The sequence below is a fragment of the Niabella terrae genome (genome assembly GCF_054783135.1).
Genome location: NZ_BAAGRD010000001.1, coordinates 57,672 through 173,014 on the forward strand (window position 1 = coordinate 57,672; position 115,343 = coordinate 173,014).

Here is a 115,343-nt window from a genome sequence, read left to right on the forward strand (position 1 = left end):
ATGGAAAAATTTGTCGAAGAACCCCGACATATTGAAATTCAGATTGCGGGTGATCAGATGGGCAATGTATGCCATATGAGCGAAAGGGATTGCTCCATTCAACGCCGGCATCAGAAACTGGTGGAGGAATCCCCGTCTCCTTTTATGACGGATGAACTGCGTCTGGCTATGGGGGAAGCGGCTAAAAAAGCTGCAGCGGCCATTGGTTATGAAAGCGTCGGCACCATAGAATTTCTGGTAGACAAACACCGGAACTTTTACTTTATGGAAATGAATACCCGGATTCAGGTAGAGCATTGTGTTACAGAAGAGGTCATTAATTTTGATCTGATCAAAGAACAGATAAAGATTGCGGCCGGCGAGCCGATATCCGGACAGGATTATATCCCCAGCATGCATAGCATCGAATGCCGGATTAATGCGGAAGATCCTTTCAACGACTTCCGACCCTCTCCGGGTAAAATTACCAACCTGCATGTACCAGGCGGCCATGGCGTTCGCGTCGACAGCCATGTGTATGCCGGTTATACGATATCTCCTTATTACGATTCAATGATAGGCAAACTGATCACCATCGCCCGTACCCGGGAGGAAGCTATTGACACGATGTACCGTGCACTAAGTGAATACGTCATAGAAGGCGTGAAAACGACCATTCCTTTTCACCTGCAGCTGATGAAAGACGAGCGGTTTATTAAAGGTGATTTTAATACCAAGTTCCTGGAAGACTTTGTGCTGAAAAAATAGGCCCTTGCAGGAACAGTTGTATCGGTTACAAAGTCCATAAGCAAGAGGCCTGTCCCTTAAGGAAAATGCCGGAGACTTCGTTATCCCCGGCATTCATGATAAAGGCAGCGTCCTGCCACCAAATTTTTTCTATTTTTTCTCAATCGCCATTGTTGTCTTGCTGTTCATGGCCATCGGTATTTTCTGCCCCTGAGCTTCGAAATTTCCTTTTAAATGCTGCTCCGCATTCATATTAAGTGGCATGCCACTACCCAGTTCAATCTCAGTATCGGAGGCTACTTCACCGCCTAAATCAAGTCCCAGTTCAATCCCCATTTGTGTCATTGTCGCCCCTTCGGGGGTTTTAAGTTGACTGACTGTATGTACAAAGGCCCGATCGCCCTCCACTCTGGTCAGGGTATGCGTATTGGTCGAAGTCATGGGAAAAGGCTTATCCAGCGTCGATTCCGATGTCCAGGTCTCACCCACTTTCACAGGTTTTCCTGGATAAAAGCCAAATGACATTTCCATCATATGTCGTAACGCATCTTCACCCAATACCCCTTCCAGGGTTGTTTTCTGTTGTGCGTCCACATTCATCCTGTTGATAATATCATCAGCACCCTCCACAGCGACAACTTTCCCATCTGGCTGTATAGTTATACTGAGTTGCGCTCCTTTCAGCTGACGGAACATCTTACTGGCCGCATTTGAGGTATCTGCGTCTTCACTGTCCATAACCATTTTTTGACCCATCATGTCCATATCCATCTTCAACTTGTCATAAGTCATTTTGATCAATTTGTTTTCTCCGGCATTTTCAATATCATAACTAACACTGCCGTCATTGATCATATTGATTTCCATATCCTGGCCCATCACATTCTGAACTACCCTGGTATCAGAATTAGTAACAACATAATAGCTGCTACCTGCTTTCGGATTAAATTTAATGGTATAGGACTTCTGTGCCTGACCAGCAACCACCAGCAGGAACTGTAATACCAAAAATTGTAAAAAGTGTTTTTTCATTGTTGTATTTGCTTTATTTTTCATCGAAGTCCCTGAATCAGGGTCTCATTCAATTTTACATAATCGGCGTTTGGCGCTTTTTCTGCCAGCGCTTTGGATGCCAGGGCCGCCTGAAGCGCTGCCGTTTTCTTACCCGCCTTAGCCAGTGCCCTGGCTTGTTGATATTTCACCCAATAGGCATCCGGTTGCGCCGCCGCAGCTTTCTCAAACCATCCGATGGCCTGATCAAGATTCTTGCCCTTTTCCAGATAATACATGGCAGCCGCAAAATAAGCCGGCTTATCAGACTGCATTGACTTTTCGATGGATTGCATCACTTTAGCATCAATATCGGTTTTTATGGGCAATCGTACCAATGACCGATCCCAACGCAGCACCAGTTCACAGGATTCGGGTTGCACATTGTCAAATCCGATATTGAAATTTTCCTGCGGGCTGCTCAGCTTTTCCACCGGCGCTTTTATCCGGACAACATCTTCCGATTGTTTATACGCGGCCGGATTGGTTACATCGGTCTGACGGGTAAGAATCAAAGTCCAATCTTGCGGGCCTGGTATGCTTAGCAGCCCGTATTTACCAGCAGGAACCTTACTGCCTCCGATAATTACGTCGTCTCCAAAACTAAGGGTCGTCGCACCATTGGCTCCGGTACGCCATACTTTACCATAGGGTACCAGATCACCGAATACCGTGCGGCCTTTCACACCTGGCCGGCTATAAGATAATTCGATGGAGGAAAGTCCAAATTCCTGTTTAACCGATTGGGCGGGACTAGGTGCTGGCAATTTCACCTGTGCCTGGCTGCAGATCACAACAGCAGTAAAAGCTGCTGTATATAAAAGTTTCTTCATAAAAATTCAAGCTGATGTATATAATAGTTTTAATCTTCAAAAATAGGCAAATCCGTGAAGACGGCTGCTACCCGGAATTTATCGTTCACGTCTCCAACGGGGGCAGACAATACCAGGGTTAACCAATGTCAGAAACCGGACGACAGCGACCAGGCATCAGCACTCTGTGTAGTTATCCAGGAAAATTCCATTGACAGCAATCAGGGAACCGACGGAAATCTCAAGACCACTTTCCAGGCGGATCACCGGCGGGTTGGTTGTTTCCTGAATTTCAATAATCTTACCACTGGCGCGTGTAATACCTTGATCATCATAGAGAATTGCAGCCGGCAGTTGTTGATCCCGGCAATTTCTGAGCATTAGTAAAAATGAGGCTCCTTTATCAAGTGTTTCTCTTGTGTCCATATTAACCGATTTACCCTTTTCTTCGTTGAATAACAATACAATGTGGAAAAGTACCACAAAGTTAACAGGATCGGGTAAATGATACCGCCTTTTGCAACCCGTTACTTATTCTAAGAGAAAAATAGAATCATTTGACCAATCGGCCCATAAAATATCGTTGAAGACAGGCCCGATGCTCGGGTGCACTATAACAGCTCCAGACATAATAGCTTTCGCCAACTTCCAGACAGATGTTAAATCTGCAATTCCTTCCCTTGAACCAGAAATAGGCGGGTTCCGGCAGGTCGGTAGCGTTCCCGACAGCCGTCAATTCCCGCTGCCGGAACAATTCATAAAAAAGCATAAATTCCGGAGCCTCAAATTCGATCCGGAGTGCCTTATATTCTTCAGAAAACAATTCTAAAAGCCCCTGCAGGTTCGCGTAATTCCTGTATACAAGTCGAAGTGATTGGATTTCATCGGAAATAGTCTTGATTTGCATCGGTATGCTTGAATTTTGATTTTCGGTAGGCAGTATGGTTTATTTGAGAAAGCCGGGGTCCCGCGGATTATCTCCATCTACACGCCATGATTCTCGACTTTGTATGATTTTATTCCGGCTGGTAAGAAGACTCAGAATTCGACCTATTCGGGATCGTACTTGCGGCCCTTGCGGTCATAAACGGTCTCTTTATATGACACATGCATACCATGGTCATATTCCTGCTTCTTCCATAGTTTTCCATCCGGATAATAAACCTCCCAGGCGCCATCCTTTTTCCGTTCAACGTCAAAAGTACCACTGGCGGTTAAAATGCCACCAGGATTAAACTCTTTCCAGACGCCTACAGGGCGGCCGTCCTTGTAAGTCCCGCTTAATTTGGGCTTGCCGTTATCGTGATACATTATCGATTCTCCATGGGCTTTGCCATCCACATAAATGATAATTTCCTCCAATTGACCGTTTTCATGGTAGCCCTTCCAGGTGCCTACACGTTTGCCAGCCTTGTAGCTGCCCGAAGTCCACATTGAACCATCCTCATAAAACTTTTGCATCGAACCTTCTTCCAGCCCCTTTTCAAAATTAACCCGCATTCCCAAGGTCCCGTTCGAATGAAACATCTCCGTAATCCCTTGTTCCAGACCGTTTACATAGGTAGCAGTTTTGGCGATCTTGCCATTATCATAAAAAGTCTGCCAATCCCCCTCCATCAGACCCTTAGCTATCTTTCCCTTGGACCTAATTTCCCCGTTAGGGTGGTAGTATTGCCAGATCCCCGTTTCCTTATCATCCTTATAACTGCCTTCAGCTAATTTAATCAGTTTGCCTGTCTTTTTCAATTCCGCAATAATATTGGATTTACCGGCATACAACTTGTCAAGTTCTTCGGATTGAGGATAGATATAATGGACCCAGGCTCCCTGCTTTTGATGGTTACGCATACGACCTTCCCCACCATGATAATGCCGGCGACCATCGATACGCAGCTCCTCCAGTTGCACCAATTGCTGGCTTAAAACGACTGTGCTGCCCAACAGCCAAAAGCAGATAGTTAGTAGATTTCTCATAATTACAGATTGGGTGTATGGTGAACCTTATTGCTTTCAAAATTACAGGGGAACCTACCCCTAAAAAATACCCAGTTTTGACTATTTTTAAGGTTGAAGTGAAATTATGAACGCATATCTCCCATCAAATTATAACTGCCCCAGTGCCCTAAAGGATGCCATCAATGAAAAAATCGATCAGCTGCACCGGCTTGATGATTTTTTACCACTGGTTTTCATCGTTATGGACCTCAGGACTTACACTGTCGTCTATATGTCGCAAAGAGGCCTGGAAGCGCTTGGCACCAGTCTGCAACAGCTTTACAAGCTTGGACCAGAGTATTTTAACCGATATTTTAATCCGGAAGATGTGGATTTTTACCTGCCGCGATTTATGGATCATCTGAAGAATCCCGAAAACCGGGAGCGCTGGTTTTCATTTTTTCAGCAGGTGAAAACCGGCGACCAGCGAAGCTTTGAATGGTATTTCAGCGCTGCAATGCCTTTTTTTTATGATGAAAGCCAGCAGCCCCTGTTATCACTGACGTTTGCCACAAAACTGCACCTGCATGATCATTTAACTGAGAAAACGGAACGGTTGATGCAGGAGAACCATATGCTGCGTACGCGTCAACATCAATTTCTAAACCTGACAAAAAAAGAGAGGGAAGTGCTGCGTGCCATCGGCAGCGGATTGACCGTCGGTCAGATTGCTGCTTCCTTATTCAGTTCGGAACTGACCATCCGGACCCATCGAAGGAATATCAAAAAAAAGACAGGTTCCCGGACGGACTATGACCTGATCCGATTTGCCCAGGCTTTCAATCTGGTCTAGGCGGACTTTTAAAACCCGGGTGGAACTGCTCCAGGGTCCGGCGCAGAAACTCCTTGTCCAGGTGGGTATAAATTTCCGTGGTGGTGATGCTTTCATGACCCAGCATTTCCTGTACGGCCCGGAGGTTGGCACCCCCTTCAATCAAATGGGTCGCGAAGGAATGACGAAAGGTATGCGGTGATACAATTTTTGAAATCCCCGCTTTTTTGGTAAGTGTTTTAATGATTATAAAAACCATGACCCGGCTCAACGCCTGACCCCGCCGATTTAGAAACAGCATGTCCTCATAGCCTGATTTTACTTCAATATGCGTTCGCACCTGGTTCTTATAAATATCAATGTGCCTGGCTGCTGTACCCCCGATTGGCACGAGTCGCTCTTTATCCCCCTTACCCCGAACCCGAATATAACCGACGTCCAGATAAAGCTGTGAAATACGGAGATTGATTATTTCGCTTACCCGAAGCCCGCAACTATAAAGGGTCTCCAGCAAGGCCTTATTACGTTGCCCCTCCGGCTTACTCAAATCGATGGCACCAATAATCTTTTCAATTTCCGCAAAACTCAGAACATCCGGAAGCGTCCTTCGGGTTTTCGGGGCTTCCAGCAACTGCGTTGGGTCCTCAGTAACTATATCTTCCAGCAGGCAATACTTATAAAAAGCCCGGATTCCTGAAATTATCCGGGCCTGGGAGGTGGCCGTCAGGCCCATCTCTGCGATCCATTGTATAAAATGCTGAAGGTCCTGCAACGTGACAGATGCAGGACCTTTGTTTAGTTGCTTCAGTTCCAGAAATTCTGTGAGTTTATCCAGATCACTCAGATAGGCTGTTGTAGAGTGCGCTGCAAGTGATTTTTCAAGTTGCAGATAAGCCTTAAATCCTTTTTTTTCAGAAAACCACATGTACTATTTGAACTCCAGGGGATTATTGTGAACCAGCTCTTTGCCGCCCACCTTCAGTTTCGCGTAAATATTTGATTTGGTAATATTCACCGAATCTATCAGCGAATGTATATTATTATAATCAATATCTGTTACGCCTGTGTCTGTAAGTAACTGCTTAGCCACTTTGTCGGTCTGCATATCCTGCACATAAATAAAAGTGTTGTCATAATAAGCTACCAAACCGTCTTCGAGATTAAACTTGGGATCAAAATTATTGATAGCGCTGGTATAGCGGCTGGTCGTGCCCCCCTGATCAAAAGGCAAACGCAGCAAGTAACCCCGCCCGGTTGCACAATCATTAAACTTCATCCAGGCATATTTACCATCTATGATATCACAGCTGAAATTCTTGGCTGACGGCTTAACCTGATTTTCAACAAAGTCTTTAAATATAATGTCCTTTATGACACCCATGCCCCCTTTTTCCCAATGAATGGAATCAATCTCGCAATCTTTAAAGCTCACCAATACATAAGGCTTCCCTGGCGCATCACTGTCAAAACGCAACGGTTCCGTCATACAACTGGTATCACTGCAGAAACTGCCTGCTGTGACATTCTTATCACCCGAACCGTTACAGGCAACCAGAATGGCTGTGGCGAGTACAAAGGCGATACTGACTAATTTCATATTTGTCTGTTTTAGTGTTTGAGTGGGTGAATAAGCAGCTTGCTGATGGTACGGCCTCTTTCAATGGGCTTTTCACAAACAATCGAATATCCACCGGATCTTTGTTAAAAAATATTGCAGCGAACTTACAGAAAAAATTCCATTTATGATCCTACACTAAGGATGCTGCAGCTCCTGAAATATTAATACCGCATCGTTTATTTTTTTTCTTTTAGATGGCAAATATCCCGCTTCTATAGGATTCTATTGCCCTGACATAAACTATGAGACCGGCCCATTAGAAGTGCAACGCCGCTGAGCGACAAAAGTAAGATCCAAAACTGTTCAGCTGATCCCCCGAAATCCCAGTAATGACCCCGCTTCCAGAAGAACGCTTTATCGCCTGCGGATCATATGCAGTTGACATTGACATACCATAGCCAGGTGCCAACCCTTAGGTTATAGACTGATTCTTTATCTTTACGTTCTTTTTCATACTTATTCAAAATGCAAGATATAGCTACTTTAAGCGGAGGAGTCAAACACTATGACTGGGGCGGCACGCATTACCTGCCGGATTTGCTGCAGATAGAAAACGCCAACCTGGAACCCTATGCCGAATACTGGATGGGCGTGCATGCCCAGGCAGGCTGTACTTTGAAACTTACCGATGGCGCCACACCGCTGCTGCGGGATTATATTGCCGAAAATCCTGAAAAATGTCTGGGTAACGGGATCTTTAAAACTTTCGGCAATATGCCCTATCTGCTGAAAGTACTGGACGTAAAAGATATGTTGTCGATCCAGGTGCACCCTTCCAAAGCTCAGGCAGCACTGGATTTTGAAGCCGAAAACAAAAAAGGGATACCCCTGACTGCCCCCCACAGAAATTATAAGGATGCCAACCATAAACCCGAGCTGATGGTTGCCATGAGTAATTTCTATTTGCTTCATGGTTTTAAACCGGAAGCTGAGCTGCTGCAACTCCTTGATACAGTCGAAGAACTTCGCCTGTTTAAGCCGGTCTTTAAGAAAAAAGGCTATGCCGGACTCTATAAACTGGCAATGGAGATGTCACAGGAACAAGTAAACGAGGTATTACAACCGCTGTTAAACCGTATTATCCCGCTATACGAAAAAGAACAGTTAGAGAAAAATGATGAGCGGTTCTGGGCCGCCCGGGCAGCACTCACCTTCAACCGGCCCGGAATCATTGACCGGGGCATTTTTTCGGTGTTCTTTTTCAACCTGGTTCAGCTGAAGTCGAGAGAAGCCATTTTCCAGGATGCCGGCATACCTCATGCTTATCTGGAAGGCTATAACGTGGAGATCATGGCCAGCAGTGATAATGTACTGCGTGGCGGATTAACTTCCAAACACATTGATACAGCCGAACTCCTGAAGCATACCCGTTGCGAGGCGATTACTCCCAAAGTCATCCGGGCGGTTAAACGCAGCAGCACCCAACAATATAAATCGCCGGTAAAGGATTTCAGCCTGACCTCATACCGGCTAAAGAAAGGTGACAGCCTGGAACTGGAAATAACAACTGCGGATATCTTCCTGTTAATGGAAGGAACCGTGACATTACAGACCAAAAAGAACCGACTGGAAATGGGACCCGGGCGCATTACGGCAGTGGCTTTTGCCGGCAGTAAGGTCAAGGTTAAAGCCCAGGCAGACAGTTGGCTTTTTAAGGCTTCGGCCAGGCCCTGAGGCTTGCATCATTATTATGAAATCGCGAAACATAGAATTGATACGCATAAGTTCCGGTCGATCCGGTTCTGCCATTTTATCCGGGCCCCGGAGAGGCGTCACCGGATGCCGTTAGCTTACATGACTAAAAAAGAACGATACCGTTTTGTAATTGACTATTTTTCGGAGCATATGCCCGAAGCGGAAACCGAGCTGGTATATGATAACCCTTATCAGCTGCTGGTGGCCGTCATCCTGTCTGCCCAATGTACCGATAAACGGGTCAATATGACGACGCCCTATATATTTGAAAAATATCCCGACCTCGGGCATCTCAGCAAAGCTACTCCGGAAGAAGTATTTCCGCTCATCCGGAGTATATCCTATCCCAACAATAAAAGTAAACACCTGGTGGGCATGGCCCGAAAAGTAATCGAAGATTTTAACGGCCGGATACCTATGACGGTAGCTGAACTGATCACTTTGCCGGGAGTGGGCCGCAAGACGGCCAATGTCATTACTTCGGTAATTGAAGGGCAACCCAATATGGCAGTGGACACCCATGTATTCCGGGTCAGCAAAAGAATCGGACTGGTGGCTACCAGGGCCACCACCCCCCTGGCAGTAGAAAAAGAACTGGTTAAAAATATTCCCACGGAACTGATCCATAAAGCCCATCACTGGCTGATCCTTCACGGCCGCTATACCTGCCTGGCCCGTAATCCCAAATGCCGGGAATGTGGGCTGCAGCCGGCCTGCCAATGGTTTCATAAAAATATCTTAAACTAGGCTAAGGCAGCAAACAATAATTTTTCTGTGATTTGCTTCGTTCGTGGCTTGCTTTTTGTTTTCTAGATCTTTATGAGTGATCTCTCCCATTATATGGTGAATGATCTCGGGACCCCAGTCATGGCTTTTGCCCTCCATGCAGGTCATGCCATTGCGCCCCGGTTACGTACCTATATGTTGCTTTCAGAAGCGGAGCGCGCTCATGAAGAAGATCCCTATACGGGAGATATGATCTTCGGATTACCGGTAACCACGGTCCGCGTCAGGCAGTCCCGCTTTCAGTTGGACCTGAACCGGACGCGAGAAAAATCTGTATACCTCCATCCCGATGATGCCTGGGGACTGCGGGTATGGAAACCATTACCAGAGGAACACCTGCGCGCGTTATATGAGGCCTATGATCAATTCTACGAGCGACTGAAACAATTAATAACCGACAGTATCCGGCAGTGGGGATTCTTTATCATATTGGATGTACATAGTTATAATCATCGCCGGGAAGGCCCCTTTACTCCGGCGGCGCCTGATAGCCATCCCGAAATAAACATAGGCACCGCCTATAATCATTCCCGCTGGCAATCACTATGCGATGATTATACGGCATTCCTGACCGGCGCCGCTGACTGGCTACGACCAATAAATATCGGACAAAATATCATCTTCAAGGGGGGTGCTTTTGCCCAATGGATCCTGGAAAACTATGGGGACCAGGGCGCCGTACTCTCCATTGAGTTCAAAAAAACATTTATGGATGAATGGACCGGCATTCTGGACATCGATCAGTTCAACCGGATTAAGAAGCTATTGAGTTCGGGGGTCGTCTTTCTTAATAATCAATACCGGACAGTAACATGACGGTTTCCAATCAGGACATATTAGATCGTCTGGCAATACACCTGGAATCGACGGCGTCTTTTCAAATGGACCTGCCGGATGGCGGTTTGCTGAAAATGGAATCGCAATTACCGTTTCTGGTTGTATACCGCCTCCGGGAACAGGGGCGGGACAATTTTCCCAGCCGAATGGGCAAAACAGAAGCCGCCTACCTCATCGCCAAAGACAATGAACTGTTGCATCAGATGCTGGATTGTATTTCAAAAATTCTCTCGGCTAAGTTCAATGGCTTTCTGATTTTTGAATTATGGAAAACGGCGGAAGCGAACAATAATCCTTTCCAGATACATATACATCAGAAAACTGCGATTGAAACTGCCCGAAAGCTGGCAGGAGAACTCAATTCTTTTCCGGTTCAGGGACGCGATAAAACCTCCAAAATTCAAAAAACGGAAAAGCCCGTAGCGCCCCCTAATTGCGAACCTTTGCTTCCCGCCACCAGTTTGAACCAATACAGCACGATCATTATCGGGCTGGAAATAGCTCCAGTATACCTGAACCAGCAAACAGGCAGGACTTATCCCTTATTGTTAAGGGAACTCCGGGCCCATTTCAGCAGGGCCCTGAAGAAAAGCTTTTTTGAATATATTCGGCTGCATACCAGCTTCAACGCTTCTCATTTTCAAATGCTGGGCAGGACCGTTATTGATGATAAAGCCAGGGAAATCGATCACGAACTGGCCGGTTACAGTAAATTGTTTGATTTCCTGATGCTGGTAACCCCGATTAATGTGCCGGAGGCCTGGCAGGAATTCAGGGAGACAAAATTTAACAGGGAACCTGTCTTTCATTACAGGCCGATGCCCGTGGATCCTGAGCTGGTGAAACGAAAGCTCTACAATTTACCGGTCGAAGAAGTGGCGGATCCTACGATCGCTTTCCTGTATCGCGACAAAAGAAAAGAAATTGACCGGATGCTCAATATGATGCTTGAAAGAGAGAAGCCAGATTTTTTGCTCAGCAGCCTGCAATTATTTGGTCCGGTTACTGAGTCCCTGCTGGAAATGGCGCAAGCCCTGTTAATCGCTATTCCACCCGTTACCGACGCCAGGACCCCGCCCAAGCGACTGCACGCAGCGGAATTCGCGCTGCTGGCGCGCAAGGAGCTGGAATGGTTGCAACTACAGTACCCGGATATATCCACCACCATCAGAATTGCCGATGACGTGGAGGGAATTTCAGTTTCACGAGGGGTACTGAATATCAATTCCGACTTTGGCGTTTCAGAACAACGGGCTCCTTCACTTTTACAACATGAGGTAGGCACCCATATCGTCACCTATTATAATGGGCGGGCCCAGCCCCTGGAACTATTCTCGATCGGCGTCCCTGGTTATGAGGAACTGCAGGAAGGTCTGGCGGTACTTGCAGAATACCTCACCGGCGGGCTTACACCTGCCCGAATGCGCACCCTTGCCGCCCGGGTCCTCGCGGTTCACGAAATGATCAGCGGAAAAAAGTTCACAGCGACGTTTCAATTGCTCACGGAAAAATTTGGCTTCGCGGGCAGAAGCGCCTTCAATATCTGTATGCGGGTTTACCGGGGTGGAGGGCTGACCAAGGATGCTGTCTACCTGAAAGGTTTTATAAATATTATTGAATACATCAAAAAAGGCCGTGACCTGAAAGAACTCCTGATTGGAAAAATTCGTGAAGACTATTTACCGGTGGTCCAGGAGCTCATCCACCGAAAGATACTGGTTACCACACCGGTATTGCCCCGATATCTTACCGGCGATTTTCAATCCCAGCTTCAAGAGATTAAAGAGGACGGCAATATCTTTAAACTGATTCAGGAAGTATGACGGAAACTCCGGTCAACTTTCCTCAGAAACATGAAATAAAAAATTATATGAAAATCGGATTTGTCATCAATCAATATGCCACCGAAGCCCCCGCTTATACCACCACCCGTCTGGCCTTACAAGCCCACCAAATGGGTCATGAAGTGCATTATATTGCAGTGGAAGATTTCAGTTATACGCAGGCGGACCAAATGGGTGCGCACGCTAAAAAGGTCCCGGATAAAAAGTACAGAAGCCCGAAAATTTTTCTGGAGGCCACATTCGCAGGGCCTAATAAACTACTGGAAGCTGATCAGCTTGATGTACTGATGTTACGAAATGATCCCTCGGCCGATCTGGAAGACCGACCCTGGGCGCAATATGCCGGAATTGTTTTCGGACAACTGGCCAAATCCAACGGTTTACTGGTACTTAATAACCCGGACAGCCTCGCTTCGGCTTCCAATAAAATGTATTTTCAGTATTTCCCGGAGTCCGTCAGACCATCCACAATTATTACCCGGAGTGCGTTGGAAATTAAAAATTTTTATAACAACCACCAGAAAAAGGTCATCCTTAAACCCCTGCAAGGCTCGGGCGGTAAAAATGTATTTATGGTCAATGAAGACGATAAAAATCTGAACCAGATTATAGATGCTATAGGTCGTGACGGATACATTATCGCCCAGGAATACCTGCCCAAGGCCAGTGGAGGTGATATCCGGCTGTTTCTGCTTAACGGGCGCCCCATCAAAATCAAGGGTAAAATTGCTGCCATCCGACGCTCACAGGCCGCACATGATATCCGAAGCAATATTCACCAGGGTGCCAGCGTTTCGGTGCCCCGGATCACAAGAAAGACCCTCGAGATTGCTGAAGCCGTGGGGCCCAAACTGGTCAAAGACGGTATGTTTCTGGTAGGTCTGGACATTGTTGGGGACAAACTGATGGAAATAAATGTTTTCAGTCCCGGCGGTCTGGGACACGCCAGTCACCTGCAGAAAGTCAATTATTTTGAAAGCGTCATTCAGGCGGTCGAGGAAAACCTGACCGGGAGTAGTAGGAAGGCGTCGGATTAATCCGTCAGAATGCGGTCAACTAGCGTAACCAGGCAGCTGGATCCACATTGCGCTCCTCGATCATCAGCAGAAAATCCAGTTTCCCCTGACCGGATTCCAGATCGATACCGGCAGTTCCGATCGGTGTGCCGCGGGCAATAATAGCTCCTTTGCTTACACTGACTGTGGCCAGGTTGCTGTAAGCCGTAAAATATTTTCCATGGCGCATTACCACAAAGGACATACCACCTACCCTAGAGATACTCACCACTTCCCCATCAAAAACTGCCTTTACAGCTGCACCCACCTGGGTGGTATAGGTTACACCGGGATTATCACCCACAATATCGGGTCCCATCCCTTCTATTTTGTATCGTCCGAATCCCAGGGTAATGACACCTGCTACCGGGGCAGGCAGTTTACCTCTGTTTTGGGAGAAATCCGCGTTCAGCGCTATATCATCCGACTTGACATTCAGATAACCACCGGGCGGAGGCGACGGCGGTGATTCGGCCGGCTTTGCTTTCGGAGCCACCGGGGTCGCTACCCGGACCGGACCGGTGTTTACATTTATGGCAACCTCCTGTGAAGGCAGTTCCCGGATATTGGAAGCGGCACCGCTGGTAATCCGTTCTGACTTAGGAAGCTCCCGGGGCAATGCAGGCGCGGTATTATTTTGACCAGACGGCGGTGCCTGGGCAACAGGACTGTTGGAGGCCGCTTTTTCCAGGTTTCTCAATCGGGCTTCTGCATCAACAGCCACACGCTGTTGAGCGGCGGCTGCCGCCTGCTGTCTGGCCTGTTCCTGGGCCGTCCGGCGGGCTTCAGCAATTTCTTTACGGATAATGGCAGCTATACTGCTTTTCAATTCGCGGTCCTGTTCTTTTTTCCTTGCGATCTGTTGCTGCAAACTGCCTACCTGAGATTGCAGGGTGCGCAGTACCGAATCCTTCTCCGATTTCTGAGCTGCCAACACACCCACCTGATCTGACCTGGATTCAATTGCCAGTTTCTTATTTTGAATCGTCGCCTTTTGATAATCGTAACGTCTTGAAATCAGGTCCCGGGTTTTGACGATATCACCTATCTGTTGTTGCCGGTAATTGCTGTAACTTTTCAGATAAGCAATACGTCGTATGGCGTCATTGAAATTATTGGCAGAAAAAATAAAATTCAGGTAATTATAGTTACTCCGGTTCTTATAGGCATATACAATTGTTCGCGCATACTGGGCTTTCAGGGTATCCAGATTCTCTTTTAGCTTTTTAATTTCAATAGCACTATAATAAATATCGTCATTAAGCAGACGAACTTCGCGGCCGATATTATTAATATACTGCTCCTGCACTTCTATTTTCTTACTGAGCGCAGCGAGCTGATGGAGATTATTCTTACTTTGTCCGGCTACGGCGTCATAAGCCTGTTGAATCTGGCGGAGCTCCGCCTGCAACTTACTGCGCTCCTGTTCCAGGGCAGTTTTATCAGTCGCCTTCTGTGCCTGGCTGGGAAGGCCGGCAATTAACAGCAAAACCATCAGATATATGCCACCCTGGATCTGCCGGAAAAAACGTACACCAGGTAAATAAATAGCCGTTCTCAACACTTTGCTTTTTTTGAAGGCCCGGAGAACAGATGCACGGGCGCAGGGACTAACCGTTTACATCTGGTACCGGATTTGAAACGAAGCTCCTCCGGTTTGTCCAGCCATTATTGTTTTCTTTTATAACCGGAAGGTACGGAAAATGGCGTATTGAGCGGGCTGCTAAAACTATGAGACTCAAAATCCATTTTAATATGCAGCCCGGACTTATAGTTAACATCAATCTGACGTTTGACAGAAAATAGCTGCCCTTCGACGTCGATATAGTTACCATATGTCAGGTGGGCAGCACGTTGCTGACTGCTGTCCAGATCCTCCAGCTGACTGCTCGCGGGTAGATAACCCGGCAAGAGTACCTGTAACAGGTTACGGAACTGCTCCGTCTGGCTGCTAATCTGATATCCGCCCTCATTCTTTGTGATTGTAGCATTGGTGGTATTGACAAATACCGGATTGCCAATCAGCAGCTCCTGCAAGGTATTAAAATCGACAGGTAAACCCATTTTCTGTTTAAGGTAATCTGTCCCCGTGGCAATGTATTCACGCTGTAGCCTGTTGACAATTTTTACCGAGTCTGGTGTTATCAATACCCGGGCACCTTCGATACCAAAGGGGCCGGTTGCGGAAAGCCAGACCAACTCCCCTTTTTTCATTTGTAGTTTTACATTGAAGCTATTGCCCTTGCCTTTATCATCGGCATAATCGACGGCGATCCGGCCGGAAAATGTTTCATAGTCAATATGATGCAACTTATTGAGTATCGTTGTCGATGTCTCGTCATTTCCCGCCGATGCCCCGGAACTTGCTGTATCCTGATTTTTGCCTTCGTTTACCGTCGTGTCGGTAGTCTGCGCTTTGCTTCTGCCGGCTTTGCGTGCGGGATTACAAGCAGCCAGCAGACATAGGATCAACAGGGGTAATAGTGTATTTCTGATTGTCATAGTTATTAATTAAATGAAGGCATTGCCTACTTGCCGGTATGCCCAAAGCCGCCACTGCTACGTTCAGTGTCCGTCAGGGCATTCACCGGCTGCCAGCTGATGATTTCTACCTGCTGGATGACCATTTGGGCGATCCTTTCACCGTTTTTGATAATTTGTGTTTCACCTGAAAGATTGATCAGGATGACCTTGATTTCTCCCCGGTAGTCGGCATCAATTGTACCGGGTGTATTCAGACAGGTGAGTCCCTGCTTGATGGCCAGACCGCTGCGGGGACGTATCTGGGCTTCATAGCCCTGAGGCAGCTCAATAAATAATCCGGTAGGGATCAGGGTCCGGGCCATGGGCTCCAGGATCAGATCTTCTTCGAGAAAAGCTTTGATATCCATTCCGGAGGCACCTGCTGTTGCATAGGCGGGTAAGGGATGGGGTGACTGATTGACGATTTTTACCTGTAATTGCTGCATCGGGCAAAGATAAAGGGTTGTATTAATTATTCGGGGATCTGCAGGCAGCTGTCGCTTACGTAATTTTTAATAGATACAACTTCAAAAATTCAATCATGACCCGACAATGAATTGCCGGATCATTACCGAATTTAAATCAATGGGTTGGACTTCTCCAATAAAGTCGTAGCGGTAGCCATCAATCCTTCCTGTCTGCCTACGAAACCCATGAGTTCAGTGGTCGTGGCTTTGATGGAAACATCTTCGATGGTCAACCCGGTAATCCCGGCAATCACTTCCTGCATGGCGGCTACATAAGGTTTGATTTTAGGTTCCTGCAGACAAAGCGTGGCGTCAATATTGACGACCCGGTATCCTTTACCGGTAATCAGGGTCATGCATTCCTGAAGCAGTATCTTACTGTCTATATCCTTATACCGGTCATCCGTATTGGGAAAATGAACACCGATATCTCCCAGGGCCAGGGCACCCAGCAGGGCATCACAGATGGCATGTAACAACACATCGGCATCACTGTGTCCGATAGCCCCCTGATGATGTGGTATTAAAACGCCCCCAATCCACAACTCGCGACCCGCTGCAAACTGGTGAAAATCGATTCCTGAACCTATTCTTAATGACATAACTGCTTTTTGCGAAAATAGTTCTTTAATCAGACTTAAATTTGCTCCATGGAGATCAAGGATATTTACCGGGTGTATCAGCAACATCCTTCCGTGCAGACGGATACCCGCAAGCTACAGCCAGGCGATTTGTTTTTTGCGCTCAAAGGCCCGAATTTCAACGGCAACCTTTTTGCCCGACAGGCCCTGGATGCTGGTGCGGCCTATGCTATTATCGATGATGCCGCCTATGCGATACCTGAAAAAACCATTCTGGTGGAGGATACTTTGCAGACATTACAACAGCTTGCCAGGCATCACCGCCGGCAATTCCGGATTCCTTTCATTGCGGTCACCGGTAGCAATGGTAAGACGACCACCAAGGAACTAATCCATGCATTGCTGAGTACGACCTTTCGTACCTATACAACCCGGGGCAACCTGAATAATCATATCGGGGTGCCACTGACCCTGCTTTCAATCAGGCCGGACGCTCAGGTAGCCGTCATCGAAATGGGTGCCAACCACTTGCGGGAAATTGCCGGTTATTGTCTTATCGCCGAACCGACACATGGACTGATTACCAATTGTGGCAAAGCCCATCTGGAAGGATTTGGTAGTTTGGAAGGCGTACGTAAGGGTAAAGGCGAGCTCTTTGATTACCTGCGCACCCGATCCGATGGTACGGCATTTATCATGAAAGATTATGATTACCTGATTGAAATGAGCCAGGGCATCGCCAGAATTATCAGCTATGGCAGTTCGGATGCGATGGTTACAGGGCAGATCCGCGAAAGTGACACGCTGCTCAACGTCGAGTTGGCCTTTGATGGCCTGAAAATGCCGCTGTCTACCCGGTTGGTCGGGGACTACAATCTTCCTAATATACTGGCTGCCGCCGCAGTCGGAAGGGAACTGGGTGTCAGCGCCGGGAACATTATAACCGCCATTGGGAACTATCATCCTTCGAATAGCCGCTCCCAACTGGTGCAGGAGGGCACCAACAGCATCATTCTCGACGCCTATAATGCCAATCCAAGCAGCATGCGGCTGGCCATCGAAAATCTTGTTCAGTTACCTGCATCACGAAAAATGCTGATGCTGGGTGCTATGGCGGAAATGGGTGCTGAAACGGAAAAAGAGCATGAACAACTGGTCGCACTGATTCAACAGAATGACTGGGAAAATGTTATATTGGTAGGCCGGCAATTTGAACCATTTAAAAACAATTTCAGGTATTTTGAAACAGCCATGGAGGCGGCGCAATGGGTCACCATGCAGGATTTCCAGGACAGTCTTATTTTGATAAAAGGCAGCCGGAGCTCCCAAATGGAACTATTGTATGAAGCCATCGTAAAAAGATCGTCATGAGTGAAGCCGCACATACCAACAGAGGTTATCTGGCAGCAATTTTGTCGGGCTATTGTCCCCGTTGCCGCGAGGGACGTTTGTTTGAAAAAACAAATGGACTGCAAAGACTTACCGCAATTAAGATGCACAAGCATTGTCCGGTATGCGGTCAACCTACCGAGATAGAAGTAGGTTTTTACTACGGTACCGGCTATGTCAGCTATTTACTGGCCGTCATCATCTGTTTGGTCAGCGCCCTGTTGTGGTGGCTGACCATCGGTTTTTCCACGGAGGACATGCGGGTGGTAATTTGGCTGGTTTGTAATGGGCTATTGCTGCTGACTTTGCAACCCTGGCTGATGCGTTTCTCCAGAAGTCTCTGGTTGTCCTGGTTTGTAAAATACAATCCGAACTGGCGTACAGAACAGCCGGAAGATGTATCTGAGCGACAAAATCAACAACAGGCCAATAACTGGTAGTATCCATTGATCCTTTCAACTTTTAGAGAATTTTATGAACCAAGCCGTCCCTTTTCCAGATTTCAATTATAATGGCTACCTTTTTTCTTTCGACCCTGCAAAATTGCAACCGGAAGTCATTCACCAATATCTTAGCGAGCAGAGTTACTGGGCCGGAGGTATTCCTTTGGCTACAGTAATCAAAAGTCTGCAGCATTCCATCTGCCTGGGCATCTACCAAAAGGAGCAGTTAATAGGGTTTGGCCGGATGATTACCGATCGGGCCACCTACGGCTACCTGGCAGATATTTTTATCCTGGAAGCCCATCGTGGCAGCGGGCTGGCTAAAAAAATGGTGGATCTTTTTTGTCAACTGGCCGATGGGCTTGGTTTGCGGCGCAGTTCGCTGGCAACCCGGGATGCCCATGGGCTCTATGAAAGCTTTGGATTTGCCGTTAGGGAACGTCCCGATGAAATTATGGATCGCAAGGGCATTAGTTACTGATAATCAGCAATATAAGCGGAAGACTACCACGTTGGCGCTCAGGGCCCCGATTTATGGGCTTTTTCCGGTAAAAATCTTATCTTTGCAGCCCCTTAGCCGGAAGGTTGAGGTTATTTTCTAATTAAATTTAAAAGGGTAATGAACAATTATGAATTGATGGTGATTTTTACCCCGGTATTGAGTGACGACGATTTTACCGCAGCGCAGAAAAAGTTTGCCAACATGGTAACTGAAGCGGGCGGAACGATCGTACACGACAACCCCTGGGGACTGAAATCACTGGCGTATCCGATCCAGAAAAAAACCACTGGTTTATACTGGGTTATGGAATATACTGCGCCATCCGACTTCAATGAGAAGCTTAAAATCCAGCTTCTTCGCGACGAATCAGTACTTCGTCATCTCTGCACTAAACTCGACAAATACGCCGTTGAGTACAATGCTAAAAAGGCAAGTGGCGTAAAAACCGGAACCGAAAAAGCAGTGGAGGCTTAGTATTATGGCAAAAAATGAAATCAAATACCTGACAGCCATTAAGACGGACAAACGCGTTAAGAAGTTCTGTCGTTTTAAAAAATATGGCATCCGCTACGTTGATTATAAAGACGTAGAATTTCTCAAGAAATTCCTGAATGAGCAGGGCAAATTATTGCCTCGTCGCCTTACCGGTAACAGTCTGAAATTTCAGCGCAGGGTTTCTGATGCGGTTAAAAAGGCCCGTCAGATGGCACTCCTGCCCTATGTTACTGATCTTTTAAAATAAAGGCCTCCCCTAACCCGCCGAAGCAGGGACAATGAAGCCTTTGATTCATTGGGGAAAAAAACAAAATAATGGAAGTAATTTTAATTCAGGATGTGGACAACCTGGGTGCCGCCAACGAAGTGGTAAAAGTAAAAAACGGCTATGCCCGGAACTTTTTACTGCCACGTAAATTAGCGGTGGAACACAACGCAGGAAATAAAAAACAACTGGAAGAAAGGTTAAAACAGGTCCGTAAAAAAGAAGCTGCACTGCTGGCAACCATCAACGATGTAATCAGCAAACTGAAAGCCGCTCCTTTGAAAATCGGGGCTAAAACCGGTACCAGTGGTAAAATTTTCGGTAGTGTAACCAACCTGCAAATCAGCAGGGCCATTCGTGAGCAAAAAGGGTATGAAATCGACCGCAAAAGGATCAATATTGTGGAAGAAGTGAAAGAATTAGGCACCCATAAAGCCACTATTGATTTTGGCAATGGTCATACCACAGAGCTTGATTTTGAAGTAGTTGCGGAATAAATACCCTAACTACTACAACTAAAACCATTCACGCCCCGCATCAGCGGGGCGTTTTTTATGCAGACAGGCTGTAAAAGTGATAGTTTTTCGCTTATCTTTGAGTAAATTTCGGTGTTTATTCAGTTTATAAGGTTCCTGAATATGTAACATGTTCATTGGCTTTACATCCTGTTTTTTCACTTTTATCTCTCATTTATAAAAAAACAAGAAATGAACATTTATGTAGGTAACCTGAGTTGGAACCTGAAAGATCAGGATTTACAGAATTTATTCGCTCCCTACGGCGAAGTGGCTTCCGCAAAAATTATTGTTGACAAATTTACCAGCCGCAGCAAAGGATTTGGCTTTGTTGAAATGGCCAATGATGCAGAAGCACAAGCTGCTATCGATGCCTTAAACGGTACTGAAGTAGACAGTCGCAATATCGTTGTAAACGAAAGCAAGCCCAAAGAAGGCAGCGGCGGCGGTTACAAAAAAAGAAGCTTCGGCAACGGCGGCGGCGGTGGCGGCTACAGAAAAAGTGGCGGCTACGGTGGTGGCGGTTACGGCGGCGGCGGATACGACAAAGATTATTAATCCCGTTATCGGTCCATACAAGCTTAAAGGTTCGCGCTATGTGCGAACCTTTTTTATTTGATCAGTATCATTATTAAACAACAACTAAAATCCGGTATTTTTCTTTTAACAGGATTGAATTAGCTTTGCAGACATTTTGTAATTAAATCTATATTTTATGAAAATTAAACTCTTTTTTGTGGTAGCCCTGATAGGGATGTCTTCGGCGGTTATAGGCCAGACTTCTTATAAGCAGTCCATCGGCCTGCGTCTGGGAAGTGGTTATTATGATGTGGTTGCAGCAGCCTATAAGACCTTTATGAGTCCGGCCAGCGCTATTGAAATTGACCTGGGTGTTCGTCCTTACAACAACAGAAATGACAAATGGGTCAACCTATCTGCATCCGGATCCTACCAACACCATTTTGATATCAAACCGGTACCTGGTTTAAAATGGTTCGTGGGCGGCGGTATTGTGGCGTCCCATTCCTTTTCTACTTATGATGACAGGCAGGGTTTTAATCTGGGCCTGTTCCCTACCGGTGGTGCGGATTATAAATTTTCCAAGATTCCCCTGGCGGTTTCCGCCGATGTCCGTCCTACATTCCACATTGTAGAAGCTTACGACTATTATAATGGCTTTTATCCGAATGTGGGTGTCTCTGCCAGATACACGTTCTAAAGACCGGCTGAAAAACGGTATATTTTGAATTAGCTGATAGAAGCCATCACTTCCCAGTGGTGGCTTTTTCCTATCCTATCCTTTTACCCGGATAATCCGAACGCAGAATGGAGATGGATTGTAAATTAACTAAAGCATTCATCGCTTCAGGATCGCCCCTGTAAGCAGGCGCACCTGAATCATCATCCTGCCATTCTATGAAAGTGGGTCTATGACCTACTGCTAAAATGACTAAAGGGAGGCTTGTGCCTCCCTTTAGTTTATTTCTGATAGATCAAGTATTAGAACCAGCTACCGGTAAAGGATTCGTTTACCTTATAGGTGTTTTTATCCGCCAGACGATTTGCCCGACGCCTTACCCGGCGTTTTTGAATCATCGTCTGAATGACCATGAGTATAAAGAAGATAAAGATAAATGGAGGTATCCCCATAAATGAAATCCATCTTCCACCGAAAGTTCTGCGCATCGGACGTTTGAGCCGCTCTGCGATCAGGTACATACTGGGTACCATAAACAAGGTCATAAAGAAAGCGAATGCCAGGCCGAAGATAATGGTCCATGACAGGGGCTTCCAGAAGGCCGCATTGTCACCCCCAAAGAAGATATGTGGATTGAGGTCTGAAAACAAGGTGATAAAGTTGATATTAAATCCTACCGCCAGCGGAATCAGCGCCAGAATCGCTGCCAATGCCGTCAGCAGCACCGGAATAATCCGGGTCTTGCCGGCCTGAATCACAGCATCCCGGGTCTTGAGTCCCCTTGCCCGCAATTCATCTGCAAACTCGATCACCAGGATCCCGTTCTTGATAACGATACCCGCGAGTCCCAAAATACCCACACCGGTCATTACGACGGATACAGTCATGCCGGTCAGCGCGAAGCCAAAGAGTACACCGATCACACTAAACACGATCTCGGTAAGAATGATGACCGCCTTACTCACGGAATTGAACTGTACAACCAGGATGGCCAGGATGATGATTAGTGCCATCACGAGCGCCTTGGAAAGGAAGGCCCCGGTCTCTGCCTGCTGTTCGCCCTCACCGGTTTGCTTGATGGTTACGCCATCAGGCACGGATTTAAAATTATCAATATGACGTTTGAGTTCCTGATTCACTGATGTTGCGGTATAACCCTGGGTCTCCAGCACATTTGACCGGATGGTAATGACCCGTTTCTGGTTCTTACGTTGTACACTTCCGAGGGTATTGGTATAATCTACTTTTACCAGCGATGCTACAGGAATCTGTCGATACTGCCCGGAGGCCATATCCATAAAGCCGATTTTCTGATTCAGGAGATTGACGAGATTCTTACGTTGCATTTCCTCATTGCGCACCTGAATCTTATACTCATCTTCCCCATCCTTGATCTTGGAAGCTTCCAATCCGAACAATGCGGTACGGATGGTCTGGCCGATCTGCGCCGAAGAGATACCTTCACTCATGGCTCGCTGGCGGTCCACCGTAAGCGAGATTTCCGGGCTCCTCAAATCGATATCCATTTTCAGCTCTTCCACACCAGGTGTCTGGATGCTGTCCAGATAGTTTTTCAGATTCACGGCTGTTTCGATCAGATTGTCAAAGTCCTCACTGGCAACTTCAATATTCACCGGCGGATCTGTGGGAGGGCCATTGGCTTCTTTATCGACCGAAATTTCAGCACCGGGAATCCCTTTTATGGCTGCTCGAATACTGTCCAGATACGGAGCGGAGGATTTTCCATCCCGCTTCTCATACTCGACAAAGGATACCTGGATCCGTCCCAGCTCACTCCGGGTACTCCTGTCACCACTATTGGGATCAGCAGCACCCACTGCCACGTTGGTAATCACACTTTCTACCATTGGATTGGTTTTCCCTTTCTCGGGATCCATATCCAGCACTCTAAATACTTTATTCTCCAGTTGCCGGGTAATACTATCGGTAATCTCCACGCGGGTGCCGGTAGGTAATTTCAGGTAAACGTATATCTGGTTCGGATCACCACTGGGAAAGAATACCGGTGATTTACCTAATGCACCAAAAACGACAACTGATAGTATGAATAAGCCCACTGCACCCAGCAGTAATCCAACCGGATGCCAGCCTTTCAGGGCCCAACGCAACAGGCTTTCGTAATGGTCCATAATCCAGGGCAATACCTTATTCTGGAAAGCGTGAATCCATCCGTCAAAAAAGTAGCGGTTGAGCACCATAAGTATCAACAGAAAGATCAGCAGGTTGCCAAAGAATGAGGCACCGACCAGATCCAGCAACAGTCCTACTCCCAGCATGATCCAGAAATAAGGCTTTCGGAATATAGCAGACTTGGGTTCCTTCTTATCCGATTCCGCATGGTTCATGAAGTCAACGGCAAATACCGGGTTCATGATAAAAGCCACAATCAGTGATGCGGTCAGGGTGAAGATCAGCATCAGTGGCAGGTAAATCATAAATTTCCCGATAATACCCGGCCAGAACAATAACGGGAAAAAGGGTGCCAGGGTGGTCAGCGTACCGGCCAGTACAGGATACCATACTTCTCCAGCAGCTATTTTTGCTGCTTTTTCGCTGTTGATCTGACCTTTTCCTTCCGTAAATATCCGGTGGGTGTTTTCAATTACCACAATCGCATCGTCCACGATAATCCCCAGGCCAAATAGCAGGGCAAAGAGGACTATAAAGTTCAGGGTAATATCCGTTCCTGCAATAGGCGCTCCCAACGGTAGAAAAATAAATGCCACAAACATACTGAGCGGCACACTCAAGGCCACGAAGAAGGCATTAGTGACCCCCATAAAAAACATCAGAATCAGCAACACCAGAATAAAGCCGATAACGATTGAGTTGACCAGATCGTTAAACGATGTCCGGGTACTAATACTGGAATCACCAGTCACCCGCACGTCCAGATCTTTGGGAAAAGAATTTTCCTTGAGCTCCTCAGTTACCTGTTTCACCATATCACTGGTTTCTATCAGGTTTTCCCCGCTTCGCTTGATCACGTTAAGCGTAATAACATTTTTACCATCCAGACGGGCATAACTGTCCCGGTCCTTAATGGTATCCTTGATCGTAGCGATATTCTTGAGATAAATGGGTGCTCCTTTTGAGTTGCGCAGGACCACCTGCTCAATATCAGCAGCAGTTTTGAACTGTCCTTTCAATTGCAGGGTCCGTTGCATATTGCCCACATCCAGCTGACCGCCTGAAATGTCCATATTCTCATTCTGGATCGCCCCGGCAATATCGTTAAATGTCAATCCGGCCGCCTGCATCCGGTCATTATCGACATTGATTTGGAATTCGCGTTCGGGAGCACCAACCAGATCAATCCGGTTGATCTGGGGCAGTTCCTCCAGTTTATCCTGCAGGTCATCTGCAAAACTCTTCAGCCGTTGCGGATCATAGTCTCCGCTGATATTCACATACATAATCGGCATTTCCGAAAAACTGACTTCAAGCGCTGTAGGCTCCTGAGTAAGATCAGTCGGCAGATCCTGTGATGCCTTATCAATCGCGTCCTTGACTTTCTGCAATGCCACGTCCACTTTCACATCGGTACCGAATTCCACCATGATAGCGGAATAGTCGTTTACACTGGTACTGGTAACCTTGCTTATTTTGGCCCCGGTAATCCCCTTAATCTGCTTTTCAATCGGCTGGGTTACCAGATTTTCCATGTCCTTGGGAGAGTTACCGACATAGATTGTTGATACATAAATGGTCGGTATCACAATATCCGGAAACTGCTCTTTAGGCAGGGTCATGAACAGCATGGTACCCCAGCCCGTTACGGCCAGAATTAATAAATAGATAAAAGTTCTGCTTCGGATCGCCCAGGAAGTGGGCTTAAACTCTTTGAACTTGCCTTTGAAGTTTTCTAACGCAGACATATTGTTTGATTTCTTTAATTTGAATGGTTAAGGTTTCTGTTTAAGGGGAACCTTCCTTTGCTCGAAAATATTACGCCGGTTCATACCTTGCTTATTGAGCGGTAGTTATTACCTGACCGTCGTAAAGGCTCTGAAATCCTTCGGTAATGATTTTATCACCGATAGCCAGGCCGCTTTTCACTTCGAGACGCTCACCATATAGTTCTCCGACAATGATCGATTTCTTACGGGCTACCAATTTCCCATTTTCAGTAACCGCTACCAGCACGTACTTGCCTTTTTCGTCGGTCTGGAGGGTATTGACCGGTATCGTAATCGCTTCGTCACGACTGTAATCCTGAATCTGCACTTTGGCAATCTGATTGGCACGGATAGATTTATCTGCGGGCAGATTTGCTTCTACATAGAAAGTGCGTGAAGATGGGTTAATCAGTTTACTTACCACCGATGCCCTGGTATTAATAGTCCGGTTGTTTGCTTCCGGCAGGGTAACAACCAGGGGCGATCCCTGCTGTACGCGGTCGATATAATTCTCAGGTACATCTACGATCAATTTCAATTGAGATGTATTTACAATGGAAATCTGGGGACCGGATGTGGACATCCCCGTGAACATTTCACCCACCCGGATATTTACCTGATCCACCGTGCCATCAATATCAGCGGTTACGGTACTGAAAGAAAGTTGTTCCTTCGCCGTTGCAGCCTGAGCTTCCGCTGCTTTTAACTGGGCTGTCAGCTGCTCTACGGTTGCCTTGGCCTGGATGACCTGCATTTCCGCACCGATGTTATTGTCCCAAAGATTTTTCTGTCTCTGGTAGGTGGTTTTCGCTAGATCCAGCTGGGCTTTGACAGTAGCTACCTGCTGGTTGGCTGCAACGGCCTGTTGGCGCGGTATGGCATCATCGAGTTTCAGCAGGGCCTGACCTCTGCGTACGCGGTCCCCCTGTTTTACATAAATCGCCCGCACGATACCACCCTGACCATTTCTGGGTGCTACATAAGCAGTTTTCCGGGCATCCACTTTACCTTGTAAGTCGATAAAATGATTGAAAGCGGATTCGCCGATCTGTTCCACGGAAACAAGTTTGGCTTTTACTGAACTGGGATCCAGCACAGCTATCTCGTCCTGGAGTTTATTAATCTGTTCGTTGAGCTTCTGTTGTTCGCCTTTGAGCTTTTGCAGCTCCGTTTTTTTATCATTGAGTTTGCTGCGCTCCTCCTTTTTTCCACCTCCGCAAGAAGCTAGCGCCAGTGCGAAAATCAAGAGTGTCGACAGTTTTAAAATAGCTCGCATAGTATGTGATTTAAAGTTTTATAGTCCGGTTTTAAAGTTTTCCTGTTGCTTTTAAGTAATCCACTTTCGCGATTACAGCATTGTACAATGCATTATAATAGTTTGTCTGGGCCGTCTGTAATTGCACCCGCGCATTATCGATCTCCAGCTGACTGCCGGTACCTACTTCATATTTTTTCTTGGTCTGCTGATAGACTTTTTCTGCCAAAGCCATATTCTGCTTCTGATAATCCATATCACTAATAGCGGATTTGAAGGAGTTAATGGCTGTTTCCCTTTCCTGATCAATGTTCAGTTTAAGGGCTTCAATTTGATTCTGAGTTTTGCGTAACTTAATGCGGGCCTGGGCAATTCTGGCGTTGGTAGCAAATCCGCTAAAGATCGGAATATGCAGGTTCAGGGCGATCGAACTGGCCGTAAACCAGGGACCCTCCATCGTCTTGCTCAAAGAATTCTCCATGGCCATTTTAGAATAGCTGCCGCTGAGTGACAAAGTGGGTATCTTACTGTACTTGTAGCGTTGAATATCATACTCGTTGAGCTTCTCACCCAGAAGAGCTGCCTGGTAATCCTTGCGCTGTGCATAATCGAAAGGGAGGGCGGTAGCTTCCATTAACCCTTCTTTTAACTGGTCATCTGTCAGGGTATCGGTAAGCACCAGCTGGTCCTTCATCGGCATGCCCATTAATAATTTCAGCCCCAGGTAGCCGTTTACTACCCCATTGACGACCTGCACTTTCTGGGATTTGGTATTCGCCAGCAGGACATTCAGTTTATCGATTTCCAGCATTTCCGTAAAACCATTGTCATACATAATTTTTGTATCATGTATGTTCTTGTTAATCAATGCCAGGTTGGAGTCAATTAATGCCAGCTGGGTTTTACTGATGACCAGTTGATAATAAATTTTGGAAATATTCAGCTTCACCTGTTCAAAGGTCAGTTCCGCATTTTTCTCTTGATATTCGATCAGTGATTTTCTGGCCCTGAGTCCGGTAAATACCTGTCCGTCAAAAAGTATCTGACTCAGTGAAAGTCCGGCATTGGAAGTCCACTTGGTGCCAAATTGGGCATCAATAAAACCGTAGTCGCCACTTGGGTCGGAACCGATTGGATCACCATTACCGTCACGCACGTCCAGTTGCTGTAGCACGCCAATAATTGCCGGTGCGAAGAAATTGGGGAAACGCTGAACCGCCACATCTGGATTATAGGTAAGATTACCATTGGCGCTAATCTGGGGATAGGCGGAACCAGTGACTTCACGATTAACCTGCTCCTGCAGCTGAACATCCAGTTGTGCGTTTTTCAGCTGGACATTATTCTTCTGGGCATAATCCAGCACCTGTTGAAGGGAGAATTCATGCAGTTCCTGCGCCGAAATACCGGTGAAACTGAGTAACAGCATTAAAGCTGCTATAAATTTTGTTGTTCTCATATTTACTTTTTTGCGCTTTGCAGTTTGTATTTTTCAATGAGTTTCATACCTTTTGGGGTCGCTATTCCAAATAGAAACAAGTAGGACAATTGTTCCTGCATTTCCACCAACCCCAGTTTCACATGTTCATGAAATTCTTTGGAGAAAGGCAGATCAATGCTTTCTACTCTGAGTCTCGCCGCCAGCCCCAGATCGATATCCGAGCGAAACAATCCATCTTTTATTCCCCATTCAATACTAAGCCGGATAAAAGAGTACAAATCCTCCTGTTTAAAACGCTGGAACATTTGATAGGCCTGCGGATGATATTTCTTTAAATCAAAAAGAAAGACGGGATTCAACCGCTTCATCATCTCGGATACGTTATTCATGGCCAGAAAACATTCCTGAATGGCATTTTCAGCTACCTGCCTGCAGTGCTCGCAATTTGATTTATTGAGCTCCAATATTGCACTCAAGACTTCGGTTACAAGGGCATTCTTATCAGTATAACTCTGATAGAGGGTCTTCTTACTACTTCCCAGGGCATTTGCAATATCATCCATGCTTACGCTCCGAATCCCATATTGCATAAACAATTCTTTCGCCTTCTCCCCAATTCTTAGTTTAAATTCCGATATGCTATCCATAAGATCTGCGCGAAACTAAGGAAACTATTTTAGTTACAAAAGTTTCCTGTAAAATTTTTCTTGTAACCGGATATCTAGAAAAGAAAACGGATTCAAAAATAAATTACTCTACGAGCTTTCAAATATTTTTTAGGTCAACTGCCGAAAACAGCTGGTAAACGGCAAATATGCGAACCTAAAGGTCAATAAAACAGTGGCCGGCGACTGGTGCGCCATCAACAGAAGTTGCTATCTTGCATCTATGGAAAATCAAACCACGCCTACCAGAAGGGATTCCCCGATCAAACGCCTGTTCAGGTATTTTGTGCAGGGAATTGTGATCCTGGCGCCTGTCAGTATAACGGCCTATATCCTTTATACCATTTTCACCTGGGTGGACGGATTGTTACGCCCGGCTGTCTTTGAGACCCCGGGAATCGGCTTTATTATCATCATAGCCTTTATTGTATTTATTGGCTGGCTCAGTAGTTATATTATCATGGGCAGTGTTATAAATTTCTTCGATCACTGGCTGGAACGTACCCCCGGTATCAAACTGATTTATAAGTCCATTAAGGATTTCTTTCAGGCTTTTGGTGGCGATAAGAAGAAATTTACCAAAGCGGTGCTGGCCAACGTGTTTAATAATGATGTATGGATCGTAGGATTTCTTACAGATGATGAAATGGAAAAATTTGACATGGGACAGGATATGGTAGCAGTATATGTTCCCCAGGCATATAATTTCGCGGGGCAACTCTATATCCTGCCCAAGGAGCGGATTAAGCCCATTGAACATCTTAAACCCGCGGACGCTATGAAGTATACGGTTACCGGTGGGGTTGTAGAAACAGAATAATCGGAACCTCCGGTAATGAAAAAAGCCCCGCAATGCAGGGCTTTTTTCATTATAAAGTTCAGTATCAAAGTACTAGGCTTCTTTTTCTATTGCTTCACCGGCTTCTGATGTAGTATCCTGAGCAGGAGCAGCTGTTTCCGGGGCTTCGGTTGTAGCCTCAGCAGGAGCTTCAACCACCGCTTCAGGTGCTTCAACGGCTTCTGTTGCAGTGGCTTCAGGTGCTGCCTCGGCTTTTTTCTTAGCGGCACCACCACGGCGACGGGTACGTTTGCCAGCCGCTTTTTCATCAGACGCGACACCTTTACCATAGATTTCATTGAAATCAACCAGTTCGATCATCGCTTTTTCAGCAGCATCACCGGGGCGGATACCTAATTTAATGATCCGGGTATAACCGCCTGGACGACCGCCTACTTTGGCTGCTATAGTATCAAATAATTCCTTGATGGCTTCTTTATCCTGTAAATGGGAAAAGACGATCCGGCGTTGATGGGTCGTATTGTCTTTACTTTTAGTAATCAGCGGCTCTACATAAACACGCAAAGCTTTTGCTTTGGCAATTGTAGTAACTATACGTTTATGTTTGATTAACTGGCAGGAAAGATTGGCCAATAAAGCTTCTCTGTGGGCCTTGGTGCGACTTAAATTTTTAATTTTGTCTCCGTGACGCATGACTTGTTGTTTTGTGGACGGGTGGCCGGTAATTTAGAGCCCCCTCCGTTGTTAATAATATCGGTTGCACCGTAGTCAGGGAATTGCAACCTAACTCCCATTTCTTCAGGGAGTAATTGATTGTGATGGTCGCCTGCGATCAGCGAACCACCCGATCGGACTAATAGTCGTCTTTATCAATACCCAATTTCTGAAGATCCATTCCGAATCCCAGGCCTCTTTCATTCAGTACCTGCTCAATCTCAGACAGAGATTTCTGACCGAAATTGCGGAATTTCATCAGGTCTTCCTGTTCGTATTGTACCAGTTCACTTAAAGAATTGATTTTGGCGGCTTTCAGACAATTGAATGCCCGCACTGACAGATCCAGATCTTCCAGAGGTGTCTTCAGCACTTTACGTAATTGCAAAGTACTTTCGTCAACCAGGTCTTCTTTCTTTTCTTCCTTGTTGTCAAAAGTGATGTTTTCATCCGTAATGATCATCAGGTGCTGAATCAGAATCCGGCTGGCCTGCTTTACAGCATCTTCGGGATGAATCGTACCGTCGGTCACCACTTCCATGATCAGTTTCTCATAGTCAGTGCGTTGTTCCACACGGGTATTTTCAATACTGTATTTTACATTCTTGATGGGGGTATAGATGGAATCAATAGCGATCACACCTACGGGTGCATCCGGAATATCATTTTCTTCTGCAGGTACATATCCGCGACCTTTACCTATCGTCAGTTCAATATCCAGTTTGGCGGAAGAGTCCAACGTACAGATAGCCAGTTCCGGGTTCATGATTTCAAAGGTCTGGGTACCTTCGGCAATCATGGCTGCAGTAAACTGGGTCTGGTTTTTAACAGAAAGAGAGATTTTCTCGTTAGCTACTTCATGATCTACTACTTTTTTGAAACGTACCTGCTTTAAATTCAGGATAATTTCAACCAGATCTTCACTTATACCTTTTATTGTAGCAAACTCATGATCCACGCCATCGATGCGGATTGCAGTAATGGCATAACCTTCCAGAGAACTTAACAGGACCCTGCGAAGGGCATTTCCAATGGTAACACCATATCCGGGTTCCAGGGGAGCAAACTCAAACTGAGCTTCAAAATCAGAAGCTTTCTGTAAGATGATTTTATCGGGCTGCTGAAAATTTAAAATTGCCATATTTTATGATTGTTAATGGTGAATAGTGATACAGTCAAAGTCGCCTTCGAAACCTGGTCCAAAGCCGACCTGTTCACTAACAAATTACTTGTTGTACAATTCAACGATCAGTTGTTCCTTGATATTCTCAGGAACATTCTCCCTTTCAGGATAAGTAATGAAAGTACCGGTAAATGTGGTTTCGTTAAAATCCAGCCATGAATACTTGGGGTTCTTGGGACTCACCTGGCTGGTGATAGAACTGCGTGTCTTGCTGTTCTCTTTGATAGAAACGATATCACCCGCTTTCAGAGAATAGCTGGGGATATTTACCACTTCACCGTTGACCTCAATGTGCTTGTGGCTCACCAGCTGCCGGGCTGCCGGACGGCTGGGTGCAATGCCCAAACGAAACACAGTGTTGTCCAAACGTGATTCAAGTAATTTGATAAGGTTATCACCGGTTACACCTTTACGACGGTTAGCTTCTTCGTAAGTTTTGCGGAATTGTTTCTCTAAAACACCATAAGTGTATTTAGCTTTTTGTTTTTCACGCAATTGCAAAGCGTATTCACCAAGGGTTTTACGTTTGCGTTTTTCACCGTGCATACCGGGCGGGTTGCTGTTCTTACCCAACCATTTACCATTGCCTAAAATAGGCTCTCCGAAAATACGGGAGATCTTGGTCTTAGGACCATTGTAACGTGCCATAATTATACTTTCATTTAAGCTTTTTTAAAAACCGGTACTTCAATCAGTAAAAAGCTTTGTAAAAAATTAATTGAGTACCCTTTATAAAAATGAAAAGCCAATTGGCTATATCTATTGTCGCAGGCAGCCATCAGCATAGCATTACTATGATTTCCCGAATGGGGACTGTCTGTACACAATATTTTAAAGAACTAATTGCTGAAGCGGCCGGCATAAATCCGTAAAAGACCAGCAGACCTGTAAAAAGGATTATACCCTTCTTTTCTTGGGAGGACGACAACCATTATGAGGCAACGGAGTCACATCCTTAATGGTTACAATCTCGATACCGCTCTGAGAAAGAGAGCGAATCGCACCTTCTCTACCGGAACCAGGACCTTTCACAAAAACGTCCACTTTCTTCAGACCGGCGTCAACAGCAACTTTGGCTGCATCTGCAGCTGCTGTCTGGGCCGCATAAGGTGTATTCTTTTTAGATCCACGGAAGCCCATTTTACCGGCGCTGCTCCATGAAATCACCTGACCGCTCTTATTGGTAAGGCTTATAATAATATTGTTGAATGTCGCGGAAATGTGCGCATCGCCATAGGAATCTACTTTTACGATTCTTTTTTTTGCGGCTGCTTTTGCGCTTAATTGTGCTTTTGCCATTTTACTAAAAGGTAATCTTTAAAAAATTAATAATTGTTCTTTTTCAGAACAACCCTGATCAACCCTATTCCTGCACCCGGGCTTCCGTAATCGATCAGGTAATATCTGGTGCAAACATGCAAAAAAGCCTAAAGCTCGGGAGCTCAAGGCTTTTACGCAATTCCTCTAATTATTTCTTAGCGGCTTTCTTCTTACCGGCTACGGTCTTACGCTTGCCCTTGCGGGTACGACTGTTGGTCTTAGTACGCTGACCGCGAACCGGCAGTCCTTTTCTGTGACGTAAACCACGATAACAGGCAATATCCAACAGACGCTTGATGTTCATCTGTACTTCACTCCGCAGCTGACCTTCAACTTTCAGTTCTTCAGTAATGGTAGAACGAATGGCGTTCAGATCATTATCATCCCATTCATGCACTTTCTTATTCCGGTCAATACTATTCTTATCCAGAATATATTTTGCGGTCGAGGGTCCGATTCCGTAGATATAGGTTAACCCTATTTCGCCTCTTTTATTTTTTGGTAAATCAACACCGGCAATACGTGCCATATTATTATTTTAAATTCTAAATGTTAAACATTCAACTTAACGCTTCCTTCCCACCACCAGGATGGGCCGTAGGAATATTATCCCTGACGCTGCTTATAGCGGGGATTCTTTTTGTTAATGATGTACAGCTTTCCTTTGCGGCGTACAATTTTGCAATCCGCGCTGCGCTTCTTTATGGATGCCCTGACTCTCATAATTTACTATTTAGGTCCTGTGCTTTTACCGCCCAGGGTAATTAATTTTTATATCTGAAATTAATGCGCCCTCTTGTCAGATCATAAGGCGACATTTCCAGTCCCACTTTATCTCCGGGTAGAATGCGGATATAGTGCATCCTCATTTTTCCCGATATAGTCGCTAAAATTTCATGCCCATTCTCTAATTTCACCCGGAACATTGCGTTGGACAAGGCCTCCAGGATCACACCGTCTTGTTTTATTAAGGGTTGTTTAGCCATAAAAATTTTAGGGCTGCAAAGATAGGAATAAATTGTTATAAATAAAAAACCTGCTTTATTAAATTTAAAGCAGGTAACGTGACTTCGCACAAAAATAAGGTAAAAATCAAGCTTGGAGCTGCACTTTGGTCATCTGCAGATAAATATTCTGTAAATGATGCACCGAAATCGGATGGTCAAAATAGCGCCGGTCTTCCCGGTACCAGGCTTCAACTGTAGAAAAGTCTGATGATGAGGGAGATATAACCCGGAAAGGGCCTTTCCCGTACTTGGCACCTTGTTCGGATTCCATACGTTCAAAACCCAGTTTGAATAATTGTGCTTCGTTGAGTTCCAGAGGAGCTAATTGATCGGCTTCATACCAGAAATCCTGTATTCCGTTGTTTACCTGCACTTTATGATCTTCATTACTGACACTAATCACAGTGCCCTCCCGCTGCACGCCTTCATCATTAATAACTACCCAGTCTCCGGCTTTCATTTCAGATAATTTCATATGAATCGAGTTTTATTGGCTTGAACTATAAATCTGCCTTCAGTCGCTTGTGCTTCTGTCAAAGGCAAAAATCCCCTTCACCCCCATAAATTTAAAGCAAATAAGCTAATCACCCGCATATTTTTCCAGACCGGGGGAAGAAAACATTTGTAACTATGGCACGGGCACCTGAATAACATACTAGCTAAAGAACAAAGTGAGTGGAAAAGAAAGGTTTTTCATCAAATTGTTACCGTTATGATATGTTAATGTCATACCTTGCGCCGAAATTTTAAATACCTATTTATGAAAAAAATCTTTTTAGGCCTCGCCGCCTTAAGTTCTGTAGCCCTTGCTAACGCCCAATCCGGCAGTATTTTAGTGGGTGGAAATGTTGATTTCAGCAGCTATACCAAAGACTATGGTGAAGATGATACAGAAAAATCCAACACCCTGGAATTTGCCCCTACCATTGGGTATCAGTTCAATGACAATTGGACAGCAGGTGTAGTTGGTTCTATTGCCACCAACAAAAACAGGGTTCCAATTTCCTTAATTGATGAATTGGAAGGATTGCCCGGCACCACCTATGCGGAAGATGTTAAGACAACTACCCTAGGCGTAGGCCCCTTTGTCCGTTATACCCAGCCGCTGAGTGAAGTATTTTCTTTGTTCGGCCAGCTTCAAGGCCAGTATCTGTCTTCTACAATGAAAGAAGATGGGGAAAATATTGATTCTCAGGAGCAGACTGGTTTTAACGTTGGGTTCTTTCCTGCCGTATTTATCAATGTGAAAAACGGATTTGGGCTGAATTTTAATATCGGCGGTATTGAATACACTTCCAAAAAATTCAACGAAACCGATATCAAGAACAGCAATTTCAACGTAAATTTTGGAAAATCTGTAAGTATTGGTATTTCCAAGAATTTCTAAGTAATCTTTTTATTGAACTTTTCAGAAATGGCTCCTTATCGGAGCCATTTCTGTATACTACCTACCGGTAAATCCAAAATTCAGGAAATTTTACTCCAGGCCGTCTTGCCTTTCTGGGATTGAAGAAATTTTTTCAGTCGTTCATGTTGCGGTAAAATGAGTTCCGGGTCTTCAGTGAGTATGCGTTCGGTCATTTTTCTTGCCACATCGACCATGGCCCGGTCATTGACGATATTGGCCAGTTTGAAATTCAGGGCACCACTCTGCCGGGTACCTTCAATATCGCCAGGTCCTCTGAGTTCCAGGTCTTTTTCGGCAATTACAAATCCATTATTGGTCGAAGTCATGATTTTCATACGTTCCCGGGCTTCATTGCCCAGTTTTCTGCCGGTCAGCAGGATGCAATAACTTTTCTCGGCGCCCCGACCCACCCGACCTCGTAGCTGATGCAACTGGGAGAGTCCGAATTTCTCCGCACTTTCAATAACCATCACGGATGCATTGGGGACATTAACTCCTACTTCAATGACCGTAGTGGATACCATGATCTGTGTATCATGTTCCACGAAGCGTTGCATATTTATCTCTTTCTGTGGGCCGGGTTGCCGACCATGTACCATGCTGATATAATACTGCGGTTCCGGAAAATAGGTTTTGACCTGCTCATATCCCTGCATCAGGTTCTCATAGTCCAGCTTTTCGCTTTCCTCAATTAGCGGAAAAATGATATAAATCTGGCGCCCCAGACTAATTTCTGCTTTCAGAAAATCCATGACATTACTGCGGTCCGTATCAAAACGATGCACCGTTTGTATCGGCTGGCGGCCAGGCGGCAGTTCATCGATGACGCTATAGTCCAGATCCCCATATGCCGTCATGGCCAGGGTGCGGGGAATCGGCGTGGCGGTCATGACCAGTACATGGGGAGGGATTTCATTTTTCTCCCAGAGTCGGGCTCTTTGTGCCACGCCAAAACGGTGCTGTTCGTCTACTATTACCAGGCCCAGATTCTGAAACTGTACGGTGTCTTCAATTACGGCGTGGGTACCAATTAATATCCGAATGTCTCCGGTATTGATCCCTTGAAGTATCTGTCGGCGCTGTTTTCCCTTAACGGAACCGGTCAACAAGGCCAGCTCCAGATCTAAATCCCTCAATAATTCGGAAATTCCTTGAAAATGCTGCCGCGCCAGTATTTCAGTAGGAGCCATCAAAACTGACTGATACCCATTATCTGCAGCCAGTAGCATGCATAAAAGGGCAACGATGGTTTTCCCGCTGCCCACGTCCCCCTGAAGCAACCGGTTCATCTGCCGGCCGCGGGCCGTATCATTTCTAATCTCCTTTAATACTCGCTTTTGGGCACCGGTAAGTTCAAAAGGCAGATATCGGCTGTAAAAGTCGTTGAACAGCGCGCCTACCTGATCAAAAACATGACCACGGGAAAACCGGTGTCGCTGGGATCTCAGGAGGTTAATGCGCAACTGCGCGAGGAAAATTTCCTCAAACTTCAGGCGGCGGACCGCCTGTTCGTAATGCTGCAGCGAAGGCGGGAAATGTATGTACCGGAAAGCATCGTACCGGGGCATCAGCCTTAATTCCTGCAACATGGAATCCGGCAGGTTTTCCGGCAGATCCTTAGGCCCCAGATGCTGTAGGATCAATCCGGTCAATTTCCCCAGCTGACGTCCACCCAGGCCCCTGGTTTTCAGTTTCTCAGTGGTAGGATAAACCGGCTCCAGAAAGGCCTTGCCTTGTACTTTATCCGGCGACCAACTTTCCAGTTCAGGATGAACCATTTGAGGCTGGCTCAGGTACCATCCCGGCTTTCCATAAACCAGATAAAGGCTTCCGGGATGCAGCATTTTTTGCAGGGTATGTATCGCCCGGAACCAAACCAATTCCAAGGTTCCTGATTTATCCTGAAGGGTGGCAATCAGGCGGCGGCCCTGCCGCTCCCCCACTATCTGAAGCGGACCCAGCACACCGGCACACTGCACATAATCTGAAGCAGGCGTCAACTGACTGATCGGGGTTACGCTAGTCTTGTCGACATGACGGAAGGGGAAATGATGCAGCATATCCCGAAAACTAAATACAGCCAACTCCTTTTGCAGGAGCTCAGCCCGTTGCGGCCCCACACCTTTCAGGTAGGCAATGGGAGAGTTTAATATGGAATCAGTAGATGGAATGCTGTTTCTGTTTGCTTTGCGAATTTATAAGTTATCTCGAATTAATAGCCCCCGTAACGAAAAGATCCCGCCATTAAGGCGGGACCTAGATTTTTTAAGCAGCTACTACTGCTTAGTATCTGTTAATTTGTTCTTTCAACAATTTACGTGCAAAGTGGATCCGACTCTTAATGGTTCCCAGCGGTTCATCCAGATATTCGGAAATTTCCTGGTACTTATAGCCTTCAAAATACAGTTTAAACGGCACTTTAAAAGTCTCCGGTAACCCTTCAATAGCGGCTTCGATCTCTTTCTGTCGTAAGGTGCTTTCTGCGGAATTTACCACAGAAACCTGTCTCATATTAATCAGGTAATCCTCGGGGGTATTGTCCAGTACCGTTCTGCGTTTGGCGTTACGCCGGTAATCATTGATAAAGATATTACGCATGATGGTGAATAACCATGCCTTAATATTGGTGCCGGTATTGTACTTTTCCCTGTTTGCCAACGCTTTATACAGAGTTTCCTGATACAAATCGTTCGCAGATTCATTATTCTTGGTAAGATTGACTGCAAAGGGCTTTAAAAATCCTGCATTGTCAACCAGTAATTCGCTGAACTCTTTTTCCTTTTCCATGCTGCTTCTTGATTGATTTTAGGGTTCACTGCTAAATTAATGCTTAAACATCAACGGGCAGTATTTGCAAATAAATATTACAAAAACTTTACCGAACCTAAAAGCCTGACAGTACTACAGTTGTTTGTTAAGGAATCTGCCATTATTGACCATTTCTTCCAAATTAGGGCTAAGTTCGAAAGTCTTTAGACGCTCCAGATGGCCCGAATGATGCATATCCGTCCCCAGGAAATCATAAAAATCATGTTTCATGAAATAATTTGCCATTTCACTGACAGTTCGGCCATAGCCACCGGTGGCAGAGAGCGCATTTAATTGAAACATACATCCGTTTTCCTTCAGATCATGCAGTAGGTCGTATTCCTTGTATAAATAGGTATAACGTTCAGGATGCGCTAATATAGGTTGATAACCAGCCATTTGCAAATCGAAGATCATTTCCTTCATGTGCATGGACATATGCATCACTGAGAATTCCACCAGTACCATATTATCTTTAATGGTCAGCAGGGGGATTTTTTTCCCCAGTAATTCAGCCATATGGTCGTCTAGAAAATACTCTGCAGCAGCATTGATTTCTATTTCGATGCCTCTTTCTTGCAGCTCGGAACGGACCAGATCTAACTTTTCATGGATAATTTCAGGGGTATTCTTATATAAATCCCATAGAATATGGGGGGTGGTAATCAATTTCTTATAGCCTAAAGCCTCCAATCCCCCGATGAGCGACATTGAAGTCTCCAGATCCTTGGCTCCGTCATCAATACCCGGTAATAAGTGCGAATGCATATCCGCCCCCAGCAGGGAACCGTCAAACTTGCCAGCTTTTTTCCTTGAAAACAGGCCGAACATAATTTTTTTCCTTCTTCTCTAAAAGTTCATAATACAAGGCCCTGAAATCAGATGCCAGGCGCTGCACGCCATACCGATCCAATACCCAGTTACCGTTAGCAGCGAGTCTTTGCCTCAAGGAATCATCATTGACCAGGGAAGTTAGATTTCTGAAATAACCCTCCCTGTCTTTTATATCTGATAACAAGCCGGTTTCATTTTCTATGATGATGTCAGCAATTCCTCCCACTCTGGTGGATAAGACTGCCTTACCAGCAGCCTGTGCCTCAATCAGACTCACCGGTGTACCTTCGTTCTTCGAACTTAGGCACATAATGTCTATTCCTGCATTAACCACGTCTACGTCCATCCTCCAGGAAGTAAAAGTAAGGCGTTTTTCGGTATCAAAAGGTTGTCCTGGCTTGTTTACCGATATTCCCAGTTCACCTGCTTGGCGAATCAGTCGTTCCCGGGTCTCTCCATCACCTACTATAAACGCTTTTACCTTTCGATCCGTATGCTCCAATGTATAAGCCAGAGCTTCGAGAAATAAATTATGATTCTTTATGGGTACCAACCGGCCTACAATTCCAATGGCTATTTCGTCATCTTTGATCCCGAATTCTCGTCTAAATTTCATACGTTTCGCTATCTGGTCACTTGTAAAAGCCGCTAAGTCGAATCCCAGTGGTATCATTCTGAAACGACCAGGTTTAGCAATCCGAAACAAGTTGGTCAGATCTTTCTGCTGTCCGGGGCTAATGGCTATCAAGGCGTCTGTTCTAGCGCCTAGCGCCCGCTCAATATTGAGGTATATTCTGGTCTTTGTCTTATTAAAGTAAGAGTGAAACACATGCCCATGATAAGTATGGACTATTACCGGCACATTAGACGTGGCTGCAGCGAACCGACCTACGGCGCCCGGTTTGGCTCCATGGGTATGAATAATGTCCGGTTTAAAATCTTTGATGACTTTCTTCAGCTTCCAGTAGGTACTATAGTCTTTCAGGGGATGAATCGCCCGGCCCATTTCAGGAATAATTACCTTATTAATGCCCATCTGATCAGCCATCGGGCTGGCATCCTTTTCATGAGACTCCTGTTCCCCTACCACCAAAAGTGTCTCAAAATCTGGCTGCAAATGCTTGGTCAAATTTAAAACATTCAAGGTGGGGCCACCTACAATAAGCCTATTATGTATCCGTAATATTCTCGGCATAATGCTTAAACAGTTAGGTAATGCATAATTAAAACAAAATTATATATATTATCCCAAACTGTTACTTTTACAGCCAAAAACTATTCTTATCTAGCAAAATAAATCTGTGACTCAATACAATTTAATACTGGAAATTTTAATTACAATTGTATTGTTAGGTATCATATATCCAATCGCTTATAGGTTTCGGAACAAAAAATACCCTCTAGGGCATCCGTACAGGAACTTTTTTATACCCGGCTTAAGTTTAAAAATTTTAGGTGCGGTTTTAATTAGCTGCATATACTTATTCTACTATAAAGGGGGGGATACATTGAACTTTTTTCATGAGGGTCAAATTGTTAATACAGCGGCAGATGATTCGATAGGCAAGTGGCTGAATTTATTACTAGGGATTCCAGAAGAAAACGCGGTAGGTTACTATAAATACACCCGCTACCTATTGTGGTACAATGCCAAATCGAATTATATAGTTGTAAGCTTATCTGCGTTTATCAGTATGTTTTTAGCTAAAACTTTTATACCAACAGCTATTTGCTTTGCTATAATTTCTTTTACAGGAATTTGGGCTATGTTTAGAGCATTTGTAAAAATATACCCTCAATATATTCGGCAAGTTGCTGTTTGTGCTCTTTTTATCCCTAGCGTTGCAATTTGGGGGTCCGGGATTTTCAAAGATACTATTTGTCTTTTCGGTCTTGGCTGGATGACTTATGGAACGTTCGAAATATTGATCAAGAAGAATTTTTCTTTAAAAACGATTGCCTTAACTATACTTAGCTTTCTATTAGTTAGTACGGTGAAAATATATATACTAATAGCCTTCTGCCCTGCTATAGTTTTATGGATATTATTTTCCTATACCCAAAACATCAAAAGTCGCTTTTCGAGAATTATCTTGAAGTCAGGAGGGATGCTAGTAGTTGCAATCGGATTTTTCGCACTCCTTACGCTATTAGGTGACGAACAACTAGGAAGATATTCATTTGACAACCTAACCCAAACATCTAAAACAACTAGAGAATATATTCTCAGGCGATCCGAGGACTCGGAGGGCGCAGCATACGACCTTGGGGCAATTACCAGTATCTCTGATATAGTTCTAAAGGCACCACTAGCGATAAATGTAACTTTATTTCGGCCTTATCTATGGGAATCAAAAAAAATGATAACTCTTTTTGCTGCCCTCGAATCTTTTTTATTCCTCCTTATCACTTTGATAGTAATATTTAGAACAGGATTAAGAAAAATTGCTTCTACAATCAGCGCTGACCCTAATATTCAATTTTGTCTTGTATTTTCACTAATTTTTGCTTTCGCAGTTGGAATCTCTACGTACAATTTCGGTGCTTTGTCAAGATATAAAATCCCTTGCCTGCCCTTTTACTTATTTGCGATTGTATTGATTTATTATAAGAATGCTCCAAAAGGGTCTTATTTACTAAAACCTTTAAATATTTAATAAATAATACAACCTAATATTCTTTTACCAAATTACTCAATAATCTAGTTCCAGACTGATGGAACTGCTAATTGAAATGGCCAGCATTCTCAAACAAATTGCTTCGGCTGTTGATACCAAATTTCTGAGGGCAGTTCCTTAAAATAATTGTATGTTAGACTCAATCCTTCTTTTCGAGAAACCGTAGGTGACCATCCTAATATTTTTCGTGCTCGTGAGATGTCCGGTCGGCGCTGTTTGGGGTCATCGACAGGTAACGGCTTATAAATGATCTCTACTTTATTCCCCGTAAGTGCAAGAACCTCGTCGGCAAATTCTTTCAAAGAAATCTCATCCGGATTCCCGATGTTCATGGGGTTAGTATAATCACTTAACAAAAGTCGATAAATACCCTCAACAAGGTCGGCCACAAAACAAAAACTCCTGGTTTGAGATCCATCACCGAAAACTGTGATTGATTCCCCCCGGAGCGCCTGACCAATAAAAGCAGGTAACGCCCTTCCATCATTAAGTCGCATACGAGGTCCGTACGTATTAAATATCCGCACAATACGCGTTTCAACTTTATGAAAAGTATGATAGGCCATTGTAATAGACTCCATATATCGTTTGGCCTCATCATATACACCACGCGGGCCTACCGGATTTACATTTCCCCAATACTCTTCCGTCTGTGGATGCACCAAAGGATCTCCGTAAACTTCACTCGTTGATGCTACCAATATTCGTGCATGTTTTGCTTTTGCAAGTCCCAAACAATTATGTGTTCCCATTGCGCCCACTTTAAGCGTTTGTATAGGTATCTTAAGGTAATCAATGGGACTAGCAGGAGAAGCGAAATGTAAGATATAATCCAAATTTCCGGGTATATGAATGTACTTAGTTACATCATGATGATAAAACTCAAAATGAGGGTTCGGAAACAAATGCTCCAAATTCTTTAAATCTCCTGTAATCAAATTGTCCATCCCTATAACATGACAATTTTCATTTATAAATTTATCACATAAGTGGGATCCCAAAAATCCGGCAGCTCCAGTAATTAATACACGCTTTTTCATTATTAATTTAAATTATCTAGTTAACAATGGTCCGACCAATACTATTATAATAGTATCCGAGCTCTTTCATTTTATCCAGGCTATAAACATTTCTTCCATCAAAAATAACCTTGGATTTGAGATTCTTAGATATCCTTTCGAAATCGGGATTTCTAAATTCGCTCCATTCAGTAACTATAAGTAACGCATCTGCTTCTTTCAAAGCCGCATATTGATCTTTTGCATATTTTATCTTTTTACCCATACGGCTTTTTACGTTCGGAATTGCTTCGGGATCAAAAACAGTCAAATGTGCTCCTGCCTTCAGGAGATCCTCTATCAAACTCAATGCTGGCGCATCTCTGATATCGTCAGTCTCGGGTTTAAAAGCAAGACCCCAGATAGCAAACTTTTTGTCTTTGAGATTCCCTTTATAATATTTTTTTATTTTCTTAAATAGGACTTTCTTCTGATTCTTATTAACCTTCATTACGGTATCCAATAATCCAAAAGAATATTTATGTTCTTTGGCCGTGTGATGCAAGGCCAGCACATCTTTAGGAAAGCAACTCCCCCCGTAACCAATCCCAGAGAACAGGAATCGTTTTCCAATTCGATTGTCGCTGCCTATTCCGATACGGACCAAGTCAACATTCGCACCGGTTAACTCGCAAAGATTAGCAACTTCATTCATATAGGAAATTCTCATAGCCAAATAAGAATTCGCAACGTATTTAGTCATTTCTGCACTTCGTTCATCCATAAAATACACTGGATTTCCCTGTCTAACAAATGGTTGATAAAGCTCGTGCATAAGTTCCTTAGCTCTCTCAGACGTTGTTCCAATAACAACACGGTCAGGTTTCATGAAATCTTCTACTGCAATGCCTTCTCTTAAAAACTCCGGATTAGAAACGACATCAAACAAATCCCTTGACAATCGTTTGGCAAGTACGGATGTAACCTTCTCTGCTGTACCTACAGGAACTGTACTTTTATTAACAACTACCTTATATTCTTTAATAATTTGAGACAAGTCATCTGCAACTTTTAAAATGTACTGTAGATCCGCAGATCCGTCTTCACCTGGTGGTGTAGGTAATGCAAGAAAAATTATATCGGACTGATTAACCGCCTCATTAAGATTGGTTGTAAATCTGATACGATTATCCCTAATATTGCGCTGAAGCAATATATCCAGTCCTGGTTCATAAATGGGGCAAACGCCCTTCTTGAGTTTGTCAATCTTCGCCTTATCTACGTCTACACAACTGACTATATTACCGGTTTCCGCAAAACAAGTGCCGGTTACCAAACCGACATAACCGGTTCCAATTACAGCAATTCTCATATATTAAAATTATAAAATTTAGAAAGCTTTATTGTTTTTCGCAAATTAGTTTTAATCATCAGCAACTAGTACTCCTATATATGTTTAATATGATCTATTTTCAAATATCAGAAATTCCCATGATACTTATGTACATACTAGGTTAGTAATAGTTCCATCCATCTACTGATTGTCACTTGAAGCGAATACTTTTCCTCCACTAATTTTCTTGCATTTTCTCCCATCGCCTTAGTTTCACGGGCATTCTCTTTCATTCTAATAATAAATCTCATCCAGTCCAACGGGGAATTCACTAACCATCCCGTTTCACCCGGTTTTATTATCTCGCTATTCATGCCAACATTTGAAGCTAGTCCCGGAACGCCACAAGCACCGTACTGAATTAGTTTATATGCACATTTACCCAATTCCCATTTGCTATTGCCCAAAGGCATAATACCTATATCAAATTGCCCAATAAGCTTAGCCTCAGTTTCTTCTTTCCATTCGAACCATCTTGTTTGAGCTCCGAAATCTTCTTTTTCCGAAACACCAACTATATGAAACTCCAAGTCCGGGTATAATCGTTGAACTTCCAGTATCCATGCTTTACACGGAACAAGATACTGTTCAAACGTAGATTTGGTCCCTATCCACCCAACAACAAATTTAGAACATTCCTCTCGATTCCCTCTCTTATAGCGAATTAAATCTACTACCGTCGGAATGATAACAACTTTATTCGCTCGAGACTCGTAAGCATAATTAGCCAAATAAGAATTTCCTGCAGTCACCACTTCGCTATTTCTCATCACAGTCCGTATCTTATTTTGTAAGAGTATCCGTACTATAAGAAATCTCGACTGATCATAATTGTGAAATATTGCATCATCATAATCCACAATATATTTAATCTTGAATACTTTAAGCAATCTTTCTACTACTGCAGGCAAATAGGGAAAAATTTCCTTCTCAATAACCAACTTATCATATTTATAAACCGAAAAAATTACCAAGAACCTCCGAAAATATGCTTTAATTATTGATAAATATGGAATCTTCCCTGCATACAGCTTCCTTAAATACTTTTCATTAAAAAACGGCTTCACACAAATTTCAATACCTTCCGTTTCTAAAAGTGGGATATACTGATAACTTCTCAATCGACTACTTGCACCCAATTTAGAATGTTTAGTTAAGTAAAGAATTTTCATTTCAAACTACGCCAGATGGATGATTATAAAATGTTTTATTTCTATAAACTAATCGTCTAAATTTTGTAGCGCGTCAATATACGATTGAGCTGCCTTTTGAAGGGAAAAAAACGATCTTGCCTTTGTGCTGATCAAGTCCCTATCCGCAAAAAAAGTGTTTTGGATAAACTGAATAATCTCAGGCATTTTCTCGGATATAGAGTTAACATGATCAAAAAAATAACATTCCGGAAAATATTCAATTAATTCTTCTGTATCACCAATTCCTTTACTTGTAACAACAGGCAGACCACAAAGAAGATACTCTCCAAGTTTAATTGGCGCAACCCCTTTCATACTACATTTTGGCTTTCGTAAAGCAAATCCCAAATCCGAAGCGTTTAAATAGAAAGGCACCTGTTCTGGTTGCACTGTTTTTAATATTACTCGATCGCTAAGGTCTTCAGGGATTTGCTTCGTGGCAAGATCTACATCGCCCGTTAGAATTAAAAACTTTGACGGTCGAACCCAATTAAATTCCCCAAAGATTTTTAACATTTCTTGAAAACAATATTGTTCCCCTAATGAACCAGCGTATACAAAAACGAAGTAGTTTGCTACTTCCAATTCTCTTCTAGCCTGTTGACGAACTTGAATATCTGAATTAAATAATTTAATATCCCTCCCGTTTCTGACGACAAAAAACTTCTTTTGAAACTTTTCTCCTATAGTTTTCAGATGTAGTTCTATTGCTTTATTTGAGCGTGTTAGGACTATGTCAGCCTTCTTTAATATTTTGGCTTCCATCATTTTACTTAAATAATAAACGGCAGAGTTCTTCTTCAATCCCGAAAAATCCACGCGCTCTTCGATAGGAAGTCCATCTGCATCAAATATCAACTTTACCCCTCTTAGATTTACTGTGCCAATTATAAACGCGGGGATAGTGCTTCTAGGAATTACAACATCAATACCGTTACTTTTAATATACTTTTGAATAACTTTCCTGCCTATTACCATTGAATACAAACTACCGACTATCTTGGTAGGACGCTTATGTACTTTAATCGGATGATACTTGATTTTATATTTTGAAGCTGCTTCCTGGGTCTTGGAAATTCTCCCACTATCAGCCCAAGTAAACTGAATAACGTGAAACTGCCAACCTACTTTGTTTAAGTTTATTTCATTAAAAATCGGCATAAAAAGACCCTCCATGTAAGATGTCTGTGGCCCATCCCAAGTAATAAATAGAATCTTTTTCATCATGTCTTTAGAGTCCATATTCGTAATCCGCTAAACTCATTTGTCTACAACTAATTTTCGATCATAGGCACCCAATCTCTTCTAGTCATAAAATAAGGGTAGGCGCCATCAATTGAAATAAATCCAGACTGTTTCAAAACTTCCCACACACCATGTTGTCTATCACTCACTTCGAAATTCACGGACAAATTATTGTTCTTCTGGAACTCATAGACCTTACCGTCGGGAGCTTTAATAGTAGCCACCATTCCGATGTTCAATGTAAAGTACCGAACGTCTTTGCTTATATAGAAGTAAAAATTACTCCTGGATAATGAATTAAACTTATGATCAGCATCTCCGACAATTAAATAGGGTAAGTTTTCAGTAGCAATTATCTTGGAACCGTTACGTTTATCATCCACTTTCATCCAATATTCTCCGGGCGGAATATCATTAAATCTTAGATTAATGTTTCTAGATGGCTCAATATGCTTATACAGGATAGGATTATTCAAACCAGAATCCGATTTAGCAAACAAATACATATCTGCGCCTGGCTGCTTTGCGGACTTTATTAAACCTGCATACATTGTAAGTTGTGAATTTTTAGAAATATTTAGGAGATATAATTTCACGCCCCTTAATGCAGGATGAGGGTGCGCTCTACTTTCCTTTTTCGAATCTAAACTAACCTTAAAGTTTTTATAATCATACCTATTCCACTTTTGTGGCTTTAAGTTCCTTTTTATATAGGCCGCATACTGTCTATCACTACTATCCTGTCCATTAGTTAGTCCGCTGGTCTCAATACCATATTTCTTCAAAATAGTGGACATTCGACGTTCTAATGCATAAATACCGTAAATGCTTCTATCGATATTTTTATACCCATATTTAAACAGTTTCACTAAAGTTTCTTTTGAAGGAGTACGCGTGTATTCTCGATAAAAATAAATCGTATTCACGTAGGCAAGTATATCTTCCCATCTTTGCTTTTCTAACCTATTTGAAGCCCTCTCTATTGCGGTCAGTCCGATATTCAACCATTCATCCAGGTCATTATCGATTGGCATCCCTCTTTTATAGGAGGAAATCTTATTGAAAACTTCGAATGCCATTTTCTTGGTAGAAGGAAACATTGTACTAAAAAAATCATTTTTTAATACATTAATACTGCTAGCTGTATCCCAAAGCATTTTACTAGTTATATAATGCCCCAACCCCTTAGCGATCCACCCATTTGTGGTTTCGGCTGTATATAATTTAGAATTATTTCGAGCGTAAAACCTTAAATCTTGTGACAACTGACTGAGGTTTACAGCCTTTCCACCACCTGGTAAATCTAAATCCCAAGCGGTAACACCGAGATAGTCTCTAACACCAATTGTTTTAGCTTTTAAACTCCACAACTTAAACAACTCTTCATATGTATAATTAGTGGAATTATAAGCTGTCGCTATATATATTATAATATTATCTTCCAATTTAAAATGTGGTGGCTGAGAATGTTGATTGTATGCGTACAAGGCAACGAATGCAAAAGGATAATACCTTTTTAACTCCTTAGCTACAAGATTTGCCAAAAAGTAAACTTGTTCAGAAGGCGTCCTTAGACTTGTACAAGTTTCACAAAACCCTTTTCCATCAGATGGCTCCATTGAAATCATAAAGCGATCCCCATATTTCTTATACGCTTTTTCCGCACGTTTCAAAGCATCAGCAACTACTAACTTCTGCAACTCTTTATTCTCTACATTAAATTTAGCGTTCTTAGGTATTTTACCTCTTTCAACATTTACAGCGAAGTACTCTGGGTGTTTTAAGAATTCAGCTTTATTGTCCGAAATAATCGTTTCATAGACATGACCATAAGTCCCTGGAACTAGCTCCCGAAGACAATTTGCCTTGACCCAAAAATTATAATCCTTACTAGCAGATTCAGAACCTGTGCCATACCCGTACCAAATCCGCCTATTTATAAAGGTTGGTTCAAACGAAGATTTCATAGGCAAAAAAATCGTGTGTAGCGTCGGATAATAATGCCAAGTTTCACTGGGGAAATAATACCTAAAACCCAATCTATTAAGGTAAATAAACATGCCGTCCGTGAGTGCGTCCTTCGAGTTTGCCTTAATCAATAAACTATTGTCTGTGCTTATGATATCGATTAATTCTCTATCCTTTTCTTGATCCCTAATCTCAAATTTAATTGATTTCCCAAACAAGGGGCGAACCCTAATTGCAATCGCTGGGTTGGCTTTCTCTATTTGTGAACCAAAAAGATCGTATATCGTATTGAGATCTCGATTCGGTTGACCATAAAGAATCGAGTTTGGAAAAATCAACAATATAAAGTACAGCAATAAAGGCGACTTACCGTAAATCCTCTTCTTTTGCAGCATCTGAGAAAAATATTTTATCGACAATGTTAAGATTGATAAAGTTCAATTAGTGCGTTTACGTGCCTTTGCAATGTAAACCTACCAGTTACCGTATAATGGCCATTTTCACCGATACGTTGAAGTTCAGCTAAGGGAAGCGAAAGAACATGAATCATTTTATCCAAAAGCTTTGCATTATCACCTGGCGGGACCAAAAACCCGTTTACATCATCCTTAATAATATCAGGCGCGGCTCCAACAGCCGTACTTAAAACCGGCGTTTTGCTATACATAGCTTCAAGTATCGAATTTGAAAAACCTTCGGATAATGAGTTCAGAACAAATAAGTCGGAATTTAATAAATAAGGATACGGATCGTCAACAAAACCGACAAACACTACTTTACTTTTCAAGTCAAGCTTCTCCACCAACTCTTTTAGTTTGAGCTCAGAGTTACCTGAGCCACATATTGTTAACTTAATAAATCTGCCCGTTCTTTTTACCACTTCTAAAAACACATATAGTAATCCTTCGATGTTTTTTACTGACTCGAGTCGACTAATTGTTACAATATTAAAACAGGTAAAGTCCTTATTTGCAAACACCTTAGAAAAATCATAGTCAAATATCCCAAAATTTGGCACTATACATGTTTTAGCTTTGTGAAGATGCAAAATTTCTGAAATGTTTCTTACAACAACTTCCGATTCTCCGACCACTTTATCAGCCCTACTAAAAATATTCTTAAATATAAAACGGGCTTTAGCTGACCAATGTGGGATACCGATTTCTTCAACTATTACTTTAGGTATACCCGCAAGTTTTCCAGCAACAAACCCAAAAAAATTTGCTTCAGCCCCAGAATTATGAAGTACGTCAGGTTTTTCTTTCTTCAAAAATAGGTATAGCTCAAGTATAGTCTTTAACGAGGGGATCGAATAAGACAATCCTAAACAAACAACTTTCTTGCCGTTATTTTTAATTTTAGTCTCGGCGGCGCCTCCTTTATTAATTGCAACGAAAATCCATTCATTATAATTATCATTATATCGTGACAGATTAGCCATTTTAGATTCGATGCCACCAAAATCCAAAAACGTTGAGAGTCGAACAATCTTCATTAAATCAACTTAATCTATCTATTATCTCCACAGATTTTCTATTAAACCATGACTTCACTTCAATTACGCTTTGCTCTAATCCTTTTGCATTATTAAGGTCTTTGACATTCCAAAACCCTTTCCTGGAAGCTCCGCCAAAATGAATTAATAAATCTTCATGCGCTATTACTGCTTTTACATTACAAACCTCTTTATTCAATATTTCTGCTTGATACTTTGTCAGCCCCCACCACCATTCAAACTCTTCATCCAATTTATATTTTTCATACAGTTTTCTATCAGTCAAGAAGCAGTAACCATCCGCTCTTTGTGGCTCATTCTTGCAAACGCCAAGTGCGGTAGCTCCGTACTCATGAATACTCATTAGTTTATCCAACCACTCACTATGCCGTATTTGCACATCAGAATTCAAGAGCAGCACATATTCACTATCCGCTGCAATACTTTTAACAGCTTCGTTATTCCCTGGAGAAAATAGGATATTTTTAGGCGAAAAAATTAAACGATCTATCCAACCTCTTTTTAGTGCATATAGGTTGACTAATTTTGTAATTAACCTTGAATTATTATCAAAAACAATTACTTCATAATTTCCATAAACAGTAGTATAAAGAGATCGTAGCGTCCTATACACATACTTGGGCGCATTATATGTCAAAACAACTATGCTGACTTTCGGCTGTTTCATACCAATCAAGACTTGTTATTGAAAAACTGCGCTTTCCATTGTGCAATATTTTCCTGAGGAATACTGATCTTAGTTTCAAATGAGTCGTTAATTGCAGTATTTAGCCTAACTACAAGCTCTCCCCTATTTATAACATTAAGATTAAAGTCTTTCTGTTTCTCAATTGCTCTATTATCTACACCAATAATGATGGCACGTCTACCTTTTTGAAGTGCTCGGATGCCGCCATGAAGTCTAGTACCAATATAATCACAATCGGTTATATTCAAAAATGCATCATAATCTTTAAGTGTGGGATCGACAACTTTTATTCTGGAAAGGTCCAAATCGAGTTCGTTCAAATACAGCAAATCTTTTCTACTCTGAATCCAAAAAAAGACCCTAGAATAATTTGCCAGAAGCTCAGAAACTAAAAACCTGTCTATTTCAGGGCTCTTACTATAATCTGTTAAAGTAAAAATCACCGTATCTGACTTGTTCGTCGGAATCCTTTCACAATGCTCAGGTGTAAGCCTCCACATTGTTGGACATGATGTATTTATAACATTCACAAAGCCTTCTTTCTTCAACTTATTCTCAGTATAACTATCTCTTACCGAGTGAACAAAAGAATTGTGAAGTATGTTCTTTAACAATCGCTTAGTTATAAAATTTGGTTGATCTTGGTAATTTCGCCATCCGACCCCCAATAGTAAAATTTTATTCCTAATTAGATAACTTTGCCAAAGCGACAATTTCCATTGTCTATAGCGGTTCATTGCGGACGACAAAATATTTGAACCACCGACAATCCCCAACTCAGAATTCCTTATTAACGATAGGCTCGTTCTACCGATAATCTCATGTGTAGGAATTCTCAAAAACATTGAGTGATTAAAGATTTCGGCCAGTTCATTATAGACTGCATCCATAATAATTTCATCTCCTACATTTTGGGTAGCAATTGATGTATCTAACACTGAAATAGTCCTTACCATAAAAATATCACGTTTAGAGAATAAAAAACCGAAGTTGAAAAACAGAATACAAGAAACTAACTGTTGTACTTTTTATTCATCTATAGCTTAAGCACACTTTTAATTGTTTTTAAACTCGAAAACTTAAATAGAAACGCTACGCCTACATATGCTGCTACTCCAGAAACTGATGCTAATGCAAGTATAAAGAAACTACCTACTTCCAACTTCGACATCAGCCAATATGCTATCCAAGCTACACAGCAACTAGCAACGGTAAACAGAACTACTGGAAAACAGTCAGCTATCTGTTTTCGAGCAGAATATCCAATTATCCGACCTGTGTAATATGTATTTATAAAAAGTGCAACGACGGCACTGAGCGCTTGAGCATAAAAAAGCCCATAAATACCAAAAAAGAAGGAGAATGCAACCCCCAGTACAATAATAGACTTTTTTATTATCTCCACTTTTAGATATAAGTCACTTCTCCCCTTTGCTTTAAGAATATTCAAACTATACGAATCCAATGGATACAAAATTCCTGCTATAAATATGATCTGGAAAATTGGTACGATAGGAAGCCATTTTTCCGTAAACAAAAACACAATAAGTGGCTTAGCTAAAACGGCCATAAGCCCAATAACAGGTGTACAGACAAAAAAAGCCATAAGCATAATTTGTTTGTAGACGCTTCTTAATTTAACATCATCATTCTGTACTTTAGAAAATAACGGAAATGCTACTTTAGTTAGCGCTGATGAAATATTATTCACCGGCAGCATCATTAGAGCGTTTGCGCGGGTGTAAAAACCTACTTGTCCCGCCGAATAAAAGCGACCTATTACAATTTGATATAAATTAGTAAATATAGCATCAAGTATACTAGATAGTGCAAGTTTATAAGAATAATTAAAATGCGCATAAAATTTGGTGACGCTGAATCGAAAAGTAGGTTTCCAATTAGAAGTAATCCATAAAAAAAATGAGTATAGCGCAGTATTGCTTAAATAAAACCAGGCCAGACTCCAAACTCCAAGCTCTTCAAAAGCTAAATAAATACCAAGGGAACTACTGATAATCAATGCCGGCAAACTTATTAGAAATAACTTCCTAAATTTCATTTCTTTAGTAAGTATTGTACTTTGGATCGCTCCCAAGGATCCGAAGACAAAGTTTAAGCCGTACAGCCTTGTCAAGTCTTCCAATATGGGCTGTCGATAGAATTTAGAAATTAAAGGCGCACAGATATATAATACAAAATATAAAACTACACTCACTACTAAATTAAAGATAAAAACGGTGGAATAGTCGACCTCGTCAAGTTCTCTAGTTCTAATAATAGAACTGGTCATTCCTCCATTTGCGAGGGCAGTTGCAACACCGATAAAAACGCTCAGCATACCGATAAGCCCAAATTCTTCAGGCATTACCAATCTTGCCAGTATCAATGTAACGACGAAGCTTAACAATTGTGTTCCAAATTGTTGCGCGTAAGTCCAAATTATTCCTGATACAGCTTCACTTCTTAAACTCATAAGTTATAAAGTAAGGAGGCAAATTATGCGAGTTTTTCAACAACCAGGACTTTATTCCCCTTCAATCTATATGAGACTCCTGAATTCTTACAGACAACAACATCAGAAGAGCTGAAATCCAATTTTTCGCCTTGTTGACTCATCCATCCTATTTGCTTTGCAGGATTTCCTACTACCAGGGCGTAGTCCGGAACGTCTTTTGTAACAACCGCACCAGCCCCGATAAATGAAAATACTCCTATTTCAATTCCGCATATTAATGTAGCATTCGCTCCGATCGTTGCTCCCTTTCTAAGAATTGTGTTTTTATAACTATTCTTTCTTGAAATTGAACTTCGAGGATTAATTATATTAGTAAAGACAGCTGAGGGACCAATAAACACTTCATCTTCACATATTATCCCCTCATACAGAGAAACATTGTTTTGGATTTTAACATTATTTCCAACTATAACCCGGTCACCTATAAATACATTTTGACCTAAGTTGCAATTAGTTCCAATCTGGGCGGTTGGCATAATATGAGTAAAATGCCAAATTTTGGTACCATGACCAATTATCGCTCCCTTATCAATTATTGCTGAATGATGTACAAAATAAGCAGGTTCGACCATAGCTATTTTTCCAAGCTTTTAAGATATACGCCGTAGCCACTCTTGATTAACTCATCGCCTAACAATTCTAGCTCTTTTTTATTTATAAAGCCATTTCGCCAGGCAATTTCCTCAATACAACCGATTTTTGTACCCTGCCTTTTCTCGATTACCCTTACAAACTCAGATGCATCTGTCAAAGAGTCGAAAGTTCCGGTGTCCAGCCAGGCAGTCCCTCGCTCTAGAACAGATACGTGTAATTTACTCCGTTCTAGAAAATGCTTATTAACGTCAGTAATTTCATACTCTCCTCTTGCGGAAGGCTCCAGCTCCCTGGCGATTTTCACTACACTGTTATCATAAAAATACAAACCAGGAACTGCGAAATTGGATTTAGGTTTTTCTGGTTTCTCCTCGATAGAAATTGCCCTATTCTGCTCATCAAACTCAACGACTCCATATCGCTCCGGATCACTCACCCTGTATGCAAAAACATAGCCCCCTTCCACATTAGTAAGCTGCTTGAGTTGGGATTCGAGTCCTGCGCCATAAAAAATATTATCACCCAACACCAGGGCAACCTTATCGTCACCTATAAAATCGGCGCCAATTACAAAAGCCTGTGCGAGTCCGTTGGGCACTTCCTGTACTGCATATTCAAATCTGCAGCCTATTCGAGAACCATCTCCCAACAGTCGCTTAAACCCTGCCTGATCTTCCGGCGTCGTGATGATTAGAACCTCATTTATACCTGCCATCAGCAATACGGACAACGGATAGTAAATCATCGGCTTATCATAAATCGGCATCAGCTGTTTGCTGATAGCCCTTGTGATGGGATACAACCGGGTGCCGGAACCACCGGCGAGTATAATACCTTTCATAGAAATTTTAGATTTTATTGCCTGTCACAATGCGCTTATCTCTGCGGTCTGCGTTTAATCCTGATACTGCTTTTCGTAATACTGCTGGTAGGCGCCACTGGTTACATTCTCCAGCCACTCCTTATTGCTTAAAAACCAGTCGATCGTTTTAGATAAGCCCTCTTCGAATGTCACCGAAGGCGACCAGCCCAATTCTTTATTGATCTTCGTAGCATCAATGGCGTAACGTAAATCATGTCCGGGACGGTCTTTTACAAAACTGATCAACTGTTCACTGTCACCTTCAGGTCTGCCCAATTTTTGATCCATCTGTTTGCATAAAAGTTTTACCAAATCAATATTCTTCCATTCGTTAAAGCCACCTACATTATATTTCTCACCTTGTTTGCCTTCGTGAAATACCAGGTCAATAGCCCGGGCATGATCTATGACATATAGCCAATCCCTGGTATATTTACCATCACCATATACCGGAAGTGGTTTATGGTTAATGATATTATGGATCATCAGCGGAATTAGTTTCTCGGGAAAATGATTCGGGCCATAGTTATTGGAGCAATTGGTAAGTACTACCGGAAGTCCATAGGTATCTGCGTAAGCGTATACAAAATGATCAGAAGCCGCTTTTGAAGCAGAATAGGGTGAATGAGGGTCATATGATGTCGATTCAGTAAAAAGACCGGTATCTCCCAATGCTCCATAGACCTCGTCGGTAGATACATGATGAAAACGGGGAGTCGGACCATCAAAAGGCTTAGTGCTATTTAACCAAAGATCTTTTGCTGCATTTAAGAGATTAACGGTACCAATAACATTCGTATACACAAAATCCAGTGGCGCATGAATGGATCGATCAACATGACTCTCGGCGGCCAAATGAATAACTCCATCCGGTTGATTTTTCTCAAAAACCGCCTTGACGGCTCCTGCATCGACAATATCCACCTTTTCAAAAATATAATTGGGTGAATTTTCGATATCTCTCAGGTTTTCCAGATTGCCGGCATAAGTCAGGGCATCCAAATTGATAATTCTGTAATCAGGATATTTATTGACAAATAATCGGACTACATGTGAGCCAATAAAACCAGCACCGCCGGTGATCAGAATCGTTCTTGCAGACATGAATACTTTATTTAATTAAATACAAAAGAAGAAATTACTTACATTAATTTATCGACCAAGCGTAACTATAAACACATATCGGCTTATCAACCGTATCAGCTTGCAGTGGATTCAATACCCAGGAAATGAGGATGTTCCTGATACCATTGAAACGTCTTTGCCAGCCCCTCTTCAATTTTGATAGATGGATTATATCCTAGCAGGTCCCTGGCTTTAGATACATCCGCCAGACTATGTTTTACATCGCCAACTCTTTCGGGTCCATGAAGCGGCTCCAGATTACTGCCAGCTGCCTGCTTCAACTGATCGAACAAACCATTCAAACTTGTTTCATCACCACAGGCAATATTATAAACAGTATTTACTGCTTCGCTATTCTCAGTAAATAATGCCAGCCGATTGGCCAAGACGGCATTACCAACAAAGGTAAAATCACGGCTATGCGCTCCATCTCCATTAATGGTTGGCGGGGCGCCACTCAAAATTGCCTTTACAAATAGGGGGATTACCGCTGCATAGGGACCTTTGGGATCCTGGCGCGGGCCAAAAATATTAAAATAGCGCAATCCGATTAACTCGAGATTATACAGACTTGCATAAACCGCTGCGTATAATTCGTTAACGTATTTGGTTACAGCATAGGGTGACAATGGGTTACCGATTGTATCTTCCTGCTTTGGTAAGCCGGGATGGTCTCCATAAGTGGACGAACTCGCCGCATATACCACACGCCGGACACGTGATTCCTTGGCCGCCGTAAAAACATTCAAAGTGCCTGTGATATTAACAGCATTAGTAGTCAGCGGATCGGCAATCGAACGGGGGACAGAACCCAGTGCCGCCTGATGGGAGATTAATTGAATGCCCTTACAGGCTTTTAAACAGGTATCATAATCCCGGATATCGCCTTCAATAAATTCAAACTTTGGGTGATTCAGAAACGCTGCTATATTCTCTCGCGATCCGGTGGACAGGTTATCCAGAACCCGCACTTTATTGACCGCATCTTCATTCAGTAGTACCTCTGTTAAATTGGACCCAATAAACCCCGCCCCTCCGGTAATTAAAATTTTCATGCTTTGCAGTTCTATATGTTAAAGTTGCTTTGTGCGATATTTTCGTCACAACTGTAATAAATAGAAAAATTTATTTACGTGAACTAAACCAATTGACCGGATTAAATGCAGCAGCCAGTTTTTGTCCCAATGTTTTAGTATGTACTTCATCATCGTAGTAACCGCTTTGTTCCCCGCTACCATAGTAACCATAACCATAGTTGCCATAATATCCTCCACCGGTAGGCATTTTTACGTCATTAAGTATAATGGATAAATGCGGCAATTTCTTCAACCGGTACATTTCATCTATTAAACCGATCTGCTTCTTAAAGGTGCGCCCTTGACGGGTCACATAAAGTGTACAATCTGCATATTTCCCAAGCGTAAGTGCATCGCTGACCATTCCAACTGGTGCAGTATCCACAACAACATAATCAAAATTCTCTTTCAGTTTCTCAAATAGCTCGGTAATGCGCTCTGAAAGCAATAGTTCGGAAGGATTAGGCGGGATTGGGCCACAAGGAAGTACATACAAATTGGATTCTCCCGGTACGGGTAATAATAGTTCATCCAATTCTGTATTGCTGACCATATAATTACTGACGCCCGGATTTTTGTTCAATCCCAGACCTGCCAAAATCCTCGGCTTCCGTAGATCAAACTCCAAAATAACCGTTTTTTTATCTGTTAGTGCTAATACTGCACCCAGATTGGTACTGATAAAAGATTTACCCTCGCCGCTAAAAGAGGACGTCACCAGAATTACGGCTTTATCCTTTTTACCAATAATATATTGAAGATTCGAACGGATAATCCGAAACTGTTCTGAAATAAGACTCCGATTGGTTTTGTTAACAACCAGCGTTTTGCCCTGGGCAGAATGCCCGATTTCTCCTAAAATGGGGGCTTCGGTTACTTTTTGGATATCGGTACGGGTATTGATACGATCATTCAGCAGTTCCTTGATAAATATAAAAGCAGTGGGCAGCAAAAGACCCAATAGCAAGGCCACTAATTTCACTGTCCCTGGGCTGGGTTTTACAGGAGTCAGATTGGGCGTTGCATTCTCCAGAATACTGCCTCCGGATAAGGTCCCTGAGACACTTAAAGCGCCGAGTTCCCGATTCTCATTCAGGATATCAAATAAGGCCTGCTTGGAAGCGAGCTGTCTTTCCAGGTCCTTTTGTTCCCCCGCTTTTTCCGGCAAATCAGAAGCTGCCGCATGATTTTGGGATTTTTGGTTTGATGCCTTGGCCAATAATTGCTGGTAATTCGCCTTCAAAATCCGAATATTCTCCAAGATGCTTTTACGAAGTAATTCTAAATTTTGATTTATTGTGCCAATACGCGGGTTCTCCTCTGTAACATTGGCTTCCAAGAGGCTTCGTCGCTGAATCTGCACCTCATTGTACCTAGCAATCATACTATTCAATGTCAAATCCTCAATACCCAGACTGGAAGGCACGATTACGCTTGAAAAGGCATTGGATTTATTCTGAAGATAAGTTTCTATCTGAGAAAGACTGGAAAGGGCAATTTCCCTACCCTGAACCAGTTCCTGCTGCACTCCAGCGACACTCAGGTGTTGTTGAATTTGTGAAGTCGCATCGATTAAATCATTATTTTTCTGGTAGCGCACCAATCGGTTTTTCAAACTGTCTATGTCTGCCTGCAGTTCATTTAGCCTTTTATCTGCGAAATCAATCTTGGATTTTAAAGATAAGGTGTTCTGCTCTACAGACATGGCATTATACTGTTGCATAATACTGTTGGCGACATCGGCAGATAAATAAGGGTTAGGACTTTGATATACAATAGTAAGAATCCCCGTATTAGAAACCTTTGGTTGCACACTTAATCGTTTTGTCATTTCAGCGGCCGCTATTTCTACAGGCTTATATGAAATTATATATTCGCTACCAGGAAATGCGCGACTCGTTCTCACAAGCTCAAAAACACCATCAGGCAAAGTAAACTTCTGATCGAAAGAGATACTAGTCCCGTTGACTTTAAATTTTTGATTACTTTCTATTTCGATGTTAAATGAAAATATTTTAGTCGAATCAATCAATTGATGGACCTGGAGTGTGAAAGGTGCTAATTTGTATGCGTTCACATCTTTTACATTCCCTTTCGCAGTATATGTAAATTGGAGCAGCAATTGATCTACTACTCTTGTTAATAAGCGCTTGGATGCAAGTACCTCAATTTCGTTCTGCAAATTCCGATCCTTAAGTCCGCCGGACATCAACTCCTCCACTTTATCGCTGGTTTCACCTTCTGTATCGATAAGCATGGTACCTGTGGCACTATATTCTTCCTGGGTATATCGCAGGTACAGCCAGGCTCCTGTAATGGCCATGGCAATAAACAGGAGATAAAGTGGCAGGAACCTAATATACTTATAAAATAGATCCCTGAGACTTAACTGTTGCAGCTCAGGTTTGTCATTTAAATTCTCATTCATAAACTAATTGCCTCTTACAGGAGGGCTTCTAGTTGTTTTGGGTTAATACTATAATCAGTCCTGTCAACGCGGTAGCTACCGACACAAATGAAGTGATCAGGCCCACCCTGCTTCGGGTAGTATTCTCATCGAAGACTTTTGCTTTCTCGGGTATTGGGTCTACCAGGATGATATCATTCTGCTTTAGAAAATAAAAGGGCGAAGTAAATACATCCGGAGATGACAGGTCGACAAGACCAAGTTCTCTTTTTCCATTGTGTTCGCGGATCACTTTTACTTTATCTTTCTGACCCCATTGCGTAATGCCCCCTGCCATAGACACGGCCTGAAAGATATTGATTTTTTCTGTGGGTATATTGAATGTCTGGGGTGCGTTAAATTCGCCCACCGCGGTTACCTTATAACTTTGGAAACGAACAATTACCGTCGGGTTTTTTAGTAACTCTATGGGAGATATCAGCCTTTTTTTAATTTCTTCCTGCAACTGAAGTTTAGTTAGTCCTTCCGCTTTAATGAGGCCCAACCGGGGATACTCGATATTTCCGTTATTATCGACCAGATAACCTTGCGAAGGATTGGTCGTATTGCCCAACATATTGGCCGAATTATTCGTCATGGCGCCTCCGTCTGGTGTGGGCTGATTGTACAAGTCATCCGGATTGGCATCCGGAGGGATAAAGTCACTGTATACCTGAATGGCAAGTAAATCATTTTTCTGGATTATCAGTTCGGGAATAGTTACCGTCTTGTCGATATTCTCTTCATTGGCCTTTTCCAGATACTGAGGCAGATTTTGTTGAATTTTACAGGAAAACAACAGACTTGCCACAAGCAGCAGGCTCCCTGAAATTCTGAATACTTTCATGCGGATTAATGTTCGTTAGGGTTTATTGTTAGTTCAGAAATATCAAATACAGCAACCAGGTTATAACCCAGACTGTCAATCTCGACGGTTACCTTATTGTTACGCAGATCCAGTACCCTCCCTTTCTCATCTGTAAACAGTCCTTTTTTGACATATACCGTCTGGTCTCTGGCTACCGGCTGCCGAACCAGTTCCACGTCCTCGTATTCACTGAGAAAACGCCTTATTTTCTCGATTTCCCAATCCCTGACAATGGCCGGCTTATGCTCGGTATATATAAAATTAAGCACTCCCTCGGTTTCCCGGACCTTAATTTTCTGCGATTCCTCGATATTCACAAAGACATATGAAGAAAACAATGGGATTTCTACCGTTTTGATGCGGTCACTCCATTTCTTCTTTACCCGGTTCAGCGGACAATAAGCTTCGATCTCCTTATCCGAAAGTAACCGCATCACCTTTTTCTCCCAACGGGGCTTGGTATAAACTACATGCCATTGTTTGTTCAATTCCAATTATTTATAGCTTCGCCACCTCAGTCCCATCATTTTCAAAAAAGGGCCGAGCAATCTTTACCTGCCCAAGGTAAAAAGATTTGCAAATATAGCTTTATCGCTTGGTAGTATAAAACCGCTTCGCCGTGATCATCTCGCTAAAAATCTATGTTTTATACTTGCCCAAAACCTGCTATATTAGATAAGCGGGTCAGTACAAGATAAAGTTATGTATATTTAATAGCCTTAAATAGTATTAAACGATAGTTTCCATATTTTTTTATGAAGGTTAGATTTCTTTCGCTGGATGTTTTTAGAGGGGCAACGGTCTGTCTTATGATCCTGGTCAATAACCCTGGTAGCTGGTCCCATATCTTTCCGCCACTGGAGCATGCACCCTGGCACGGACTAACCCCCACAGACCTGGTTTTCCCGTTTTTTCTGTTTGCAGTAGGAAATGCAATGGCATTTGTAATGCCCCGGTTGACAGAAGGCGGTGATGCCGTTTTCTGGAATAAGATTATAAAAAGAACCCTCTGGATATTCGGTATCGGTCTTTTTCTAAACTGGTATCCTTTTATACGCTGGCATGAAGGAGGTTTGGAAGCCATCAGCTGGGTAAACCCCCGCAACCCAGAAAGTGGTGTCCGCATTCTGGGTGTGCTGCAAAGAATTGCCATCTGTTATTTCTTTGCCTCCATCATTGTTTATTATCTGAAACCCCGGGCAGCATTTTACACAGGCCTGGTAATATTGATTACCTATTGGGCCATCTGTCTGTTGGGTAATCCGGCTGACCCTTTTTCGCTGGATGGCTGGGTGGGTACCCAACTGGACAAAGCCCTGCTGCATATCCCCCATATGTACAAAGGTGAGGGTCGCCCCTTTGACCCGGAAGGCCTTCTGAGTGCTTTACCTGCCATCGTCCAGGTGGTATTCGGTTACTTTACCGGGGTGTACATTAAATCAGCGGGTACAGAAGCCAGTGCAGGAGACCGGGACAACCGGCTTTATAAAATGCTTTCCGGTCTTTTCGTGATCGGCGTAGGCCTGTTAATAACCGGGTTCTGCTGGGATATGGTCTTCCCCATCAATAAAAAAATATGGACCAGTTCCTTTGTAGTATATACAACGGGTTTGGCCATTTTGACGATCGCGACGATGATCTACCTGATTGAAATTCGGCATTACAAAGGATTTCCGATTCGTTTTTTTGAAGTTTTTGGCAAAAATCCCCTGTTTATTTTCGCGCTCAGCGCATTTTTACCCAAAACAGCACGTCTGTTGGTAAATGATGAAGGCGTGACGCCCTGGAACTGGTTGTATAAATCCTTACTGTCGCATATACCGGGAGATCCGAGGATCGGATCATTGCTATATGCACTTTGCGTCATCCTGTTGATGTGGGCGATTTGTTACTGGCTGGATAAAAAGAAAATCTACATTAAGGTCTAAATTGGATCAGGCTGGCTGAAGGGTCGGTTCCAATACCATATTCTGAAAAGGCATATGCCTGAGCACCTGCCAGCTTCTGAAACCTTCCATTCTCTTGAGTAGTAGCATCTCATCCGCTAAGAATGAAGCACTCAGGGTTTTATGCGCATATTTTTTCCAGCTTTTTTCAAATTGCCAGGGCTGAAGCCTTTGACCAAGACTCACCCGGGCTATTTCATTAAATCGGGCATTTTTCATATGGGTTGTGGTGGATTTCAGATTCTTTATCAGGTACTGTAAGACATCTTTCTCTTCCACGGCGATAAATATTTCTTTTTGATCCAGTGCTCCGAAATTCCTGAGATGCATTTTAAAGGGCATAAAAGCCAGTGCAATGCGTTCCACGGCATCTGACATCTGTTGTTCCAGCGATTCTGATTGGGAAAAAGTGGCCAGGTAAATAAAGGGGTTGCCGCCGGCAATGACTGTTCCCCTGTAATCCGCATCAAATGTGGTTTTTAGTTCCGCTACTTTTTTTCTTACTGCCCCGGGGAGGTCGATGATGAGGCGGTAATCATTCAGCGGATCATGGCTGTATGGTAGCTTTGTTTGCATAACAAACTTTTTTAATAGCTCCTGTCGTTTATACTGCCTGTCTGCTGTTTTTCGTAGTTTAAATATACTAATTTTTTACCAACTGACTTTGAACAACCCCTTTCCGGAATGATAGACATCGTCATCTATCTGAAAACTAAGCAGTTTCCACATAAGTTTGATACTTTTGCCTCCTTATGAACATCTTTGACCGACAACTATTATTCCGTCCGACAACCTGGATATTAGGTATCCTGCTGACACTTAATTCCTGTACCCTGAACAACGTAAAAGAGGACGATAGTCTTCAGCAGTATTTTGATGCCCGCCAGGTAACGGGTTGCTTTGGTTTTTTTAACAACGGAACAGGGGATTTTACGATTTATAACCTGAAAAGATACCGGGACAGCAGCTATCTGCCGGCATCGACATTCAAAATTATTAATTCCCTGATCGGTCTGCAGACAGGCGTTATTTCCGGAGACAGTATGGTGATCCCCTGGGACGGCATAAAAAGAAGAGCGGAATGGGATAAGGACCTCAATATGTACGAAGCGTTCCGGGTATCTGCCGTTCCTTATTATCAGGAAGTTGCCCGAAGGATTGGAGTGGATACCATGCAGTTCTGGCTGGACAGTCTGGCTTATGGTCAGCAAAAGGACAAAAAACCCTACAAAATCTCGGACATAGACAGTTTCTGGCTGGATAATTCCCTGAAAATCACCCCAGATCAAAATCTCGGCGTCGTAAAAAAACTATATTTTGACGAATTACCGTTCTTCAAATTATATCAGGACAAGGTAAAGGCTGCTATGTTGTTTGAAAACAATACCAATTACCGACTGGCCTATAAAACCGGATGGGCAACCACCGATCAAGGGCATGCATTGGGTTGGATTACCGGCTGGATCGAGGAAAACAAGCACCCTTATTTCTTTGTTTTAAATATTGAATCTCCGGATCCCAACTTTGACATGACTAAGATCAGGTTGGAACTCCTGAAAGAAATTCTTAAAAAATACGGATTTTTTAAAGGCACAATGTAAACGACGGGCTGATTCCTGAAAAACAGGAGACTTAACAGGAATTGGCAGGAATCTTGAACATTTAGCAGGAACTGTATTAACGAACAGGACTATATATGGGTTTCCAGTTTGAATATCCTTTTTTTATCTGGCTGATGAGCGGCGTCCTGCTGCTGCTGGCGCTGTTTTTTAATATCAGGCGCTGGAAACGCCGTACCACGAAGAAAATCGGTGATCCGGGTGTTGTTAAAGCCATGCTGAACCGGTATTCTCCCCAAAGGTTTGGATTCAAATTTATACTGGTCTGTCTGGCTTTTGTATTTGGCGTACTGGCTGTAATGAACCTACGTAAACCCGGGGGTAGTGACGGTATCCAAAGGGAAGGCATTGATCTGGTTTTTGCGCTGGATGTCAGTAAAAGCATGCTGGCCCGGGATATGGCTCCGGACAGGCTGCTGCGGGCCAAACAGTTTATCAGCAAAATGATGGATGCCGTGCCGAACAGCCGGATAGGCCTGATTATTTTTGCCGGAAAGGCCTATTTACAAATGCCGCTTAGTGCAGACCATAGCGCTGCCGCGATGTTTGTTGAGGATGCCTCGCCGGAATCTGTTCCCCGGAAAGGCACTGTTATTGCTGATGCACTTCAGGAAAGCCTGAACGCTTTTGGGCAGCGGGAAGCCAAATACAAGGCAGTCATTCTGATTTCGGACGGTGAAGATCATGACCAGGAAGCCCTGGACTTATCAAAAGAACTGGCTAAAAGGGGTTTGATGGTCAATACTGTGGGCATCGGCTCTCCGGAAGGCAGTTTTATCCCCGACGATTCTACCGGCGCAAACCGGCTGGATCCCGAAACCGGTATGGAAATTATTTCCCGACTCAACGAGGCGGAATTACAACAGATAGCCGCCAATACCCATGGGGTATATGTCAGACTGGAGAATACAGACGATGCCGTCAAGAAAATTGCTGCCAATCTGGCCCAGATAGATAAAAAAGTTTCAGGGGATATGAATCTGATGAGCTTTTCCTACTATTTCTGGATTTTCTGCGCTCTGATGCTGATCCTGCTGGTGATTGAACAGCTGATGCCAGAAGGCAGGTCCAAAAAATCTGTTTATTGAGTCGGATAAATCTCCTCAAATCAGAGACTATTATGTTACATTTTTTGACAATTTTTTTCTTCTGCTTTCTTACGATTACTGCATCGGCGCAAAAACCGGCACAGTTCATTCAGGAAGGCAATGAATTTTATAAAAAGGGACAACTGGCCCAGGCAATAAATTCCTATGAGAAAGTCACCGAAGGCCCCCAGCAATACATTGCCTTGATGAATAAGGGCAATGCCCTTTACCGTCTCAGGAAATACGAAGAAGCTATTAAAGTTTTCCGTCAGGTAAGTGGTGCTGCCGGTGCGGACAAAAAAATCCGCTCTGGGGCATACTATAATACAGGCGTTGTATATAGCAATCAGAAAAAAATAACGGAAAGTATCGAAGCCTATAAAGAGGCCCTCCGGTTAAACTGGCAGGACAATCAGGCGCGGGAAAACCTGCAGAAGGCACTTTCCGAACTGCCCAAAAAAGGCGGCGGTGGTGGTGGCGGACAGGAAAAACCACAGGAGTCCCGGTCCCGGCTAAATCAGAAACAAGCCCAGCAGCAACTGGACCGGCTGGAACAAAAGGAAAGAGAGACCCAACAAAGAGTGGCCGGTAAAAAAACGGAATATGGCGGCAGTGAAGGTAAGGACTGGTAAGAAATGTCGCCCCTAAAAAAAGCGCACCGGGCAGATCCTGATGCGCGCTCTTAATTTTTTAACTGGAATCCGCTATTTAACAGGAGGTTTTACGGCCTGCCGGGCCAGTAGCAACCAGTCAGCTCCTTTTTTCTGCCACACCGTCAGGATCAACAGGGTTACATGTCCGGGCGTATTGTTATCATTGGTATCTGCGTCAAAGGTATGCCGCACAATCGCCGTATTTTCGGAGATATCTATGGTTTGATTGGCAATATTTATTTTGACAAAATCGGTGGCACCCGTCTTGAAGTTCTCCAGGTATTCCGTCTTATTCTGAATCACTCCGCTGGAATGTCCATAAGTCAGCGTCGGTGCTGCCAGTTGGTCCAGTGTCGTAATATCACTTTCTTCCAACGCTTTGGTAAAACGGGCCAGCGTTATTTCCAACTGATCGGTATTATCAGCGGCAGTATTACAGGCGCTCCAACCCAGGGCAATAAACAGAAGCCAGATTAAGTTTCTCATTATTATATTTTTTAATTTACCATTTTGCAATCACCGTAACGCCTCCCACAGCCAGATCACCTATTTTAACTTTGATATCAGCGTCCAGCGGCAGGAGCAGGTCCACCCGCGAGCCAAACTTGATGAACCCCATTTCACCAGCCTGTTCTACTTTTTTACCAACGCTCAGATAATTAACAATGCGCCGGGCTACCGCACCAGCGATTTGCTTGGTCAACAGTTCCCGGCCATTGGCGGCACGGTATACATTGGTATGCCGCTCATTATCAGTGGAAGATTTGGGATGCCAGGCGACCAGGTATTTGCCTTTATGGTACTGATTATACAATACGTCCCCGCTTACGGGGTTCCGGTTTACATGAACATTCAGCGGGCTCATAAAAATAGAAACCTGGAGTCGTCTGTCCGTAAAATATTCATCAGCCTGAACCTCCTCTATCACCACTACTTTCCCATCACAGGGCGCAATGACCGCCGCTTCATCGATCGTATAGGATCGGGAAGGGATTCTGAAAAAAGAAATTACCAGCACCAGCAAAACCAGGGAGGCAAGTAAAATCAGATAAAACAGGACCGGGATTTGGGCCAGTAACCGGTAATTGATAAAATTTATCAGGAGAAATAAAATTACTGCAATAGAAATTGTTCCCCTGCCTTCACGATGCAATGTCATGTGTAATACATACCTTTTGATTCGCTGCGAAATTAAGGGATATAATACAAAGGGGGACTGCGGGATCCGGTAGCCGCTCTAACAAAGACGGTAACCTTAAAAAATCCGGGTGCCTTAACGACCCGGCCCCGGATATATCCCCCGGCATCAGCCCTCCTGCACCAGAAATGTAACCGGCTGTTTCCGCAAGGCTTTTACTTCAATTCCATTCTGAATTGCTGGTTTCCATTTACCGGATCTGCGGATGACCCGCATGGCTTCCTGTTCCATACCATATCCGATTCTCGTCAGCGGCTGTATCTGACTGACCTGCCCGTTTACATCCACCACGAACTGAATGATGACTGTATAAGTTCCCGGTATTGCCCCGTTTTCGATCGGCACTTCACCAGATAAATTGCGTTCCAGAAACCGCTTCCAGTCGCCGATATAAGTGGCCTGAATCTGAACATCAGTGAAGATCAGCGGTTCCTTATCCTGCGGTACCGTTCTGACAATCAGTCCCCTGTTACCATCCAGATCATTCGGAGGCACGACAATATCCAAGCCTCGAACCCCTTCCTGATCAAATGTACCAATCCGTGTCTCCGCCAGGTCTTTCTGTGTAGGAGGTGGTGTAATCACTTCATCGGTCAACACCGGCTTTGTAAACTGCAGGGTTTCCAAAACAGGGGGCACTACGGAAGGCGCCGGTGGCGGTGGCAGCGGCGGGAGGGGTTCTGGCTCGGGCGCTTCTGGCTGGATATCAACAAGCGTAATTCCGTCCAGGCGTATTGGCAGGTTTTCATTTCCTGCCATCGATGTTTTCACTACGATCAGTCCGGCCAGGGCCAGCCCGGTAGTCAGGGTCGTCACCATCGCCTTCACCAGTCGCCTGTTATAGGAACGACGCAGCTCATAGGCCCCATAAGACTTATTTCTGCCATCAAAAACAAGATCCAGTAAATCGGCCTGCAAGATGTTATTGGTTTCCATACTATGTTATTTTGGGTTTAAAAAATGATTTTCTCTGTTAAGGCGGCAGTGCCCAAATCGGTACCTGGATTAATCATTCAGGACCAGGCAAAGCCCGGCCGGCACCGTCCCGGGATTTTCTCAGGAAGGGGCATTTTGGGGCAGGAAATCGCTGCCCACTGTCGTCTGCCAACGCGGTCCTACGACCGCTTTTATTGTCTAATGGTTATTTAAATATCCGGTGCCGTTAGCAACAGTTCCCGCCCTTCAGGTTCCAGGATGGCATAGCGTGCGATCCTGTTGATGGTCATTTCATCCAGTAAGCTGACGATTGTCCGGTAGTCTGCCGCTGCGGTTGGCTTGATCAAAATGGCCAGTTTTTTCTGCGAACAATCATTGTAAACTGCGGGATTTTTCTTTGCTTTCGCTTCACAGTCGGCATCTCCTTGATAAGCGCTTACCACCCGCTGCTTCTTGTCGATGATGACCTTGCGTATTGTGGAAAGATCGGCAGATTTAAACCCGGTTCTATTGTTCGGCATCGCACCTTCATAATAGTACAGCTGATGACTGCCGGTAATAATGATACTCAGCGCACCACTGGCGGCTGTAGGCATTGGAGCCCCTTTATCAGATGGCATAAATAATTGCAGCCCTTTGGGGTCTGTCATTGTTGAAGTAAAAATAAAAAAGCTGATCAGCAGGAAGCCCAGGTCGACCATGGGCGTCATATCCACCCGCAGCGATTGGCGGCGGATTTTACACGCGTAACCCCGTAGGCGCGGATGTTTGTCGGTTGATTGCATGGGTTGGGCCATAATCGTTGTTTGCTACTATGAATCCCACCTTAAAAAATTCCATAACTCCATTTATAACTAAAAAGCAAAGGCCCTGCAGTTGTTGCTGCAAGGCCATTACTATTCTAAATCTGTACATTCTTTTTAGTTTCCGGTCCAGGTATTATTCACCCGGTTCCAGTCCGGAAGTTTCTTGTCGGGATCTATAAGGACTTCTTTCACCGCACTGGTTGTGGATACGGAGAAACTATAACTGCTGCCACGTTGCCAGACTTCGACGGGTACCTTAACAAGATGAATTTTGTTGTCAGACTCCGTCACCTTAACGGTAGCCGGCATTGGCATTTTCTCCAGATTACTGATGGTCACTATTGCGCCTTTAGCCGGTAGATTGTCTCTGTATTTAACCCCGGTAACGGCGATGTCGAGCCGCCAGTTATTCAATACCCAACTACGCCAGAACCAGCCCAGGTCTTCACCACCGACATTCTCCATGGTACGGAAAAAATCCCAGGGTGAAGGATGTTTAAATGCCCAGCGTTTAATATACTCCCTGAATGCCGCATCAAACCTTTCAGGGCCCAGCACATTATCACGGAGATTATGCAGCATCCGGGAGGGTTTCAAATAAGCGGCTACGCCCAGATTTCTTTGTTGAATAACATCCGGAGGATTAAACAAGCGGTCCATATGTTCAGCAAACTGCGACTTTGCCGCCCTTTCATCAAAATAGCTCTGCTCATTGAATTCTCCGTTATTGAAGGCTGCGGTAGAATGATCATTGATAAAAGTATTAAAGCCCTCATCCATCCAGGCAAATTTTCTTTCGTTACTACCCACAATCATCGGGAACCAGGTATGACCGAATTCATGATCCGTCACACCCCAAAGGCCTCCGCCCCTGGCCCGGTAACTACAAAACACAATCCCCGGATATTCCATTCCTCCGACCGTACCGGCAACATTTGTCGCTGCGGGATAGGGAAAGACAAAATAATTCTTGGAATAGAATTCAATGGAAGCTTTTACGAATTCGGTACTTCGCTGCCAGCCGTTTTCGGCGATGCTCTCCACCGGATATGCACTCAGTGCCAGGCTTTTCTTACCCTCTGGAAGGTTGATTCTGGCGCCATCCAGCACAAATGCCCTGGACGCTGCCCAGGCTACATCACGTGTATTCTGGATCTTAAATTTCCAGGTATTATTTTTTCGGTTAGGCTTGATACCTGCATTAACCGCTTCCGCAGACCGGATGGATACCGTGGTTTCACTGTTTTTAGCTGCTGCGTACTGTTTGGCTTCCTCACTGGTAAAACATTCCTCAGGATTGGTAAGCGCACCCGAACCTACCACCAGCATATCTGAGGGTGCCGTAATTGTGAAATCTATATCACCGTATTCCAGGTAAAACTCACCCTGGCCCAGGTAGGGCAATACGTTCCAGCCCCGCAGGTCATCATAGACGCATACCCGGGGATACCATTGAGCAATTTCATAGACCCATCCATTACGGGTTTTCAAACGGCCCATACGGTCGGTACCTCGTTCGGGTACCGTAAAGGAAAATTCAACATGCAAGGTCAGTTTACCTCCCCCAGACTTCAGTGCCTCAGGAAGCCATACCTGCATACGTGTATCCGTAATTGTATATTTTGCAGCCTGTTTTTTACCGTTAATCTCGACTTCCACCGATTGTATTACCTGTCCATCGGTAAATTCCGGATTGGCCCAGCGGCCGCCCTCCTGGGTAGTGGTAGCAGATGCCCTGGAGTCGGCGCGGTAAATATTCTGGTCCACCTGCAGCCATAAGAATCCGAGATCATCCGGACTGTTATTGGTATAAACCAGGGCCTCTGTACCGCTGATCCTGTGCTGACTGGTATCCAGTGTGGCTTCTATCTTATAATCTGCCTTATTCTGCCAGTAGCTGGGTCCGGGCATGCCGGATGCGCTCCGGTATGCATTGCCGGGAAAACTATAGAAATCGGGTGCAAATGCCTCTCGGGGATCATATTTTGATGCCTCCTGCTGGGCCTGAGATGCCATGGCGAATAACAGCAACGTCAGGGAAAATAATATACTTCTCATGCAAAACAATATTTTAAAGCGATGAATTTACGGGAAAAATCAAGTCAATGCTATTTCAGATACCTGAAAAATGATGAGCGGTAATACCCGATCGTGTCGCCTGTCATTGGGCGTTCGCCGATTACGCTGTTTATTTTGGGAAAATGCCAAAAGCCCTGGAAGACCCTCTAAGATTCCCGGCCAGTCCGAATCTTACAGGTTAAAACGAAAATCCGGTTCGTTTATTCGGATAAATCAGTTTGGTACTCTTACGTTTGCCGTCAACAATAAAATGCATGATATTGACCTGATCCGTAAATAATTCATACAGAATGGTGTTGGCAACCGATATCCTGGCCGGATTAAAAGCCGGCGCCTTAGCGATCGCATAAACATATATCGCCTCATGGTCTTTCTCCCAGCCAAATAATTCCAGTGGAATGACTTTATCGTCGGAGCCAAGAATTAGATGCCTGGTCAGGTATTTATGAATCAACTTCGTCATTTGTGGACGCAATTGCTCACCGGTCAAATCTACCTTTTGATGGTTCAGTCGCCGCAATACATTTTCAAAATCATCCGTAAAAATCTTTACGCTCAGTTCTATCCTCTCTTCCGCCCTGTTATACTCCATTTCAGTAGCACTTACATGATAAGGATGAACTTCAATGGTAAGAAGCAGGAATCCGAGAATGAACTTTTGAAACAATAATACCAGTTGCACCATGACTTTCTATATCACAAAGATACAGCGCAGGCGGTCTAAGTCCGCCCGACTGACCTACCGTTTGTCAATTCATGGCACTGCAGTGCCCTAAATGACTGCGGCAGCGCCGGCAATATACTTATTGGCTTCGGCTTCCTTAAACCGGGCCTGTTCGCCATCCCAGTGCAGGGTCTCTCCGGGAAACCTCGCCGCAATCACACCCAGCAGGATGACTTCCGTTAATCTGGCCGCATAGGAAAAAGGCGCGCTACAGCTTCCTTTCCCCAGACAGGCATCAATAAATTCATGATAATGCTTTGGTGTTTCGGCATCATAACTGGTCACCGGTTTACCGGCAGCCCCCTGAGGATCAAATTTCTTAATATCGATCGATTCAAATTTGCCATTAACAATCAGTTTAGGTAACTGCATAAAGTGGGGCAGCAACAATCTGCGACCGTCCGCTCCAATGAACATAGCGCCCTGATCAGGTAATTTCTCTCCCCCGGGTAGTTCCAGCTCGGCCTGAGCCTCCGGTGCGCCCTTACCATCGTACCAGACCCATTCCAGGTTGCTGGCAGTATAGGGTGTGCCGGGAAACACATAAGTAACATGATTTTTCTCCGGGTGACCGAAATCATTCGGTTGGCGGCAATTATTCTTCACCGTCAGCGGAACGCTTAACTGTAATGCGTTATAGGGTGTGTCGAATATATGAACGCCCATATCGCCCAGCGTACCACAGCCATAATCGATACAGCGCCGCCACATATTGGGATGGTAATAGCCGTCTTTATAAGGCCTATTTTTGGCAGCTCCCAGCCATAAATCCCAGTCGAGACCAGTGGGGATGGGATCGCTGCCTTCGGGTTCGGCCCCGTCGTAGCCCCAGACTTTCGGTGACCAGGCAATCACTTTCTTTACCTTGCCAATAATCCCTTTTTGGATCAGAATTGTGGCCAGTTTATAGTCGTAAAAGGAGTGTACCTGGATCCCCATCTGTGTAATCAGCTTTTTTTCTCCTGCCAGCGCATCCATTTTTCTGGATTCTGCAATATAATGGGTAAGTGGCTTCTGACAATATACATGTTTACCCATTTCCATCGCCATCAGCGAAACCGGTGCGTGCTGATGGTCCGGTGTTGACACGACCACCGCATCGATATCCTTGCCCATGGTTTTGAGCAGTTCTTTGTAGTCGGCAAAAATCCGGGCTTTTTTATGAAGGTTGCTGGCGTCTTTAATCTTACTGGCATCAACATCACAAAGCGCCACAATCTCAACAGCAGGGTGTGAGGCAATGGCCTTCAGGTCCCCGTAACCCATACCTCCCAGGCCGATTTGAGCGACTCTGATCTTTTTGCCGTTGGCCAGCAAATCGGGTGAAAAAGGAAGTAAAAAGGCAAGGGAGCCTACTGAAGTTGTTTTTATAAACGCTCTTCTTTTCATATTTGACAATTTATATTTATTAATTTTCTACATGGCGACCGTTCTGTCCCGAACGGATTGATTTCAAGTGACAGGGAGGGTTGTGTTCAATAACCCATCCTCCCCAGCGCTGCACCCGATGGTGACCAAAGCTTGAAGCCTTAAAAATAAGAGATTTTTCGAAACCGGATAAAGGTTATTGTGAAGCTCCGCCATTCGCGGGTCTCAAAGATACCGGCAAATCTTTTTCGGTTGTTTCGGTAGTGCGCCCATTTCCCCACAGATCGCCTCTTTTAATCGGTTCGATCATATACTTTTGCTGATATGAGTGATTTTAGCTTTTATTTTATTGAAGGCTGGCGACATATCATCAGCCGGGACGCGCTGGACCACCAGCTTTTTATACTGGCCCTGGCCGTAGTTTATACATTCTATGACTGGAAAAAAGTACTGATCCTGGTGACTGCCTTTACGATTGGACACTCCCTGACACTGGCCCTGAGTGTGCTGGATATTATCCGGATCCCGTCAGCCTGGGTGGAATTTCTGATCCCGGTAACCATCGCCCTGACTGCGCTATGGAATCTGATCCATGGCCGGCCGGTAAAAAAAATCAATATCAATTATTTCCTGGCCTTGTTTTTCGGCTTAATCCATGGCCTGGGCTTTGCCAACTCCATTCGGATGATCCTGGCCGGCGACCAATCCCTTGGATGGGGCCTTTTTGGCTTTAATATCGGCCTGGAAGCCGGCCAGATCGTTGTGGTATTACTGATACTTCTTCTGGGCAAAATATTACTGGAATTGGCAAAAATTCCTCAAAGAATTTATATTTTCGTGGTATCACTGGCAGTATTTGCTTTTGCAGTAAAAATGGCCCTGGAAAGAATTCCTCCGCTATCATAAAAAACTGAGTTACTGTCCACTCCATAAAACCTGGGAAAAAGGAACCGCTCATGTAAATTTTTTCTTTTTTTCTGCATAATTCAGGATTTTTATATCTGTAAGTTCCAAATTGGCTAATAATAATCAAATATATCCGGTATGAAAGGCTTTTTATCACTCCTGTTTGCACTGACCATTACACTGGCAGTTCCGGCACAGGATATTCGCAACAATCCCACCAGCAATCATGGCAATAAGTTTGAGCAACTGGGTACCATTTTACCGACACCCAATAGTTACCGGACGGCCAGCGGCGCACCTGGTCCCGCCTACTGGCAACAGCGTTGTGATTACGATATTCAATGCGAACTGGATGAAAAGAAAAATTTGCTGACGGGTTCCGAGACCCTGAATTACTTCAATAACTCTCCGGATCCCCTGAACTATATCTGGTTTCAGCTGGATGAAAATGAACATAGCAATCTGAATAATGCCAACTACCAGAACAGTTCCCGGATGCCCGCCGCTATCAGCGATAAGCAATTGGAAGCACTGCAGGAAGCCAGTTCACCGATGGACAATGGCAAGGGCGTCAGAATCAAAAAAATTACAGACGCCACCGGCAAACCGTTGTCTTATACGATCAATAAGACCATGATGCGGGTCGACCTGCCTCAAACCCTTAAACCGGGCCAGAAATTCAGTCTTAAAATTGACTGGTCCTATCAGGTAACTGACCGGATGAAGGACGGTGGACGTGGTGGCTATGAACATTTTGAAGAAGACGGAAACAATCTTTATACGATCACCCAGTGGTATCCGCGGGTCTGTGTATATAGCGATTTCCAGGGCTGGCAGAACCATCAGTTTACCGGTCGTGGTGAATTTGCCCTGACTTTTGGCGATTTCAATGTTGCGATTACCGTACCGGCTGATCATGTTGTAGGAGCCACAGGAGAATGTCAGAATTACGCGCAGGTGCTGAGTGCCGCCAGGATGGCCCGTTACAATAAAGCGAAGAATGCGAAAGAGCCGGTAGAAATTGTCACCCTGGAAGAGGCGCAATCGGCAGAAAAATCCCAAAGCAGTCAAAAAAAGACCTGGATATATAAAGCCCAGAATGTACGGGACTTTGCCTGGACTTCTTCCCGTAAATTTATCTGGGACGCCATGCCACAACTGATCAATGGCAAGAAAGTCATGTGCATGAGTTTCTATGGCAAGGAAGCCTATCCGCTGTATCGCAAGTTTTCTACCAGAGCGGTCGCACATACCATAAAAACTTATTCATCCTTCACTTTTCCTTACCCCTATCCTGTCGCCCAGAGCGTGGAAGCCGCCAATGGGATGGAGTATCCGATGATCTGTTTTAATTATGGGCGCGCCGAAAAAGACGGCACTTACAGCGAAGCCGTAAAAAACGGCATGCTGGGTGTGATTATTCATGAAGTGGGTCATAATTTTTTCCCGATGATCGTCAACAGCGACGAACGTCAGTGGACCTGGATGGATGAAGGCCTGAACAGTTTTGTCGAGTACCTTACGGAAGAACTCTGGGATAATAAGTTCCCGACGAAGAAAGGCTGGGCTGGCGCCATTGTCGACTACATGAAGCTTCCAAAAGAACAACTGGAACCCGTGATGACGAATTCGGAGAATATCATTGGTTTCGGTCCCAATGCCTATACCAAACCTGCTACTGCCCTGAACATACTTCGGGAGACAGTAATGGGCCGCGAACTATTCGATTTTGCCTTTAAGGAATATGCCCGTCGCTGGGCTTTCAAACATCCCACACCGGCTGACTTGTTCCGTACGATGGAGGATGCCAGCGGAGAGGATCTGGACTGGTACTGGAGAGGGTGGTTCTATGGTATTGACCCGGTGGACATATCCCTGGACACCGTGAAATATGCCAAAGCTGAACTGAACAGCGAAGTGCCCCCTGCCAGAAAAATAGAACGAAAAATCGATCCGCCAACCACCAATCCCTACGATGATATCTCCAAAATAAAGAACCGCGAGGATAAGAATATCCACTTCTATACCGATATCGATACATCAGCCAGGGATTTTTACTGGCGCTATGCCCGGGGTAAAGAAAAAGTGGACACCACTGCTTCCTATGCTATCGATATGCCGATGACCATCACATCACTCACACCGGAAGCAAAGAAAAATTTTGCCGACTGCTATTTTTATGAACTGAGTTTTAGCAATAAGGGTGGTCTGGTCATGCCAATTATTATAGAATGGACATTTAAAGATGGATCCAGGCAAACCGATCGTATACCCGCTCAGATTTGGCGACATAATGAAAACCAGGTCAAAAAGCTTTTTATAAAAAACAAGGAAGTAGCCTCCATTCAATTGGATCCCCTTAAAGAAACAGCGGATATTGATGTGACCAACAACAGCTGGAATACCATTCCTGCGGCCACCCGTTTCAAAGCTTTTTCTCAGAAATCCGAAGCGGCGCGTCGGGGACAGAGTCGTGGCAAAAACCCCATGCAGGTAGCACAATAAGGCTACGTGCTGAATGCCACCCTGAGGTGATTCACGAGATTCGATCATAGCGCCGAATAATGGTTTAGATTTGTCTGTATTGGATTCGCGCTTCAAACAGACAACAAACCTGTATTTACTGATTAAGCAGCCCCTTGTTACGGGCTACCATTTCAGCGGCACTTACTTTCGCCAGCCCTTCAATTTGAAACTCCTTCAGTGCTGTTTCCAGTATCCTGAGTTTCGAGATGGCTCCCTGACGCTTATACTGTTGCCGTAAGTATTGGATCTTCTCAAAATCCTGAATGCCTTCGATCAACTTTTCAAATCGTATGGAAGTCAGTGGGCCCGGATAGACCTGGTAAGTATCTCCGGCCGGCCAGGAAGTGAACCGACTATCGGTCAAAGGTGTTTGGGGCCAGCTGTTATAAGCCCAGCGCAGTAATCCATTCATCCCGGTAGCGGCCGTATACCATCCTGCCCAGACCGCCTCATCAGGGGGCGAGAATGTAAACATATTGGGATATTTTTCTGTGCAACAGACATACCAGGTACTGATTTTCCCCAGCGCGGCGCGTTTTTGCAATATACGATCCGGAAATGCCCATCGGGAGGCAATGCAATAATCGTATACCGATGCCTCAATTTCCTGATGGTAGTCGCCCGCCAGCGAAATTTTCCAGTTCGGGTCAATCGTTCCGAGCAAATCAATCACCGATTTCATGGCTTTCATCGGTCGTTCATCCATCGCGATGGTCGTAATGTCAAACCAGCCTTTTTCTTTTAAATGACGGGTAAAATCAGTTAGCATATTGCGCCAGAACGCATTATATGATGGCGTCCCAATTGCCCCGGTAAATACGGTATCCTTTTGCAAAGATTCGTCATAGTAACTAAAAGCAATTTTCCAGGGCACCATGCTGTAGCAATTGATTTGACTACGAATACCGCAACGCATTACAAAAGCAATATACTTATCGAAAAGACTGTAGTCATATTCCCAAGAGCCGTTCTTTTTCTTTATCCACGTTATCAGACTTGGATAGTCGTCATAAGTCTGATGTCCCCAAGGTTCCTCAACGATCGAGGCGGTGATAATTTTCTGGCCGGCCTGGGCCAGCATTGTATAGTATCGCGATAACAATTCGAAATGCGCATCACTCCATAAGGGTACATCATGTACCCTGGCTACTGCGGCCGGATGCTGCCAGTAATCCAAACGGAAAGACCAGTCTCCGGGCGAAGGAAGGGTTCGGTCCAGCACGGTTAAGGCGATTTGCAATTCATAAGGTTGACCCGCATGAACCGTCACGGTTCCTGTATAATTGCCCGCAATCGCGTTTTTCGGCACCTTAACCGAAAGCCAGACGGCTTGAACGGTATTCTTGGAGACCGGGATGCTATTGATGTCTGTATTGATAATATCTGCTACCAGAGAAGAGTCAAAATCCTGCGGTTTGCGATGGCCACATCCATTCCGAAATTCATCAGTCATTACATATTGCACATACCCCAGACTGATCCGATCCCCGGGTATCTTATGGCCCTGATCATCGCTCAAATCTCCCACGGTAACGGTCACCTTATCCAAGTTTGTTCTGGTAGAAATCAGAAGTTGTGTATGGATCTTTTCATTTTTCCAGGCAGCGCTATGCCAGTTTTGATCAGGCGTACGGGCCAGTGGTATGTCTCGCTGATAACGGATACTGCCGGAACCAAAGCCGACGACGGCACCTGAGGGTTGTTGGTTCCAAAGCGCAGCAACTGCTGTGGAATCCGGTCTGTCCGGACGCTGCAGGGCAAGGCTGACATCCTGTGCCAGTCCATTAACCAGCATGCTGATTTGGATGGCAATACTTAGTAAAGCTATTCTCGCTCGTTTCATATATAGTAATTTTAGGAGGACAAAGACCGGAAAAATCATTGTCAGGACCGCAAACAATCAATACAGATAAAGGAAAATCTGACCAGCCAAGAAAGAAGCGAATCAGGTCGCCTTCTTGAGTCTTAAGGAAACAGTGATGCTGCTTTTTCGACACTTTCCGGCCGGCCTACATCGACCCAGCGATCACCGCTATGTTCGAATCCCATGATTTTCTGGTTAGGTGCCAGATCCAGATACAGATCAATCAGCGAGAACTTTCCACTACGTTGCATCAGTTCAAATACCCGGTATTCAAAAACGGCTACACAATCATAGGAGCGACCTATTAGATCGGGTCTTGAGACAGCGATGCGCTCTTCGCCGGTCGAATTATTGCGCCAGCCACAAAGTCTTCCGGTGGCATCGAACAGTAAATTACGGGAACTCTTTCTGTCGCTCACAGCAAAGGAAATCAGCGCCTGCTGCTCTTCATGAAAGGCCAGCAGCCGGTCTATATCCAGATCTGTCAGGATATCTGCATTGCAGGTAACAAAACGCTGTCCGGGTTGAAACAGCGGTTGGGCCTGGAGCAGACCACCGCCGGTTTCCAGCACCGCATCCCGCTCATCGCTAATTTGTATATGGCTTCCCCAGCCATTCTGGTTCCGGATCGCAGATTCCAGCTGATCGGCAAAATGATGTACGTTGACAATAATATCCCGGATTCCGAAACGGCGCAGATAATTGATATTGCGTTCGAGCAGCGTTTTGCCATTCACGACTGCCAATGCCTTGGGATGATGATCAGTCCAGGGCTTAAAGCGGGTACCCAGACCTGCTGCAAAAATCATTGCCTGAGGGCGATCCGAATCAATTGTAGTTGCTTTCATTTTGTCCATTTTTAAGGGTGCGGGAAAGCACCTGCTGTAATAGGGCTATGCGGGTTGATTGATCCAGTTTTTGGCATCCTGAACATAATGATTCAGTTCGATACTGACTTTGAATTTATTTTTCAGGTGGCGGGCCAGCGCATCGGCGGCATAAACACTTCGATGCTGACCGCCGGTACAGCCAAAACTTACATACAGACTGTCAAATCTTCGGGTAATAAAATCTGCCACTGTTATATCCACCACATCAAATACGCTATGCAGGAATTCAGGCATGCGGGTTTGCTGTTCGAGGTACTGAATGACATCCCTATCCCGGCCCGTCTGGGTCTTCATTTCAGTTATCCGTCCGGGGTTTAAAATACCCCGGCAGTCAAACACAAACCCACCTCCGTTTTTGTCATCCTGAATCGGCAACCCCTTTTTAAAGGAGAAACTGCAGATTTTTACCACCAGTGGTGTGCTGTCGGTTGCCTGCACGGGCGTAAACTGTTGGATAACTTCATCATCAACGCAGATGTTCAATACTTTTTCAAATTCCGGAACTGCTATTCCCATGGGATGATGACTCAAAAATGCCCTGAGATTCGTAAGTGCCAGTGGGATACTTGTCAGGAAATGGGCTTTTCTTTCAAACAGCCCCCTGAATCCATAAGCACCGAGTACCTGCAGCAGCCGGATCAGCACATAACCATTATACTGACTGCCAAAACTCGTCCGGTTAAGGGGTTTATCGATCAGCGGCTCCAGCGCATCCATATAATCCAGCAGCAGTCGCTGTTTCCAGTCCTCCGGCAGGGAGGCCCGGGCCTGCCACAGAAGTGAAGCCACATCATACTGTGGCGCTCCGTTCATACCACCTTGATAATCTATAAAATGCACGGCCTCATTACCCGGTTCACCGGTGACCTGAATATTGCGGCTCTGAAAATCCCGGAACATAAAGAACTTGTGATCTGTATGCGTGAGATAAGTGCTTAGCGCTTCAAAATCATCAATCAGTTTCTGCTTGTCATAGGGTCGGCGAAGTGCATCCAGAAAATAATACTTGAAATATAAAAGATCGGCCATGATGGCCTGTTTGCCAAACTCACTATTGGTAAGACATTTTGTGTAATCCAACCCCGCATCCCCACCTACTTGCAGGCGGGCCAGTTGTGCCAGGCTGGTTTTATACAATTGGTAGACCCTTTCGGAATACCCTTCAGATTCCAGGCAGTTGATTAGTGATATGTCTCCAAAATCTTCCTGCAGATAGAACATCCGGTCTTCACTAACGGCATAAATATTAGCGACAGGTAACTTCTTGTCTGTAAAGTTGTCCGAAAAATAAAAAAAGGTTTCATTTTCGGCAATATTCGCACCATAAGTGCCGATGACCGAGCCTCCCTGTCGGTGCCAGAGTCTGAAATACCGCCTTTCACTCCCAGCCTGGGGAAGAATATCAATGGACAGCGGACTGTCCTTATATTGTACCTGATAAAGCTTTTCTATTTGTTCGATTTTGTCCTGCATTGCGCTTAATAATTGGTGGCTTCCGGTCGGCCCGGTTTATAATAATAAATATGTGCTTTGTCATATAACTGGTAATGACCCTGCAGCCGCTGCTGAAAATTCGTAAAATTTCTGCGGGATCGGGGTGTCCAGGCATTTTCAGCCAGCGCTGCAATTCGCGGAAAAATCATGTAATATAATCGACGCTGATCACTAACCGTTTCTGTCCATAAATTGGCCTGGATACCGCGCACCAAGGCATCAGGTGAAAAATCGGCCGGTCCGGTCAGGCTGTCCACATCAAAGGCATACACCGCTTTGAGGGGATTGAACTTTTTACCCCATTTACGTCCTATCTGATCTGTACTGTCCTGAACAAAATCAAAATACAGGGGCAGTCGCGGGCAAAGAACCACCTGATAGTGATTATCCAGGGCTTTTTTCAATTGTTCCGGCTGATCATGACGCCACCAGAAAATAATGGTTTTGTCCTTATCCAGATCCATTGCCGCCACCTCGTCCCAGGCCAGCAGATGGGCATTCAACTTATAAACCGAATCTGCCATCCTTTGCATAAAATAACGTTCCACTGCTACAGCGTCCCTGAGGTTTTGCTTGGTCATTAACTGTTTTATATAGGGATCCGTCTGCCATTTTTCGTTACCATAGCTGACTTCATCTCCCCCAAGGTGAATCAGTCGGGAGGGGAAAAGCACGTTGACTTCCCGCAGGATATCGGTCAGGTACCTGTACGTCTCTTCCCGGCCTGGGTTAAAGGTAAACTCCGGATGTTTGGCACTGCCGCCCCCACTATATTCCGGGTAGGCACGGTTGGCCGCTGTAGCATGACCCGGCATATCAATTTCCGGAACTACCTGAATCTGTCGGGCGGTGGCATAGGCTACGATCTCCCGGATATCTGCCTGGCTGTAATAGCGGGCAGGTGCCAGTGAATCGGAATGATTGCCAATACCCCCAATCGGGGCCAGCCGGGGATACTTTTTAATTTCGAGTCGCCAGCCCGGCTGATCCGTCAGATGCCAGTGAAATACATTCAGTTTATAATATGCCATCCAGTCCAGCAGTGACTTTACGGTCGCTTTACCAAAAAAATGCCGGGACTCATCCAGCATCAGTCCACGCCACCGGTACCGGGGCTGATCTTTAATTTGCCAGGCAGGGATACGGATGCCATCGACCGCTTTAGAAGCTAGTATCAATTGCAGAAGGCTGACCGCACCGTAAAACGCACCTGCTGGCTGTCGCGCACGGATTTCAATACCGGAAGGATTGATTTTCAGCACATAGCCTTCTTCATACCCTACCTGTTCATCGGAAATAAAACGAATCGCAGGTCCAGCGGCAGTTTTCCCCATAACCAGCGGCAGTCCTGCTTCTGTCAGCAATGCCTGCCGTAGCAACTGGGCCGCACCGGCAAAACTTCTGTCTTGTATCAGCAGATTCGTTTGGGCCGTTAACAAAAAAGCTCCTCCCTGCCGCTCCGCCACCAACGGTTGCGGTATGACAGGACAGAACTGGTCCTGGGCCATACAAGTACTGCCGGCAAAGAATCCGAAAATAAAAAAGTAAACTATTTTCATAACTGAATTCAGGCAAAGCCCGGGCTGCCAAATATAGCCCATTGCCAAAATAATATTGTTAATTTGAGAAATTTTAAGATATGCCGGTAATATTACCAGTCGAGGGAAAAGCTCCCGTTTTCGGGTCGGATTGTTTTATCGCCCCCAATGCCACTATTGTAGGAGATGTCCTAACGGGGGATCAGTGCAGTTTCTGGTTCAATGCCGTAGTCCGCGGAGATGTCAATTATATCAAGATGGGTAACAAGGTGAATGTTCAGGATGGCGCCTGTATTCATTGTACTTATCAGAAAACAGGCACCACCATCGGGAATAATGTTTCGATCGGACACCATGCCATCGTACATGGATGCACCATTCATGACAATGTACTTATTGGCATGGGTGCCATTATCATGGATGAAGCCGTAGTCCATAGTAACACAATCATTGCGGCCGGAGCCGTAGTGCTTGAAAAGACCATTTGTGAAGCGGGAAGTATCTATGCCGGTGTGCCCGCCAGGAAAGTTAAAGCCATATCCCAGGAACTGATAGGAGGGGAAATCAATAGAATCGCAGATAATTATATTAAATACAGCGGTTGGTTTAAAGCTGACGATCAGGCCTGAGGCTTCTGGGAAAGTCAAGCAGTAATAAAATGATTTCCTGTAAGTACCGGTAACGGGCTTCAACCAGTCTGACTTTTGCTCGTTTTCTATAATAGCGTTTGGTCAGCGCTCATCACTTCATGACCAGGTGCATCAAGCACAGGGAATCCAGGTCTCCAAATTTTTTCTTAATCATTCCATTGGCGATCAAGAACCGAACTTCATGCGAAGGGCCTTATTCTGATAATGAAAATGCCATATAAACATCAGCTTTGGGAGTACCCAATTTCGATCCTCCGCAGGCAATAACGATATACTGTTGGCCAGCAACAGTATAAGAAATGGGGGTGGCAAAGCCTGGTGCCGGCAATCGAAAGGTCCAGCGCAACTGACCGGTTTGACGGTCAAAAGCGCGGAACAAGCCGTCCTTGGTGGCTGCGATAAAGACGAGACCTCCCGCGGTAACCAACGGACCACCATAGTTTTCGATCCCGGTTGCCGGAATACCGGCAGCAGCGAGTTCTGCGTCCTCTCCCAGGGGTATCTGCCAGCGTCTGGCACCTGTATTCAGGTCAATAGCGGTAAGGGTTCCCCAGGGAGGCGATATGGCGGGCCGGCCATTTTCGTCCAGAAACTTATTATAACCATTGAAAAGATAAGGCAACGCAGCATTCGATGTATGAGCGGTGGATGTGTCGGAGATTTCCGATTTTTCTTCGCCCCATAAAAAGCCAATCAACTTTTCGCTTTCCTGTTCGCTAAGCGTTGTGAAACCCGGCATCATGCCCTTTCCCGCTTTTATAATATGTTTCACTTCCAGTTTTTTCTTCCGGTCCTTCAACGCCCTGAGGTCTGGATAACCACTTTGCGGATACCCCTTCAAATTGGCCTGATGACAAACAGCACAATGTTGCTGATACAGCATCTGCCCACTGCGCACTGGTACATTCTGTACAGTTCTGTCTGCAGGTCGCAGGCTAAACAGCCAGGCCATTTCATTGGCATTCACATACATAATACCCTCAAGATCCACAGCCGCACCGCCCCATTCTGCACCCCCATCGGCACCCGGAAATAAAAGGGTATTCTTCAGCGATAATGGTTGAAACGGCCCCGAATTACTTTGACGAAAAAGTTCCAACAGGGAGTCCCTCTTTTTTGAAAACGGTGTAATATCCTGCTCTCTAAGTTGCTGACGTGCGAAGGGCAGCGGCAACCTGGGCACCGGCTGCGTGGGCCAGGCCTGTTCTCCGGGGATTACTGAAGCCGGCACAGTCCGCTCGTCTACCGGGAATACCGGCTGCCCAGTCTCACGGTTCAATACAAAGACATATCCCGATTTTGTAACCTGAGCTACCACATCGATAGATTGTTTATCCTTTCTGATAGTGAGCAGATTGGGTGGTGCGGGCAGGTCACGGTCCCAGATATCATGCCGGACCGTCTGATAATGCCAGATATAGTTCCCGGTGGCTGCATCCAGCGCCAGAATACAGTTGGCGAACAAATTACTGCCAATGCGGTTTCCGCCGTAGAAATCAAAAGAGGCAGATCCCGTAGGTATATAGACAATCCCGCGTTTCCGGTCCAATGCCATGCCGGCCCAGTTATTTGCCCCGCCAATTCTTGGATCCTTATAGGCATCAGCAGGCCAGGTTTCATAACCTAGCTCATCAGGATAGGGTATGGTTTTAAATACCCAAGCCAGTTTTCCGGTAAGTATATTAAATGCCTGAATGTAGCCGGGCGCAGCTCCCGGCTCTTCGCCCACTCTGATGGGCATGATAATCAGGTTTTGATACACCATACCAGGCGTTGTGGAAACCACGAATTTTTCGGTAGCAGCGTTGCCCAGGCCGGACCGAAGACTGGTCCGACCTTCACGGCCAAAAGCTTTTACCGGTTGACCGGTTTTTGCATCAATGGCATAGAGCCAGCTTTGGTAAGCGAATAAGATAAGTTCCTGATCACCCTGTCGCCAATAGGCAACACCCCGATTGACATTTTCCTGCCTGAGGCTGTCAGGCACAAAACGCCACAACTCCGATCCGGTGGCGGCATCGAGCGCAAAAAGATGGTTAAATGCGGTGACACCGTAAAGCCGGTTGCCCACAACGATAGGACTGCATTGTAATTGTCCGGAATCTCCTGTATGAAAGGTCCAGACAGGTTGTAGTTCCTGAACATTGGACGTATCGATTTGCGCCAGCGCCGTATAGTGGTTTTGTTCAGGGCCACCAAGATACACGGGCCAGTCAGCCAGTTTTTCTTCCTGTACATTGCAGGATAGTATCAACCAAACAAGGCAAACTGGCAATTCTAAAAAACGGAACATATCTGAATCTATTCAAAATGTATCAAGCAATTATTCGCATTGACTTTATTCCCGAAACAGCAATAACCCAATGGTATCCTGAAAACTGATCGTGCCGCCGTCACATGAACAACACCATAATCGGCGGCATCGACTCCATTTTTCCTGATTCTTTATCCATTGATAGCCCATCCACTGAAATCGGCTACTTTAAAAATACAGTAGTTCTTCTAAAACAGCTGAGCAACCGGGTTCAGTAGCTGAAGGAGCGCAGTGCCACGTGGCCCAACCTTTGCTGTCTCCCATCCTGCTAAAATAGCACCGGACCCTATATGCATGGACATATCTTCTTCGTTGAAAACTGGCACCCTTACTATAAATTGAAATCGAAAATAAGTTTCATCTCAAGCCTGCCTCCGTATAGTTTATTGGCACTGAACGTATTTAAAGCTGCCTGCGGTCCCTGTGCTGTATCGAATTTGGTGCCTATTGCATTGATGCTGTGTAAAAACGAAATATCCCCAGGCGGATATTCAATCGCTGTCTTTCCCGGGTGCATCGGAGGCTGCGGCGTCAACATCCGCAAAAAAATATCATCACTTTGCACCCATACTATAAAGCCGCCAGTTGATCGGGTATCGATGCTGGCCCAATAGATTCCTGAATGGTAACCCTTGAATTCAGGATAGACAAATCCAGACTCCCCGGTAACCGAATTATTATAGGCCTTTTCCCATAGCCCAAATCGGGCACCTTTCATCCGGTTCTTATAAACCCGGTAGGGGCCATCGCCCAGCCATTTCATATTTTTCACCTCAGATTCCGGAAAATCAAAACTAATACCGGCAAACAAATTATTATTTCTGGGTTCGTATTGGACCTGCAAACGCAGCAAACCGTCACCTGCAATGCTCCATTTGAAGAAATTGCCGCTTTCAAATAAAACTTGAAGTACAACGGTATCGTCCAGCTGCTCACAACTGATTGACTTCAGCACCTGCTCCCGGCTGATGAGTATTGGGCCATTCGTCAATGGAACCCTGGTGCCGGACCGTTCAACCATTTGTAGTAATCCTGTTTCTTTATCAAAGGTATACTGCATAGGACCGGCCTTAACCCGCCAACGATCCACTTCATCATTCAGGACCACAGTACCTGTGCCACCCGCCTTATCAGCTTCCGAGCTGATCCTTATGGCTTTCTTCACAGGCCAGCTCCAGGTATTTATCAGCCGGCCAAAAGGATCTTTGGCCCTAATCTCCAGTCCATCGTAATTTTTCCAATCTGCAGGTAATCTTAATTGTAAGACGGAAGACTGGCCAGGTGGTACTGAAAGAGATATTTGTTCGGACAGCATTTTTTCAATTTTGATTGGCTGACCGGGACCGGAATAACGCAACCAGGAAACTTCGATCTGACAATGTTCAAGATTAGTAAAATGATATCGGTTTTCAATACTGAACTTCCCGTCGAAATCATCTGTAATAAATCTCTTTTCAAAAAACAGGGGTGACCATATTTCCCGAATGGTATAGAAACTACCTTCTTTCTCAAGGAAAGGGCCCAGAATGCCATCCGGCGCATGGTTTCCATCACTATCCAGACTATCCTTCCTGTCCGTACGCATCACCATTTCATCGGCGTAGTCCCAGATAAATCCCCCGGCGGCAAGCGGATCCGCCTGCATCTTCTCCCAGTAATCATCCAGCCCGGCACCGGCACCGCCATCATAGAGTCCGTGAATAAACTCAGTAGGCAAGAATATTTTTCGCCGTCCATGGCCGTCGTGGGCCAAATAATCGTATGATATATAGTGGGCAGTATTTATTTTTTTAAAATCTTCCCAGGGATGCAGCACTTCCCTTTTTTGGATATCCAGGCGTTCAAACCAGTCATCGAGATGGTAATTATTTCCTCCTTCATTGCCATTATCCCAAAGGATAATACTGGGATGATTAACATCTCTACCTATCATTTCCCGAACCAATTTTAAACCCACCGTATCGTCATAAGGTGGCTTTTGCCAACCGGTCAGCTCGTCCAATACAAAAAGGCCCAGGGAATCACAAGCATCCAGAAAATGTTTCTCTGGTGGATAATGGCTCATTCGCACGGCATTCATATTCATATCCTTGATGGTATTGACATCCAGAATACTCAATTCTCTGGAAGAGCTACGCCCATACTTCGGATGAAAAGTATGACGGTTAACCCCTTTAAGTTTTACTTTGACTCCATTGATATAGATCCCATCTTCTGCGCGTACTTCGACGGTCCTGAATCCAATCGTTTCAGTGTAGCGGTGCAGGGTTTTTCCGCTTGCGTCCTTTAGCCTGAACTCCGCCCGATACCGGTTGGGCATTTCGGGATTCCAGGTCAGCGGTTGTGAAACTTTTCCTGTCAACAGTACGCTGGGACCCTGCACCGTTGCAGACAACTCAGCAACAGCTGCCGTCAGTTCCGGTCTGGCGGGCAGTGGTATAAGTCGCAGATCGATCTTTGCAGCTTTTTCAGCATTAGCGAGCGTTATGGAAGCCTGCAGTGTGCCGTCGGCGCGGGCATCCACGTCAACCTTTCGGATATTGACAACCGGCTTAACTTCCAGGTATACAGGCCGGAAAATCCCGCCGAACATCCAGAAATCTGCGGTACGCTCCGCCTCGTTCACCGAAGCATTGCCGGAATGTTTCTTTACCAGCACTTCCAGCTCGTTTTCCAGGCCGGATTTCAGGAGCCGGCTGATATCATACCGAAACTCATAAAAGGCGCCCTGATGTACCGGACCTGCAGACTGGCCATTGATACGAACTTCCGCATCCGTCATAACGCCCTCAAATACGATTTGTACTTCCTGATCCTTCCAGTCCTTCGGGACCATAAACCGGTAACGGTAGGTTCCGGTTTCGTTGAGTCTTTCTTTCAGGGGATCATGGCCGTAATTATACGCACCGAATCCCTGCTGCTCCCAACAGGAGGGCACAGCGATGGTGGCCCACTGTCCGCTTTTGCGCCCCGCTGAACAAAAGAAGTCCCAATCGACTGTATGATCAGCACCGGTTCCGGAAAGGTACACTCGACGGGTGTCCTGAGCCACTGCACAAACTGTTAATCCTAATAATAAAAAAATAAACAAGCTTCGTTTGTAATCCATACTAACTGATTTATCCGGCACTACTGCGGATGATTGATATCGTTGGGAACCAGACCAAGACTGCCTAATAGATCCATACAGGCGGCTTTGGTCGCATAGGTTCTACCTTCCACTTCACGGCATTTTTTTACCATTGCCACAAAATCTTCTTTGTACCTGCTATACAACAAAAAGTTTACGCCCATTAACGCCCAGTAGTCCTGCGGACCCAACAGGTAACGTTGTAGACAATTCGCTGCAGCTGAAGAACGGTCCAGTTCATAAACTATGGCGGCGGCGGAAACCGCCACCGGCGGATAGGAATCTGCAAATAAAGCCTTCAACTTGGCCAGATGGGGACGAAGGGCTTCCAGCGGCTGTGACCGCAGACCGGTCACCGCCCAATAACGTTTGAGCCGGTTGGCGTCTTTTAAAAAATTCAATTGTTGTCGTAAAATGGCAGGTCCCTGATACCCGGAAAGGCGGGCGACACTATAAATGTCTTTTATCGGATAATCCAGGTCGCTTTCTCTGAAGTGATACGGCGATTGGGTGGCAGCCATTTCATTCAGGCTGCCTTCAGGCACAAGCATCACATCTCTTTTTGTTAATATTTCCTGATCCAGCGCTTGCTGCATCGCATGTACCCGGGCAGATTGTTCGGCCACTTCGGTAAGATTTTGAAGTTCCCAATGATCGGCTTTCGTATCAAAAAGAAAAGCAGCCGGTCTGGGTAGTAGCAGTTGTGCCTGTACTTTATTCAAAAGGCCCTGTTCAAAATCAGATCGGATCAATTGTTTGATGCGACCAATTTCCATATATCGGATGTACCGTAATTCCGGCATAAAGGGCATAAAGTTTCTTGCATAGAAATAGCGTCCATCCGTAACAGCTCTGACCAGATCAATACCATTGTCAGAACGATCAGAGGAAAGGTGCAGATACCGGGGAGGTTGACTGCGGTGAATACCCATAAATGACCGGCCGTCCATATATGCAGGGATTTGGCCGCCAGCCAGCGAAATCATGGTGGGCGCCAGATCGGAAAAGTCAATTAGTTCCTCGGTTACCACGCCATGGCTCCAGGGGGATAAATGCTGGTACATCGGCGGAAACCAGATGACAAAGGGCACCCGGAAACCTAAACTGATGCCATTGGTCTTTGCCCTGGGTATGCCTTCACCGTGATCTCCATAGAAAATGATAATAGTGCTATCGGTCAACCCCTCCTGGTCAAGTCGTTCCAATAATTTTCCAATCTGCTTATCGGTCAGTGACAATGCATTATAAACACGGGTCAGTTCTTTTCGCATGGCCGGACTGTCCCGGTAAAAGGGCGGCACTGCTATTGCATCTTCCTTTATAATTTCTTTCGGCTCCAGGTTGTTTAAAATGGCTTTGGTATATCGATCATAAGGGTTCGTCATGGTTTGCGACTGATGCGAGGCATTGAAATTAAACACGGCGAAGAAAGGCTGTCCCGATTTGCGGTTCCACCAACCTGCTTTTCTGCTGCTTTCATCCCAGCATTCACGGGTAAAAGCCTCACTGCCCAGGATATTATAGTCTGTCTTGGCATTGTTCGTCGTGTAATATCCTGCCTGCTGCAGATAAAAAGGAAAGCCTTTAATGAATTTGGGTAGGGGCATCATACTGCGGTGGCCTCCCGTACCGGTACAATAAGTTTTCACCCCTGTAATAATTGTTGTCCGGCTGGGAGAGCAAACGGTGCCTGTAGAAAAGGCATTGGTAAAACGGACACCTGCATTAGCCAATCGATCGATATGGGGAGTATGGGCCGTCCTATTGCCGTAACAACCCAGAAAGTCGGGCGAACTGTCCTCAATCGTAATCCACAAAATATTCGGCCGCTGTTGCCCCCGGAGCATTCCAGGTAAAAGTATTGCAATCGTAAATAATGCTTTAAGCAAAAATCCTTTTGCTGCAGGGCTCATAGTGCTATAATTTAACAGCCGGATTATTTTACCGTTTCCACAAATGGATATCGCGGCGAAGGTATACGGCTCGCGCGCATTAAGGATTCCAGCTCCCGCAATTTGTCGGGGTAATGGGCTGCCAGATCTGTCTTTTCGCCAGGGTCTTCATCTATATTGAACAATTGAATTTTTCGTTTCTCCGGATGCAGGACATTATATACAACCAATTTCCAGGCGCCTTTTCGGATGGCTTGTCTACCGCCTTTCTCATGAAATTCCCAATACAGGTATTCATGCTGTTGTTGTCCGGTTTGACCCAGCCAGGTAGGCAATAATGAAACACCTTGAAGTTGTTCCGGGCGATCAATTTTTAACAAATCGGCTACCGTTGGCATCATATCCCAGAATGCGGACATCAGATTCGTTCGGCTCGCCGGCTGAATATGCCCGGGCCAGCGTACCAACATGGGCTCGCGGATACCTCCTTCGTATAAATCACGTTTGTAACCACGAAAAGGTCCGTTGCTATTAAAATAATCCGGATCAGCGCCTCCTTCCAGGTGAGGACCATTATCGGAACTAAAAATCACGATCGTATTGCTATCCAGTCCATATTGCTTCAGCCGATTCAGTATCTGCCCGATCTGATCATCCAACAAATTGATCATAGCCGCAAATGCCGCATGTCCCTCCGGCTGACTTTCATAGCCTCCCTTTCTGAAATTACGATCCCCGTACTGTGCTCCTTTGTAAGATTTCTCGGGCAGCAGCTTACCGCGAAACTTATTCATATAAGCTTCCGGAGCAACCAGTTCCGCATGAGGAATGATGGTGGGATAAAATAGAAAGAATGGTCTGTCGCGATTACTATCTATAAAAGCTAAGGCCTGTTGTTGAATTAAGTCCGGCGAATAGGTGGTCTTTTTGTCAGGCATATTCTCCTTCAACACCACTTTCTGGCTATTATGCCAGAGAAAATCCGGAAAATAATTGTGCGCCAATGACTGCGAATTGTATCCATAAAACTCATCAAAACCCTGTTTATTGGGATCCCCTTCAGAGCCGACCGGGCCCAGCCCCCATTTACCAAATGCGCCCGTCGCATACCCCTTTGCCTGGAGCATTTCTGCAAGTGTAAAAGTAGCATCTGGTAAAAATCCAACTTTACCGTCTCCGGTTCGGTTACCTCTTATAGGTGTATATCCTGTATGCTGACCGGTCATCAGCACGGAACGTGAAGGTGCACAGACGGCGGTACCCGAGTAATGCTGCATAAACTGCATACCTTCCCGGGCGAGGCGATCAATATTCGGGGTTTCAAAATGTTGCTGTCCATAACAACTCAGATCTCCGTATCCCATATCATCCGCCAGTATAAAAATAATGTTGGGTCTGGCTGTCGATCCGGTCTGCTGCGCAATCAGCTGCACACAGCAGGTTAATAATAAAATGACGCCTGCCACGCGGGAGACATGGGATGTATTAAATAGCTGTTTCATAATCTGCCAGTTTTACTTTTTCTGATGCATCAAAGGGGACAGGACTTAAAAGTACTTATTTTTTTGTTCCGGCGGGTGGCGACAGGGTTGCACTGACCGAGCGTGGTTTATCCGAGGATGCAGCGTCAGCGCTGAAAAATACCATCCGGCACTACCCCTGTCCATGAAGGGGGCAATTGTTCGACACCAAATATCCGGGCCAGTACGGCTGACGTATTCTTATTACTGTTAAAAAATCCCTGAAGTCCCTTTTTATTGATGCCCGGCCCGGTTATCGCCCAGGGAATCTGCATTTCCTGCATACTGACGCCACCGTGTCCTTTCTCGATACCGCCATGATCGGTGATGAGAAGAAAATAGGTATCCTCATAAAGACCGGCATCTTTCAATTTATGTATTAAAGCGCCAACGGCGCTATCGGCGGATACGATGGCTGCTTTATACGGGGAGGACATCCAGCCAAAATGATGACCGGCATGATCGGTATGCACGCTATACAAAAAGACGAGTTGGGGTTGCTCCTTATTCGCCAGGATAAAATTATATGCCCGATTATACAGGCTGTCGAACCGGTCCTGGTATTGAAAAAACAGATCGTCAAAATACTTTTTATTCATGGAATTGATCAGTTCGGCCCAATTATAGTAGAAAGCGGTCTTTACCGGCTTTGGCTGTTCTTTTAATACTTTAAATATAGAGGGATAATAACCTTCCGCATCAGCATCTAATGGTTTCAGTACTTTTTTATCCACTGTCCAGCCATTATTTACCACGCCATGTTCCTCCGGACCCGAACCAGTAAGATGGCTGGTCCAATTAGGTAAGGTAACGGAAGGCATTACCGGGCGGGTACTAAGAGAGAGCACTCCATTGCTCACCAACCGGTCGATATTAGGATGGGCGACCGCTTTATAGCCCTCGGCACTAAAACCATCAAAACCAATAACAATGACCCGTTGTCCAAAGGAGGTCAGGAAGCACAATAAAAAGACGATACCAAGAAAAAGTTGGATGCTGATTTTCATTGAATTGCTCGTTTCTATAATTAAAAAAAATCCTGGAGATCCTAGTAAGGTTTATCTTCCATAGAGTCCAGGATATTCACATAACTTACATAGCGATCTTCTGTTATTTCGCCGTCAATTACGGCTTGCTTGACCGCACAATCGGGTTCATTAATATGCAGACAGTTATTATAGCGGCAAGCCGTGAGTCTGCTGCGCATTTCCGGAAAGTAATGGGATAATTCTTCCTTATCCAGGCCGGTGACCGACAATTCCCGGATCCCTGGTGTGTCGATCAATTTTCCACCCTCCGGCAGATCATACATGGTTGCAAAAGTGGTCGTATGCATCCCCTTGCCACTCCAACCGCTGACATCCTGGGTTTTGAGGGCTGCATTGGGTAGGACGGCGTTGATCAACGTGGACTTTCCTACGCCACTGTGGCCGCTGAGCAGAGAAGTCCGCCCTTTCATTATTTGACGGATTTCGTCCGTGCCCCGGGCTTCCGTGACACTCAGGGGCAGGACCCGATAGCCGATATCGGTATACATTTCAGTCCAGGTCTGCAGTTTACTCCTTTCCTTCTCACGGTATAAATCCTGCTTATTGAAAATGATAATGGCCGGTACATGGTACATTTCACATACCACCAGAAAGCGATCGATGAAACCCTGGGAAGTTCGCGGTTCCTTTAAGGTGGCAATCAGCAGGGACTGGTCAATATTGGCTGCAATAATGTGCTGCTGATGGCGGAAACGGGGTGATTGCCGGTTGATATAGTTGCGTCGGGGCAGTATCCTGGTTATAACAGCTGTTTGCTCCTGGGTGGATTCCGTTGCTATTTCCACTTCATCGCCCACGGCCAGCGGATTGGTGCTGGTGATCCCGTCGATCTTAAAGACCCCTTTTATCCGGGCATTATAAAAACGACCTTCCTGGTCCTTTACTGTATACCAGCTGCCGGTTGATTTGTAGACAATCGCTTTCATGTGCATTCCTGTTTTAAAAGACCCGGCAACCTGGCTTGTTATACACTGACTTTAAAATCGCGCAGGGCGTCATTCAGACTGGTCTTCAGATCTGTGGATGGCTTCCGCTTTCCGATAATGAGTGCGCAGGGCACCTGGTAGGAGCCAGCCGGGAACTTCTTGGTATAGGTACCCGGAATAACCACGCTGCGGGCAGGAATACGACCTTTGGATTCTATGGCGACAGTATGGCTGACATCAATGATCCGGGTGCTCTTGGTCAGCACGACATTGGCGCCCAAAACGGCTTCCTTCTCCACGATGACACCTTCTACGACAATGGACCGGCTTCCCAGAAAACAACCGTCTTCAATAATAACCGGGCTGGCCTGCAAGGGCTCCAGTACGCCACCGATGCCTACGCCGCCGCTCAGGTGCACATTCTTTCCAATCTGGGCGCAACTACCAACAGTTGCCCATGTATCTACCATTGTACCTTCATCGACATAAGCGCCGATATTGACATAAGAAGGCATCAAAACGACATTTTTACCCAAAAAAGCTCCATAACGGGCAACTGCATGAGGAACAGCACGTACGCCCTGCTTTTCATAATCCTTTTTCAGCAACATCTTATCATAAAACTCAAATGGCGCCACATCCCATGTCTTCATCGGCTGGATCGCGAAATACAACAGGATGGCCTGTTTTACCCACTCATTTACCTGCCATTTACCTCCCTGCGCTTCTGCTACCCTTAATTTCCCCTTATCGAGGGCTTCAATCACTTCTCTGACAGCATCACTGAATTGCTGTTCTTTCAATAAGTTCCGATCGGCCCAGGCCTGCGCGATTAATTCCTGCATATTGTTTGATTCGTTTGATTTTAAGTGGGGACAAAGATAGGACCGCGCTTCCATAGGACAAAGGTCTGGGCGCAATAGCTATCTTTGCCGCATGGATTTATCGTCGGCGGGTGGTTTTGTATAGGTTGGAACCTGGCAGTAAGCCTTTAAACTGTCGGTACGCAGTACCAGACCGTTCCCTGGAATACCTGGATGAGGGACATCAAACAGGACTGAGGGGCCGGCTATTCAATATTAAAACAATTAGAGATGAAAATCGGGTTGGACGCAAAAAGGGCATTTCATAATGGCACCGGTTTGGGCGTTTTCAACAGAGTGCTGGTGGATCTACTGGCCACGCATTATCCGCAACATCAATACTACCTGTTTAATCCCAAACCCGGCAACCGATACCAACCCCGGTTCCCTCAGGTTCAGGAAATCCGCCCCGCGAAAAAACTGCACAAGCTGCTCAGCAGTGCCTGGCGGAGCAAATGGGTAGTAGCTGATTTGCAGCAGCAACAGATCGACCTCTATCATGGCACCAGCCATGAAATTCCCGTCGGACTTCCGGCCAGCGGCATTCCTTCAGTAGTAACGATTCACGATCTGTTTGCCGAACTTCATCCCGAAGATTTTAAGGCCCTGGACGTTCGTATATACCGTACCAAGACGCGTTATGCCTGTCGCAATGCCAACCGCATCATGGCTATCAGTGAAACGACGAAGGCCGATATCATCGACCTCTATGGCATCCAACCGGAAAAAATAGCCGTAGCTTATCAGAGTTGTGACCCCCGCTTTCAACTACCCGCAAGCGAAGCCAGCCGGCAGGCAATTCGCACCCGTTACGGACTTCCGGAGCAGTTCTTTCTCTATGTGGGCAGTATTATCGAACGTAAAAACCTGCTCAATCTCTGTAAAGCCCTTGGTGAGTTGGGATCCGCACTACCCCTGCCCCTGGTGGTTATCGGCAAAGGAAGAAGTTACAAGGAAAAAATACAGCAATATCTGAAGTCCCGGGGCCTGGACCAGCAGGTGATTTTTCTGGCGGATGCACTGAAGACGGCGGGAAAAAAACCTTTTATTCAGGCGGCGGACCTGCCGGTCATCTATCAGTTATCTGAAGCCTTGGTCTACCCTTCTTTTTATGAAGGTTTCGGTATCCCGATCGTTGAGGCCATGAGCAGTGGTGTACCCGTGATCACTTCCAACTGTTCCTGCATGCCCGAAATCGGCGGCAATGCGGCCGTTTATATAGACCCTGCAGATCCTACAAGTATCGCAACCGGTCTCCACCGGGTCTTCAATGACCGGAATTTTCGCCAGGACCTTATTGACAAAGGACTGGAAAATGCCCGGCGGTTTGCGCCCGAAACTTATGTGCAATCTGTAATGAACATCTACCAATCCCTGCTGCCTTGACATAGAAGCGGGAATCAATTAAGTCATCACCATGGAATTTGAAGCAGATATCAAGACAGCTACCAGGGTTTTAACCACCGGCGGCACCATTCTTTATCCCACAGACACCGTGTGGGGAATCGGTTGCGATGCCACCAATCCGGCGGCGGTCGAAAAAGTCTACGACTTAAAAAAAAGAGACGATTCCAAAGCGCTGCTGGTACTGGTTGCCGACGAGCGTCAGGTCATGCAGCATACCGCAGCTGTCGATCTCAGTTTATTCGACTATCTGCAGGATCTCGAACGGCCCACTACCGTCATTTACGAAAACGGACTCGGGTTTGCAGATAACCTGCTGGCCGAAGACGGCAGTATAGCGATCAGGATCTGCAGGGATGCATTTTGCAGGGCCCTGATCAAAAGACTGGGCAAACCCATCGTTTCTACGTCCGCTAATATTTCCGGAACGCCGGCGGCGCCAGATTACGAAGCAGTAGCTCCAGCCATAAAGGAAGGTGTAGACTATATTGTTCGCTACCGGCAGGAAGATATCAGTCCGGCAGCCCCCTCCTCGATCATTCGGTGGAAAAACGGATCCGTAGAAATTATTCGTCCCTGATACTGTGTAGGAATAACGGTTTCCGGAGTGGTATACTTTTCAATTCCTGCCGGATGCCAAAGCCGGCTTCCCTATAGTTTTCGAAACTCCACACGCCGGTTTTGTGCTTTTCCGGATTCGGTTGCATTGGAAGCCACCGGACGATTTTCCCCCAGCCCTTCTGTCTGAATGCTGGAACCCGCAACGGGATAGTTTTCTGTCAGATATGATTTTACCGCTGCTGCCCGCCGGCGGGATAATTCGAGATTGGCTGCCGCAGTTCCATCTCCATCTGTATGACCTGTAATGCGAATTTTCAGTGCCGGATGGGCGACTAATGCAGCCCCTATTTCGTTGATGACGGGATGAGACTCCGGACGAATTATATCACTGTTTACGTCAAAACGTATTTCGGTAGTGCTGGCGACTCCTTCTTTTATGAGTTGATCAGCCAACTTACTGCGGGCATCCTGTTCTGTTGCTGCAATGCGGAAATTTCCAATAAGCATCGGTATTTCCGAAGCCGGAATAACCTGGTTATTATTCAGAAAAAAACTGCGATACATATCTTTAGAAAGTGCTCTGGGCAGATCAATGATCTTCTGCTGATCGAGATAGAGACGGATACGGGTGCCATTCAATGCGATAGCCACATGCAGCACCCGGTTCCGGTACCTCGTTAACGGGAAATCGTTCTTATTGCCCAGCACGTCATTTTTCAGTCCGTATTCCAGGGTTTGTCCGTCTGACTCGGCATACCGGTTCAGGTTGATAAAAAAGCGGTTAGCATAAAAGATATTCTCTTTTAAAATGTCACTAACGGGTGCCAGGCCGAACTGAATAAAAGGCGTGGATTGCTGCCCCCCCGCTTTCAGGAATAAATCAAACTCAATGGTCGCATGTTCGGGCAGGGGTTGTCCCAGGACTGGCTGGATCACCGTATTGTGTACCACACTCAGCCACCGCCCCTCCTGTCCTTCGATGGTTACTACCGCGCCGGATCCGTTGGTATTCCATTGGACGGGAAAATCCCCTTTTGCTACGCCCGAAAAATCGTCCGAGAAAATCAACCGGTTGCCTGGAACAAAATCAGTGCCCTGAGACAGCGCACCATTTCCCCGATCGGAGCCGCCCGACCCGGAGGATGCCGCTGGAATTTCAGCTGGACGCCCTTTTTCCGACCGGCCTTTCTTCTTACGAAATATCCCACCAATGCCTTCTTCAATTTTATCCAGCCCCTTATCTATTCCCTCGTCCACACGACGGTTCACCCTGTTTTCCGCAGCCTGCCTGGCACGCCGCTTTGGATCGATCAGTTGGGCATGCAGTTGCTGTTGCGCCAGCATCAGCCCCAGTAGGACCCATACAATTGTCTTCATGTTTTCTATTTTAAGCTATTAATTAAATCGGGATACACGCGCTGCGCGGGAGAAGATGAATTACCGTAGTATATACTCGTAGATGGTGGTAGAAGCCGTCCCGGAAGTGGCACGCTCGACAGGATAACCGCTTTCATTATACGTATAAGTATAGATCCGTTCTGAAGTACTCCCACTCAATAAATCCGTCCTTTTCATGGAAAGGCTATTATTGCGACTTCGGAAAATACTGGTGGCCGGAATAGAGGTGATTGCATTCGGTTTGTCGTCATAACTATCATATTCGGTAATCATACTTACGGAACCATCGCTCTGGTAGTCAATCAATTTAGCCAGGTTCTTGTTTTCATCTGTAAAATATTCAGCCTTTAAATACTGGGTTTCGGATGGATAGTCTGTCTGGGTAACAGCAATTTTACCCGGACTGTAAGTTAGAACCACCTTATTGGTCAGTATCATCGACAAACCGGTTATCAGAAAAGTCTCCGTCAGGATCAGCTGATTGCTATTGTTGTACTTATAACTGAGCCGGGTAAGCGGCAAGCCCGGATCGTCGCGTTTGATATCCCAATTCGAAAGTCGACCGCTGGCATCATACAAGTTAGTAGCGCTATAATTATTAGCAGGACTTGTCTCAAAATAAGACTTACTAGCAATCACCTGACCCTGGTTATTGTATTCGTAGGTTGTAAAGGTACCAGGGCTGGATACTCTTGCCAGCAGGACCTGCGGTGGCGGATTACTATCATCCTTGCTTTTCTTACAGGAAATCAGGGCTACGGCCATCATCAATACCAGATAAAATACAGTTTTCATTTTACAGATTTTAATAGTTAGTGGAGCCTGGATCTATAGAAACCTACCCTAAAACTCAGGGTCAGTACCACCACCCGTGCTCCAGGAGCAGCAGGAAAGGCTGTACAACGATGATGGCACTACGGAACGCATGCTACTTCCATCGGTATATCCGTTTTGCGAATCATCATATCAAAAATACCCCGACCAGCGAGCGGCAACAACTACATCATTGGGTAGTCGCTTTGTCGAATACTTAAAAAAAGGAGAAGATTACGCGTTCGAGATAGTAAAAACCGCAGGATTAGTTTATCAGTTTGTTACGGATAGCTTTGGTAACCGCCTCTGTAGCGGAATGCACGTGGAGTTTATCGTATATCTTTTTTATATGAAAGCGTACGGTATCCATGGAGATGCCGAGGGCTGCTGCAATCATCTTATAACTATAGCCATTCACCAGAAATCCCAGAATCTCGGATTCACGGGTAGAGAGCTTAAAATTTTCTGCAGGGGAAGTTGCCTCCGGCCGCACCATCTGCAGTACCCTGCGGGCGATACTACCCGTCATCGGGGCGCCTCCTGTCATCACATCCCGGATTGCTGCGGGTATTTCCGTAGTGGCATATCTTTTTAAAATATATCCGTCGGCACCGGCGCAAATGGCGTCAAAAATATGTTCATTGTCATCGAACACCGTGAGCATAATTACGGGCAAACTGCTGTTGATGCGATTGATGCAGCGAACCGCTTCCACGCCGTTGACCACAGGCATATCTATATCCATCAGTACCACATCGGGTTTGAAAGCGGGGATATCCGCGTCGATGGTCTCTGCATTTGGCATTGCCGCAATAAATTCCAGGTCCGGCTGCTCGTCAATCAATGCCTCGATGCTCATTCGCAAAGCTTCGTTATCATCATATAATAAGACTCTTACTGCCATTACTGCAAGTTAAATTTTCAAAATTGGTTCACCCGCTACATTATGATGTAGCCGGCAGATTCACGCTCACGGAGGTTCCCTGTCCCGGTGCTGACTGAATCACACAATGTCCACCCAGATTTTGCGCCCGGGCCTGCATATTCTTCAATCCGCTGGAGCTGCCCGTTCGCTCCGGTTCGAATCCCTTTCCATTATCACGAATCTGCATGCAAAACCGACCATCGCGAAATGTCAGGATGATTTCTACCCGGCTGGCTGCTGCATATTTTGCCGCATTATTTACTGCCTCTTTAAAGATCATAAAAATATCCTTACGCTGGTGCATGCCAATCCGCTCCTGCACCATATCGTCTTCGACAAAAAACAGGGTTTCAATTTCTTTTGGCTCCAATGTGTGACTTGTAAATTCCCGCATTCGGACCAGCAAGTCATCTATTCGGTCATTGTCCGGTGATATGGCCCAGACAATATCACTCATGCCCTGTTGCATGGCAGCAGACTGTTCCGTAATTTTTTCCATAAACAATCCGGCTTTAGCATGGTCCTGTTGCAGGTTGCGATGAGAAAGTTCTGAAAGTATTTTAATACTGGTAAGGGTAGATCCGATCTCATCATGCAGGTTTCTGGCAATATTATTACGAACTGATAATAATGCCTGTTGTTGCTCCACTTTCTTCTTCAGTTGATACCTGTTGAACAGTACGAATCCGGTCAGCAGCAGCAGCAACACTGCAGCAATAATAAAATTTCTCAATTGACGTTGGGTAGCGAGTAGCTGTTTCTGGGTAGCGATCTGCTGATCCGCAAACTGCTTCTGCTGGGTGATCAGCTGCACCTGCTGTCGTTCATTTCGGGTGAGTAGGCGCTGCTTCTCCAGGGCCTCCTGTTGCGTTTTTAATTCCAGTTTCCTCAGGGCCTGTTCCTTAGCCAGCATATTTATCTGATCCTGTTTACGTCCCGCTTCAGCAATCTTACCGGAAATTAGAGCCTGTTGCTTCTCAATCTGCAACCGGCTGATCTTTTGGCTGGTCTGTAGTTGAAATATTTCATTGTCCTTTTTTTGGGTTTCATATTTTTTCTCCAGTTCCGCAATACTGAGTTTAGTTCGCTCCAGATTCAGACTGTCACGGTAGGCTTGCGATTTCTGAACGTCCCGGAATGCATTTTTGTAATCAGCCTGATCCTGGTAATACCGATACCTTGACCGGTAGAAAATTTCAAGTCCTGACTTGTCATTCAGTTCCAGCAGGACTTGTTCAGCATGGTTATACCAGGATTCCGCCTTCAGGTTGTCCTGTAGTGCCCCGTATACACCGGCCGCCGTAAACATATACCGCGCCCATTCTGCCCGATTGTGCAGCGTATCAGTAAGATGTACCGCCTCAAGGATGCTTTCCAGCGCGGCATCCAGTTCATTTTTCTGTCTGTAGAGCATAGAAAGGTTGGCCAACCCCTTTGCCTGACTCATCTGCTCACCTTCCTGGCGGGCGTAATCCACGGATAGTTTTGCATACCGGGCAGCTGAATCCAGTGAAATAGGACGGTACATCACAGAAATATTCATATAGGTATAGATCAGCCCTTTTCGGTCATTCAATGTCTCTCGTATCGCCACCGCTTCCTTGATATAGGTGAGTGCTTTCTCCGGAGCCCGGGTCTCCCAGTATACCGCACTCAGATTACTGAGCGCTTGCGCTTTCTTTGGCAGAAGATTCCCGACTTTGTCATATAGACTGATCGCACGCATATAATAGTCGGCGGCCATTTCCATCCTGTGCAGTTTACTGTATACAAAGCCCGTTTCCACGTATAGGGTACCCTGGTAGGCAGGTTGATCTGAGGGAAAACCAATTTTCAGCGCTTTGGCAAAGTTGCTTTCGGCTTCCTCATATTGAAGATTTGTTCTGTAATATTGTCCCGACTGCAGGTAGGCCAGTGCGGTCAAAAAGCGATCTTTCTGCATCAAAGCAATTTTCAGCGCCTCATTGTTATGGGTCATTACCACGGCCCCCTCCTTCTCATCCAATAGCAGGTCCGCCATATACAGTGCTGCCCGGGCTGTCAACTTAGGCAGTCGTTTGCTTTGACTCAGGGCCAGCGCCTGTTGCGCCATCCCCAGCGCCTGTTGTTTTGATCCTTTCTTTAATTCAGTAATCTGCCCGAAAATCCTGACAATCCTCGCAGAATCGAACGACTGCGGGTTTTGGGAAAACCCGTCGGACGCAGTGATAAGGATCAAAAGAATCAGTCCCAGCCATCTGATAGAAGCAGGAAGTTTGCGATACGCCAATATGCTATCAAACGAAAAATAGCTCATACATAAATACCTGATGGGTTCCGGCATAACCGCGCTGTAACCTGTTGTATCCCCTGTCCGCTGCGGAGACCCCTCGATCTGAATATAATTTTTAAGTTTCAGGAACTCCGTTCTGACCTGAAATTAACAAGAAAAAACGGATTCAGTCATCACTTATTTACGTCAGTTGTCAAATCTGATATGCAAAAAGCACTGCTCCTTTTAAGACCCTCGCCTGAAAATTCCTTGCTGCAATAATCCTGTTGGGGCATGGATGGGTACACCCAAACAAAACCGCCGAATGTCAAGCATACGCCACAGACGGTCGGGGGCATAACTGGCATCCTGGCGGACATGAGAGAACGGATTTCACCTGCCGGTACCCTTAGTAAAAAATCAAACTCAGCTATCTTTGCGGCGCATGGATATGGATATTATATTAAATAGACAGGAAGCACAGGTAATCGCTGTAGTAGCAGCCGCCGCTGCTGATCTGCGGTTGGAGACCTACCTGGTGGGTGGATTTGTCCGGGACAAACTACTGAACCGTGCTACCAAGGATATCGATATCGTCTGTGAAGGAGATGGCATTGAATTGGCGCAGGCGGTAGCCCAAAGGCTGCATCCCGCTCCCCGGGTCAATATTTTTAAAAATTTCGGGACAGCGCAAATCAGCGCTTCGGCCATTGCCGCCGCCACGGGGGCCGATCGCAGTGCTGGGGGCTTTGACCTGGAATTTGTGGGTGCCCGAAAAGAAAGTTATCGTAGTAACAGTCGCAAGCCTGAGGTGGAACCAGGCAGTATTGAAGACGATCAGAAACGCCGGGATTTCACCATTAATGCACTGGCAATCAGTCTGAATCCCGACAATTACGGGCAACTCGTGGATCCTTTTGGAGGCGCTGAGCACCTGAAAGAAAAATTGATCATCACCCCCCTGGAACCCGAACAGACATTTAGTGACGACCCCCTGCGGATGATGCGGGCCATCCGTTTCGCCAGCCAGCTGGATTTTACAATTGCCCCACCTACCTTGCTGGCGATCACTGAACAGGCAGAACGGATCCGTATTGTTTCCCAGGAAAGAATTACTGACGAAATCAATAAGATCATTTTGTCATCGCGTCCCTCGGTTGGTTTTGATGTACTGTACCGGACCGGCCTGCTGGAACTGATATTTCCCAAAATGGTAGCCCTCGCCGGCGCTGAATATGTGGATGGATACGGGCATAAAGACAATTTTTATCATACCCTGCAAGTACTGGATAATGTTGCAGCAAATTCCGGGGATCTCTGGTTGCGCTGGGCGGCGGTACTGCATGATATAGCCAAGCCCGCCACCAAGCGTTTTGAAGCAGGGCATGGCTGGACCTTTCACGGACATGAGGCACTGGGCGGCCGCATGGTCCCTAAAATCTTCAGGGAGCTGAAACTTCCCGGCAATGAGAAAATGCGCTTCGTCCAGAAACTGGTGGAACTGCACCTGCGACCCATCAGTCTGACCAAAGAAAATATTACAGATTCTGCCATCCGGCGTTTACTCTTTGACGCCGGTGATGACTTTGATGCCCTGATGACACTTTGTGAAGCAGACATCACCAGCAAAAACAAACAAAAAGTCCGGCGATATCTTGAAAATTTTAAACTGGTAAGGCAGCGCTGTCGTGAAGTCGAGGAAAAAGATGAGATCAGAAACTGGCAACCACCGGTAGACGGCGCGGAAATTATGGAACGTTACCAGCTGGCACCCTCCAAACCGGTCGGCTTGTTAAAAGACAGTCTGAAAGAAGCGATACTGGACGGTATTGTAGCGAATAACCGACCGGCAGCCCTGGAATTTCTGGATCAGAAAGCTGATGCGCTCGGCATCCGGAAACCTAACTGAACTCAGGCCCAATCTGTATCACCAGGTTCTAATTGTGCTACATAAGACTGTAGGGCCAGCCGGCCCTTGGTGACCATGGCCGTCATTTCCGTCGGATTGAATACCAGACCACCCGGGCCGCCACCCAAAGGCAGTTCGGGCTGTATCAGGTGCAGCTTGCAGGGTGGCCGGTGCTGATAGGGTCCCGGCGTTGCGGCTACTGTAAAATATTCCTGAATCGCGGCTTCCGTTATCCCCGCCGCTTTCATTTTATCCTTGACCTGCTGGATATAGCGCAGGCCCTCGTTAAACATCCGGGGCTGATAAAAATCATTGGTGCTGACATCCGTAATGAAAATGGCGATCGTTTGCTCCAGGACCTGAAACAGGCTCCTGTATTCCGCGGTAACAGGTGTAGCGGTCCGCGCAGCAAGGCTGATCGTGAAAAGTTCCCGGGCGCCGGCATCCATGGCAATACCGATGCCGGCATATTCCCTCACGCCACCATCCACAAACTGAAATTCAGGATCTGAAGCACCGGGGATTAATTTATCAACTTTCACCGGTGGCATAAATACCGGTTGGCTGGCCGAAGCCAGAACGGCCCTGCGAAACTGGTCTGCATTCAACAGGGGCCTTAATTCATAGTAACTGTCAGAAACGGTATGTTGCCCGGTGGTATAGACGACCAAACGTCCGGTCTGCAGACAAACCGTGGTCAAATACACTGCTTTTCCGGATTGTATCAGCCGATCATAAAAATCGTCTGTGAACAGCGCATTGATTTTTTTGGTCAGCGGACCGGTTGTAAAAATCGAAGCCGTATTGAGCCGTTCCCCCAGATTGTATTTTACCAGGATATCCGCATCGGTCACAGAAGTATATAGTTGTTCCAGCGCCTCCAGTTCTCCCAACGCTATCAGCGGGACCATTAGCGAACCGGTGCTGGTGCCGACCAGTATCTCAAAATCCAGTTGATAGAGATTCATGAGGTCTTTAACAACACCCACTGCAAAAGCACCTTTGGAGCCACCCCCGCTGATAATGACTGATTTCTGGATCATGTTTGTTGCGCTGATTTATAGGTTTCCTGCCGGTGTATCCGGCATGGTCGCCTGTACTACCTTGAATATATATCATCGGCATCCACCGATTGAGGCCGGTTCAATCGAATAGCAATAAATGACTGTAACCACCAGTTGTCATGGCGGTAGTCCCGCTGTGCTGTAAGTCCCAGATGCGCCAGTTTGAAAATTTCGAATCCCAGCCCGCCGCCAGCCAGCTGTTCGTTACGGGTACCCCAGTTGGCCTCAAGCAGTAAATGCATGTTGCCGATCGTGCCAAACGCGCCCGCCTTAAAATTCTTTATTTTTAGTGCCGCCATGGGTCCAAATAGTCCCGAAAAAGATTTTCCCTGGTAGACGGCTGCGGCGTTTATTCCGACACGGAGCAGATGCTCTACAACGGCAAACTGGGTATTCATTCCTAATCCGCCCGCATACAGATCGGGTTGCTGACCGGTAAAATCGGTTACCAGGCCATTATGGAGGGTTGCAGTAACTAACCATCCCCGTCTGAATTCAGGATCTGCACCCTGAGCCTGACTGCACAACATGGAGGCAAGAAAAAGCATGATAAGGCAACAACGGCTCAGGAGGTGCATCAGGTAAGATTTTGATCCCCGAAATTAAGAAACTATACCATTCTGCCTATCCCTAATTCAGGTTAAGCCCTCAATCACCTCCTGCCACCCGAATGGTAAGATTGCGAAAATGATTCAGGAGCAGGCGAATCTCCGCAAATTCAAAATCATCAGGAAGTACTTTTTTCCAATCACTGAGTTTCTCCCACTTGTGTTGCATAAAGACCGCTTCAAAAGCATCGATTTTCACTTCGGAAAACAGGCGTCGGATATCAACCAGACCACTGGCCGCCATAATGGCCAGATGTCCCATTACGGTCGATGGGCTGATTTGTCGTTCTGAAGCTATTGCGGCGATATCATTTCCGGCTTCAAAAAGGCGATAACTCTGAACATGCGAGGGTATTTTCTCAACTTTGGCAGTGATCGTTTCCGGCGCGGCCGGAAGCAAGACGGTTTCCAGCAGGCAGGCTTCTTTCAGGGCGTTCAGGTAGCCGGCTACCTGTTCCGTAAAATCTTTCAGTTGCACATTATAAGCTTTCAGCCCCTTTACACCCCTGGTACTGCCATGGGCATCTTTGAGTACGGTAAGTACTTCTCCCTGTATTTTTTCGAAGAAATAGGCAACAGCTCCCCGGCTTTTGTTCAGGATGGTATCCCAGTTGACAGCTACAGCACCCTGCCTGGATTGCAGCTCCAGAAAAACCCGGAATTTTTCGAATACGGTATGGAGTTCTTCAAGACGAACCCTCATTTCCCGAGATCGGGCAGCGGTAATCTGATCATTTAAACTGGTGGCTGCTTCGACGGCCAGTTCCCATTTTCCAGCTTCTTCCAGTAATAGACCGGGGTCGAGCAAACGAAGCAGCTTACGCAGGGCCAACTCATGTTTTTCAGTTGCTATAATCCCGGAAATATCATTGCCGGCAGCGGTATCCTGCTGAAATTGCCGGATCCGGTCATCGGTCCGGATCGCTCCCGGCGTAATCAGGGATTTCAAAACGATCCCTTCCAGCGTGCGACATCGACTGAGGGCGACATAGACCTGACCGCTGGTGAAAGACCGGCCGGCATCAATAATTACTTTGTCAAAAGTAAGACCCTGACTTTTGTGAATGGTAACCGCCCATGCCAGCTTGATAGGAAACTGTTCAAAACTTCCGATCACCTCTTCTTCGATCTTATTATCAGCAGTTACCCGGTATTTCTTCTGTTCCCAGGTTTCCCGACTGATCTTCAACACTGTCGATTCATCCCGGGTCCTGACTTTAATTTCATCCGCGCCCAATTCCAGTACGGTAGCCAGCATGCCATTAAAAAAACGTTTCGTACCCTCACTGTCATTTTTGATAAACATTACCTGAGCCTGGGGTTTGAGCTCCAGTTGTTCTTCATTCGGAAACAAACCCGGTTTAAAATCCCCCTGAATGCGGGCCGGATAAAGCCGGCTTTTGGTATCGAGGGCTGCCAATTTTTTCCGATTGATGGCCTCGGCCATATAATTGTGTGATACCAGATGAATATAGAAATCCTCGGGGTCGAAATCCGGCTGGTACCGGGCCTGTAATCCCTCAAAATCCACTGCATCCAGATCATTTTCCCGAATGGCATTCAGCATTTGGATAAATACCGGATCCGATTGCCGGTATACTTTCGTGAGCGTCACCGTCAACAGCTCTACTGCCTGCAATACCTGGGCTTCAAAAAAAAAGGGTGAACGGTAATATTGATACAGGAGGCTTTCAGACGCCGATTTGACCACCGGCGGCAATTGATACAGGTCTCCGATAAACAGCAGCTGTACCCCTCCAAAAGGTTCCGGTATCCGGCGGGCAGTTCGCAGGGCGTGGTCCATCATATCCAGTACATCACAACGCAACATGGAAACTTCATCGATGATCAGCAGCTCCAGGGTGCGCAGGAGTTTGAGTCGGTCCTTACGGTACTTAAAATGTGGCAACAGTTGCGGAATATTGATGGCCAGATTGCGGTCTGTAAATTCCATGGTGGGCACAAAACTCGTCAGCGGCAGCCCGAACAGTGAATGGATGGTCGTTCCACCTGCATGAATCGCAGCAATACCTGTGGGCGCGACGATTAGGTGCTTCTTGGAAGTTTTTTGTACGAAATCTTTCAAAAAAGTCGTCTTACCCGTCCCGGCTTTTCCGGTTAAAAAAACATGTCTGCCAGTATATTCTATCAGCTCAAAAAGATGCTGCAAATGTTTCCTGTTTAAATTTCAATAATCTGAAACGGCGGCCCGTTTCCGGCAAAAATAAGCCTTTGAACTGCATCTGTGTGGGTACCTGGCAGGAGATTGTCCTATCGTCCGGCTGCCCCTTCCTTACCCCGTCAATATCCGAAGTGTACAAAAAATAACGAACATTAGTTATTTTTACTGATTCATCAAAAAACTTACGCTTTTATTTAGTACTGACTAATGATCACATCGGAAACACAAAAATTATCAAAGAAATCTACCGGGTTTATAATTAATATCAAAATGACCCACCCGGTCAGGTTGATTTTTCCGAATACATTTGCATCCTCGCTGTACAGACAGCTAATCCCTGCCTGCCGGAAACATAAACCAATATTAACATGGATACTTTGCTATATAGTTTAGGTGCCGGCATCTGTTATATTATTGAATCCGCTCCGGATCGCTAGTGAAATCCGGAGGTTAAAACGATTGATATGAAGCATGCACCTGCCCTGGTGACCAACCCTGAATTAAAGAAATGGGTCAGCCGGATGATCACCCTTTGTGAACCGGACGAAGTTTATTGGTGTGATGGTTCGGAAGCAGAATACGAGGATCTCTGTGACCAGATGGTGGAAAGCGGCACCCTGATCCGCCTGAACCCGGCAAAAAGACCGCATTCCTTTCTAGCGCGTTCGCACCCCTCCGATGTGGCCCGGGTAGAGGACCGCACCTATATCTGTTCCCTGGCGGAAGGGGATGCCGGACCCACCAATCACTGGATGGCACCCCGGGATATGAAGGCCATTCTAACGCCCCGTTTTGAGGGATGTATGCGGGGGCGCACCATGTATGTGATTCCTTTTTGTATGGGGCCTATTGGATCCCCTATCTCCCAGTTTGGCGTCCAGATTACCGATTCTCCCTATGTCGTCGTCAATATGTCGCTGATGACCCGTATGGGTACGCGCGCCCTTGAAGCTTTAGGCAACCGTGAATTCGTACATTGCCTGCATTCTGTTGGTATGCCACTGGAACCGGGAGAACCGGACATTCCCTGGCCCTGTTCACCGGATCCCAAGGATAAATATATCGTCCACTTTCCTGAAGAAAGACTGATCTGGAGTTTTGGATCAGGCTATGGCGGCAATGCCCTGCTGGGAAAAAAATGTTTTGCGCTGAGAATTGCCTCTACACTGGCACGGGAACAAAACTGGCTGGCCGAACACATGCTGATTGTCGGCGTGCAATCACCTGACGGACGTAAAGATTATGTCTGCGCAGCCTTTCCCTCCGCCTGTGGTAAAACCAATTTTTCGATGATGATTCCACCAGCACCTTTTCGACAGGAAGGCTGGAAGATTTCCACTGTTGGGGATGATATTGCCTGGATCAAACCCGACGAAAACGGAAAACTGCATGCAATCAATCCAGAAGCCGGATTTTTCGGTGTAGCCCCGGGAACCAATAACCGCACCAATCCCAACGCCATGCAAACCATCCGGTCGCATACCATATTTACCAACGTCGCCCTCACCGATGATGGGGATGTCTGGTGGGAAGGTATGGACGGCGCCCCCCCAGCGCATGCCATCGACTGGCAGGGCAATAGCTGGACGCCGGAATCGGAAACAAAAGCCGCCCACCCCAACGGCCGGTTTACGGTGTCAGCGGCCCGATGTCCGGTCATTGACCCCAGGTTTGACGACCCCAAAGGCGTACCCGTTTCCGCCTTTATTTTCGGCGGTCGGCGGGACGCAGTGGTTCCGTTGATTCTTCAGTCCTTTAACTGGTCATTCGGCGTTTATATGGCGGCTACCATGGGCTCGGAAATGACGGCCGCAGCTTTTGGAAAATTGGGTGAAGTCCGACGTGATCCCTTTGCCATGTTGCCTTTCGCCGGCTATCATATGGGCGATTATTTTGCACACTGGCTGAACTTCGGACGTCAGATTCCTGAGCCACCGCGCATATTTTCGGTTAACTGGTTCAGAAAAGATGAATCAGGTAATTTTTTATGGCCGGGTTACGGGGAGAATATGCGTATCCTCAAATGGATTGTCGGCCGTTGCCGTGGCGCTTCGGTCGGGGTGGAGATTCCACTGGGATGGATTCCCAAATACGAGCATATTGACTGGCGGGGCATGGAAGATTTCAGCGAAGATGATTTTGAAAATGTAATGAGTATCAATCGGGATCTCTGGATACGGGAAATCGCTTCCCAGGACGAATTGTTTTTCCAACTCTATGACCGACTGCCCAAGGAAATGACCTTTATCCGGGAGCTGCTGCTCTCCCATCTCTGGCGATCCAACAAAAAAGTCCGCAAGGAGCAAAAACAACCGGACCCAGTGGCAGCCGTCCATTAAATGCGGCAGGAAGGCAAACAGGCGCGGTCCTATCGCAATACGGGTACCGAGGAACAGGGCCCGGGATGATAGACCGCACCCGTATAAGTTATCAGTTCAGGACGGGGCACATAGGCCGTATCCTGCCGCAGCTGTTCCTCAGCAATACCGGCCACCAGGTCCTCACCTGAACGTTTAAAGTACAGTTCCCGTACACTATGCATTCCTTCCGATTCAAAACTATACCAGAGTCGAAATATATCGTTTAACAGCGTGCCTTCCAGATCTCCGTGACTGCTGTCTTTTTCATAATTACGGTATACGGCCTTTCCTTCGACGCTGTCCCCGGTAATCACCAGTTGCAGGGCATAAGTATCCCGGGCAGCTATAAACAGGTAACAATTCTGAACGGCTTCGGTAACAGGTGTTATCAGCGTCGCGGTGGTATCCTGATTCTCCTTCAAGGGGTTGTTCTGATTATCCGATACGCAGGCGCCGAGCGCAGCCAGGACCAGGAACATAAAGAAATAGGTTCTCATATTATACGGTTTTTTATACTGGGTTTACAGATTTCTTCAGGTAATGCTCAATGCCTTCCAGAATACCTTCAGCAAGTGGTTTACCGGCAAAATAAACACTGCGCTTCCCTTTGAGTATTTCCAGTTCCGGGCTGTAGTTTGCCACCACAACGCCTTTTGCTTTTCCCTGCAACATATCCATATCGTTGCCGCCGTTCCCAGCGGTAATAAACTGCTCTACCGGCAGCTTCCATTTGTAACTCAGGTAACGAACAACATTGCCTTTTCCGGCACGTCTCGGAATGATATCCAGGAAGCGATTATCGGTCAGCAGGATCTTGGCATGAAGTTTCCTGTCGTCCAGAATTTTATTGATATCAGCCAGGTCGTCACCCGTAAAATTCTCGTTGACATAGTAGCTGATTTTATAAGGCCATTGGGCATCCGCATCCTGCAGCCTGATTTTATTTATGGGCGTCAGTGCGGTCTCGATAGATTGTCTTTTCCATTGATGATTAATATGTTTTTCCCAGCCGGTATCAGCGATAAAGTCCCGGGTATAATACAGTTCCGTACCTGCTGAACAGATCAATATATCGGGGTTGACCATCGGATACTTTTTCAAAGCTTCAGTAAGCAATGTCCGGTTCCTGCCGCTGGAAATTCCAAATACGACCTGTGGATGCCCGCCCAGCCACTCCATCAGTGGTTCCAGGCCGCGGGTGTCTTCTCCTTCTACCAGGGTGCCGTCCAGATCGGAGATCAGAAAAAGTCGAGCATCGACCAGTTTCTTCCCAAATGAAGAATCGGTATGAAATTTTTCGGAAGCGTGCTTGAATATGTCGTTGATGACGGCCAGGTATTTATCGCTATGACTTTGCCAGGAATAATCCTCTGCCCCGGCCTTAATACCATTCGCCGAATATTTCTCCCAGAGACTGCTGTCTGCAATAATTTTTTTCAGGGCGGTGGCAATCGCCCGGGTGTCTTCCACATCGGTAAGGATGCCATTTCCTGCATTCCCCAGTATTTCCTTGGGCCCACCTGTCGGAGAAGCAACGATTGGCAGCCCGCAGGCAGCCGCTTCAACTACCGTGAGTCCGAAATTCTCCCCCGGTGTGGCATTTACAAATACGCCTTTCCGACGTGCAGCGACCCGGTAGATCTCGGGAACTTCCAGACCTGGATCGTTTTTCTTTGGCAGGGCCATTTTACCATAGAGATCGTATTTATCCATCAACAACAGCAGGTTGGTCAGGATTTCCTTTTCGTCCTCGGGCATCTGACTGATGTCTTTTCTGACCCCCGCAAAAATGGCCAGATTGGCCATGGCCTGCAATTCCTTGTCCTGACCGTAACTGGTAATAATCGCTTCAAAATTCTTTCTTTTGTCGGCCCGTCCAATGGATAGAATGAGTGGTTTATCGCCGTTAAACAGAAACCTTTCTATTTCGGAATTCACCCGGTGCAGGGCCTGTTCCTGCTCGATGGTCATCGAAAATGACGGCATTTCCAATCGGTAATAAGGGTAAAACACGTCGGTATTAATGCCGGGTGGAATGACCCGAAACTTGGCTTTGTCCCGCTGACGATAAGTTTTGTATTGTGTGTCTATCTCATGCTGGGTACTTACGATGATCCGGTCGGCATAATCCAACATGGCTTCTTCTACCTGGATTCTGCGTTCAATATTAAACCTTTCATTAATTTTCTTTTCTTCCCAGCCTTGGGATTGTAAAATCTGCTTTTTATTGCGTCCCAGGGAATGGGCTGTAGCAATAAAGGGCAAGGCGAATATTTTACTGAGTTCGCTGGCGATATAGTTACCATCGGCATAATGGCCATGCACCAGATCGGGATAATCATCCTCAACTTCTATAAAACGGATGGTATTATTGATAAATTCGTCAAGATGGGCCCAAAGCTGCTCCTTTTCCTTATAGGTCTGGCCGCCACAGTCGATACGGACGATCCGGGCTCTTTCGTTGATGCGTTCTTCCTTCTGACTGTAAGCATCTGATACCCTTTTGTCGGTAATTCTGCGGGTAAATAAATCTACTTTGCGTACCTGTGGGTGCTCGGAAAGTGCTTCCAGCAATTCCAGTACATACTTCACCTGTCCGCCCGTATCCTTATCTCTTCCTATTTCTGCATTCGTAAACCGGATCAGTCCATGAGGACTGAACAATTGTATATAATATTTTTTCATTATAAATTCTTCATTCAATTTTGGTCCGGATCAGAACTGCAGGGCGAAGGCCACTATTCTTCAATCCGGAGGGCGTAAAATTTAAACCTACCGCATCAATCTCATCCGTTTTTCAAAACAGGGAATACATTTCACATTCCCTTACACTATTAATTAACGGTAAATTTTTGTAGTTATTGAAATATAGGTATTTTTAATTAAATGCGTGAGATCCAGATAAGATCCTATTCCGGCTCGGGATTCAGTGATTGGGAAATCGGCGATGTGACGATTATCCTGCACAATGGCGTCTATCACCTGTTTCATCTTATCATTCCTAACCATGACTATATCGCCCATGCAATTTCCAGTGACTGTATTTCCTGGCACCGGGTAAAAAACGCTTTGTTTGTGGGTGACCCGGGACAATGGGATGATGACATGCTCTGGACCATGCATGTCTGCAAGACTGAACTGGGCTTTGAAATGTATTACACGGGACTGCAGCGTAAAGAGCGGGGCACCAATTCGATGATTGGCCGCGCATTTTCAACCGATCTCTATGACTGGGAAAAGGAAAATACAGGCATTTTTCCCATTGCTTCCAGTGGCCCTTATTACGAAAGTCTGGAAAATATGCCCCGGCAATGGCTGAGTTTCAGAGATCCTTTTCGCTATGATTACCAGGGACGGACTTTTTTTCTGGTCTGTGCCCGCGCAGCCAGCGGCCCGGTCTATCGCCGGGGTTGCATCGGCCTGCTGGAACTCGGAAAACAGGCAACCCAATACCTCCCGCCCCTGCATTACCCTATGGTGTATGACGATTTGGAATGCCCCTGCATTTTTAAGTTGAACGATCTCTTTTATACCATCGCCTCTATCCGTGAAGATGTTAAGGTACGCTATTGGTTTGCAGGTGAATTTCTGGGAGAATATCATGCTTTTCATGACAATGTACTCTTACCCCAGGGCAATTATGCCGCCCGGGTACTGGAAGACAAGGACGGTTCCCTGTTGATATACTCTTTCTTTTATACCTCCGGTTTGATTAATTCACACCGGGTCCTCTTACCCCCCAAACAGCTTGATACCGATAATCAGGGCAGGCTATTACTCAAAAGCCTGGACTACTGGGAACAGGAAGCGTCCCATACCCTGAATCAGAATGATTTTCCGGAAGTACGCAGGCTGTTCAATAATCCCACCGCTACCTTTTCCAAGGAGGACAACCGGATGATCCTGGGTTCACGGAGCGGTTACGAACTATTTGTTTTTGACACGCCTGCAGATGATTTCATTTGGGAAGGCGTTCTTTCGGTGGAGGGTAATGGTAAACTGGGGCTGGTTACTGATATGGATTCGGATGGTTCTGGCTATTATTATTCCTTTGATGTGGTAAATGGCAAAGTAGAAATCAGGGCCTGGGGCTTTAACGAAGCCGATGTCCGTTCCAATTTTAAGTATACGGCATTGCAGGATAATATATTTACCATCAACCAGTCAATACTCAGCTATCATTTTAAATTGATCCGTCACGGCAATTATATCGAACTGGCTATTGACGGGCTGGTAAAACTGACCCTGATCGATTACACCTACAGTAATAATTGTATCGGACTTTATTCCGCATCTTCGGTGGTCTCGCTAAATAACAGTTTTATTAAAAAACTGCCTCCGCTGGAAGACGAATACCTACCCGTTTCCGATCCAAATGACCGGCTGATTTACCCCGGCGTGACGGGCTCAGATGTAAACAATTAATTTTCAACTTCTTGCAGCATAACCTCCTGCAATTTCAGCAAATAGCCATCCCTGGCAATGTTAATAAATTGCTAATACCCGGGCTGCGGCGCAGGTCCGGTATCTGTTTGGCGTCAAAGTTCTAGAAGTACTACAAGCAAGTTTTTCTCATAAGCAGTTAGTTTTGGTTTAATCCCCACGTTTCAACGCGGGGATTTTTAATGGGCTGTCGGCAAGAAAGTTCAGTACCAGAATACAGTAACGCCTGTAACGAAATCCTTACTTCCGGAGCGATTTAGAGACAAGGATCAGGCATTGGGTTAGAAAACAGCCCGATCCGCTGGCCGCTTCAGCTTGCTGACGGAAAGCTTCGGTATCCCTTTTATGTGCACCGGATTCAGGGTCTGCATTTTTCGGCACTACGCAGATTCTTTGTACCTTCGGGATATGGCAATTTTTAAATTCAGGATTTATTTCGAAGAAGATGATAGTATTTACCGTGATGTGGTTATCAAACACACGCAAAATTTCTTTCAACTGCATGAAATCATATTAAAAGCCTACGAATTTGATAACCGGCACCAGGCGACTTTTTACCGCAGCAATGATAGCTGGCAGCAGGGTCGTGAAATTACCCTGGAAAAATATGATAAGGCCTATAAAGTAGCACCGCTACTGATGCAGGAAACCACGATAGGCTCTGAAATAAAAAATACCAATCAGCGATTTACCTATACTTACGATTTCCATAAACATTGGAATTTTTTGCTGGAATTAATCAATATCACCAAAGAGGCAGATGCAAAGACTTCTTATCCGGCAGTCGTTCGAAGCGAAGGCATCGGACCGAAGCAATACGGCACCAAAGGCCTTTTGGGCGATAAATTTGCCGATATCGAGGAAAAATACGATTTAACCCGAGGAGCAGAAGGCTTTAACGAGAAAAATGCGGAAGGCGAGGATCTGAATGTCGAAGAAACTTCTGAAGATTTCCAAAACGACGAGGAGTAATCCAGTCTTGTCAAGGCCCGATATCGCCACTTAGACGAATTTTGATGCAGCCCATTCTCCTTGTTATTACAGGCCCCACGGCTGTGGGCAAGACCCATCTGGCGGTAGAACTGGCCCGGCGGCTACAGACGGTGATTCTGTCTGCTGACAGCCGGCAATGCTACCGGGAACTCAATATTGGTGTCGCTCGTCCGGAACCTGAAGAACTCGCATTGGTTCCGCACTATTTCATTGCCTCCCATACTGTCACCGAGCCGGTCCATGCCGCCTACTACGAACAATTTGGCCTGGCGCTGCTGGAGGAACTTTTTTCGAAGCATTCCATCGTCCTGCTGACCGGAGGTACTGGTCTCTATATAAAAGCACTCACTGAGGGCCTGGATCCTA

General features: G+C 45.4%; 103 protein-coding genes (2 of these 103 cut by a window edge). 32 read left to right on the forward strand and 71 right to left on the reverse strand.

What is annotated here, in order from left to right; translation table 11 throughout:
* On the forward strand, positions 1–747 hold the 3' portion of the coding sequence (gene accC / locus ACYVI9_RS00255) for an acetyl-CoA carboxylase biotin carboxylase subunit (RefSeq protein WP_460759055.1). It extends 594 nt beyond the left edge of the window; only the last 747 of its 1,341 coding nucleotides appear in the window; the start codon falls outside the window, past its left edge; it ends in the stop codon at positions 745–747.
* Between the two features lie 129 nt (positions 748–876).
* Here accC and ACYVI9_RS00260 read toward each other — a convergent pair whose 3' ends face one another.
* The 5 genes from ACYVI9_RS00260 to ACYVI9_RS00280 form a co-directional block, all read right to left on the reverse strand.
* Positions 877–1,758, reverse strand: coding sequence for a DUF6263 family protein (locus tag ACYVI9_RS00260; protein WP_460759057.1), 882 nt, complete (start codon positions 1,756–1,758; stop codon positions 877–879).
* Positions 1,759–1,778: 20 nt separating this feature from the next.
* On the reverse strand, positions 1,779–2,609 hold the full coding sequence (locus ACYVI9_RS00265) for a DUF2911 domain-containing protein (protein ID WP_460759060.1): 831 nt from the start codon (positions 2,607–2,609) through the stop codon (positions 1,779–1,781).
* A 156-nt stretch (positions 2,610–2,765) separates the two neighbouring features.
* Positions 2,766–3,014, reverse strand: coding sequence for a hypothetical protein (locus ACYVI9_RS00270; RefSeq protein ID WP_460759063.1), 249 nt, complete (start codon positions 3,012–3,014; stop codon positions 2,766–2,768).
* A 127-nt stretch (positions 3,015–3,141) separates the two neighbouring features.
* Complete coding sequence (locus tag ACYVI9_RS00275; protein WP_460759066.1) at positions 3,142–3,495, reverse strand: hypothetical protein; 354 nt, start codon at positions 3,493–3,495, stop codon at positions 3,142–3,144.
* A 143-nt stretch (positions 3,496–3,638) separates the two neighbouring features.
* Positions 3,639–4,562 carry a toxin-antitoxin system YwqK family antitoxin gene (locus ACYVI9_RS00280; RefSeq protein ID WP_460759070.1) on the reverse strand — a complete coding sequence of 308 codons (924 nt, stop codon included), beginning with the start codon at positions 4,560–4,562 and terminating at the stop codon, positions 3,639–3,641.
* Positions 4,563–4,668: 106 nt separating this feature from the next.
* Between ACYVI9_RS00280 and ACYVI9_RS00285 the strand changes: the two genes are divergently transcribed.
* On the forward strand, positions 4,669–5,376 hold the full coding sequence (locus ACYVI9_RS00285; RefSeq protein WP_460759072.1) for a response regulator transcription factor: 708 nt from the start codon (positions 4,669–4,671) through the stop codon (positions 5,374–5,376).
* On the opposite strand, the gene xerD is transcribed toward ACYVI9_RS00285, so the two are convergent.
* On the reverse strand, positions 5,363–6,280 hold the full coding sequence (xerD, locus tag ACYVI9_RS00290) for a site-specific tyrosine recombinase XerD (RefSeq protein WP_460759075.1): 918 nt from the start codon (positions 6,278–6,280) through the stop codon (positions 5,363–5,365). The two genes, ACYVI9_RS00285 and xerD, sit on opposite strands and share 14 nt — an antisense overlap.
* 3 nt (positions 6,281–6,283) lie before the next feature.
* A complete protein-coding gene (locus ACYVI9_RS00295; protein ID WP_460759078.1) occupies positions 6,284–6,952 on the reverse strand; it encodes a hypothetical protein in 669 nt (222 codons plus the stop codon).
* Positions 6,953–7,438: 486 nt separating this feature from the next.
* On the opposite strand from ACYVI9_RS00295, the gene manA reads away from it, so the two are divergent.
* The 5 genes from manA to ACYVI9_RS00320 all read left to right on the forward strand — a co-directional run bounded on the left by manA (position 7,439) and on the right by ACYVI9_RS00320 (position 13,172).
* Positions 7,439–8,647, forward strand: a complete 1,209-nt coding sequence (manA, locus tag ACYVI9_RS00300; protein WP_460759081.1) for a mannose-6-phosphate isomerase, class I — start codon at positions 7,439–7,441, stop codon at positions 8,645–8,647.
* A 120-nt stretch (positions 8,648–8,767) separates the two neighbouring features.
* Positions 8,768–9,415, forward strand: coding sequence for an endonuclease III (gene nth, locus ACYVI9_RS00305; protein ID WP_460759084.1), 648 nt, complete (start codon positions 8,768–8,770; stop codon positions 9,413–9,415).
* Between the two features lie 72 nt (positions 9,416–9,487).
* Positions 9,488–10,270, forward strand: a complete 783-nt coding sequence (locus ACYVI9_RS00310; protein WP_460759086.1) for an N-formylglutamate amidohydrolase — start codon at positions 9,488–9,490, stop codon at positions 10,268–10,270.
* Positions 10,267–12,114 (forward strand): flavohemoglobin expression-modulating QEGLA motif protein, encoded by a 1,848-nt coding sequence (locus tag ACYVI9_RS00315; RefSeq protein ID WP_460759089.1) that lies wholly within the window; start codon positions 10,267–10,269, stop codon positions 12,112–12,114. Before ACYVI9_RS00310 ends, ACYVI9_RS00315 begins: the two co-directional genes overlap by 4 nt.
* A gap of 47 nt (positions 12,115–12,161) precedes the next feature.
* The gene (locus tag ACYVI9_RS00320) at positions 12,162–13,172 is read left to right on the forward strand and encodes a glutathione synthetase (RefSeq protein ID WP_460759091.1); all 1,011 of its coding nucleotides are present in this window, start codon (positions 12,162–12,164) and stop codon (positions 13,170–13,172) included.
* A gap of 19 nt (positions 13,173–13,191) precedes the next feature.
* Here the strand turns inward: ACYVI9_RS00320 and ACYVI9_RS00325 are convergent, their stop codons facing one another.
* The 4 genes from ACYVI9_RS00325 to ispF all read right to left on the reverse strand — a co-directional run bounded on the left by ACYVI9_RS00325 (position 13,192) and on the right by ispF (position 16,782).
* Complete coding sequence (locus ACYVI9_RS00325) at positions 13,192–14,751, reverse strand: murein hydrolase activator EnvC family protein (RefSeq protein ID WP_460759094.1); 1,560 nt, start codon at positions 14,749–14,751, stop codon at positions 13,192–13,194.
* A gap of 107 nt (positions 14,752–14,858) precedes the next feature.
* Positions 14,859–15,692: a DUF4292 domain-containing protein gene (locus ACYVI9_RS00330; protein ID WP_460759097.1), complete on the reverse strand. Its 834-nt coding sequence runs from the start codon at positions 15,690–15,692 to the stop codon at positions 14,859–14,861.
* A 26-nt stretch (positions 15,693–15,718) separates the two neighbouring features.
* Positions 15,719–16,159: a dUTP diphosphatase gene (dut, locus tag ACYVI9_RS00335; protein WP_460759099.1), complete on the reverse strand. Its 441-nt coding sequence runs from the start codon at positions 16,157–16,159 to the stop codon at positions 15,719–15,721.
* 131 nt (positions 16,160–16,290) lie between these two features.
* The gene (gene ispF / locus ACYVI9_RS00340; RefSeq protein ID WP_460759102.1) at positions 16,291–16,782 is read right to left on the reverse strand and encodes a 2-C-methyl-D-erythritol 2,4-cyclodiphosphate synthase; all 492 of its coding nucleotides are present in this window, start codon (positions 16,780–16,782) and stop codon (positions 16,291–16,293) included.
* Positions 16,783–16,830: 48 nt separating this feature from the next.
* Here ispF and ACYVI9_RS00345 point away from each other — a divergent pair, with 48 nt between their 5' ends.
* The 8 genes from ACYVI9_RS00345 to ACYVI9_RS00380 all read left to right on the forward strand — a co-directional run bounded on the left by ACYVI9_RS00345 (position 16,831) and on the right by ACYVI9_RS00380 (position 21,589).
* Entirely contained in the window at positions 16,831–18,132 is a 1,302-nt protein-coding gene (locus tag ACYVI9_RS00345) for a UDP-N-acetylmuramoyl-tripeptide--D-alanyl-D-alanine ligase (protein WP_460759104.1), read from the forward strand.
* Positions 18,129–18,590 carry a DUF983 domain-containing protein gene (locus ACYVI9_RS00350; protein WP_460759107.1) on the forward strand — a complete coding sequence of 154 codons (462 nt, stop codon included), beginning with the start codon at positions 18,129–18,131 and terminating at the stop codon, positions 18,588–18,590. The genes ACYVI9_RS00345 and ACYVI9_RS00350 overlap by 4 nt, the downstream gene beginning before the upstream one ends.
* A 34-nt stretch (positions 18,591–18,624) precedes the next feature.
* Entirely contained in the window at positions 18,625–19,074 is a 450-nt protein-coding gene (locus tag ACYVI9_RS00355) for a GNAT family N-acetyltransferase (protein ID WP_460759110.1), read from the forward strand.
* Between the two features lie 138 nt (positions 19,075–19,212).
* Positions 19,213–19,569, forward strand: a complete 357-nt coding sequence (gene rpsF / locus ACYVI9_RS00360) for a 30S ribosomal protein S6 (protein WP_460759113.1) — start codon at positions 19,213–19,215, stop codon at positions 19,567–19,569.
* Between the two features lie 4 nt (positions 19,570–19,573).
* Positions 19,574–19,837: a 30S ribosomal protein S18 gene (gene rpsR / locus ACYVI9_RS00365; RefSeq protein ID WP_018629905.1), complete on the forward strand. Its 264-nt coding sequence runs from the start codon at positions 19,574–19,576 to the stop codon at positions 19,835–19,837.
* A gap of 68 nt (positions 19,838–19,905) precedes the next feature.
* Positions 19,906–20,352, forward strand: coding sequence for a 50S ribosomal protein L9 (rplI, locus tag ACYVI9_RS00370; RefSeq protein ID WP_460759116.1), 447 nt, complete (start codon positions 19,906–19,908; stop codon positions 20,350–20,352).
* A 210-nt stretch (positions 20,353–20,562) separates the two neighbouring features.
* Complete coding sequence (locus ACYVI9_RS00375) at positions 20,563–20,928, forward strand: RNA recognition motif domain-containing protein (RefSeq protein ID WP_460759118.1); 366 nt, start codon at positions 20,563–20,565, stop codon at positions 20,926–20,928.
* 157 nt (positions 20,929–21,085) lie between these two features.
* On the forward strand, positions 21,086–21,589 hold the full coding sequence (locus ACYVI9_RS00380) for a hypothetical protein (RefSeq protein ID WP_460759121.1): 504 nt from the start codon (positions 21,086–21,088) through the stop codon (positions 21,587–21,589).
* 281 nt (positions 21,590–21,870) lie between these two features.
* Here the strand turns inward: ACYVI9_RS00380 and ACYVI9_RS00385 are convergent, their stop codons facing one another.
* The 4 genes from ACYVI9_RS00385 to ACYVI9_RS00400 form a co-directional block, all read right to left on the reverse strand.
* A complete protein-coding gene (locus tag ACYVI9_RS00385) occupies positions 21,871–25,467 on the reverse strand; it encodes an efflux RND transporter permease subunit (protein ID WP_460759123.1) in 3,597 nt (1,198 codons plus the stop codon).
* Between the two features lie 91 nt (positions 25,468–25,558).
* Positions 25,559–26,764, reverse strand: coding sequence for an efflux RND transporter periplasmic adaptor subunit (locus tag ACYVI9_RS00390; RefSeq protein WP_460759126.1), 1,206 nt, complete (start codon positions 26,762–26,764; stop codon positions 25,559–25,561).
* A 31-nt stretch (positions 26,765–26,795) separates the two neighbouring features.
* The gene (locus ACYVI9_RS00395) at positions 26,796–28,202 is read right to left on the reverse strand and encodes a TolC family protein (RefSeq protein ID WP_460759128.1); all 1,407 of its coding nucleotides are present in this window, start codon (positions 28,200–28,202) and stop codon (positions 26,796–26,798) included.
* Positions 28,203–28,204: 2 nt separating this feature from the next.
* Entirely contained in the window at positions 28,205–28,831 is a 627-nt protein-coding gene (locus ACYVI9_RS00400) for a TetR/AcrR family transcriptional regulator (RefSeq protein ID WP_460759131.1), read from the reverse strand.
* 241 nt (positions 28,832–29,072) lie between these two features.
* On the opposite strand from ACYVI9_RS00400, the gene ACYVI9_RS00405 reads away from it, so the two are divergent.
* Positions 29,073–29,669, forward strand: coding sequence for a DUF502 domain-containing protein (locus ACYVI9_RS00405; RefSeq protein ID WP_460759134.1), 597 nt, complete (start codon positions 29,073–29,075; stop codon positions 29,667–29,669).
* Positions 29,670–29,741: 72 nt separating this feature from the next.
* Here ACYVI9_RS00405 and rplQ read toward each other — a convergent pair whose 3' ends face one another.
* The 8 genes from rplQ to ACYVI9_RS00445 form a co-directional block, all read right to left on the reverse strand.
* On the reverse strand, positions 29,742–30,341 hold the full coding sequence (gene rplQ / locus ACYVI9_RS00410; RefSeq protein WP_460759137.1) for a 50S ribosomal protein L17: 600 nt from the start codon (positions 30,339–30,341) through the stop codon (positions 29,742–29,744).
* 160 nt (positions 30,342–30,501) lie between these two features.
* Positions 30,502–31,503 (reverse strand): DNA-directed RNA polymerase subunit alpha, encoded by a 1,002-nt coding sequence (locus tag ACYVI9_RS00415; protein ID WP_460759140.1) that lies wholly within the window; start codon positions 31,501–31,503, stop codon positions 30,502–30,504.
* Between the two features lie 84 nt (positions 31,504–31,587).
* Positions 31,588–32,193, reverse strand: coding sequence for a 30S ribosomal protein S4 (rpsD, locus tag ACYVI9_RS00420; protein ID WP_460759143.1), 606 nt, complete (start codon positions 32,191–32,193; stop codon positions 31,588–31,590).
* 249 nt (positions 32,194–32,442) lie between these two features.
* The gene (rpsK, locus tag ACYVI9_RS00425; RefSeq protein WP_460759145.1) at positions 32,443–32,844 is read right to left on the reverse strand and encodes a 30S ribosomal protein S11; all 402 of its coding nucleotides are present in this window, start codon (positions 32,842–32,844) and stop codon (positions 32,443–32,445) included.
* Between the two features lie 169 nt (positions 32,845–33,013).
* Complete coding sequence (rpsM, locus tag ACYVI9_RS00430; protein ID WP_460759148.1) at positions 33,014–33,394, reverse strand: 30S ribosomal protein S13; 381 nt, start codon at positions 33,392–33,394, stop codon at positions 33,014–33,016.
* A gap of 77 nt (positions 33,395–33,471) precedes the next feature.
* Positions 33,472–33,588, reverse strand: a complete 117-nt coding sequence (gene rpmJ, locus ACYVI9_RS00435) for a 50S ribosomal protein L36 (protein ID WP_240847440.1) — start codon at positions 33,586–33,588, stop codon at positions 33,472–33,474.
* A 41-nt stretch (positions 33,589–33,629) separates the two neighbouring features.
* Complete coding sequence (gene infA, locus ACYVI9_RS00440) at positions 33,630–33,851, reverse strand: translation initiation factor IF-1 (RefSeq protein WP_330973103.1); 222 nt, start codon at positions 33,849–33,851, stop codon at positions 33,630–33,632.
* Positions 33,852–33,957: 106 nt separating this feature from the next.
* On the reverse strand, positions 33,958–34,347 hold the full coding sequence (locus ACYVI9_RS00445) for a hypothetical protein (protein ID WP_460759152.1): 390 nt from the start codon (positions 34,345–34,347) through the stop codon (positions 33,958–33,960).
* A 285-nt stretch (positions 34,348–34,632) separates the two neighbouring features.
* Between ACYVI9_RS00445 and ACYVI9_RS00450 the strand changes: the two genes are divergently transcribed.
* Entirely contained in the window at positions 34,633–35,259 is a 627-nt protein-coding gene (locus ACYVI9_RS00450) for an outer membrane beta-barrel protein (protein ID WP_460759155.1), read from the forward strand.
* 80 nt (positions 35,260–35,339) lie between these two features.
* Here the strand turns inward: ACYVI9_RS00450 and recG are convergent, their stop codons facing one another.
* The 4 genes from recG to ACYVI9_RS00470 all read right to left on the reverse strand — a co-directional run bounded on the left by recG (position 35,340) and on the right by ACYVI9_RS00470 (position 40,117).
* Positions 35,340–37,475: an ATP-dependent DNA helicase RecG gene (gene recG / locus ACYVI9_RS00455; protein ID WP_460760312.1), complete on the reverse strand. Its 2,136-nt coding sequence runs from the start codon at positions 37,473–37,475 to the stop codon at positions 35,340–35,342.
* An 88-nt stretch (positions 37,476–37,563) separates the two neighbouring features.
* Entirely contained in the window at positions 37,564–38,067 is a 504-nt protein-coding gene (locus tag ACYVI9_RS00460) for an RNA polymerase sigma factor (RefSeq protein ID WP_460759158.1), read from the reverse strand.
* A 114-nt stretch (positions 38,068–38,181) separates the two neighbouring features.
* On the reverse strand, positions 38,182–38,919 hold the full coding sequence (locus tag ACYVI9_RS00465) for a tyrosine-protein phosphatase (protein ID WP_460759160.1): 738 nt from the start codon (positions 38,917–38,919) through the stop codon (positions 38,182–38,184).
* Positions 38,879–40,117, reverse strand: a complete 1,239-nt coding sequence (locus tag ACYVI9_RS00470) for a glycosyltransferase (protein ID WP_460759163.1) — start codon at positions 40,115–40,117, stop codon at positions 38,879–38,881. The genes ACYVI9_RS00465 and ACYVI9_RS00470 overlap by 41 nt, the downstream gene beginning before the upstream one ends.
* A 106-nt stretch (positions 40,118–40,223) precedes the next feature.
* On the opposite strand from ACYVI9_RS00470, the gene ACYVI9_RS00475 reads away from it, so the two are divergent.
* Entirely contained in the window at positions 40,224–41,579 is a 1,356-nt protein-coding gene (locus ACYVI9_RS00475; protein WP_460759166.1) for a hypothetical protein, read from the forward strand.
* An 89-nt stretch (positions 41,580–41,668) separates the two neighbouring features.
* Here the strand turns inward: ACYVI9_RS00475 and ACYVI9_RS00480 are convergent, their stop codons facing one another.
* The 16 genes from ACYVI9_RS00480 to ACYVI9_RS00555 form a co-directional block, all read right to left on the reverse strand.
* The gene (locus ACYVI9_RS00480; RefSeq protein ID WP_460759169.1) at positions 41,669–42,640 is read right to left on the reverse strand and encodes a UDP-glucuronic acid decarboxylase family protein; all 972 of its coding nucleotides are present in this window, start codon (positions 42,638–42,640) and stop codon (positions 41,669–41,671) included.
* A gap of 16 nt (positions 42,641–42,656) precedes the next feature.
* On the reverse strand, positions 42,657–43,970 hold the full coding sequence (locus tag ACYVI9_RS00485) for a UDP-glucose dehydrogenase family protein (protein WP_460759172.1): 1,314 nt from the start codon (positions 43,968–43,970) through the stop codon (positions 42,657–42,659).
* A gap of 137 nt (positions 43,971–44,107) precedes the next feature.
* On the reverse strand, positions 44,108–45,130 hold the full coding sequence (locus ACYVI9_RS00490; RefSeq protein ID WP_460759175.1) for a glycosyltransferase family 4 protein: 1,023 nt from the start codon (positions 45,128–45,130) through the stop codon (positions 44,108–44,110).
* Between the two features lie 81 nt (positions 45,131–45,211).
* The gene (locus ACYVI9_RS00495; RefSeq protein ID WP_460759178.1) at positions 45,212–46,411 is read right to left on the reverse strand and encodes a glycosyltransferase; all 1,200 of its coding nucleotides are present in this window, start codon (positions 46,409–46,411) and stop codon (positions 45,212–45,214) included.
* Positions 46,412–46,458: 47 nt separating this feature from the next.
* On the reverse strand, positions 46,459–48,792 hold the full coding sequence (locus tag ACYVI9_RS00500) for a DUF4838 domain-containing protein (protein WP_460759180.1): 2,334 nt from the start codon (positions 48,790–48,792) through the stop codon (positions 46,459–46,461).
* 26 nt (positions 48,793–48,818) lie between these two features.
* Positions 48,819–49,892: a glycosyltransferase gene (locus tag ACYVI9_RS00505; RefSeq protein ID WP_460759183.1), complete on the reverse strand. Its 1,074-nt coding sequence runs from the start codon at positions 49,890–49,892 to the stop codon at positions 48,819–48,821.
* 4 nt (positions 49,893–49,896) lie between these two features.
* Complete coding sequence (locus ACYVI9_RS00510; protein WP_460759186.1) at positions 49,897–50,580, reverse strand: glycosyltransferase family 2 protein; 684 nt, start codon at positions 50,578–50,580, stop codon at positions 49,897–49,899.
* Positions 50,581–50,585: 5 nt separating this feature from the next.
* Positions 50,586–51,557 (reverse strand): polysaccharide pyruvyl transferase family protein, encoded by a 972-nt coding sequence (locus ACYVI9_RS00515; RefSeq protein ID WP_460759189.1) that lies wholly within the window; start codon positions 51,555–51,557, stop codon positions 50,586–50,588.
* Positions 51,558–51,637: 80 nt separating this feature from the next.
* Positions 51,638–53,074: a lipopolysaccharide biosynthesis protein gene (locus ACYVI9_RS00520; protein ID WP_460759192.1), complete on the reverse strand. Its 1,437-nt coding sequence runs from the start codon at positions 53,072–53,074 to the stop codon at positions 51,638–51,640.
* 23 nt (positions 53,075–53,097) lie between these two features.
* A complete protein-coding gene (locus ACYVI9_RS00525) occupies positions 53,098–53,688 on the reverse strand; it encodes an acyltransferase (RefSeq protein WP_460759194.1) in 591 nt (196 codons plus the stop codon).
* 2 nt (positions 53,689–53,690) lie between these two features.
* Positions 53,691–54,551, reverse strand: coding sequence for a glucose-1-phosphate thymidylyltransferase RfbA (rfbA, locus tag ACYVI9_RS00530; protein ID WP_460759196.1), 861 nt, complete (start codon positions 54,549–54,551; stop codon positions 53,691–53,693).
* Between the two features lie 54 nt (positions 54,552–54,605).
* Complete coding sequence (rfbB, locus tag ACYVI9_RS00535; RefSeq protein ID WP_460759199.1) at positions 54,606–55,676, reverse strand: dTDP-glucose 4,6-dehydratase; 1,071 nt, start codon at positions 55,674–55,676, stop codon at positions 54,606–54,608.
* A gap of 95 nt (positions 55,677–55,771) precedes the next feature.
* Complete coding sequence (locus ACYVI9_RS00540; RefSeq protein ID WP_460759202.1) at positions 55,772–56,752, reverse strand: SDR family oxidoreductase; 981 nt, start codon at positions 56,750–56,752, stop codon at positions 55,772–55,774.
* A gap of 70 nt (positions 56,753–56,822) precedes the next feature.
* A complete protein-coding gene (locus tag ACYVI9_RS00545) occupies positions 56,823–59,201 on the reverse strand; it encodes a GumC family protein (protein WP_460759204.1) in 2,379 nt (792 codons plus the stop codon).
* Positions 59,202–59,229: 28 nt separating this feature from the next.
* The gene (locus tag ACYVI9_RS00550) at positions 59,230–60,066 is read right to left on the reverse strand and encodes a polysaccharide biosynthesis/export family protein (RefSeq protein WP_460759207.1); all 837 of its coding nucleotides are present in this window, start codon (positions 60,064–60,066) and stop codon (positions 59,230–59,232) included.
* A 5-nt stretch (positions 60,067–60,071) separates the two neighbouring features.
* Positions 60,072–60,575 (reverse strand): UpxY family transcription antiterminator, encoded by a 504-nt coding sequence (locus tag ACYVI9_RS00555; RefSeq protein ID WP_460759210.1) that lies wholly within the window; start codon positions 60,573–60,575, stop codon positions 60,072–60,074.
* Positions 60,576–60,842: 267 nt separating this feature from the next.
* On the opposite strand from ACYVI9_RS00555, the gene ACYVI9_RS00560 reads away from it, so the two are divergent.
* Positions 60,843–62,015 carry an acyltransferase family protein gene (locus tag ACYVI9_RS00560; protein ID WP_460759212.1) on the forward strand — a complete coding sequence of 391 codons (1,173 nt, stop codon included), beginning with the start codon at positions 60,843–60,845 and terminating at the stop codon, positions 62,013–62,015.
* 6 nt (positions 62,016–62,021) lie between these two features.
* On the opposite strand, the gene ACYVI9_RS00565 is transcribed toward ACYVI9_RS00560, so the two are convergent.
* The gene (locus tag ACYVI9_RS00565) at positions 62,022–62,609 is read right to left on the reverse strand and encodes a 2'-5' RNA ligase family protein (RefSeq protein ID WP_460759215.1); all 588 of its coding nucleotides are present in this window, start codon (positions 62,607–62,609) and stop codon (positions 62,022–62,024) included.
* Positions 62,610–62,785: 176 nt separating this feature from the next.
* Between ACYVI9_RS00565 and ACYVI9_RS00570 the strand changes: the two genes are divergently transcribed.
* The 3 genes from ACYVI9_RS00570 (at position 62,786) to ACYVI9_RS00580 (ending at position 65,372) form a co-directional block, all read left to right on the forward strand.
* A complete protein-coding gene (locus tag ACYVI9_RS00570; protein WP_460759218.1) occupies positions 62,786–63,634 on the forward strand; it encodes a penicillin-binding transpeptidase domain-containing protein in 849 nt (282 codons plus the stop codon).
* Between the two features lie 95 nt (positions 63,635–63,729).
* Positions 63,730–64,740 carry a VWA domain-containing protein gene (locus ACYVI9_RS00575; RefSeq protein ID WP_460759222.1) on the forward strand — a complete coding sequence of 337 codons (1,011 nt, stop codon included), beginning with the start codon at positions 63,730–63,732 and terminating at the stop codon, positions 64,738–64,740.
* 32 nt (positions 64,741–64,772) lie between these two features.
* Positions 64,773–65,372: a tetratricopeptide repeat protein gene (locus ACYVI9_RS00580; protein ID WP_460759225.1), complete on the forward strand. Its 600-nt coding sequence runs from the start codon at positions 64,773–64,775 to the stop codon at positions 65,370–65,372.
* A gap of 72 nt (positions 65,373–65,444) precedes the next feature.
* Here the strand turns inward: ACYVI9_RS00580 and ACYVI9_RS00585 are convergent, their stop codons facing one another.
* The 7 genes from ACYVI9_RS00585 to ACYVI9_RS00615 form a co-directional block, all read right to left on the reverse strand.
* Positions 65,445–65,879, reverse strand: coding sequence for a nuclear transport factor 2 family protein (locus ACYVI9_RS00585; RefSeq protein WP_460759227.1), 435 nt, complete (start codon positions 65,877–65,879; stop codon positions 65,445–65,447).
* A gap of 16 nt (positions 65,880–65,895) precedes the next feature.
* Positions 65,896–66,552: a phosphatidylserine decarboxylase family protein gene (locus tag ACYVI9_RS00590; protein WP_460759230.1), complete on the reverse strand. Its 657-nt coding sequence runs from the start codon at positions 66,550–66,552 to the stop codon at positions 65,896–65,898.
* A 147-nt stretch (positions 66,553–66,699) separates the two neighbouring features.
* The gene (locus tag ACYVI9_RS00595) at positions 66,700–67,527 is read right to left on the reverse strand and encodes an energy transducer TonB (protein ID WP_460759233.1); all 828 of its coding nucleotides are present in this window, start codon (positions 67,525–67,527) and stop codon (positions 66,700–66,702) included.
* Between the two features lie 209 nt (positions 67,528–67,736).
* A complete protein-coding gene (locus ACYVI9_RS00600) occupies positions 67,737–68,324 on the reverse strand; it encodes an ExbD/TolR family protein (protein WP_460759236.1) in 588 nt (195 codons plus the stop codon).
* Between the two features lie 123 nt (positions 68,325–68,447).
* Positions 68,448–70,391 (reverse strand): M1 family metallopeptidase, encoded by a 1,944-nt coding sequence (locus ACYVI9_RS00605; RefSeq protein WP_460759238.1) that lies wholly within the window; start codon positions 70,389–70,391, stop codon positions 68,448–68,450.
* A gap of 199 nt (positions 70,392–70,590) precedes the next feature.
* Positions 70,591–71,097 carry a DUF6702 family protein gene (locus ACYVI9_RS00610; RefSeq protein WP_460759241.1) on the reverse strand — a complete coding sequence of 169 codons (507 nt, stop codon included), beginning with the start codon at positions 71,095–71,097 and terminating at the stop codon, positions 70,591–70,593.
* A gap of 87 nt (positions 71,098–71,184) precedes the next feature.
* Positions 71,185–72,525, reverse strand: a complete 1,341-nt coding sequence (locus ACYVI9_RS00615; RefSeq protein ID WP_460759243.1) for a Gfo/Idh/MocA family protein — start codon at positions 72,523–72,525, stop codon at positions 71,185–71,187.
* A gap of 303 nt (positions 72,526–72,828) precedes the next feature.
* Here ACYVI9_RS00615 and ACYVI9_RS00620 point away from each other — a divergent pair, with 303 nt between their 5' ends.
* Both ACYVI9_RS00620 and ACYVI9_RS00625 read left to right on the forward strand, forming a co-directional pair.
* Positions 72,829–73,410 carry a HupE/UreJ family protein gene (locus ACYVI9_RS00620; protein WP_460759246.1) on the forward strand — a complete coding sequence of 194 codons (582 nt, stop codon included), beginning with the start codon at positions 72,829–72,831 and terminating at the stop codon, positions 73,408–73,410.
* A 138-nt stretch (positions 73,411–73,548) separates the two neighbouring features.
* Positions 73,549–75,915, forward strand: a complete 2,367-nt coding sequence (locus ACYVI9_RS00625; RefSeq protein ID WP_460759248.1) for a M1 family metallopeptidase — start codon at positions 73,549–73,551, stop codon at positions 75,913–75,915.
* Between the two features lie 115 nt (positions 75,916–76,030).
* Here ACYVI9_RS00625 and ACYVI9_RS00630 read toward each other — a convergent pair whose 3' ends face one another.
* From ACYVI9_RS00630 to ACYVI9_RS00645, 4 genes are all read right to left on the reverse strand, one after another.
* Positions 76,031–77,779: a DUF4091 domain-containing protein gene (locus ACYVI9_RS00630; protein WP_460759251.1), complete on the reverse strand. Its 1,749-nt coding sequence runs from the start codon at positions 77,777–77,779 to the stop codon at positions 76,031–76,033.
* A 122-nt stretch (positions 77,780–77,901) separates the two neighbouring features.
* A complete protein-coding gene (locus ACYVI9_RS00635) occupies positions 77,902–78,648 on the reverse strand; it encodes a nucleotidyltransferase family protein (protein ID WP_460759253.1) in 747 nt (248 codons plus the stop codon).
* A 45-nt stretch (positions 78,649–78,693) separates the two neighbouring features.
* Positions 78,694–80,163: a RapZ C-terminal domain-containing protein gene (locus tag ACYVI9_RS00640; RefSeq protein ID WP_460759256.1), complete on the reverse strand. Its 1,470-nt coding sequence runs from the start codon at positions 80,161–80,163 to the stop codon at positions 78,694–78,696.
* A 5-nt stretch (positions 80,164–80,168) separates the two neighbouring features.
* On the reverse strand, positions 80,169–81,743 hold the full coding sequence (locus ACYVI9_RS00645) for a beta-N-acetylhexosaminidase (RefSeq protein ID WP_460759258.1): 1,575 nt from the start codon (positions 81,741–81,743) through the stop codon (positions 80,169–80,171).
* Positions 81,744–81,823: 80 nt separating this feature from the next.
* On the opposite strand from ACYVI9_RS00645, the gene ACYVI9_RS00650 reads away from it, so the two are divergent.
* Complete coding sequence (locus tag ACYVI9_RS00650) at positions 81,824–82,351, forward strand: gamma carbonic anhydrase family protein (protein ID WP_460759261.1); 528 nt, start codon at positions 81,824–81,826, stop codon at positions 82,349–82,351.
* A gap of 214 nt (positions 82,352–82,565) precedes the next feature.
* Here the strand turns inward: ACYVI9_RS00650 and ACYVI9_RS00655 are convergent, their stop codons facing one another.
* The 7 genes from ACYVI9_RS00655 to ACYVI9_RS00685 form a co-directional block, all read right to left on the reverse strand.
* Entirely contained in the window at positions 82,566–84,665 is a 2,100-nt protein-coding gene (locus tag ACYVI9_RS00655; RefSeq protein WP_460759263.1) for an outer membrane protein assembly factor BamB family protein, read from the reverse strand.
* A gap of 352 nt (positions 84,666–85,017) precedes the next feature.
* Positions 85,018–87,795 carry a glycoside hydrolase family 2 TIM barrel-domain containing protein gene (locus ACYVI9_RS00660; protein ID WP_460759266.1) on the reverse strand — a complete coding sequence of 926 codons (2,778 nt, stop codon included), beginning with the start codon at positions 87,793–87,795 and terminating at the stop codon, positions 85,018–85,020.
* Between the two features lie 20 nt (positions 87,796–87,815).
* Positions 87,816–89,729, reverse strand: coding sequence for a sulfatase family protein (locus tag ACYVI9_RS00665; protein WP_460759269.1), 1,914 nt, complete (start codon positions 89,727–89,729; stop codon positions 87,816–87,818).
* A gap of 23 nt (positions 89,730–89,752) precedes the next feature.
* Positions 89,753–91,210 (reverse strand): arylsulfatase, encoded by a 1,458-nt coding sequence (locus ACYVI9_RS00670; protein ID WP_460759272.1) that lies wholly within the window; start codon positions 91,208–91,210, stop codon positions 89,753–89,755.
* A 125-nt stretch (positions 91,211–91,335) separates the two neighbouring features.
* A complete protein-coding gene (locus ACYVI9_RS00675; protein WP_460759275.1) occupies positions 91,336–92,235 on the reverse strand; it encodes an alkaline phosphatase family protein in 900 nt (299 codons plus the stop codon).
* Between the two features lie 41 nt (positions 92,236–92,276).
* A complete protein-coding gene (gene rsgA, locus ACYVI9_RS00680; RefSeq protein WP_460759278.1) occupies positions 92,277–93,203 on the reverse strand; it encodes a ribosome small subunit-dependent GTPase A in 927 nt (308 codons plus the stop codon).
* 38 nt (positions 93,204–93,241) lie between these two features.
* Positions 93,242–94,048 (reverse strand): 2,3,4,5-tetrahydropyridine-2,6-dicarboxylate N-succinyltransferase, encoded by an 807-nt coding sequence (locus ACYVI9_RS00685; RefSeq protein WP_460759281.1) that lies wholly within the window; start codon positions 94,046–94,048, stop codon positions 93,242–93,244.
* A 249-nt stretch (positions 94,049–94,297) separates the two neighbouring features.
* Between ACYVI9_RS00685 and ACYVI9_RS00690 the strand changes: the two genes are divergently transcribed.
* Both ACYVI9_RS00690 and ACYVI9_RS00695 read left to right on the forward strand, forming a co-directional pair.
* Positions 94,298–95,452, forward strand: a complete 1,155-nt coding sequence (locus ACYVI9_RS00690; protein ID WP_460759284.1) for a glycosyltransferase family 4 protein — start codon at positions 94,298–94,300, stop codon at positions 95,450–95,452.
* 31 nt (positions 95,453–95,483) lie between these two features.
* Positions 95,484–96,050: an L-threonylcarbamoyladenylate synthase gene (locus ACYVI9_RS00695; protein ID WP_460759286.1), complete on the forward strand. Its 567-nt coding sequence runs from the start codon at positions 95,484–95,486 to the stop codon at positions 96,048–96,050.
* A 71-nt stretch (positions 96,051–96,121) separates the two neighbouring features.
* Here ACYVI9_RS00695 and ACYVI9_RS00700 read toward each other — a convergent pair whose 3' ends face one another.
* The 4 genes from ACYVI9_RS00700 to ACYVI9_RS00715 all read right to left on the reverse strand — a co-directional run bounded on the left by ACYVI9_RS00700 (position 96,122) and on the right by ACYVI9_RS00715 (position 101,259).
* Positions 96,122–97,408, reverse strand: a complete 1,287-nt coding sequence (locus ACYVI9_RS00700; protein WP_460759289.1) for an OmpA family protein — start codon at positions 97,406–97,408, stop codon at positions 96,122–96,124.
* Positions 97,409–97,468: 60 nt separating this feature from the next.
* Complete coding sequence (locus ACYVI9_RS00705) at positions 97,469–98,224, reverse strand: hypothetical protein (RefSeq protein WP_460759291.1); 756 nt, start codon at positions 98,222–98,224, stop codon at positions 97,469–97,471.
* 283 nt (positions 98,225–98,507) lie between these two features.
* Positions 98,508–99,146: a response regulator gene (locus tag ACYVI9_RS00710; RefSeq protein WP_460759294.1), complete on the reverse strand. Its 639-nt coding sequence runs from the start codon at positions 99,144–99,146 to the stop codon at positions 98,508–98,510.
* 40 nt (positions 99,147–99,186) lie between these two features.
* Positions 99,187–101,259 (reverse strand): sensor histidine kinase, encoded by a 2,073-nt coding sequence (locus tag ACYVI9_RS00715; protein ID WP_460759296.1) that lies wholly within the window; start codon positions 101,257–101,259, stop codon positions 99,187–99,189.
* 610 nt (positions 101,260–101,869) lie between these two features.
* Between ACYVI9_RS00715 and ACYVI9_RS00720 the strand changes: the two genes are divergently transcribed.
* Complete coding sequence (locus tag ACYVI9_RS00720) at positions 101,870–103,327, forward strand: CCA tRNA nucleotidyltransferase (RefSeq protein ID WP_460759299.1); 1,458 nt, start codon at positions 101,870–101,872, stop codon at positions 103,325–103,327.
* Between the two features lie 2 nt (positions 103,328–103,329).
* On the opposite strand, the gene ACYVI9_RS00725 is transcribed toward ACYVI9_RS00720, so the two are convergent.
* From ACYVI9_RS00725 to ACYVI9_RS00735, 3 genes are all read right to left on the reverse strand, one after another.
* Complete coding sequence (locus ACYVI9_RS00725) at positions 103,330–104,370, reverse strand: patatin-like phospholipase family protein (RefSeq protein ID WP_460759301.1); 1,041 nt, start codon at positions 104,368–104,370, stop codon at positions 103,330–103,332.
* 56 nt (positions 104,371–104,426) lie between these two features.
* Positions 104,427–104,969 carry a hypothetical protein gene (locus ACYVI9_RS00730; protein ID WP_460759304.1) on the reverse strand — a complete coding sequence of 181 codons (543 nt, stop codon included), beginning with the start codon at positions 104,967–104,969 and terminating at the stop codon, positions 104,427–104,429.
* Positions 104,970–105,039: 70 nt separating this feature from the next.
* On the reverse strand, positions 105,040–107,169 hold the full coding sequence (locus tag ACYVI9_RS00735; protein ID WP_460759306.1) for a helix-turn-helix domain-containing protein: 2,130 nt from the start codon (positions 107,167–107,169) through the stop codon (positions 105,040–105,042).
* 476 nt (positions 107,170–107,645) lie between these two features.
* On the opposite strand from ACYVI9_RS00735, the gene ACYVI9_RS00740 reads away from it, so the two are divergent.
* On the forward strand, positions 107,646–109,520 hold the full coding sequence (locus tag ACYVI9_RS00740; RefSeq protein ID WP_460759309.1) for a phosphoenolpyruvate carboxykinase (GTP): 1,875 nt from the start codon (positions 107,646–107,648) through the stop codon (positions 109,518–109,520).
* A gap of 29 nt (positions 109,521–109,549) precedes the next feature.
* Here the strand turns inward: ACYVI9_RS00740 and ACYVI9_RS00745 are convergent, their stop codons facing one another.
* Positions 109,550–110,038, reverse strand: coding sequence for a hypothetical protein (locus tag ACYVI9_RS00745; RefSeq protein WP_460759312.1), 489 nt, complete (start codon positions 110,036–110,038; stop codon positions 109,550–109,552).
* A gap of 13 nt (positions 110,039–110,051) precedes the next feature.
* Positions 110,052–112,226, reverse strand: a complete 2,175-nt coding sequence (locus tag ACYVI9_RS00750) for an HAD family hydrolase (RefSeq protein ID WP_460759315.1) — start codon at positions 112,224–112,226, stop codon at positions 110,052–110,054.
* 201 nt (positions 112,227–112,427) lie between these two features.
* Here ACYVI9_RS00750 and ACYVI9_RS00755 point away from each other — a divergent pair, with 201 nt between their 5' ends.
* The 3 genes from ACYVI9_RS00755 to miaA all read left to right on the forward strand — a co-directional run.
* Positions 112,428–113,966, forward strand: coding sequence for a glycoside hydrolase family protein (locus ACYVI9_RS00755; protein WP_460759317.1), 1,539 nt, complete (start codon positions 112,428–112,430; stop codon positions 113,964–113,966).
* A gap of 426 nt (positions 113,967–114,392) precedes the next feature.
* Positions 114,393–114,956 carry an IS1096 element passenger TnpR family protein gene (locus tag ACYVI9_RS00760; RefSeq protein ID WP_460759320.1) on the forward strand — a complete coding sequence of 188 codons (564 nt, stop codon included), beginning with the start codon at positions 114,393–114,395 and terminating at the stop codon, positions 114,954–114,956.
* Between the two features lie 44 nt (positions 114,957–115,000).
* Positions 115,001–115,343, forward strand: partial view of a tRNA (adenosine(37)-N6)-dimethylallyltransferase MiaA gene (gene miaA / locus ACYVI9_RS00765; RefSeq protein WP_460759322.1) — the start only. Its footprint extends 563 nt past the window's final position; only the first 343 of its 906 coding nucleotides appear in the window; it begins with the start codon at positions 115,001–115,003; the stop codon falls past the right edge of the window.

What these genes read in the sequence shown, in the direction of transcription:
- ACYVI9_RS00260 (WP_460759057.1), bottom strand. Translation starts at nt 1,758, where the DNA reads ATGAAAAAACACTTTTTACAATTTTTGGTATTACAGTTCCTGCTGGTG.
- ACYVI9_RS00265 (WP_460759060.1), bottom strand. Translation starts at nt 2,609, where the DNA reads ATGAAGAAACTTTTATATACAGCAGCTTTTACTGCTGTTGTGATCTGC.
- ACYVI9_RS00270 (WP_460759063.1), bottom strand. Translation starts at nt 3,014, where the DNA reads ATGGACACAAGAGAAACACTTGATAAAGGAGCCTCATTTTTACTAATG.
- ACYVI9_RS00275 (WP_460759066.1), bottom strand. Translation starts at nt 3,495, where the DNA reads ATGCAAATCAAGACTATTTCCGATGAAATCCAATCACTTCGACTTGTA.
- ACYVI9_RS00280 (WP_460759070.1), bottom strand. Translation starts at nt 4,562, where the DNA reads ATGAGAAATCTACTAACTATCTGCTTTTGGCTGTTGGGCAGCACAGTC.
- ACYVI9_RS00285 (WP_460759072.1), top strand. Translation starts at nt 4,669, where the DNA reads ATGAACGCATATCTCCCATCAAATTATAACTGCCCCAGTGCCCTAAAG.
- xerD (WP_460759075.1), bottom strand. Translation starts at nt 6,280, where the DNA reads ATGTGGTTTTCTGAAAAAAAAGGATTTAAGGCTTATCTGCAACTTGAA.
- ACYVI9_RS00295 (WP_460759078.1), bottom strand. Translation starts at nt 6,952, where the DNA reads ATGAAATTAGTCAGTATCGCCTTTGTACTCGCCACAGCCATTCTGGTT.
- manA (WP_460759081.1), top strand. Translation starts at nt 7,439, where the DNA reads ATGCAAGATATAGCTACTTTAAGCGGAGGAGTCAAACACTATGACTGG.
- nth (WP_460759084.1), top strand. Translation starts at nt 8,768, where the DNA reads ATGACTAAAAAAGAACGATACCGTTTTGTAATTGACTATTTTTCGGAG.
- ACYVI9_RS00310 (WP_460759086.1), top strand. Translation starts at nt 9,488, where the DNA reads ATGAGTGATCTCTCCCATTATATGGTGAATGATCTCGGGACCCCAGTC.
- ACYVI9_RS00315 (WP_460759089.1), top strand. Translation starts at nt 10,267, where the DNA reads ATGACGGTTTCCAATCAGGACATATTAGATCGTCTGGCAATACACCTG.
- ACYVI9_RS00320 (WP_460759091.1), top strand. Translation starts at nt 12,162, where the DNA reads ATGAAAATCGGATTTGTCATCAATCAATATGCCACCGAAGCCCCCGCT.
- ACYVI9_RS00330 (WP_460759097.1), bottom strand. Translation starts at nt 15,692, where the DNA reads ATGACAATCAGAAATACACTATTACCCCTGTTGATCCTATGTCTGCTG.
- dut (WP_460759099.1), bottom strand. Translation starts at nt 16,159, where the DNA reads ATGCAGCAATTACAGGTAAAAATCGTCAATCAGTCACCCCATCCCTTA.
- ispF (WP_460759102.1), bottom strand. Translation starts at nt 16,782, where the DNA reads ATGTCATTAAGAATAGGTTCAGGAATCGATTTTCACCAGTTTGCAGCG.
- ACYVI9_RS00345 (WP_460759104.1), top strand. Translation starts at nt 16,831, where the DNA reads ATGGAGATCAAGGATATTTACCGGGTGTATCAGCAACATCCTTCCGTG.
- ACYVI9_RS00350 (WP_460759107.1), top strand. Translation starts at nt 18,129, where the DNA reads ATGAGTGAAGCCGCACATACCAACAGAGGTTATCTGGCAGCAATTTTG.
- ACYVI9_RS00355 (WP_460759110.1), top strand. Translation starts at nt 18,625, where the DNA reads ATGAACCAAGCCGTCCCTTTTCCAGATTTCAATTATAATGGCTACCTT.
- rpsF (WP_460759113.1), top strand. Translation starts at nt 19,213, where the DNA reads ATGAACAATTATGAATTGATGGTGATTTTTACCCCGGTATTGAGTGAC.
- rpsR (WP_018629905.1), top strand. Translation starts at nt 19,574, where the DNA reads ATGGCAAAAAATGAAATCAAATACCTGACAGCCATTAAGACGGACAAA.
- rplI (WP_460759116.1), top strand. Translation starts at nt 19,906, where the DNA reads ATGGAAGTAATTTTAATTCAGGATGTGGACAACCTGGGTGCCGCCAAC.
- ACYVI9_RS00375 (WP_460759118.1), top strand. Translation starts at nt 20,563, where the DNA reads ATGAACATTTATGTAGGTAACCTGAGTTGGAACCTGAAAGATCAGGAT.
- ACYVI9_RS00380 (WP_460759121.1), top strand. Translation starts at nt 21,086, where the DNA reads ATGAAAATTAAACTCTTTTTTGTGGTAGCCCTGATAGGGATGTCTTCG.
- ACYVI9_RS00385 (WP_460759123.1), bottom strand. Translation starts at nt 25,467, where the DNA reads ATGTCTGCGTTAGAAAACTTCAAAGGCAAGTTCAAAGAGTTTAAGCCC.
- ACYVI9_RS00390 (WP_460759126.1), bottom strand. Translation starts at nt 26,764, where the DNA reads ATGCGAGCTATTTTAAAACTGTCGACACTCTTGATTTTCGCACTGGCG.
- ACYVI9_RS00395 (WP_460759128.1), bottom strand. Translation starts at nt 28,202, where the DNA reads ATGAGAACAACAAAATTTATAGCAGCTTTAATGCTGTTACTCAGTTTC.
- ACYVI9_RS00400 (WP_460759131.1), bottom strand. Translation starts at nt 28,831, where the DNA reads ATGGATAGCATATCGGAATTTAAACTAAGAATTGGGGAGAAGGCGAAA.
- ACYVI9_RS00405 (WP_460759134.1), top strand. Translation starts at nt 29,073, where the DNA reads ATGGAAAATCAAACCACGCCTACCAGAAGGGATTCCCCGATCAAACGC.
- rplQ (WP_460759137.1), bottom strand. Translation starts at nt 30,341, where the DNA reads ATGCGTCACGGAGACAAAATTAAAAATTTAAGTCGCACCAAGGCCCAC.
- ACYVI9_RS00415 (WP_460759140.1), bottom strand. Translation starts at nt 31,503, where the DNA reads ATGGCAATTTTAAATTTTCAGCAGCCCGATAAAATCATCTTACAGAAA.
- rpsD (WP_460759143.1), bottom strand. Translation starts at nt 32,193, where the DNA reads ATGGCACGTTACAATGGTCCTAAGACCAAGATCTCCCGTATTTTCGGA.
- rpsK (WP_460759145.1), bottom strand. Translation starts at nt 32,844, where the DNA reads ATGGCAAAAGCACAATTAAGCGCAAAAGCAGCCGCAAAAAAAAGAATC.
- rpsM (WP_460759148.1), bottom strand. Translation starts at nt 33,394, where the DNA reads ATGGCACGTATTGCCGGTGTTGATTTACCAAAAAATAAAAGAGGCGAA.
- rpmJ (WP_240847440.1), bottom strand. Translation starts at nt 33,588, where the DNA reads ATGAGAGTCAGGGCATCCATAAAGAAGCGCAGCGCGGATTGCAAAATT.
- infA (WP_330973103.1), bottom strand. Translation starts at nt 33,851, where the DNA reads ATGGCTAAACAACCCTTAATAAAACAAGACGGTGTGATCCTGGAGGCC.
- ACYVI9_RS00445 (WP_460759152.1), bottom strand. Translation starts at nt 34,347, where the DNA reads ATGAAATTATCTGAAATGAAAGCCGGAGACTGGGTAGTTATTAATGAT.
- ACYVI9_RS00450 (WP_460759155.1), top strand. Translation starts at nt 34,633, where the DNA reads ATGAAAAAAATCTTTTTAGGCCTCGCCGCCTTAAGTTCTGTAGCCCTT.
- ACYVI9_RS00460 (WP_460759158.1), bottom strand. Translation starts at nt 38,067, where the DNA reads ATGGAAAAGGAAAAAGAGTTCAGCGAATTACTGGTTGACAATGCAGGA.
- ACYVI9_RS00465 (WP_460759160.1), bottom strand. Translation starts at nt 38,919, where the DNA reads ATGTTCGGCCTGTTTTCAAGGAAAAAAGCTGGCAAGTTTGACGGTTCC.
- ACYVI9_RS00470 (WP_460759163.1), bottom strand. Translation starts at nt 40,117, where the DNA reads ATGCCGAGAATATTACGGATACATAATAGGCTTATTGTAGGTGGCCCC.
- ACYVI9_RS00480 (WP_460759169.1), bottom strand. Translation starts at nt 42,640, where the DNA reads ATGAAAAAGCGTGTATTAATTACTGGAGCTGCCGGATTTTTGGGATCC.
- ACYVI9_RS00485 (WP_460759172.1), bottom strand. Translation starts at nt 43,970, where the DNA reads ATGAGAATTGCTGTAATTGGAACCGGTTATGTCGGTTTGGTAACCGGC.
- ACYVI9_RS00495 (WP_460759178.1), bottom strand. Translation starts at nt 46,411, where the DNA reads ATGATGAAAAAGATTCTATTTATTACTTGGGATGGGCCACAGACATCT.
- ACYVI9_RS00500 (WP_460759180.1), bottom strand. Translation starts at nt 48,792, where the DNA reads ATGCTGCAAAAGAAGAGGATTTACGGTAAGTCGCCTTTATTGCTGTAC.
- ACYVI9_RS00505 (WP_460759183.1), bottom strand. Translation starts at nt 49,892, where the DNA reads ATGAAGATTGTTCGACTCTCAACGTTTTTGGATTTTGGTGGCATCGAA.
- ACYVI9_RS00510 (WP_460759186.1), bottom strand. Translation starts at nt 50,580, where the DNA reads ATGAAACAGCCGAAAGTCAGCATAGTTGTTTTGACATATAATGCGCCC.
- ACYVI9_RS00515 (WP_460759189.1), bottom strand. Translation starts at nt 51,557, where the DNA reads ATGGTAAGGACTATTTCAGTGTTAGATACATCAATTGCTACCCAAAAT.
- ACYVI9_RS00520 (WP_460759192.1), bottom strand. Translation starts at nt 53,074, where the DNA reads ATGAGTTTAAGAAGTGAAGCTGTATCAGGAATAATTTGGACTTACGCG.
- ACYVI9_RS00525 (WP_460759194.1), bottom strand. Translation starts at nt 53,688, where the DNA reads ATGGTCGAACCTGCTTATTTTGTACATCATTCAGCAATAATTGATAAG.
- rfbA (WP_460759196.1), bottom strand. Translation starts at nt 54,551, where the DNA reads ATGAAAGGTATTATACTCGCCGGTGGTTCCGGCACCCGGTTGTATCCC.
- rfbB (WP_460759199.1), bottom strand. Translation starts at nt 55,676, where the DNA reads ATGTCTGCAAGAACGATTCTGATCACCGGCGGTGCTGGTTTTATTGGC.
- ACYVI9_RS00540 (WP_460759202.1), bottom strand. Translation starts at nt 56,752, where the DNA reads ATGAAAATTTTAATTACCGGAGGGGCGGGGTTTATTGGGTCCAATTTA.
- ACYVI9_RS00545 (WP_460759204.1), bottom strand. Translation starts at nt 59,201, where the DNA reads ATGAATGAGAATTTAAATGACAAACCTGAGCTGCAACAGTTAAGTCTC.
- ACYVI9_RS00550 (WP_460759207.1), bottom strand. Translation starts at nt 60,066, where the DNA reads ATGAAAGTATTCAGAATTTCAGGGAGCCTGCTGCTTGTGGCAAGTCTG.
- ACYVI9_RS00560 (WP_460759212.1), top strand. Translation starts at nt 60,843, where the DNA reads ATGAAGGTTAGATTTCTTTCGCTGGATGTTTTTAGAGGGGCAACGGTC.
- ACYVI9_RS00565 (WP_460759215.1), bottom strand. Translation starts at nt 62,609, where the DNA reads ATGCAAACAAAGCTACCATACAGCCATGATCCGCTGAATGATTACCGC.
- ACYVI9_RS00570 (WP_460759218.1), top strand. Translation starts at nt 62,786, where the DNA reads ATGAACATCTTTGACCGACAACTATTATTCCGTCCGACAACCTGGATA.
- ACYVI9_RS00575 (WP_460759222.1), top strand. Translation starts at nt 63,730, where the DNA reads ATGGGTTTCCAGTTTGAATATCCTTTTTTTATCTGGCTGATGAGCGGC.
- ACYVI9_RS00580 (WP_460759225.1), top strand. Translation starts at nt 64,773, where the DNA reads ATGTTACATTTTTTGACAATTTTTTTCTTCTGCTTTCTTACGATTACT.
- ACYVI9_RS00585 (WP_460759227.1), bottom strand. Translation starts at nt 65,879, where the DNA reads ATGAGAAACTTAATCTGGCTTCTGTTTATTGCCCTGGGTTGGAGCGCC.
- ACYVI9_RS00590 (WP_460759230.1), bottom strand. Translation starts at nt 66,552, where the DNA reads ATGACATTGCATCGTGAAGGCAGGGGAACAATTTCTATTGCAGTAATT.
- ACYVI9_RS00595 (WP_460759233.1), bottom strand. Translation starts at nt 67,527, where the DNA reads ATGGAAACCAATAACATCTTGCAGGCCGATTTACTGGATCTTGTTTTT.
- ACYVI9_RS00600 (WP_460759236.1), bottom strand. Translation starts at nt 68,324, where the DNA reads ATGGCCCAACCCATGCAATCAACCGACAAACATCCGCGCCTACGGGGT.
- ACYVI9_RS00605 (WP_460759238.1), bottom strand. Translation starts at nt 70,391, where the DNA reads ATGAGAAGTATATTATTTTCCCTGACGTTGCTGTTATTCGCCATGGCA.
- ACYVI9_RS00610 (WP_460759241.1), bottom strand. Translation starts at nt 71,097, where the DNA reads ATGGTGCAACTGGTATTATTGTTTCAAAAGTTCATTCTCGGATTCCTG.
- ACYVI9_RS00615 (WP_460759243.1), bottom strand. Translation starts at nt 72,525, where the DNA reads ATGAAAAGAAGAGCGTTTATAAAAACAACTTCAGTAGGCTCCCTTGCC.
- ACYVI9_RS00620 (WP_460759246.1), top strand. Translation starts at nt 72,829, where the DNA reads ATGAGTGATTTTAGCTTTTATTTTATTGAAGGCTGGCGACATATCATC.
- ACYVI9_RS00625 (WP_460759248.1), top strand. Translation starts at nt 73,549, where the DNA reads ATGAAAGGCTTTTTATCACTCCTGTTTGCACTGACCATTACACTGGCA.
- ACYVI9_RS00630 (WP_460759251.1), bottom strand. Translation starts at nt 77,779, where the DNA reads ATGAAACGAGCGAGAATAGCTTTACTAAGTATTGCCATCCAAATCAGC.
- ACYVI9_RS00635 (WP_460759253.1), bottom strand. Translation starts at nt 78,648, where the DNA reads ATGAAAGCAACTACAATTGATTCGGATCGCCCTCAGGCAATGATTTTT.
- ACYVI9_RS00640 (WP_460759256.1), bottom strand. Translation starts at nt 80,163, where the DNA reads ATGCAGGACAAAATCGAACAAATAGAAAAGCTTTATCAGGTACAATAT.
- ACYVI9_RS00645 (WP_460759258.1), bottom strand. Translation starts at nt 81,743, where the DNA reads ATGAAAATAGTTTACTTTTTTATTTTCGGATTCTTTGCCGGCAGTACT.
- ACYVI9_RS00650 (WP_460759261.1), top strand. Translation starts at nt 81,824, where the DNA reads ATGCCGGTAATATTACCAGTCGAGGGAAAAGCTCCCGTTTTCGGGTCG.
- ACYVI9_RS00655 (WP_460759263.1), bottom strand. Translation starts at nt 84,665, where the DNA reads ATGTTCCGTTTTTTAGAATTGCCAGTTTGCCTTGTTTGGTTGATACTA.
- ACYVI9_RS00660 (WP_460759266.1), bottom strand. Translation starts at nt 87,795, where the DNA reads ATGGATTACAAACGAAGCTTGTTTATTTTTTTATTATTAGGATTAACA.
- ACYVI9_RS00665 (WP_460759269.1), bottom strand. Translation starts at nt 89,729, where the DNA reads ATGAGCCCTGCAGCAAAAGGATTTTTGCTTAAAGCATTATTTACGATT.
- ACYVI9_RS00670 (WP_460759272.1), bottom strand. Translation starts at nt 91,210, where the DNA reads ATGAAACAGCTATTTAATACATCCCATGTCTCCCGCGTGGCAGGCGTC.
- ACYVI9_RS00675 (WP_460759275.1), bottom strand. Translation starts at nt 92,235, where the DNA reads ATGAAAATCAGCATCCAACTTTTTCTTGGTATCGTCTTTTTATTGTGC.
- rsgA (WP_460759278.1), bottom strand. Translation starts at nt 93,203, where the DNA reads ATGAAAGCGATTGTCTACAAATCAACCGGCAGCTGGTATACAGTAAAG.
- ACYVI9_RS00685 (WP_460759281.1), bottom strand. Translation starts at nt 94,048, where the DNA reads ATGCAGGAATTAATCGCGCAGGCCTGGGCCGATCGGAACTTATTGAAA.
- ACYVI9_RS00690 (WP_460759284.1), top strand. Translation starts at nt 94,298, where the DNA reads ATGAAAATCGGGTTGGACGCAAAAAGGGCATTTCATAATGGCACCGGT.
- ACYVI9_RS00695 (WP_460759286.1), top strand. Translation starts at nt 95,484, where the DNA reads ATGGAATTTGAAGCAGATATCAAGACAGCTACCAGGGTTTTAACCACC.
- ACYVI9_RS00700 (WP_460759289.1), bottom strand. Translation starts at nt 97,408, where the DNA reads ATGAAGACAATTGTATGGGTCCTACTGGGGCTGATGCTGGCGCAACAG.
- ACYVI9_RS00705 (WP_460759291.1), bottom strand. Translation starts at nt 98,224, where the DNA reads ATGAAAACTGTATTTTATCTGGTATTGATGATGGCCGTAGCCCTGATT.
- ACYVI9_RS00710 (WP_460759294.1), bottom strand. Translation starts at nt 99,146, where the DNA reads ATGGCAGTAAGAGTCTTATTATATGATGATAACGAAGCTTTGCGAATG.
- ACYVI9_RS00715 (WP_460759296.1), bottom strand. Translation starts at nt 101,259, where the DNA reads ATGGCGCAACAGGCGCTGGCCCTGAGTCAAAGCAAACGACTGCCTAAG.
- ACYVI9_RS00720 (WP_460759299.1), top strand. Translation starts at nt 101,870, where the DNA reads ATGGATATTATATTAAATAGACAGGAAGCACAGGTAATCGCTGTAGTA.
- ACYVI9_RS00725 (WP_460759301.1), bottom strand. Translation starts at nt 104,370, where the DNA reads ATGATCCAGAAATCAGTCATTATCAGCGGGGGTGGCTCCAAAGGTGCT.
- ACYVI9_RS00730 (WP_460759304.1), bottom strand. Translation starts at nt 104,969, where the DNA reads ATGCACCTCCTGAGCCGTTGTTGCCTTATCATGCTTTTTCTTGCCTCC.
- ACYVI9_RS00740 (WP_460759309.1), top strand. Translation starts at nt 107,646, where the DNA reads ATGAAGCATGCACCTGCCCTGGTGACCAACCCTGAATTAAAGAAATGG.
- ACYVI9_RS00745 (WP_460759312.1), bottom strand. Translation starts at nt 110,038, where the DNA reads ATGAGAACCTATTTCTTTATGTTCCTGGTCCTGGCTGCGCTCGGCGCC.
- ACYVI9_RS00750 (WP_460759315.1), bottom strand. Translation starts at nt 112,226, where the DNA reads ATGAAAAAATATTATATACAATTGTTCAGTCCTCATGGACTGATCCGG.
- ACYVI9_RS00755 (WP_460759317.1), top strand. Translation starts at nt 112,428, where the DNA reads ATGCGTGAGATCCAGATAAGATCCTATTCCGGCTCGGGATTCAGTGAT.
- ACYVI9_RS00760 (WP_460759320.1), top strand. Translation starts at nt 114,393, where the DNA reads ATGGCAATTTTTAAATTCAGGATTTATTTCGAAGAAGATGATAGTATT.